This window comes from Novosphingobium sp. NBM11 (assembly GCF_015390225.1).
In the GTDB taxonomy this organism is placed as follows: Bacteria; Pseudomonadota; Alphaproteobacteria; order Sphingomonadales; family Sphingomonadaceae; genus Novosphingobium.
Genome location: NZ_VUOG01000001.1, coordinates 1194412 through 1309754 on the forward strand (window position 1 = coordinate 1194412; position 115343 = coordinate 1309754).

Consider the following 115343-nt stretch of genomic DNA (forward strand, 5'->3'; position numbering starts at 1 on the left):
ATCAGGTAGGAAGCGCCATTGCCTCCTACTCGCCGGTCGACCGGGACCAAGTTCAGATTGCCAATCGTCGCCATGATGCGGGGATTGGTCTTCTGCTCTGCCGAGATCAGCAGTGGCCAGTCGGCTGGATCAGCGATATCTTCGAACAGGTCGATCGGTGGGAAGGCACTGCGGATGATCCTGACAGCGCCCTTCCACTCAACTCGAGAAACGGGGATATCCGCCGTTTCGTTCACCAGCCACCACGCTCGGCGTCGAGGTAGCGACGCACCCGCATGATGTCGGTGAGTTCGCCCCCGAGCATCACGTCGAGCGCACTGGCTCCACCGAACGCATCATTTGCCGACCTGATCCAGGCATAGCCACGGGTTGCCTCCGAGAAGATGATCCGAAGCGCCTTGTGGATGCCCATGAGGTTGGAGAGGCGCGCACGCCCATCACGCGAGACGCGCCCGGGGCCTTCGGCTTTCCAGCGGCGATAGGATCGCACCGGCATGTCGAGCAGCGTTGCAGCCTGCTCGTCGGTCAGCTCCCATTTGCCAAACAGATTGAGGACTGCCCGGAACATGGCAGCTGTCTCATCCTGGGTAATCGGATCGGGACGGAAAGCGGTAACGGCAGTATCAACGGGTTGTAGAGCCAGCATGGCAATTCTCCATATGGCATCATATACGCCGGATAATGCCATTTGGCAACAGCCTATGAGGATGATGCCAATCTGGCAATCATGCTCGCCGCCCCTTCGATCGGTACGAACAGACGAGTCTGGTAGCGGATGATTTCCGTGAAACACCCTTGAGCCTTGTACCAGTCAAGACGGGCTACACTCCATCCGGTCAGTTCAATTCGCTGTGAGCCATTGACCAGACTGCGCTTGACCATGAGCTGCTCACGGCCGGCAAATTCCACGGCTCGGCCAGTCGCCAGGACGGTCTGGACGATGTCATCGGCGGAGAGCGATTGCTCGCGTTCCAGACCGAGCGCCCGGCACAGTTCTGGAACACAATGGAGAGGAACCTCCCGGCCAAGGAGCGACCGGCCATCCGCCGCCGAGATGCGGCTCACCCTCACGAAATCCGAAGGGAGCTTGTCCCAGACCGGCAGCAGGAGGCCCGTCGCCAGATAGAGGCGCTCGCGCTTGTGGCTCGACCGCGCTTCCTCGACCTCGGCGGCCCATGCTTCGCGGAACTCGCCCACAGGGATCTGCTCCCAACTGCTCTCAGCCAGCTGACCCTCAGTGATGTGGCTGCGCTTCAGCGGGCGCAGTAACTCGAAGCGGGCCACCCGCGTGCCGTCATCGGCAAGAATGCTGCGGGTGGGCACGAGCAAGCCAACCCGCCCTGAACGCGCGTTCCGAACAGGTTGCTGCCGTTGCCCGGCGAGGCCATGGAGATCTTCGAGCCTCTTCAACGTCAGCGGCTTCATAGCTCTGGCAATTTCTAGTTCCAGCAGATGGGTCGTCGCACCCGACGCGGGATCCTTGCGCAGCAGCGTATCCGACAGGAGCGTGAAGTCCTCGACCGCGATGGTCTCAAGGCCGAGATCGAGCGTCCCGGCCTGGCGAGCGGCATCGATACGCGCCTCGACGAGCCCCATGAACTCGTCAAAGATCGCATTCTGCAGGGCGATCGGCAACGCCAGGATGCGATTGAGCCAGCGCTGGATCGACGGCAGGTCATCGACCATCGACCCGTCAGGGGCTTCGATCCTGAGACCTGTCAGCTCCTGAAAGCGCCCGAGGCTGACCGCTTCGAGCTTGCCGGTGAACAACAGGCCGAACCAGCGGTGAAGCGCCTCCTTGGCGTAGATGCTCTCGAGATTGTCGGCCGGATCGAACAGGTTCTGTCCGCCGGTCTGGCGCTGCCCGCGCGTCAAGGCCCCGAGGCTGTCGAGCCGCCGCGCGATCGTCGAGATGAATCGGCGTTCGCCGCGCACATTGGTCGTCACTGGCCTGAACAGTGGGGCCGACGCCTGGTTGGTGCGATTGGTCCGGCCGAGCCCCTGGATGGCGGCGTCAGCCCGCCAACCCGGTTCGAGCAGGAAGTGAACGCGGCGAGCCTGGTTCTTCGCAGCTAGATCTGCATGGTAGCTGCGTCCGGTCCCTCCGGCATCCGAGAAGACCAGGATGCGTTTGGTCCCCTCCATGAAAGCCTGGGTTTCAGCCACGTTGGCGCGCGGCGACCGGGATTGCAGCTTCTGACAACCATCGCGGCCGACGATGAGCCGGCGTGTCCGGCCGGTCACTTCCGCCACCTGATCCACGCCGAAGCGTTCGATGATGGCATCAAGCGCGGTCGCGATGGGCGGCAAAGCGCAAAGCTGCTCGATCATCCGGTCGCGCGCGGCGAGTGCCGATCGGCACAGTACCGGCGCGCCGTGTTCGTCGCTCATCGGCTCGGAGCGAGGATTGCCGTTTTCATCGGTGAAGACCGCCATCAACCGGACAGGAAAGCTCTTGGCGAGGTAATCGATCACATATTCTTTGCAGTCGCAGTTTATGTCGAGCGTGGCGGCGAGAGACGCAGGTTTCCTTCGGTTTTCCATGATTTCACTCCAGATAATTACGGTTCCCTCGACCTGAACAAGTCGAAGGAACCAACATGCGATCAAGATCATTATTGTCGTTTCGAGCGGCCCGGCTCCGGGTCGAAGACCCGCCCAGTCACGACGCTCTACTCACCGCATTCCTCTCCTCTCTGTCGCTCGACGAGAGGTCAGGCAGTGCGATTCTGTTTGGCGCTGCGGCCCGTCATTTCCTGCATTGGATGGAACTGCATGGGATCGCGATCCGCACGATCGACGATCGGACCGTTCGGCGGTTCGAGAAGCATCGGTGCCGTTGCCACCGGTATTCGGCGCAGCAGCCAGTCTATAAGGCGGACATTGCAGCGCGAGTCAGGCGCTTCGTCCGCTTCCTGGAGGATCAAGGCTACGTCGGTGTCGACGACGGGATCGACGATCTGCCACGGCACCTCGCCGACTATTTCGATGGGATCGATCGCTTGCAACTCGCGCAAGGACCGGCCCAGTCCTATCGATCCGAGGCCGAGCATTTCGCGGCCTGGCTTCGCATTGCGCGACGACAATGGGCCGATATCGATGACACGATCATCGACCAGTACGGCGCGCATGATTGTCGATGTCCGGTCTGGCGCAAGCGAGGCAAGCTTGTTGCCTCGGGCGCGAAGCGGCGGCGGCGAGGCGCTCGGCACTTCGTCGAGTTCTTGCGCGACCGCGGTGTCATCCCTTCAGTCGAACTGGTGTCGGATGACGACCCGCACATGGCGGCATATCTGGCATGGCTCAAGCAACACCGCGGCGCGACCGATGAGACGATCCGGCGCTACCGGGCCGATATCAGGCGGCTCGCGCCTATGCTCGGCGAGCCTTCACAATGGGATGCAGCCGTCCTCAGACGGGCGTTTCAACAACGAAGCAAGGAGACGCCGGGTTCGGCATCACTGCTCGTCACGATAATACGGAGCTATATTCGGTTCCTGGTCGTGCAGGGTATTTGCCGTCCAGCTTTGTTGCACGCGATCCCATCAGTGCAACGCTACCGTCTTTCGACGCTGCCCCGGCACGTTAACCCGGCAACGATCGAGCAGATCATCGGCGCATGTCCGACTGATCGCCCGGTGGAAGTTCGGGACAAGGCCATCATTCTCCTGCTCGCCCGGCTTGGCCTGCGTGCCGGTGATATTCGGGATATGCACCTCGACGATATCGACTGGCGCTCGGGCCACCTGACGGTCAAGGGCAAGACGCGTCGGCCTGATCGCCTGCCATTGCCTCAGGACGTCGGTGACGCGATCCTGGACTACATTGCCACGGCGCGTCCCAAGACCGCCGATCCGCATCTGTTCGTGCGCGCGCAAGCCCCGTTCCGTTCGTTCCGCTCATCGGCGGAGATCGCCGGCATCGTTGCACGCACGCATGAGCGCGGCGGGATCGAAGGCGTGCCGACCGGATCGCACATTTTCCGGCATTCGCTTGCCACCAACTTGCTGCGCGCGGGCGCAGGGCTGGAGTCCGTTGGAACGATCCTGCGCCACAGCTCGCCCGAGACCACCGCCATCTACGCCAAGGTCGACCTGCCGATGCTCATGAAAATCGCGCAGCCATGGCCGGGAGAACCGTCATGCTGAGCACGCAGATTGCCAGATACGTCTCGCTGTATCGCAGCTTGGGGCGGAAGTTCTCGGAACAGGAACGACTGCTGCGCCAATACGCCGCTTTCGCTGAACGCTTCGGTGACCGGCACACCCGAGTGCAGCGCATCTACGACTGGTGCCACACGGCAAGCTCGCAAAACGTGGCTCGCCATAGGTACGACGCTGCTCGTAACTTCAGCCTTTTCGCTCATGCCGAGGACCCAGACAACGAAGTCCCGCCTGTCGGCGTTTTCGGCCGGGGGAAGCGGCCACGTCCCACTCCGACCATAATCGAAGCGGACCAGGTGCGGGCGATCATGGCGGCGGCATTGAACGTTCCGCCCCATGGCACGATTAGCCCATACACGTACCATTACCTGTTCGGCCTGCTCGCGGCGACAGGTCTCCGGATTTCCGAGGCTCTCGCGCTACAGTGCAACGATCTGGTCGAGGATGGGCTGGTCGTCCGCAACGGCAAGTTCGGCAAGCAGCGACTGATCGCCTTGCAGCCATCGACGCGCCAAGCACTCGAAGCCTACATTGCGATCCGCGCGAAGCACCCGGCCAAGTGTAATGACCTGTTCGTCACTATCCGGGGGCGGGCGCCGCACAAGGTGCGCGCCCACGTCGTGTTCGTCAGGTTGGCCCGGCTTCTCGGATATCGTGGAGCAACCGGTACGGCAGGCATGCGACTCCACGATCTGCGACATACGTTCGCTGTTCGCTCGCTTGAGTCCTGCCCGCGTGACAGGGAGGCCATTGCCCACCACATGGCCGGTCTCAGTGTCTACCTGGGGCACGCGTCGATCGCCAACACGTACTGGTATCTCGAAGCCACGCCAGTGCTGCTGCGCGACATTGCGGCTGCAAGCGAGCAACTTTTTCAAGGAGAAGCGGCATGACGGCGCTTGCTCTCCATCTCTCGGCATATCTGCGGGAACATCTGCCGCGCGAACGCGCCGTCAGCCCGCACACGGTGAAGACCTATGCCAACTGCTTCGTCCTCCTCGTCCAGTTCGCTGCCGATCGGCTGAAGCGCCGACCGACCGATCTCGAGGTTGAGGATCTCGGCACAGACATGATCATGGCCTTCCTCGATCATGTGGAGATCGGCCGCGGCAGCTGCGTGCGGACCCGCAATGGCAGGCTCGCCGCGATCCGATCCTTCTTCCGATACATCGAGTACCGGATTCCAGCCTGCCTCGATCAGGCACTCCGTGTCAGAGCAATCCCGACCAAGAAGACAGACAAGGCGCTGATCGATTACCTCGACCGGGCCGAGATCAAGGCTTTGCTCGATACACCCGATCCCCGGACACGCCTCGGCACCCGTGATCGCGCGATGCTGCATCTTACCTATGCTGGCGGACTGAGGGTGTCGGAACTCGTAACGCTGCAACTGGGCGATTTCCCGGACCGCTCCCTGTCCACCATGCACATCATGGGCAAAGGGCGACGTGAACGGGTCCTGCCGCTGTGGAAGGAGACCCAGATCGCATTGCGCGCATGGCTTGCGATCCGGCCTCAAGTTGAGGTCACCGAGATTTTCCTCAATGCCAACGGGCAGCCGATGACCCGCGACGGATTTGCGTTCCGATTGGCCGAGCACGTCAAGACGGCAGCGACGAAGCAGCCGTCGATCCTTGGGAAGCGCGTCACACCCCACGTGCTTCGTCATTCTTGCGCGATGCACACGCTCGCGGCGACGGGGGACATTCGCAAGGTCGCATTATGGCTCGGCCACGCCAGTATCCAGAGCACCGAGACCTACTTGCGCGCCGATCCCGAAGAGAAGCTGCAGATTCTCGCAGCCCACGGTGCCCCTGCGATCAAGCCGGGGCGCTTCAAGCCGCCTTCCGACGCCTTGATCACAATGCTCACCGACGTTCGAAGGCGGGCCTGACCCGTCTTCGAACACTCCCTCTAACCCGCATATTATCTGGAGTGAAATCATGGAAAACCGAAGGAAACCTGCGTCTCTCGCCGCCACGCTCGACATAAACTGCGACTGCAAAGAATATGTGTAATGTGGAGCTCCACATTACACGTATTCACGCGGGGATAGATCGATCTCCAGCGCTTCGCGTTCCTGGTCCGAGAGGTCGGCAAGCCGACGGTTGAGCATGGCTTCTGCGGTCGAGACGAGCTGGACGACCACGGCGTTCCCCTCGGCAAACGCAGCGTCGATGGCTGGCACCAGGCTCGGCAACTTCATCGACAGAAGCAGCTGTGCGAAAAACCGTTGTTCTGTCTCATCGCGAGGTGTATCATTTGCGGTAATAGATTGATAAATCACAAGGATTCCCTGTCCGGGCTAAGAGGGCGCATTATTAGGCCGCGCTCTGCTCGGAGGGGCTTCTCTCTCTGGCCGCAGCAGCCTCGTTGATGACCGGCAGCACTCTCCCTCTGGCCACCGGGAAGCGGGGGCCGTGATGGGCCAAGTGGGATCAGGCCGGGTTGTCGGGGTCTTCAGGCCGCAAGCGAACCGGACGCCGTGCGTCCACGAGCTGCCGAAGCAACCCGGCGTTCTGTTTTTCCGCGCGCTCCAACCGGCTCTCCGCCTCGCGGGCGCGTCGAAGCAGACCTGCATTTTCGGTCGCCAAGGATGCGAGCTGGCTTTCAAGATCGCGGATCTTCATGGCATCCGTGCGAGCGGCATCCTCCCGCTTTTCGCGAACGGCGGTGCGCGCGGCAGATATCGCGCGGATGTCTTCGAGTATGTCGGTATGGCCGACGTAGAGAACATTGCGCCCGACGCCGGCTTCGCGTGCGACCGCAGCGGCGGTGATGGGCGCCGAAGATGTGCTGGAGGATAGCGCCTCGAGGGCAGCGCGCAGCTTGGCCTTTGTCCGAGCGTGGCGACGCTGCTGCGGTGTCGGGGCTTCAACCTCCCCCATCGGCAAGGTCCGTTTCATCGAGCATCGCAAGGAGGCGTTTGCACTCGTCGGCGCGCGACATCGCCAGCGTTCGGCTCTCCAGGTCGAGGTCGCTCCTTTCGAGAAGGGCAAGGTTCCTGCTCAACCGTCCCGCCCATATCGGCCGATGCTTTTCGGTGATGACGAAGTTGGCGCAGGTGACACAGACGCTCTGGGTGCGAAGCACGGGATTGGGTTCGCGCTCGGACCCAAGGCACGCCGAGGTTTCTCGCCGATAGAGGCAGTAACCCCAGTCGCAGACGCCAAGGCGCATATCGGTTTCGGCCAGAAGTTGCGTAATGTAGGCGTCAAGGTCGCCACCCTGAGTGCGACCGCGGAACGGGGAGCGCTCCGCGAGCATCTTGCCGGCCTTTCCCGCGAGCCGGGGGGCGACCAGAAGATCCTCAAGCGCCGTGCGCGTATCGGCCATGACCTGGTCATCGATCAGCTCCGCCAGATCGAAGTCGGTGCCGACGTAGCTGCGGTCCGTCATGGCGCGGGTGATGTGACCAAGGTGTTTGCTGAGCGCCGCCAGCGCCGTACGATCGCGGCGGCCGACGAACCGCGCGAACGTCTTGCGCCCTTGATGCGAGGTCACACGCCAGCGCTCGCCTTCATGTTCCGGCAGATCTAGCATCGGGATGAAGCTCTTGTTCAACCGCATATTCACGGCAGCGATGCTGACCGTGTGGATAGGCAAGGCCGATGCTCGCAATGCGGTGCCGGGTTTCTCCTGCACCAGCCACAGTTGCCGCCCACCATGGATTGCCCGCCAGAGCGCGGATAGCTGATCAAGGACAGCGATGGCTCGGACGACAGGATCGGGAACCACCCATCGGTGCGCAAGCCCCTCGGGACCCGGCGCGCCTTTGCGGATGGCCCCTGTCAGATAGGCATAGGCCTCACCGTCGTCCCCCTCATGCCACTCGATGCAGCCTGTTTCGAGGGCGAGGATCTCCGATGCTCGGGCACCCACCAGATATGCGATGACGATGAAGCAGGCGTCATAGAGCCTAAGGATACGATCGTTCAGCCCGTCGATGGGCCTGTGGGTCAGTGTCTCGGGCCGGCCTGGACACATCTCTATGGGCGGCTGCGATCGGAGATAAGCCGAGGCTCGGTATGTTTGTGCGTCATACGTGCCCCCCTGCTGCTTGGCTTCATCATAGATTGCCTGCGCCGCTTCGCGCATTTCGATGATCTGGTCAGCGGGCTCGCCGATCAGATGGAGCGCAGCAGATATCAGCGGGACCGCGACCGCATCCGGCGTATGCGGCTTCTTCGTCCCGTCGTGCCAGGTGCCGAGGCGTGTGAGCATTGGCAACGGTTGCGGCGGAGCTTCCGCCAGCTTGAAGCGCTGCTCATAGAAGGCTCTGATGATCCTGTGGTAGTTGCGTACGGTGCTATAGGAGAGCCCGCGTTCGCCGAAGTCGTAGAACAAGCGCTCGATTGCCCGGCGGTCAAGCCCGGCCCAGCTTTCAACCCGGTTTGCCACCATCCACTGAAGGACGACACGCAGATAATCTGCATAGCGGGCAAGAGTATGGAGCGCGACCGCTTTGCGGCCGTCAGGTGGATCGGCATGCAGCGACCAGATGAGCTGCTTGGCCGGCTGTCGTAGTCGACGCCATTTATCCTCGTTGAACCGGCTACCGTCCGGCATCCTGAACGACCAGTCGATCCTGAAGGCATGATCCCGATGGCCCGGCACATCACGGGCGAGTTGCCACTGATCGTCGGCAAAGTCCGATTCCGGGGATACGCGGACCGGAAGGCCGGGCGTTGCCGCGATCTGTGGAACGATGTTCATTCGATATCCGGTAATGCGGGAAGGCTGTCGGCGAGCTGTTCGGCATCCTTGTGCAGTTTTGCCGGGAACGCAGGCAGCAGATCCTGCTCAAGAACGCGCAGGCTCGGGGCGTAGAAGATATTCCACCTCTCGGCATCGATCCGATCCCGGGATGCCAGTAAATGGCGGTGAGCCTGAACAACGCGCGCGCAATGGTCGATATCGAGCGGAACGATCAGGCCAGGACATGTAAGACAACCACCCAGGTGCCGACAGACACGCTTGCCGCCCGCGCCATCGCTCTCGACCGGCATCATGCAGCGGTGCCCGAACAAGGCCGTCACGGCGCCTGGACCGGGCAGCGACGTATCACCTTCTTCCGGTTCCGGCGTCATGACCCAGGCGACCATCATCCGCTGGAGGCGGACAATGGTCTCGCGCTCAAGCCGACGCGCTGCCGGTCCTTCCACATAGGCGTCGGTCGTCACCGGGTCGCGATGATTGAGGATGGCGGCCGTCGCCAGGAGATCGCCACCCGAGGCCAGGTAATGCTGTGTCGCGACACTCCCTCTCAACTGGCCCGGTGAGAAGCGAGGCAAGGATCGCCGAGGGCGATCGGGATGATCGAGATTCCATTTGGCGATCCTCCGGTTAGCTCCCTTTATGAACCGATCGAGACGGCCGAGGAGTGTGCTGAACGAGATCAGCCCGGCAGGACTGCCATGCTGCCTTTGTGGTGCGCCCGTCAGATAATATACGAGGAAGAGACGTTCGCGATGCTGGTCAGGAACGTGGAGCACGAGGGGCGCCGTCATCGCCAACAGCATTTCAATGAGGCGCGGCGCGGAGCGCGGCCGTCGAACATCGAACGAGCGGCGCTGCATCTTCGGATTGGGCGCGGTCTTGTGCTTTAGCCACTCGACCAGCACCCGGTTGTCGTCGATCGGGTGAGCGACAAGACAGTCGCGGCGGATCTCGCGAAGCGGGTCCGGGTTGGCGGCGAGCTGGATAGCCAGGGCGATATAGAACGGAACGACCGTTCGCGTGGTCAGGTGATAATGCTCCGCGATGCCGCTGCGCCAGCCCCAGCGCAGAAGCCGGCTGTGCGGCACGCGAGCTTCCTTCAACTGGTTCCAGGTCGGCGCAAGACCTCCTGTCAGGCGATGAAGCCGCCAGATCGCGCTGTCCAGGCTCTCCCCGCGTTCGGCACGCGCAGGCGCCTCTGCCGCAGCGATAATCACCTGTCCCCGCTGGAACGTCGCCCATGCGGCATCGATCTCTTCGTAACAGGCCATGAGGATGGCCTGCAGATCCTCCTTCGACAGTCGCGCCTTGGAGTCATGGTGGCGACTGCCGGGAACCGGATTGTAAGGGATCGCGAGAGGCGAACCGAAGAGGTGCGGATCAGCCTGCTCGGCACGCTCGAGTAGCGGACGGATCAATGCCAACTGCGTGGCTATCGTCGGCCGCTTGAGCCGTTTTCCTGCCTCGTCGGGTCGGGCGAGGAAGGCCAGATAACGCTTCATCGTGCCGGCATTCACCTGAGCGGCGCTGGTCACGCCCTCGCTCGCGAGGAACCCGGCGAAGCGGCGCAGCGCACGCCATCGGGGTCGGGCGCGTGCGAACCGTTGTCCCTGCATCGTTCAGGCGGAAGGCGGCCATCAGCGGACCCACCATATCTGGTGGTAGAGACAGCGTGGCGGGGTCGAAGCGCTGCACGCTGCCATCGCGAGCATCGCGGAAGATGACGATCTCTGTCGAGGCGACGGGATCGGATGTCGCTGTCGGGCGCCGGATACGCCGATCGAGTTTCCGGCTATTCGGCATCGGGAATGAGTTCGCCGTAAAGCCATGCAAGGCTCTCGGAGAGATCGCGTTCGTGGACCTCGACACACCGCAGATAAATGGCGGTCGTCGCGATCGAGCGATGACCCATCAGCACTTGCAGGACCTTCAACGGATTGAGATCGGGGTTGTCGCGCGCCTGCTGCTGAAGGCGCGCCAGCATCACCATCGCGAACGTGTGCCTCAGCCAGTGGAAGCTGCCCTTGAGCTTGGCGTCGGCGAAGCCTTTGGCGAACAGCGCCGTGAGCCGTTTCGGCGATAGAGCCGTCCCGTGGGTCGTGAGGAGAAGATTGGCAGGTGGCTGATAGCGCCGGTCGCGGGCACGGGCGCGGCGGACAACGCGCGCGCGGTCCTCGCCCGCATACCAGTCGGTGCGGTCGATCAAGCGGATCGGCGGATAGACCGTGCGGGGGCGGTCCCCCTTGGTGATGCGCAGCGGGATGCCGACGAGCGGCTGATCTTCGGCGGATAGCTGATGGCTGTCGGGCACCATGTCGAGGGTCATCCCGCAGATTTCCTTGCGACGAAGCCCCGCTGTAAGAGCCCACTCGGCCGCAAGGTGCGGCGTAGGACCAAGGTGCGCGAAGAGCCGATCGAGTTCGGCGGCACGCAGCGGTCGCGGCAGCTTCTCGGGCTGCGACAGCGTCAGCATATTGGTCGCCGCAAGACGAGGACCATGCCCTTCTTCCTTGAAGGTCACGATGACGCGCTCGCGCCGCCGGAAGGGAAGCTCGCCGATCAGCCCCTCCTCCAGCGCCCATTCATAGAAGCGGCAGACGCTCATTACGCGCGCATTGATCGTCGCCCGCTCATAGGCCCTGTCCGTGTGCGAACTCGGGTTTGCGATCATGCGGTCGCGATATGCGCCGATGACGCCTTCATCGACCGATTGCCAGTCAAGATCGGACTGCTCGAGCGTGTCGAACCAGTCGTAGATGTGTTCGGCGTAAGTTCGCACCGTATCTGGCGCGCAGCCGCGAAGCGAGGCGTGCTCCAGCAGCCACGCAAAGGCCGGTTCGATGATCGCCATCCTGGCATCGAACAGGATCGGGAACCCGAGAGGTATTCCCGGCACGCCGGCGACAGCGCGGATAATTGAGACCATGGCGCGCGTCTCCTCCGCTCATGAGGATCGAGAACCACTATAGCAGAATGAAGACACTATAAGGTCGCGCGTGCGATGCGTAGATCACTATTCAGGGTAGTTAGCGCGCCTCATGATGCCATGAGCGGGCGATAGTCAGCGTCGCCACCCATTTCCTCGGCCCAGATGGCCATCCTAAAATCGTCCAGCGTGAGGCCGCATTCTTCCAGCATCTGCGCGGCCAGCAACGGATATTCCGCAATCGCATCCGCAAAGTCATCACGATGGCCGTAATAGTGGTCGTGCCAGCCCCACCGATCGTCTTCCTGCTTCGAGGGATCGCGCTCGATCACCAGCAAGGAAGCATCGAGGCGTAGCATCGCGGCAAGCAACTTCTCGCAATGATCGACGTCGAGCGTTTCCCTGGGGCCGTGCTGCCCCTGATAGCCCACCGACAGGTTGGTACATTCGGGTATAAGGCCCGCATATTCGTTGGTGTCGGTATAGACGCCCGTGTCGTCGGGTCTGTAGCGGAAGCCCGGGTTCAGGCCGTTGAGCGCGGACGCCAGGCTAATCGCAAAAGCGTCCGAGCATGTCCGCCCGTAGCTTTGATGCGTGATGACGTCGCCCGAGCCGGCACGGTCGAAGGCGATGGCCGCATCGATATCCTTCAACAGGTCCGGCGTATGGCGCTGGATCCAGCGGGAACCGAGGCAGCCTTGCTCCTCGCCGCGATGGAACAGGTAAAGGCCGGGCCGGCCTGCCGCGATCATGTTGAGCATGATCCAGACACCAGCACCATCATCGGCGCCAAGCGACATCCCGGCCTTGCCGTTGCACAAGCCCGCGATTCCGAGCTGGTCGATGCCCACGTCCTGCTGTCCGCCGCGCGCCGCCACCGTGTCGACGTGGCAGCTCCACATCACGTGAGGCTGGTCGCCGATAGCGATCATCCGATTGCCGAAGGCGTCGGCCGTCATGCCGGGAACCCGGTCGAGATACTCCCGGCAGAAGGCGCGTTCGATCGCGCTGTCATGAGGCCGGGCCCACGACAGGATTTCGAGCAGGCCGGTGCGGCCCGCGACATCATGGTAGATCATGGGATCAGGCTCCTGCGAGGGAAGCGGCTGCCGCCAAGTGCGGCGCCGTCATCGCGATGGCGGGAAGGAAGTTTTCGGGGGTGCAAGGCGACTGATCGAGACCACCTTGCGAACAAGCAGCATCGCCCGGCTCACGGACATCGTGCCGAAGTTCTTCGAGGCGGCGCCGCTCTGCCTCGTCCCGCTCGCGCTTCAGCCGCGCCTCTCGGGCTCGCTCTCCAGCGGCTTGCCATTTGGCAACCTCCGCATGGATCGCCGCCATTTCTTCGTGGAACTGCCGGTAAGCAAGGATATGGGCATTGGCGAGAGCGGCATCGTCATCGTCGAACGGCTCGGGAAGCTGATCCTCCGACAGCCATTCACCGTGATATTCGGTGAGATCCTCTATGTGGAACCATTCGGCGGAACCATCGCATTGGCGACAGCAGCCGCTGACCCACCATTCGCAGCGATCTTCGAGATAGACGGCGCCAAAATCCCCCGCATCCTCTTCAAGGACAGTATGCGAGGCATTGTCGGCATAGACGGTGACGAAGGTCTCGACGTCGCTATAGGAACGCTCGTTGTGGTCGCAGAAGGTCGTATGGTTGTTATAGCAACTGTAGCACCACTCTTCAGATGAGCCGTCGGCGTAATAGACCTCGTCATGCGACCTGGTGTCGTCGTCGCAGCGCGGACAGTACCAAGGGCTATGACCCAGCCCATTGGTGTTCTCGGACGAGATGCTCCCGCGGCCGACAACGAGGTATTTGCCATCGTCGGCGAGGTCGTCGCCTGCATCGATATACGGGACGACGAAGTTGTCATCATCCTCGATCCGCCGAACGCGGGCGCCGTTCAGACCGCCCTCGGTGTAGCCGGCGTTCTCGAGGAGCAGCCTCAGACGCGAGACGTCGCCATAAATGCTCGTGTAGATCTTGCGGCTCGGCCAGACGATGCTGCGGGCCTTCGCATCTTCGCGGGAACCGATATAGGCGAGCGCCGTGTCCGGACCGGCATAGACCCGGACAGGATGGCATGAACTTTCGAAGTCGCTCGCCTCATGGGCCATGCAGCTGCTGGGACCGCCGACATAGACGTCTTCGATTTCGTCGGCGTCCTGGGTGATCTTGAGGGTATCTTCCTCCAACTGCACCGACAGCCTGGCGCACCAACCCTCGATCGCATTGTTGTCGAGATGGTCGGAGAAGAAGCGATTGAGGTAGCGACCGGGCGACATCACCAGCTGGCGGTCGATCTGCCCCTTCGCTGCGTTTTCGGTGAACGCGATCTTCCCCGCCTGCTCGGTGGAGACGTGGCAAAAATGCTCGTCATGCCGTGCCTGATACCAGGGCTCGTCGTGCCAGGGGGTCTGCGCGTAAGTGCCGTCGGCAAAACGCAGCTTCTCGCGGACCTGCCAGTCGATATCGTCCGCACACGATCCGGCGACCGCTATGCGAAGTTGGGATTCGGGCGAGCGTTGGAGCAGTCGTTGCCGAGCAGCCTCGGCATCTTCGAACGATGGCCAGAGATATTGCTGGTCACCGGTCGGCGCCAAGCAGAACTCGATCGTTATCGGCCGCCACTCGGTAGCCGAGTGCGGATACAGGATTTGGAACTGTGCCATGGGCGTGACTCCACGCAGCCGCGCGCGGTCGCGCGGGCTGGATTGATTGATTGAGATTGCGGGTGGTTCAGCGCGGGAGCGGCAGTACGACCTTGACTAAGACGCCGGCGGCGCTCCCTCGGTTCGCCTCAGGCGGCTAAGCGATGGCTTCCATGCGTCGCTGCGCGACGCGAGGGACGGGCCGACCACCGCCAGCTCTTTGGGTTAGCGCGGCGGTCGGCCCGCCCCTCATCGCGACCAAAGGAGACAGTCTCTCGGAGAGGACCTAACCGCTGCTTGGCGGATTCGAAGGCCGAGCGGGCGGCGGACTTGGCCTGCCGATTCAGTGTGCCGCTGTCGCCGGTGATGTTGGCGGCCTGCATGGCGGCGTCGAGATTATTATGAATGGACCATGCCTCGGCATAGGCATCATAGACCGCGATCTGATCCTCGCTCAGGCAATGCTCGAGGGTCTCGTATTCGACGCCGGCGAAGGACAATGCTCGCGCGGTGTAGAGGCCTAGCGATTTCAGGTCCCGGGCGACCAGTTCCATTGCTGCGATCCCGCCGTCACGAATGTCGGCGACGAAGGCCTCACGATTGGCAAAGGCGGTCTCAGGTCCCCACAGGCCAAGCCGCGTCGCATAGGCGAGGTTGTTGACGTCGGATGCGCCGGTTGCCGAGACATAGAGCACCCGCGCGCGTGGCAGGAGGTTCTGCAGGCGCACGCCCGCGATACCCTGCTCCGAGCCTTTTACCTTGCCGCGTGATCCTTCGCCGCCCGCGGCATTGGCCATGGCGTGCGCCTCGTCGAATACGATCACGCCGTTGAAGTCATCGCCCGCCCAGGCGAGGATCTGGTCGAGGCGGGTTGCATCGTTTCGGCCCGAACGCAGGGTCGGGTAGGTCACGAAGAGAATGCCCTCTCGCATGGCGATGGGGCTGCCGAGTTTCCAGGAAGCCAGAGGCTGGATGTCGATCGGCAGACCACCAAGCGCAGCCCAGTCGCGCCGGGCATCTTCTAGCAGCGCCTCGTTCTTCGAAATCCAGATATGGCGGCGTTCCCCGCGCACCCAGCGATCGAGAATGACGCTGGCAACCTGTCGGCCCTTGCCGGCGCCCGTTCCATCTCCAAGGAAATAGCCCTGCCGGTAGGTCTGGCCTTCCGCAGATGCCTTGAGCGAACAACCCTTGTCCTCTGGCTCGAACCGACCGGGAAGATCGCGCGCATGGGCGCTTGCAGTGTAGATCAGAGTCTCTGCCTGGGCAGCAGACAGCAGCCCCTTAGCAACCAGCCCGTCGGGCAGCTGCGGGACAGCTTCGGGCATCGGCGCGGCGATCGACCCCATGGCGACCGACTCAACGAGCGGCGTCGGATGCTCGGCTGCGCCATGGATCACGATCCTGCTCGGGCGATAGGGCAGATAGTGGCCGACCTGAGGGGCAAGCGGCGAAGGGGTTTCGAGGGTTTGGTACGTGAGCGACCCGATGGCGGTGGCTGCAGGAGTGATCCTGCCCGGTGTCGGCAGCGGCTTGCGCGGCGCGGTCATCAGGCGAAACGGCGCACGAGCCGGAAGGACCGATTGGTCGGGAAAAGCGTCCAGGCTGCCGCGAGCCGGCAAAGCATCAACAAGATCGGCAAGCTGGCGAAAGTCGCTTGTGCGGATAGTGATAGGCCCATGGGAGCCGTCCACCTTGTCGAGGACCACCAGCCGCGTGGTGATGCCGGTGCCGTGCTTGACGAACGCACGTTCGACGGCGGCATTGATCCGCAGCGAGATCGGTCCCTTCAACCCCGCCACGAACTTCGCGCAATCAAACCATTCGGGCATGATTGCGACCAGGCGACCGCCGGACGCGAGACGGTTCCAGGCCGACCGCAGGTGGCGCGAACCGGTGCGACTATCGTGCCCCCGCTCGATGCCGTGCGAATAGGGCGGGTTCATCAGCACGACAGACGGGGTGATGGCAGCATCGAGCAGTTCATCAATCAGCTCGGCATCATGCCCGGTCACTCGGACAGCCGGGAACAGGGCATTCAGGCAGTCGCGGCGAAGCGGCGAGATTTCGTTGAGAGCAAGGCGCGAGCCAGCCTTGGCGGCCCAGACCGCGAGCATACCCGTTCCGGCCGAGGGTTCCAGTACAAGCTCGCCAGTGGCCAGCGCGCAGGCCCGGGCAGCAAGCCAGGCAAGGCGCGGCGGCGTCGCGAACTGCTGCCATTCGGTCTGCTCGTCGCTGCGATTGGTCTGGGTCGGAAGTCGGGCTTCGAGAGAGCAAAAGAACTGGTCCGCCTCGTCGAAAGGCGTCGAGAGCGAAATTTGATCCGATGATTGCAGGTATTGAACTTGCGCCAGCTCAAGAGCTGCGTGAGCGTCACGAACGGACCAACGCCCGAGAGCATCGCTGCCCCCGAAGTGCTCCGTCATGATACGGGTGATGTCGCCGCGTGACAACGTGCGGCCTGCCTCGAGCTCCGAAGCCATGGATTGAGCCGCCATCACAACGATGGGCGGAGATGGGTCATCGAATGCAAAGGCGAGGGAAGAATTGGACATGGGAACCTCCTGACGAGGTCCTGCGGCGGGCAGGCCTCAATCAGCCAAAGGCTCCCTCCGCTCTGCCCGATGGATCAGGTTTTCGGGCAAGCCGCGACTGCAGCTCATCGTTCCAGTCAAAACCTAGCGAGGCTGGTGCTCGTGAGTGGATGACACGATCAGGCGCAGCGTAGGCCTTGAGCGCGCGCTCCTCGGCGAGAGCGCCTCCGGCGTCATTGTCGATGAACAGGAAGAGCTCGCGCACGCTTTCAGGGATCGAAACCAGACCGAACCGCTCGTTCCCAAGCGTTGCCCAGCACGGGATACCGAACAGCTGCATGGCTGAGAGTGCACTCTCGATTCCTTCGGCAAGGCCCAAACGCCCCTGAAGTGCAGGGGCAATCCTGACAGCACCATAGCCAAGGCTGCCGAGCGCACGCTTGGGCCGCTCGAAACTGGCCAGCTTGCCGCTCGCCACATCAAGAAATGTCCTGTGTACTGCGATAATGCCAATGTCAGTCGTGACTGCCGCCAACATCGCAGGGAGAAATTGAACTGCCCCGCGTGGTCCGAGCGGCGTACATTCCAGGTAACGGAACTGGTCAGATGAGCGCTGGAGACCGCGCTGTGAGAGATATCGTTCGACGGGGCTGTCGGAGATCGCCGAAGCTGATTGCCACAAGCGTCGCGCATTGGGACTGAAGTCACCCCGATTTTGCCGATCGGCGGTCCCAGCGCCAGAACCATCAAAGAGCTCTCGGCTCCGAACGCCCTGGCGATCCAATGCTGCAATGACGTCCTCATTCGAACATCCGGCGAAGCAATGGAACAGGATGGCCTTTCGCCCCAACGTCACGCTCAGCGACGGTGTGCGATCGTCGTGAGCAGGACAGCAGCACATGCCCCTGCTCTGGCGCCATGTTCCCTTGAGACTTTCGACGATCGTGCGGGCGCGGCGTTCGAGTTGATGAGTGTTCTTTAGCAGGGGCATCGACCTACTCCGGTTGAGGTGCCCTCCCCGTGCAGCCTCCGCTCTGCACCAGCGCCAAAGCATTTTCCTACATCATTTGTTCTTTATATGTTCTCTCTCGATTCGGCTATAGAAGGATCGAGAAATGACAATGAAAGTCCTCTTGATCGGTGGTATTGCCATCGCATCAGCCATTCCTGCCAATGCCCAGGATCTGCCAAGGCCAGAAGTCCCCGAGCAACATGCAGGTCCATCCGGCGGCATTAGGATTGCAGAAGCATCGAACGGGTTTCAGCTGGTCGAGCATGGCTTCTGGCAATCCGCGCAGGCCGCCGCAGCACAAAGTTCGAGCGCTGCGGAAAATAAACGGGTGAACCTGCCGTACAGGTACGAGCCCACGGCCAAAACTGGCCCATCCGGGTTTCGGCGGGCGAGCTACCTGCACCACGTCTATGCGGCGGAAGCGAAGTATTCATTGCCCACCGGCCTGCTCGACGCGCTCGTCTGGACAGAATCCCGCTATAACCCCCTTGCTGTCAGCCCGGCAGGCGCTGCGGGCCTTGGCCAGCTGATGCCAGCAACGGCAAAGGAACTCGGCGTCTTCAATCGCTTTGACCCCATGGCCAATATCTTTGGCGCGGCGCGGTATCTAAGGCAGATGCTCGACAGGTTCGGCGTGGTTCACCTCGCCGTGGCGGCCTACAATGCCGGTCCAGGCGCAGTCGAACGCGCAGGCGGTATCCCGCGGAATGGCGAGACCCCCGGATATGTCCGCGACGTCCTTCGACACTGGCAGTTTTGATACGAACTGAATCGAGTGAGATTAGATTGGACTGAACGCATAAAATGATCGGCGTCACGCGGCAAGCTTCCGCCCCTTCCTGATGTCGACCACCTTGCGCCCATCGAGAAAATCAGCCCAATCCTGCATCATTCGCCGGCGGGGGGCGAGATACTCCGCAGCGTTGTAGGCACCCCGGACATCGTTCTTCTCTGAATGGGCAAGTTGCATCTCGACCCAATCCTCATGGTATTTCCGGATCCACATCGCTGGCTTGCCAAACTCCACCAGCTGCTCGTTCGCCCATGTGCTGGCAAGCCCTCGAAATCCGTGGACGGTCTGCCGACTATGATAACCAAGGCGGTACAGCGCATAGATCATGGTGTTTTCAGACAGCGGCTTGTCTGGGTGGGTCCCAGGAAACAGGTAATCGCCGGCCGCCGATGATACCATTTTTCTAGCAATGAGTGCGGCCTGAGCGGAAAGCGGAACAAGGTGTTCACGCCCCATCTTCATGCGAGCAGCCGGAATCCGCCAAACGGGTTCCGTACCATCGAGATTTTCGAATTCAGATTTGACTGCTAGCCGAAGCTCTTTTGTCCTGACCCAGGTCAGCAAGGCGAATAGTACCGCATCGCGGGTGATAGCCGAGCGCCGGTCACCCTCCTCTTGATAGGCTCGCAGCTTTTCGAGGAACGCAGGTATTTCGACCAGAGGAAGGCGGCTCATGTGCTGCACCCTGGGCCTGGGCTTGAGCGCTCCGCGAAGATGAGCAGTGGGATCGCTGGATGCCAGCCCACAAGCAATCGCGAACTGAAAGACCTGCCCTACCCCTTGCTTGGCTCGCCGACTGATATCGAGCGCACCTCGTGTCTCAATTCTGCGGATCATCTGCAAGACATCTGGGGCAGTGATCTCGTGGATCAGCCTTTGTCCCAGGGCGGGGAACACGTCCCGCTCCATTCGTGACCAGACACGTTCGGCATGTGCCGGATTCAACGCCGACTGGCGGTTCTCGTGCCAGCGTTTCGCCACCATGTAGAAGGTGTCACCGTTCTCCGATGTCACCTCGCCCTTGGCCTTCATCGGATCCTTGCCCTCGGCAAGCAGCGCCTTAGCGGCTTTGCGCTTATCCCGGGCAGCTGCGATCCCCAGCGCCGGATAAGCCCCGAACGACAGCAGCTTTTCCTTTCCTGCAAAGCGGTACTTCATCCGCCAAAGCCTCGTGCCATTTGGCTGGACGAGCAGGAACAAGCCCTCGCTATCGGCAAGCTTATAAGCTCGCTCGCGGGGCTTGGCATTTTTGGCTTGAGTCTCCGTCAGAGGCATGGGGGTATCGCTCCTTTCCGATACTCCGCAAAACTACCCCCAAAATACCCCCACACCAAATCTGGCTGCATGTGGAAGGGCACGGGCGCATGCGGACGCGAATCACCCGCAACCCTCTGCTTTTTCTTCGATTTTTGGAAAAATGCGGAAGCTGATGGAAGCTTCCGGATAGGGTGATGGTAGCGGAGGAGGGACTCGAACCCCCGACACGCGGATTATGATTCCGCTGCTCTAACCGGCTGAGCTACTCCGCCCCATCGCGCGATCGCAGGGGATCGCTCGGCAGGCCGCGCTCTTAAGCGGGGAGCCGCGCGGGGTCAACAGGGGAAACACAGGGTGGAACAAGTTTCTGGACCGGTGTTCCCGTACCGTTTCATCGCCCTCGCCCGCGGAAGGAGCACTGCGCGACGCCCTCCCACGGACCGCCCCTGTAACGGTGCAACGCCAGCCCTGCGAAGCGAAACGGGCGCGGGCGGAACGCGGCCTCCAGCGCGGTCTGCAGCGACCGCGCCGCCGCGCGTTCGACCTTGTTCTGGACGGTGACGTGCAAGCGGGGGCGATGGCTGTCCTGCGCGGTCAGCAGGCCGTGGAAATGCTCGGCGATGTCATCGCGCAGCGCCAGCAGCGGCGCACACTCGATGGCGAAGGCCGTGCCCTTGCCCAGGTCCATCACACCGGAAAGCCGGGCCTCCGGCGGGGCATGGTCCGCGCAGCAGCGCGCCAGCAAGGCTCGCGCTTCGTCCTCGGCGAAAGGTGGCAATGCATGAAACAGCGTAACATGCGCGGCCAGGAAATTGCGCTCCGGCGGAAAATGAGTACGCCGCAAGCCGTCGAGCCACGCTTGTTCGGCCGGCGGCAGCGTGGCGGTGACGATCAGTGGGGAGCGCCCGGCCGGCGCCCCTGCCCCCGCCTCGTCCGCGTCAAAGCTCTCCACGTTGCCGCCGCAGCGCGAACCACTTGGCGACGTTGGCGTTGTGCTCCTGCAGGGTGGACGCGAAAACGTGCCCGCCCGTGCCATCCGCCACCATATAGATCGCTTCGGTCTTCGCCGGGTTCAGCACCGCCTCGATCGAGGCGCGGCCGGGGTTGGTGATCGGCCCCTTGGGCAGGCCGACCATGGTGTAGGTATTGTAGTCGTTGACCGCCTGGATCTCCGACTGGCGGATGCGGCGGCCCAGCGGCTTGCCCTTGGTGATCGGGTAGATGATCGTGGGGTCCGCCTGCAGCAGCATCCCCTTCCGCACGCGGTTGGAATAGAGCCCGGCGACCATGCCCCGTTCGGAAGGCTTGCCCGTCTCCTTCTCCACGATAGAGGCAAGGATCACCGCGTCGCGCGGGGTCTTGGCCACCGTATCGGGCGATCGCTTCGCCCACAGCTCGGCCAGGGTCTTGTCCATCGCCACCTGCATCCGCTTCAGCACCGCCTCGCGGCTCTCGCCACGCTGGAAGGCATAGCTGTCGGGCAGGACCGAGCCTTCTTCCGGCACGGCGACCCTGCCGGTCAGCAGCGGCTGGTTCATCAGCCGCTCGTAGACCATGATCGACGGCAGGCCTTCGGGCACGGTCACCATCCGACGGATGGTGCCTTCGGCGCCCTGCAGGATCTTGAGGATTTCCGAAGCGCTGGCATGGCGCGGCAGCAGGAATTCGCCGGCCTTAATCGGCTCGTCGCTGCCGAACAGCTTGGCATGGGCGCGGAACGAGGAGGCCGAGGGGATCGCCCCTTCCTTCTCCAGCTTGGCCGAGATGCTCCACAGCGCAACGCCATCGGGCACGACGAAGGTGGTGTCCTTCGCCAAGGGTCCGGGGCCGTACCAGGTGTAGAAAAAGCGGCCGACCGCGAACAGCAGCACCGTCGCCACCACCAGCGCCAGCAACCAGGCCTTGCCGCGAAACATCATCTTCCGGCTCCCCGCTTTCCGGCGGACGCCACGCCGACGCCGGCTCAGACCGCTTTCACGATCAGGCTGGCGTTGGTGCCGCCGAAACCGAAGCTGTTGTTGAGCGCCGCGCGCACCGTGCGCTTCCTGGCATGGTGCGGCACAAGGTCCACGCCCTCGGTCCCCTCGTCGGGATTGTCGAGGTTGAGCGTCGGCGGCACGATCTGGTCGCGGATGGCGAGGATGCAGAAGATCGCTTCCACCGCGCCCGCGCCGCCCAGCAGGTGGCCGATGGCGGACTTGGTGCTGCTCATCGAAGCGCCGCCCAGATCATTGCCCAGCACGCGCTTCACCGCGCCCAGTTCGATCGTGTCGGCCATCGTCGAGGTGCCATGGGCGTTGACATAGTCGATGTCGCCCGGCTCCATCCCCGCCTTGCGCAGCGCCATGCGCATGGCCAGTTCCGCGCCCTTGCCTTCCGGGTGCGGCGCGGTGACGTGGTAGGCGTCGCCCGACAGGCCATAACCGACGACTTCGGCATAGATTTTCGCGCCGCGCGCCTTGGCGTGCTCGTACTCTTCCAGCACCACCACGCCCGCGCCCTCGCCCATCACGAAGCCGTCGCGGTCCTTGTCATAGGGGCGGCTCGCCTGTTCGGGGCGATCGTTGTAGCTGCAGTTCAGCGCGCGCGCCTGCGCGAAGCCGGCCACGCCCAGCGGGTTGATCGTGCTTTCCGCACCGCCCGCCAGCATCACGTCGGCATCGCCGTCCTTGATCATCCGCGCCGCGTCACCGATCGAGTGCGCGCCGGTGGAGCAGGCCGTCACCACCGCGTGGTTCGGCCCCATCAGGCCATACTTGATCGAGACCTGGCCCGAGATCAGGTTGATCAGCCGCCCGTGGACGAAGTGGGGGGAAACCCGGCCCGGCCCCTTTTCGTGCAGGACGATCGATTCGCTTTCGATGCCCGGCAACCCGCCGATGCCCGACCCGATCGAGCAGCCGGTGCGCTGCTTCAGATCGTCATCCATGTCGACAAGCCCGGCGTCTTCCAGCGCCTGCCCGGCGGCATCGATGCCATAGACGATGAACGGATCGACCTGGCGCTGAATCTTGGGATCCACGCGCTTGCCCGGGTCGAAGCCGTATTCGTGATCCGCCGGCTTCACTTCGCAGGCGATCAGGCACTTCTGACCCGTCGTATCGAACTTCGTGATCGGCCCCGCGCCGGATTTGCCGGCCAGCAGGTTTTTCCACACGGTTTCAACGTCGGCTCCCAGCGGAGTGACGAGGCCCAGTCCGGTTACGACCACACGACGCATGATATTCTCCGAAACTTCCATTCGCGGCCCTGGCCCATCGCTGGCCTGGCACTTTCACGCACAACAGGCCCAGACCCCTTGCGGGCTGAGCCTGTCGAGGCCCCGTCCTTCACTTTCCGGCCGGGAGTCCGGGGAAAAAGGACAGCCCTTCGACAAGCGCAGGGCAGACGGGGGTAATCTGTAAGAGCCTGATCAGCCCTTGTTTTCGTCGATGTACTTGATCGCGTCGGAAACGGTGGAGATCTTCTCCGCCGCGTCGTCCGGGATCTCGACGCCAAATTCTTCCTCGAAGGCCATGACCAGCTCGACGATGTCGAGCGAATCGGCGCCCAGGTCGTCGATGAAGCTGGCGTCTTCGGTGACCTTGTCGGCCTCGACGCCGAGGTGCTCGACAACGATCTTCTTAACGCGGTCGGCGGTATCGCTCATAAATGCCCCTTCGAAGGAAAGCGGTTGGTTTTTGTTTCGGCTTTCGCCCTAATGTGCGGATTGCTGGCTGGCAAGTAGGGCGTGAACGGCGATGCCGCAAGCACCCCACGGCCCGCCGTCATCCCTTTGACGGTTCCACCACCCGGATATGCAGTTCGCGCAGCTGCTTGAGGCCCGCCGGCGAAGGCGCGCCCATCAGCAAATCCTCCGCGCGCTGGTTCATCGGGAACAGCGAGATTTCGCGCAGGTTCTGCACGCCGCAAATCAGCATGACGATGCGGTCCACGCCGGCGGCCATGCCTCCGTGCGGCGGCGCGCCATACTGGAACGCGCGGTAAAGGCCGCCGAAACGTTCCTCGACGTCCTCCTTCGACAGGCCGACCAGCTCGAACGCCTTGACCATCGTTTCGGGCGACTGGTTGCGGATCGAGCCGGACGCGATCTCGTAGCCGTTGCAGACGAGATCGTACTGGAAGGCGTTGATCGTCAGCGGATCCTGCGTGTTCAGCGCCTCCAGCCCGCCCTGCGGCATCGAGAACGGGTTGTGGCTGAACTCGACCTTCTTGTTCTCCTCGTCCCATTCGTAGAACGGGAAATCGACGATCCAGCACAGCGCGAACCGGTCCTTGTCGATCAGGCCGAGCTGTTCGCCCACGCGGTTACGGGCGAGACCCGCCAGCTTGGCCGCCTGGTCTTCCTTGCCGGCCGCGAAGAACAGGCCGTCGTCCGCCCCCAGGCCGAGTTCGGCATAGAGCTTCTCCATGCCTTCCGTGCCGTGGTTCTTGGCGATCGGACCGCCGAATTCGCCGCCCTTGCGGGTAACGTAGCCAAGCCCGGCAAAGCCTTCGCCCCGCGCCCAGTCGTTCATGTCGTCGAAGAACTTGCGGCTCTTGTCGGCCGTGCCCGGCGCCGGAATGGCGCGAACCACGCCGCCCGTGCCCACGATCTTCTCGAACAGACCGAACCCGGACTGGGTGAAGTGTCCCGAAACGTCGGTAATGAGCAGCGGGTTGCGCAGGTCCGGCTTGTCCGAACCATACTTCAGCATGGCTTCGCTGTAGGGGATGCGCGGGAACTCGCCGATTGGGGTGACCGGGCGTCCTTCCGCAAACGCCTCGAACACGCCGCCGATCACCGGCTCCATCGTTTCCCAGACTTCCTCCTGCGTCACGAAGCTCATTTCCAGGTCGAGCTGGTAGAACTCGCCTGGCAGGCGGTCGGCACGCGGGTCCTCGTCGCGGAAGCACGGAGCGATCTGGAAATAACGGTCGAAGCCCGCCACCATCAGCAGCTGCTTGTACTGCTGCGGCGCCTGCGGGAGCGCATAGAACTTGCCGGGATGGATGCGGCTCGGCACCAGGAAGTCGCGCGCGCCCTCAGGGCTGGACGCGGTGAGGATCGGCGTCGAATATTCGGTGAAGCCGGCCGCTTCCATGCGCCGGCGCATGTCCGAAATGACCTTGGTGCGCTTGACGATGTTGGCGTGCAGCGTTTCGCGGCGCAAGTCGAGGAAGCGGAACTTGAGGCGGATGTCTTCCGGATATTCCTGTTCGCCGGCCACCGGCAGCGGCAGCTCCTCCGCCGCCGCCAGCACCGTGGCGGACCGGGCGAAGACCTCGATTGCGCCGGTCGGCAGGTTCGGGTTGACGGTGCCCTCGGCGCGCGCCTTCACCTCGCCATCGATCGTCACCACGCTTTCCACGCGCAGCCCTTCCAGCAGCGGCAGCGCCGCGCTGTCGGCATCGGCGACGATCTGCGTCATGCCATAGTGATCGCGCAGATCGACGAACAGCACGCCGCCGTGATCGCGCTTGCGATGGACCCAGCCGGAAAGGCGAACCACCTGGCCGACATGCTCGCGCGAGAGGGCGCCGCAGGTATGGGAACGGTAAAGGTGCATCGAAGGTCTTTCCAATCGGTCTGCAATAAGGCAGGGGGATATGCGCGGCTAACAGGCGATAGCCGTCATTTTGTCAAGCCGAGGACCCGCACGGGTCCATCCACAGGCCCCCGAAGGGGACGGGGTCAAAAAGAAAAGATCGATGAAGATACATTCGCTGATCACCACCACCGACGCTCTTGCCGCCTTGTGCGAGCGCCTCGCGAAGTCCGATTTCGTCACCGTCGACACGGAATTCATGCGCGAGAACACCTATTGGCCCGAACTCTGCCTGGTGCAGATCGCCAATGCCGAGGAAGCCGCCGCGGTCGATCCGCTCGCGCCGGGAATCGACCTTTCCCCGCTGCTCGATCTGCTGGTCGACAACGAGGAGGTGCTCAAGGTCTTCCATGCCGGCGGGCAGGACGTGGAAATCATCTACAACCTCACCGGCAAGACCCCGCACCCGATCTTCGACACGCAGATCGCGATGATGGCGGTCAGCCAGTCGGAACAGATTGGCTATTCCAACCTCGTCGAAAGCTGGCTGGGCCTGTCGATCGACAAGGGCGCGCGCTTCACCGACTGGTCGCGCCGGCCGCTCACCGAACGGCAGATCGAATACGCGATCGGCGATGTCACGCACCTGTCGAAGATCTTTCCCAAGCTGCTCAAGCGCCTGATCAAGACCGGGCGCGGCGAATGGCTCGACATCGAGATGGAAAAGCTGGCGGACCCGGCCAACTACAAGTCCGATCCGCAGACCGTGTGGCAGAAGATCCGCCCCCCCAGCCGCAACCCCGCGGTCCTTGGCCGGATGCGGGCCATCGCCGCCTGGCGCGAGGCCGAGGCGATGGACAAGAACATCCCGCGCGGCCGCATCATGCGCGATGAAACGCTGGCCGACATCGCCAGCCATCCCCCGCGCGAACAGCACGAACTCGCCAAGGTGCGCGGGCTGTCGAGCGGATGGAAGGACAACGAGATCGGCCGCCGCCTGATGCAAACGCTCGCCGAGGCGAAGCCGCTGACCGAAGCCGAAATGCCGCCCAAGGCGCCGCGCGGCGCGCCGCTGGGCAAGGAAGGCGCGCTGGTGGCCGACCTGCTCAAGCTGCTGCTCAAGATTCGCAGCCGCGAGATCGACATCGCCGCCCGCCTGCTGGCGCGCAGCGACGATCTGGAGGCGCTGGCCGCCGGGCAGCGGCGCAACCTGCCGATCCTGGAAGGATGGCGCTTCGAACAGTTCGGGCGCGACGCGCTCGATCTCGTCGAGGGCAAGCTGGCCTTCGCGGTCGTCGGCGGCAAGCTCAAGATGGCGCACATCGACGACATCGGCGGCGGCAGCGCGGCCGAACCGGTCGCGCATATCGACTGAGCGCATGTCCACCTACCTGCCCACGCTCAAGCAGCTCCAGTATCTCGTCGCCCTGCACGAACACGGCCACTTCGGCCGAGCGGCGGATGCCTGCTTCGTGTCGCAGTCCACGCTTTCGGCTGGCCTGCGCGAACTGGAAACGCTGCTGGGAGTGACGCTGGTCGAACGCACCCGCCGCGTCGTGCGCTTCACGCCGCTGGGCAACCAGGTCGTCGCCAAGGCGCACCGCCTGCTGCGCGAGGCGGAGGAACTGTCCGAACTCGTCCAGTCGCACGGCGCGCCGCTGGCCGGGGAACTGCGCATGAGCGTGATCCCCACGATCGCGCCGTTCCTGCTGCCGCGCATCCTGCCGCGCCTGCGCAAGGAACGCCCGCAACTACGCCTGTTCCTGCGCGAGGAGCCGAGCGCGGCGGCGATCGAATCGCTCCACCACGGGCGCGCCGATTGCGTGCTGCTGGCCCTACCCTTCCCCACCGGCGAAGTGGAAGCGGAGCACCTGTTCAACGACCGGCTCTATGTCGCCTTCCCCAAGGACGATCCGCGCGATCCGCCGGCCAGCGTTCCGCCCAGCATCATCGATGAGAACCGCCTGCTGTTGCTGGAGGACGGACACTGTCTGAAGGAACACGCGCTGGCCGCGTGCAACCGCCCGGAACTGCGCGCCAGCGCCACCATGATCGGCACGTCGCTGCACACCCTGGTGCAGATGGTCGATAACGGGCTGGGCCTGACCATGCTGCCCGAAATGGCGGTCGAGGCGGGCATTCTCCACGATACCGACATCGTCGCGCGCCCGCTGCAGGCCGACCATGCCTGGCGCGAGATCGCGCTGGTCTGGCGCAAGAATTCGCCGCGGGGCGAAGAGTTCAGGCTGCTGGCGCAGGAGCTGCGGGCCGGCTGAAACGACGCCGGCTGACCAGCGTCAGTCCATGTGCTTGAGGCCCACCCGCAGATAATCCCACCCGGTCACCAGCGTCAGCGCGGCCGCGCCCCACAGCGTGGTGAGCCCCACGGTGTGCGGCAGGTTGAAGGTGAAGCCGCCCAGCGTCGCCGTCCAGCCCGGCAGCGCCCCGCCCAGGATCAGCGCGCCCAGTGACACCATCTGGAACGTCGTCTTCCACTTGGCGAGCTTGGACACCGGCACCGAAACCTGGATGCCGCCCAGAAACTCGCGCAGGCCCGACACGGCGATCTCGCGCAGCAGGATCACCAGCCCCGCGATCACGTGCATATCGCCCACATAAGGCCCGGTCAGCACGCCTTGCGCGGTCAGCACAAGGATGACCGCCGCCACCATGATCTTGTCGGCGATGGGATCGAGGAAGATTCCGAGCTTGGAAACCGCTCCCTGCGCCCGCGCCAGATAGCCGTCGAAGTAATCGGTGATGCCCATCAGGCAATAGACCGCGAAACCGATCCCGTAGCCCAGCGGCCAGCGGGGGAACCACAACAGCGCGGCGAGCACCGGAACGGTGACAATGCGCGACAGCGTCAGGATGTTGGGCAGCGTCAGCATCACCCCTGCCATACGATGCTCTGCCGCAACGTGAAACCTCCAGTCCGGAATTTTCTGACGTCACGGAAACATCACGCGAACCTGCAACGAGGCGTGGCCCGCAACGGGACACCTGCGTGGCCACCGGAGCCGGAATTGCCTCCGGCCTGTGTGAAAACATGCGTTTGCCCCTTGCCCGCACCGGTCTTGGCGGTAAGGGTCTGCGGCGGACGGGGATGCTTGGCCAGAAAGTATGACGACATCGACGCATCTCATTCATACGCGCCGTTTTCTGCCCTTGTTCGTCACGCAGCTGCTGGGCGCGTTCAACGATAATCTCTTCAAGAACGCGATGGTGCTGTACGTGGTTTACAGCATCTACAACTCCGAGGCGGAAGAAGCGCGTTTTTCCGCGATAGCCTCGGCGCTGTTCATCCTGCCGTTCTTCCTGCTTTCGGCGCTGGCCGGGCAACTGGCCGACATGCGCGACAAGGCGCGGATCATCCGCATCATCAAGTTCTGCGAAATCCTGATCATGCTGGCGGGCGGCGCCGGCCTGGCGCTGGCGTGGAAGGGCATCGCCATCCATACCGCTGCCATCCCGCTGATGCTGGCCGCGCTGCTGGCCATGGGGGTGCATTCCACCTTTTTCGGCCCGATCAAGTACGCGATCCTTCCGCAGCACCTGCACGCCAACGAGGTGCTGGCCGGCACCGGACTGGTCGAAGCGGGCACCTATCTCGCGATTCTGGCGGGTACGATCCTCGCGGGATGGATTCCGGTTGAATGGGCCGCAGGGGGCGTGATCGTCACCGCCATGATCGGCTATCTCGCCGGCCGGCAGGTTCCCCCGGCAGAGCCGCTGATTGCCGCGCAACCGCTCGATTATCACATCTGGCGTTCCTCGCTAACGCTCATCCGCAACACCACCCGGCACCGGCGGGTGTTTCTGGCGATCATGGCGATCAGCTTCTTCTGGACGATCGGCGCGGTGCTGTTCATCCAGTTCCCCCCGCTCGCCAAGAACGTGCTCAGCGCCAGCAAGGAAGTGGCCAGCCTGTTCCTCGTGGTGTTCTCGATCGGCGTCGCCATCGGCTCGGTTTCGATCAACGCGCTGCTCAAGGGTACGGTATCGGCACGCTATTCGCCGTGGTCGGTGATCGCGATGGGCCTGTTCATCGTCGCCTTCCACTTCGTTTGCCGGGCCTGGACACCGCCCGAGGACGGGCTGCTGATGAACGTCGGCACCTTCGTCCATCATCCCATGGCGGTGCCGCTGCTGCTTTCGCTGCTCGGCATCGCGGTGGCCGGCGGCATGTTCGTGGTGCCGCTCTACGCGTTCCTCACCACCGTGGTCGACAAGTCCGAAACCGCGCGCACAATCGCGGCCAACAACATCGTCAACTCGGGCGCGATGGTCGTCGGCGCAGCGCTGGCGGCGGGCCTCAGCGCGGCCAAGGTGGCGCTGATCGACCAGTTGCTGCTGGGCGCGGCGATGTGTCTGGTATCCGCCTGGCTGGGCCAGTTGCTCTACGCGGCCGAGCGCGCCTGCGCCGATGAGGTTTCGCCAGCCTGAGAGCAGGCGGTCGGCTTCGCCGTTCGCCTGTTCAGGCGATCCACGCCATGATGGCGACGAAGCAGGCGCAATAGGCGATCAGGAAGTCCTTGACGTCCTGCCGGGTGATATGGCGCGGATCGACCGGTTTCGAGCGTAGCTCGGCACGGCGCATCGCTTCCAGCACTTCCGGCTCGAACACCGGCAGAGCGCGGAGCACCCGCGCCGGCAGGCGACGCCGGAACGGATGGCCGGATGTTTTGCGAAGACCGAACTGGGGGCGAAGCGACGTTTCCATGACGCCGCTTTAACGCCTTGTTCACCACTGTGATCCCCGGTTCCGCGTCGCTTTTTGGCACAGTGCCGGAGCGGGACAGTTATGCGGTGGCGGCTTCCGACATGGCGATGATCCGCGCCCATTCGTCCGGCTTCACCGCCGACACCGACAGGCGCGATTGCCGGATCAGGTCCATGTCGGCCAGTTCCGGCGTTGCCTTGATCTGCTTGAGCGTGACCGGGTGCTTCAGTTTTTCGACCGGCTTGACCTTGACCGCGGCCCACTTGCCGTCCGGATCGGTCGGGTCGGTGATGCCGCCCTTGCTGATGGTGATCACGCCCACGATCTCCAGCCCGATGTTGGAGTGGTAGAAGAAGGCGAGATCGCCTTCCTTCATCGTGCGCAGGTTCCGCGCGGCCAGATGGTTGCGCACGCCGTCCCACGTCCCCTCGCCTTCGGCAACGAGATCGTCCCAGCTATAAGCGTCGGGTTCCGACTTCATCAGCCAAAGCGCCATCCCATCCTTGATTTTGATCATGAAAGCCTTCCGCAAACCGGGTATGCGGGCCTCATAACCGCAATTTGCGCACAGGAATATCATGAACCTCGAAACTTTGCCGGTGCTCTCGCTCGCCAGCGATCCCGCCGCGCTTTCCCGCGATCTGGGCGAAAGCTTCCAGACTTTCGGCTTCGCCATGGTGCGCGACCACGGCATCGATCCGGACCTGATCGGTCGGGCGTGGCGCCTGACCGAAGCCTTCTTCGCGCTGCCGGAGGAGGAGAAGCGCTCGTACTTCCTCGATGGCCTTGCCGGCGCGCGCGGCTATACCCCGTTCGGCGTGGAAATCGCCAAGGGCGCAAAGGCGCGCGACCTCAAGGAGTTCTGGCACGTTGGGCGCGACCTGCCGGCGGGCCACCCGCTGGCCACCACGTCGATGCCGCCCAACATCTGGCCGACGCGGCCGGAAGGCTTCCGCGAGACGTTCGAAGCGCTCTACGCCGCGTTCGACCAGACCGGCGCGCGCATCCTGGCGCGCATCGCGGTGTGGCTGGGGCTGGATGAAAACTGGTTCGATCCTGCCATCGCCGACGGCAACTCGGTCATGCGCCTGCTGCACTATCCGCCGGTGCCCGATGCCGAAGGCGGCGCGATCCGCGCCGGCGCGCACGAGGATATCAACCTGATCACCCTGCTGCTGGGCGCGGAAGAAGCGGGCCTCGAACTGCTGACCAAGGATGGCCGCTGGATCGGCGTCTCCCCGCCCGACGGCGCACTCGTCGTCAACATCGGCGACATGCTGCAGCGCCTGACCAACCACGTGCTGCCATCGACCACGCACCGCGTCCGCAATCCGGAAGGCCCCCGCGCCGCGTTCAGCCGCTATTCGATGCCCTTCTTCCTGCACCTGCGCAGCGACTTCGCCTTCCGCACGCTGCCCCAGTGCATCACGCCCGAGAATCCGGACCGCTATCCGGTATCGATCACCGCCGACGATTACCTGCAGGAGCGCCTGCGCGAAATCGGCCTGAAGAAATAGGTGGGGCAGCGCGGTCGGTCCATGAAGGACCGATCGCGCACGGGCTGTACGGGATGTTGGACCGGTAGGGGGATGGTGGACGCACTAGGGCTCGAACCTAGGACCCGCTGATTAAGAGTTTGATCAGGGGGCCATTTTTGGGTTGTTCAGAGCTGTTCAAATTTGTCTAGAAATGTTCGGAGATATGCCGTATAATATAATGATATAAAGTCGATATTTGTCATCGCGTCCTGTCAAATTTCGTTCACCAGGGTGCGATCTTGACGAGCGTTGTCCTTCCGCAAAGTGGAGCCTATATGGAGCCTATAGCGAAAAGGCATTGGCGCGAATTATGGTGAAACCGCTCAACAGGCAGGCAATCGAGACACTGATCACACGGGCTCGAACGGTCAAGGGCAAGCAGTTGGAGCTCGCTGATGATCGCGTTGCGGGGTTGCGCATTCGGGCCGGTGAGCGTTCGGCCACATGGCTCCTTTGTACCCGATTGCGCAATGGCAAGCGCACCCGGATCAAACTGGGAGCCTGGCCGGGCATGGGCTTGTCGGACGCGCGAGAGGCGGCACGGGTCAAGCACATTGAAGTTGTCGAAGGCGTTGATCCCAACGAGGAGAAGCGAGAGGCGAAGCGCGAAGCAATCAGGGCGGCGCGAATGCAGCGCAAACTCTCTGATGTCCTTGACGATTACGAACGCCTGAAGCTCTCGCAACTGCGGCGCGGCTCGCAATGCCGCCGCGCCCTCGACGGCAAGTCCGGGGTGCTGAAGCAATTCAGTGCGAAAGACATCACATCGATCACACGGTCCGACATCGTGGATGCCGTGCGCAAACATGCGGAGAAGGCCCCCATGGCGGCGAACCGCAACTTGGCATATGTGAAGGCCTTCATGAACTGGTGTGTCGATCAGGAAATTCTGGAGGCCAATCCGGCGGCGAATATCAAGAAGCCCGCCAAGGAGCGCACCCGCGACCGTTTCCATTCGCTCGATGAGCTGCTGGAAATCTGGGATGCCATGGGAGAGCTCGGATATCCCTTTGGGCAGCTGTATCGCTTGCTGATCGTGGTGCCCATGCGCCGCGAGGAAGTGGCCGCGATGCCGGTCACCGAACTTGACCTCGTCCCTGACGGGGATCCCGATAACGCCGTCTGGACCTTGCCCGGTCACAGAACCAAGAGCGGGAATTCGCTGCGAGTCCCGCTATCGCCGCTTGCCGTGTCGTTGGTCAAAGAGGCGCTGGCCGCGTCGGATCGCCCGAAGGACAGTCCGTTCGTCTTCAGCATGACCGGCGATACTTCGGTGTCCGGCTATGCCAAGGCCAAGCGGCGGCTTGATCGGATCATCCGCGAAAGGCGGATTGCTGCTGCAAAGAAGGCTGGCCGGGAGCCGGTCGACATGGAGCACTGGACCATCCATGATCTTCGAACCACGTTCAGCACCTTGGCATGTGAGGTTCTCGGCGCGGACATTGCAGTGGTGGATCGCGTCCTGAATCACGTCGCCACCGCAACCACCTCGAAGATCATGCGGGTTTACAACAAGTCCGAGCTGTTCGACCGACGCAAGCAGGTGATGCACGACTGGGCCGCAATGATTGAACGTGAAGTGGCGGCGAGGGCTGTTTCATGCCGCCCCCAATAGGATATGCCGCTTTTGCTTCGTCGGCTGCTTGGCTTGATCGAAGTTTGCGAGCGCTTGACAGCTTCCGGTTTTTCTTCCACATATGAGGAACGAAAACCGGAAGTGAGGTCGAAAGTGCTAGTTCTCAGGGCAAAGGAATGGGAGGTTTCTCAGCGCCTCCGTGAACTCGGGCTGGACCTCGAAGGGATGCAGTCGGTTTCCCGAGCTGGGTACAGGGCGCGAGTGGGTTGTTCACCACTCCATCCTCCGACCTTTCCCGGAACCTCAGCCTGGGCAGCCTGCGTTCACGGGCTTCGTAGTCAGTATATTCCTGCGGGCTGGCGGTTCGCCGATCCCGGCAATTTCTCCATGACGATCAACGACGCGCTTAAGATTTATGTCGTTTGCGCTACTGGCGATGAGGCGTCGGGAAAGCTGATTGGTCGGACTCCGACCACGAAAACGCCGAAGGGTCAGCGGACTGAAATTGCAGTCAAACGTCAAGGTGAACTCTGGCCTGAAGCTGTACCCGAAGATGCCGCAGTTGCAGGAGGCGTCGGTGGCTACACTGCCTTCTGGTTCCTTCTGAATATCGAGGGACGGCGAATTTTTCGGAGCTTTCGTCTCCGTCGGAAATTCAACGAGGCAAGATCACGTCGTGGAGCGAGAGGAACATCCTCCCGGTCATTGATCTGGACGACAGCCCAATCGTTGGCACTCGTGGTCCGCGCGATGGCTTTACAGGCGAATTCGATATCCCCGTTCAGCGCATCGCATAGGTTTACCTATGTTCAATGGAGAAAAACTGGCGCTTGCGCGTCGCCGAGTAGGACTCACGAAAGTAGCATTAGCGCAAAAGGCAGGTATCACTACCCGCGCCCTTAATGCTTTCGAGAATGGCGAATATACGCCGAGTGAGGCGACCGAACAGCTACTTGCACAGGCACTCGGGTTTCCAGCATCTTTCTTCTATGGGGAGTCTCTGGAGGAGCTGGACGAGCACGGTGTTAGCTTTAGATCGCTAAAGCGTATGACCGCTAGCCAAAAGCATGCCGCGTTGGCGGCAGGCTCTTTTGCCTATGAGATCAACAAGTGGATCGACCATCGCTTTTCGCTTCCCTTACCGAATGTGCCGAACCTTCACGGTGAGTCCCCAAGCAACGCCGCTCGTATCGTTCGGGACGAGTGGGGGATCGGCAAGTTGTCGATCAGCAATATGATCCATTTGGTCGAGGCTAACGGCGTCCGGGTCTATTCGCTTTTCGAGAACGCCAAAGAGGTCGATGCTTTTTCGGTTTGGAATGGCAACACCCCTTTCATTTTCAGCAACCGCCTCAAATCATCGGCACATCGCAGGTTCGATATCGCCCATGAGTTGGGGCATCTTGTCCTCCACCGGCATGGGGCACCATCCGGTCCTGTGGCTGAAAAAGAGGCTGATCAGTTTGCGTCGGCATTTCTGATGCCGTCCGACACCATCAAGGCGATTGGATTTAACATCGAATCGCTCGATGCCGTGCTGCGGCTGAAAGAACGGTGGATGGTTTCACCAGGCGCTCTTACTCGACGCCTGAAAGATACCGGGATGATTAGCGAATGGACCTACAGGTCGATTTGTATTGAAATCAGCCAACGGGGCTACCGCACGTCCGAACCCAATGATTATCCCCACGAGACCTCAAAGGTATGGCAGAAAATCACGGAATCCCTGAGGGCTAGTGGTCAAACCTTGCAATCCGTCTCCGATGAAATTGGAATTCCCTATGACGAGTTGCAGAAGTTGGTCTGGGGGCTGGTCACTGTTGGCATTCCTTCGGACAGCAAGGCCATCCAATCGACAAGGCGCGGTAGTCTCAAGCTCGTGAATTGATTTCGAATGCTGTTCTGGATGAGTCGTTTGCTGCGGTTGCGCGGCATCGCCGGGCGCTAAGCGCCCGGCTGCACTTCCTTGGTCTCATCATCGAGCGGCGTGCGCAAAACGATCCGGCCATTGATCGGCACGACCTCGAGCTGGAGCGACAGACCCCTGCGGTCGCGGTGGAACCATGCAGCTCCGACCTTGGTCCAGAAGGCCTTGTCGGCGCGATTGCTGACATGCCAGGCGATGAAATCGGGAGCCTTGGGCTCGGTCGCGGTGACGGGCGCGGGTGCTTGGGACGTGCGGGCCATGTGATGTTCCTTTCGTGTTGGTGGCTCGTTGCACCGAACAGAAAGGCCGCGTGGTAAAGGGCGCGTGGTCATGTCCTACACGGGTGACTGCAAGGAACCGGCGCGGGCCGGACATTGACCCGCGCCTGCGTGCGGCCAGTCCGGGTGCAAAAACGAAGTCGCCACACGGAAGGGAAGGGTGGGGCACTGCAGCCTCCCAGCCCTGCCATAAGCATCAACTCCGTATTGCAAAATGCGATACATTGTGCTAGATCAGCATCAAGGAGATTGACCATGGCTCACGCGACACAGCGCAAGGATCATCCGCTTTCGATGCGGCTTGCCGATGCCGACATTGCGATCATCGACCGCGCGGCGAGCCTGCGGGGGCGGTCACGCACGGAATTCATGCGCGATGCGGCGGTGCGGACGGCAGAAGAGGTGATCATGGAGAACACGCTCATTCGCATGTCGCCCGAAGGTTTCGCCGCCTTCGTCGACATGCTCGACCGCCCGGCCAAGCCCGTGCCGGAAATGGTCGAGCTGCTGAAGCGGCCTGCTCCCTGGGAATCAAAGCCTGCTGCCGAATAGGCCGCCGTCGTGCCAATTTCCGCACCAGAGCCGCTCAGCGAAGCGCACGATCTTGCGTCATTCTCTTGCGGCAAGCCGTCGCTCGACAACTGGCTGCGCACCCGTGCGCTCTCGAACCAGAAGAAGGGGTTCACCGCGGTCATGGTGGTCCATGACGCGGGAAAGGTGATCGGCTTCTATGGCCTCGCGCCAACCGCGGTTGTCCCCGCCAGCCTTCCGCGTGCGATCCGCACCGGTCAATCGCCAGATCCTCTGCCTTGCCTGCTGCTTGGCCAACTGGCGACCGATGCGCAATGGCGGGGCAAAGGCGTCGGCACCGGACTTCTCAAACATGCCTTGCAGCGCTGCGTCGAAGGCGCAGCGCTGATCGGTGGCAGGGCGCTGATCGTCAATGCGGTCGATGAGGAGGCCGCGCAATTCTGGATGCGGCGCGGGTTCTTGCCATCGAGGGACGATCCAATGGTTCTCGCGCGCTCGATCCTCGACATTGCCGCATCGCTCGAAGCCAGCGCGGCGAAGGGTTAGCCCCGCAATTTGCCGCAGCTTCAGAACAGCGACAGCTGCGCCTCCTCGCCCGCCACGAAGGTGGCGGGCGGACCGGCCATCACAAGTTCCCGTCCGGCGTGGCGCACGATGATGCCGTCATAGAAGCCCGCCTTATCACCGCGCGCGCGATCGCCATCGCGGCACCGAACATGATAGCTGCACGCCGTGCCGCAATAGAGCGAAGGGTGCAAAAGCCGGTAGGCCTCGGCTCCCGAAGGGCCTGTGCCAACACAGGCCCAAAGGTCTCCATCGTATCGGAATGGCTTGCGGATGGGCTGACCCATGCCGATGCGGTCAGCACTGTAGCTGGCGCGGATATCGCCTTCGCCGATTTGCTTCTGGCTCGTTTGGCACCACGCGCCGAAAGCAAGGCGCGACGGTTCCACCGTGTGGGAGCGGGCAACCATATCAATACTCGCTCGCCAACATGATGGTCAGCACCCGGCGTGTCACGGAAGGATCGGCAGGGTCCTCGCTACCGAACCGCAATTCGCGGTCATAGGCATCGATCTTCCAAAACACGGTCACGGCAACATCAACAGGCCGCAAGGTCGACCAGACACCGTCCAGCCCCTGCCAGATCGCCCCGAAATCCCGCTCGCCATAGGGATCATTGTCCGGCGTGAAGGCATCAAAGGTCTCGACCAACTCGCGCAGCCGCGACTGGTCCGCCTCGGACAAGGCCTGAATGCCCTCGGTCGCCACCACCACACAGGCAATGCCCATGGCTCGGCGCGCCAGATCGTTGAGCCGCGCAATCCGCTCCGCGCGGAACAGCATCGCGCCGCTCACGATGCAAGGCTCCCGCCGCACTCGCACAGACGCACCAACTCGCCGAAATCCTCGCGCTCGCCGAGCTCGTTGGCCAATTGCTGCACCGCCACCAGCGGCAAGCCATTGTCATGCGCCAGCATGCGCAGCCAGTCCTCCCGGCACTCGGCCCCGCATGCTCGGTAATTCAAGATCAGGTCACTCATGGTCCAAACTCCATCCGGCAAAGCCGCATCTGTCACGCGGCATGCGGCTCTGCCTTCCGGCGAGGATGGGAGGGGGAGGGAAAACCCCAATCAATGCCCTGGCGCGGGCCAGCGGGCGAAGCCCGCCACACGGGGGTGATGATTGGGGTTTGGGAACGAGAGGGCAAAGCCCTTGGCGTTCCCCGAAAGGATCGGCGGAGCGATCCGCACATGAACGGCGCCCTTGCACGGCGCGAAGCCGCCGGACGCCCTGCGCGCGGGCCAAGTGGGCCAGCGGGCGTCCGGCTATGAGCGAGGCAAGAGCGCCTGCGGGTTAGCTCAGAAACACCGCGCCCTCAGGAGCATGGCCACCGGCCATGCGGGACAGAGCGCGTCCTCCAGAAACTCCCGCTCCGCTTGCACCCGCTCCTGATCGTCACCCGGATGGGCCGGGACTACAGGCCCGGTCCGCGAGAGCGGATAGAGCAGGTTGCCCGGCAGGGTAGCGGCCACGCGCCTGCTTTCTCAAACATCTCACAAGGATGAGTTTTCTGGTTCCGTATCTCCCCTTCAGAAGCTAGGCATGTCACAGGTCCACTGGGGCGCGGGAGGCTTTGGCAAAAAGATTATGCAGTCGGGAATTCGGGACAACCGCAGCCGGGGTACAGCGGCCAGCTTTCTGGAAGATCGCGTTGAGGCGGGTAGCGAATTATCGGTTGTCTCGGCCTATTTTACCAGCTTTGCATATGCCCGCCTGTCCAAGACTCTCGACGAGATTGGAAAAATGCGTTTCCTGTTCGGGGAGCCGCGCTTCATAGACAGTGTCGAAGGTGAGAGCCTCAATCCTCCGGCCTTTTCAATCAGCGAAGACGGCTTAGCGTTGACCGAGGGACTGCGGACCTCGGGCACAGCCATGCAATGTGCACAGTGGATCAGGGACAAAGCGGAGATCCGCTCGATCAAGCGCGCTGGGTTGATGCACGGCAAGCTCTACCATGTGCATGACGGGAAGCGTGATCATGCTCTGGTCGGCAGCTCCAATTTCACGATCAAGGGCCTCGGTCTGACCGATGAACCGAATATCGAATTGAACCTCCTAGTCGATTCCGACCGGGATCGCGATGATCTGTTGGCCTGGTTCAATGAAATCTGGTCCGACGACAATTTGACCGAGGACGTGCGGGATGAAGTGCTCGAACGGCTCGAGCGATTGTATCAACACAACAGTCCCGAGTTCGTCTACTTCAAGACGCTCTATCATCTTTTCAGTCAGTTCCTTGCTGATCAAACAATCGAGGATGCGAAGCTCGAAGATGTGCGATTCAGCGAAACGGCAATCTGGAAGATGCTGTTCGAGTTCCAGCGGGACGGGGTAAAGGCGGTCCGCTCGAAGCTGGACAGATACGGCGGATGCATCCTCGCCGATAGCGTGGGTTTGGGCAAGACCTTCGTGGCTCTGGCCGTCATCAAATGGTTCGAGCTGCGCAATCAGCGTGTGCTCGTCCTCTGCCCGAAGAAGCTCCGCGACAACTGGACCGAGTTTCTCGCCCAGAACAATCATGAAACCAACCCGCTCCTTGCGGACCGGTTCTCCTACACGGTGCTGTCCCACACGGACCTGACGCGCATCTCCGGCAAGGTCGGGGATATCAATCTTGGGTCCTTCAATTGGGGCAATTATGATCTCGTCGTCATCGACGAGTCTCACAATTTCCGGACGGCGTCGCGCGGCAAATCGAATGGCGACGGTTCGGATTATCGACCGAGCCGATACGAGAAGCTGATGAATGATGTCATCAGCTCGGGCATCAAGACCAAGGTCCTGATGTTGTCAGCAACGCCGGTCAACAATGATCTTTCTGACTTAAAGGGGCAGCTCGATCTCGTGCTCGCCAGCAAGCCCGACGCGTTCCTAGACCTCGGTATTGCCAACTTGGCAGGCGTGATCGGCGACGCTCGCCGGAAGTTCAAAGACTGGCTCAAGGCCGGCGGAAAAGATCGCGATGGGTTGATCGCGCGACTGCCGCCGTCCCTTTTCAGCCTACTCGATGGGGTAACCATTGCCCGATCACGCCGCCATGTGGAGCGACATTACGCGTCGGCGATGGCCGCAATCGGGCATTTTCCCGAGCGGGAGCGACCGGAATCCATATTTGCGCAGATCGATACGCAGGGTGAGTTTCCCGCTTTTGCCCACGTCCATGATGAAATCAGCGCTTTGCGGCTTGCCCTCTATAACCCGCTCACGTTCGTGCATGCAGAGCACAAGCACCGGTATGATCCTGGCGGTAATTTCGACCAGGCCAACCGCGAACGATTCCTGATCGGGATCATCAAGACAGGCCTGCTGAAGCGCCTGGAAAGCTCGGTCAATTCGTTTGGAATGTCGATGGCCCGCCTGTGCGACCGCATCGATGCCCGGCTTGCCGATATCGAGGCATTCAAAGCAGGACACGGCAAGACGCTGTCTGTCATCGATCTGCCCGACGAAGCGGAAGGCGACGATGAACTCGAAGAAGCCTTCGAGGTGGGCGGCGCGCTCAAATACAATCTTGCACATATGAATGTCGACGATTGGGCAGAAGCACTTCGTGCTGACAAGGCGCGGCTGGAGCAGTTGAAGGTAGATGCCTTCAGCGTATCGCCGGATCGCGATGCCAAGCTCGCCGAGCTTAAAAAAATCCTCGCCGCGAAGTTCACTGCCCCGTCCACCAATCAGGCGGGCGAAGCCATCCGCAAGGTCATCGTCTTCACGGCGTTTTCGGACACGGCCGATTATCTCTATCGGGAACTCATGCCGTTCGCGAAGGCAGCGGGCGTCAATAGCGGGCTTGTGACCGGCAGCGGTGAGACCAAGGCCACCTTGGGCAAGGCACGTTATCAGGACATTCTGACCAACTTTGCGCCGCGCGCGAAAAATCGCGCGGGCATGAAAGGCTTGCCGCAGGACGAAGAAATCGATCTGCTGATCGCGACGGACTGTATCTCGGAAGGGCAGAACCTCCAGGACGCGGACCTGCTGGTCAATTTCGACATTCACTGGAACCCCGTGAGGCTCATCCAGCGTTTCGGGCGCATAGACCGGATCGGCAGCCTGCATGACAGCATCAAGATGGTCAATTTCTGGCCTACGCCGGACTTGAACCACTACATCAATCTGAAGGGGCGGGTAGAAGCCCGCATGGCATTGGTGGACCTGTCCGCAACCGGCGAAGATAATATCCTCGCCGACGCCAAAAATGCGGCGGAAGCCGATTTGAAGTGGCGCGACAAGCAGTTGTTGCGCCTCAAGGATGAGGTTTTCGACCTCGAAGACGAACAGGATGGCGTGACCCTCGCCGAGTTCTCACTCGAGGATTTCCGCGCCGACCTGCTGCACTTCTCCCGCCAAAACCAGTCTGCCCTTGCAGATGCGCCCATCGGTATCAGCGCAGTGGTCCCACCAAACGGCGATGGGGAGACTTTTGATCCCGGCGTGATCTTCTGCCTCAGGCGCAAAGGCCAGCAGCTTGGCCAAGACCAGAAGCCGGTTGGCGGTCTGGACCCCTTCTTCCTGGTCTATGTCCGCCAAGATGGTTCGATCCGCCACGGCTTCGCCGCGCCCAAAACCATTCTCGACGCAATGCGCGCCATGTGCGTCGGGCGTACGGAACCTGTTGCCGCGCTGTGCGAGGTCTTTGATCGCGAGACAGACAAAGGCCAAAACATGGAGAGCTATGATGCGTTGGCCTTGGCAGCAGTTCACTCGATAAGGTCAAATTACGCGACGCGGGCGCTCGGAGCGCTCGCCGCCAACAAGGGTGGAAAGCTCGCAGACGCTAAAGCCCAACCGAGAAGCGAGGCCGATTTTGAGTTAGTGACATGGCTGATGATTCATCCGGAGGGGAATGCGGCATGAGCCATGCTCAGGATACGCTTGCCAGCGTGAAATCAGCCATTGTTGCGTTAGGAGAAACTCAGCTCGACGAAGCCGCCACGGGCCTCATGAACTCGATTGGCTACACCAGCCCAAAGACCTTGGAAGTTCAAACCAGCCCGAACTCATTCCTCACTGAGCTTCAGATCGACCCTACTAAGCTGAATGACATTCTTCCGCGGATCAGGGCGGTACATTTTCTTTTCCAGCTGACCGGCGACGAGCTCCCTGCTCTGTCCAGAAACACGGTGCCCCAAACGGGGGTCTCTTTTCAACGAGGTGCCATCGACAGTTTCGTATTTCTGGCGATTGATCTCGATGACGGCAGCTGGTCGCGTCGCGAGCTCGTCACCATCGTCCGTGAAATCAATCGCGGCTTTGCCATGCCTGCGATTGTCCTGTTCCGCCATGGCGGCAAGGCAACGTTTGCGGTCATTGACCGCCGCGCTAACCGGCGTGACCCTTCACGTGACGTTGTCGGCGGACGCATCAGTCTGGTCAAAGACATTGATCTCGGCAGCCCCCACCGCGCGCATGTCGAGATCCTTGCAGACCTATCGCTTCAAGCGATTGCGCGGAAAAAGGCACCGTCGGATTTCCGTGACCTCTATGATCGCTGGATCGAAACCCTTTCGGCGGCGGAGCTCAACAAGCGCTTCTACGCCGAACTGGCAGACTGGTTCGCTTGGGCCAGCACAAAGCCTGATCTCGTCACGTTTCCCAAGGGCCAGCCAGCCAGCGAAGGCGGTAAGGAAGTCGGTCTCATCCGGCTTCTCACCCGCCTCATGTTCGTGTGGTTCATCAAAGAGAAGGGGCTCGTGCCGGGCGAGCTTTTCAACGAAAAGACGCTCAGCGACTTGCTGAAGGAGCCACCGGGCGATCATCCCAATGGGCACGATTTCTACCTGGCGATCCTGCAGAACCTGTTCTTCGCCACCCTCAATACCGAGATGGACCAACGGCGTTGGCGCAAGGACGATGCTGGGCAGTCCAAAGATTACCTCGGGCATCATGTGTTCCGGCACGAGGCCAAATTCGCGGATGCCAAAGCGGCTGAAGCTCTGTTCAACGAGGTCCCGTTTCTCAATGGTGGTCTGTTCGAATGCCTCGATTGCGAAATCACGAGCCGCGAGGACGAGCGTAAGGAACGCGCGGAAAAGGAGCGGCAACACCTTATCCTGCGGGTCGATGGCTTTTCCGATCAACCAGACAAGCAGCCCAAACTGAAAAACCGCATTTTCTTCGGCGGCGAGGATGGGGTCGATCTTTCCAAGTACTACGAAAAGGCGACCCGCCCGCGCAATGTGTCGGGCCTGATCGACCTGTTCGACCGCTACAAGTTCACCATCGAGGAAAACACGCCCCTCGAAGAGGAGGCCGCGCTCGATCCCGAGCTGCTTGGCAAGGTCTTCGAAAACCTGCTCGCATCTTACAACGAAGACACCAAAACCACCGCGCGCAACAAATCGGGCAGCTTCTACACTCCACGCGAAGTGGTGGAATTCATGGTCGATGAGGCGCTGTTGGCGTATCTCAAGCCAAAGATCGCAGGCACCTCGGATGATGGCGGCATTCGGCCCAACGCCCCTAGTCTGGATTTCGGCGCGGCTCCCGGCGAGCTCGGGCTGGAGGCTACCGGGCAGGCCATCAAGGCGGACAAGGCTGGCGCCCCTGATCGCCACGAAGCCCGCCTTCGCTCCCTGCTCGATTTCGCCAGCAGAACCCATGATTTCAAACCAGCCGAGGTCGATACGCTCATCGCGGCGATCGAGAGCTGCAAGGCCATCGATCCTGCCGTGGGCTCGGGGGCATTCCCGCTCGGCCTGCTGCAAAAGCTAGTTCATGCGCTGGCCGTGCTTGATCCGGGCGGCGAGAAGTGGAAAGCGCGCAATCGCGCCTACTATGAAGCCAATCTCGCGCGGGCAGAGAACATTCCCGCCCCAAATGAACGCGAAATGGCGATGGCTGCGGCGCAGGCAGAACTCGACAAGTTCGATGCCGCATTCAACAGCGGCCATTACCCGGACTACACGCGGAAGCTCTATCTCATTGAACGCTGTCTGCACGGCGTCGATGTCCAACCGATTGCAGTTCAGATTGCCAAGCTGCGCTGCTTCATTAGCCTGGCGGTTGAACAGAAGGCTGACGACACGGGCAAGCGCCCCAATCGCGGCATAACGCCGCTGCCGAACCTAGAAACAAAGTTGGTTGCCGCCAACACGCTGACGCCCCTGCACCGCAAGGGTAACGCGATGCTGGTGACACAGGATGTGCGTGCCGCTCAAGGCAAGCTACGACTGGCTAACCGTGCATTCTTCGCTGCGGCCAATGGAGCGGAAAAGCGCAGGGTCCAGAAGCAAATTCTGGACCTGCGCCATGAGATTGCCGACTTGGCCAAGGGGGCAGGCGTCTTCTCGGGCGATGAAGCGGCACTTCTGGCGCATTGGGATCCATTCGATCCCAATGCTCATGCTCCGTTCTTCGATGCCGAATGGATGTTCGGATTCGAGCCGAGCTCGCGGAAGGGTTATTTTGACATTGTTCTCGCCAACCCGCCCTACGTGCGGTCAGGGAAGATCGAGCCAAAACTCAAAGCGGCGCTCAAGAGCGACTATGGAAAGTTCTTCACCGGATCGTCGGACCTCCTCACCTTCTTCTTCCGCGTCGCAAAGGATTTGTTGTTCGAAGGCGGCGTGATGTCGTTCATTACCTCCAACAACTACATGCGCGCGGGATACGGCGGGCCAAGTCGCGAATTGCTGAGCAAGAAGTTTCAGCCCTTAGTGATTGTCGATTTTGGTGAAATGCCTGTGTTCAAGGCGGCGGTCGATAGCACTGTCTACATTGGCGTGAATGCCGAGGGCGGTGACGCGGCTTTCCGTGCACTTACGATCAAGTCCGTCGATGACATTGCGAAGGTGGGCCAGATCGTCCGCGATGCGCCAGCCGAAATCAAACCGAGCGAACTCGATCCTGAAAGTTGGAGTTTTGCGCCCCCGCAATTTCGTGCCGTAGCAGACGCGATGGAAGCGGGCAAAAGGAGGGTCAGGGATGTCGTCGGCGACAAGTTTTATCGAGGCATTTTAACAGGCCTCAACGGTGCATTCCTGATCGGCCCTTCGGAACGAAGCAATCTCGCCGTTGATGGGCCAAAGACAGAAAAGCTCATTCGCAAGTGGATCGACGGTGGCGAAATCGGCCGGTGGGAGCGCGATTACAGCGATCAGTATGTGATTGCGATTGCCTCGGGATCAAACGTCAAAGGCGGTTGGCCTTGGTCTGGAAAAACTGAAGCCGAGGCTGAGCGCATTTTCGCAAAAGAACACCCGGCACTTTATGAACATTTGTCACCATGGCGCGCTGATCTCAAGAAGCGGACCGATAAGGGTGAGTATTGGTGGGAACTTCGAGCTTGTGCCTATTGGGACGCATTCGACAAGATCAAGATTGCGTACAACGAAACATCTGCTGAACTTCATGCATTCGTCGATGAAGAAGGATTCTGCTTTAATAAGACCGCCTTCATTCTACTGCCTGACGACCCATGGTCATTGGCTGCGTTGATGTTGTCCAAACCGTTGGATTTTTATTTCAGAATGCGCTTTCCCAGCCACGGCGACGCCTTCAATGGCGGGCGTCCACAGTTCCGGAAGGATAGGATGCTTACCGTCCCTGTGCCGGATATGACTACTGATCAGCAATTAAATTTGAGCTTGCTTGGAAAGGTGGTCCAGCGATGCCACCAGTTCGGGATGCCCTCGACTGGAAATCGGCTGGAATCCCTTCTCAGTGCCTTCGTCTACGAACTCTTCTTTCCCAAAGAGTTGGCTAAGCGTGGGCTGTCCCCCTTCGCAGCTGCGCGCGGAGCGGGGCTCGACAAGCTGGCCGCCCTCGAAGGCGAAGCACTTGCCCGCGCTGCCGACGAATGGTCGCGCCAGATCGCCGATCCCTCTACCAAGCTCTACGGCACACTGTTCGATCTCCAAAGCATCGACGAAGTGCGCATCATCGAAGGGCACGGGTGAGCGATGCAAGAAGGGAGATCAGCCCTTTGCGCATTTGCGGATTGGTTTCCTGGTGTTGTGGCCAGCGAACTGGAACAAGCCAAGTCGCTTCATCACCAGTCACGCGAGACTTCTTGGACCGACCGGATGCTACTAGCCCGGCTTATTCACCGCGTTGGGCCGAGAGGGTTGGCGGGAGTGGCATAAGCCTCTGATCTGAATTAGGAACTGGGTGTCTAAGCCGAACCTGCCGCAGGGCAGAAGATGCCACAGGCCACCCCGCCATGACCGACGATACTGCAAACCCATTCCGATTCCCAGCAGTGCGCAGCCGGAAAGTCACAGCCGCCTTTGATGGTGGTCGGCTGACCTCGGACGGCGGCGTCCTGCTACTGGCACAGGCTGAGCGCGCGATGGGCATCTGCCGTCGGCTTGCCGCTTGCATAGCCGACCCGCGTGACCCTGGCCGGGTGATCCATGCGCTGCCCGACATCCTGCGCGCCCGGGTGTTCGCGATCGCTTGCGGATACGAGGATGCCGACGATCTCGACGCCCTTCGCGACGATCCCGGCTTCCGCCTGGCGCTGGGCAAGCTGCCGGGCTCCGGTGCCGGGCTTGCGAGCCAACCCACGATGAGCCGCTGGGAGAACGCGCCGACCACGCGCGAACTGGCGAAGTTGATGGCCGCCATGATCGATATCTACTGCGCCAGCTATCCCACTTCGCCGGCGGCGGTGACGTTGGATATCGATGACACCTGCGATGTCGTCCACGGCTATCAGCAGCTCTCGTTCTGGAACGGGCACCATGGCGAGCGCTGCTTCCTGCCGATCCACGTCTACGACACCGCCAGTGGCCGGCCGGTGGCGATGCTGCTTCGCACCGGCAAGACGCCATCTGGCGCCGAAGCTGCTGGCCACATCCGGCGTCTGGTGCGTCACATCCGCCGGCACTGGCCCGATACCCACCTCACCATCCGCGGTGACGGGCACTATGGCCGCCCCGAGGTCATGGCGTTCTGCGAGGCGTACGGCATCGATTACGTGTTCGGCCTGCCAACCAACGCTGCGCTGCGGGCCGATCCCGCCATCGTCGCCGTCGCCGATACCTGCGCGGTCAAGCGGGCCGAGGAGCAGCGTGTGATCCTGCGAAACTATGCCGAGACCCGCTACGGCGCCAAAAGCTGGAAGGGCCAGCGCCGCGTCGTCGCCCGGATCGAGGCCAGCACGCTGGGCATGGACATCCGCTATGTCGTCACTTCGCTGACCCAAGGCTCGGCCGAGCACATCTACGACACGCTCTACTGTGCCCGCGGCCAGGCCGAAAACCTGATCAAGCGGCACAAGACCCAGCTCGCCAGCGATCGCACCTCGTGCCGCTCGGCCAATGCCAACCAGATGCGCCTCATTCTGCACACCGCCGCCTACTGGCTCCTGTGGCGGATCCAGCAAGAAATCCCAAAATCTGCCGCGCTTGCCGTCGCCGAGTTCGCAACGATCCGCCTCCGGTTGCTCAAGGTCGCCGCCCGCGTCATTGAATCCGCAACGCGCATCCGCATCGCCTTCGCGTCAGCATGCCCCGATGCCGCCACGTTCAAGGCCGTCGCCACCAACCTTCGGCCTGCTCCTACATAGCCCGCGCGGCCGTGCCGCCGAACCGCAAGCCCCCCTCCATTAACCCCGAAAAGCCCATCGATCCCACCGCGGTGAAAAACACCGCCAGAGGCGCTCGTCCGGATCACATCACCGAAAACGCATCGCCACCCAACAAGCCCGGAACCTCAGTCTCATGAATAGGCCGGGCTAGAGCTAAAGAAGCTCCGCGATCCCCGCATCGTTGTCCAGAGCTCACATGAACGCCTCACCGGGGCTGACATGGATTGGCACTTCGTACGCCGAGATGGGCAACGCCACATTCATCTCGCGGTCCAAGCAAAGATCCTGCACTACACGAAGCCGAGAACTCCGGACCGATATGATGATCTCGCGTATCCAGAGCGCAGCGGAAAGCAGTCTCGCCAACTTGTGAACTATGCGCGAAAAAGGGTGCGGGAGGGCATCGCAACCTATCCCCTTTATTTGTTCTACAATCCAGCTTCGGCGACAAATTGGCCGTTACTTACCTCGCCGGGCATTACCTTGGCCAGTGGATTTCGCATTGCGCACCATTTAAACACATCATTTCGCATGAGTAGAGATAGGAAGGTGGCGTTAGAGGCGACTGAATTTGAGACGATTGAACCGCTGATGTTCTTACTTTCTGATATATTCTGCTGCGAGATCGCGGATGTTCCTGATCCTGACAATGTTGCATTTGCGCTCGGCAATCTTGAGGATGAAATGCATGCGATCACAATAAACGGCCCTAGGGTCCCGACGCCTGGGGCTAGCGAGCTCGTGCCGCAAGACATAAAGGTCATCGTCGACCGTTTGCGTGACGACGTGTCAGCTTCGGTGGATTTTGAAGGCGGAGATGGTTTGCCGTTGAAACGTCCACGCGTCATCTTTGTCAGTGGCGATAGATGATGGCGGCAAAAGGGGAACTCAGCGCCCGCGACAAACGCCTGCGCATAAATAGTATCACTCTTCGCGATTTCCGTGCCTTCCCTGGCCCAGATGAAATCGTGATCAACCTGAATACGCAGCACAAGCAGGGATGCAACCTACTGCTCTATGGCGAGAATGGCGCAGGGAAGTCATCACTGTTTGAAGCTTTCCGAGGCCTCTTCGCCCGGCGGCCAAAACTCAACTTCTTCAAAAACGAGAAGAATGTTTTCTCTGGCCAGCCCGACAAGGACGCCAGAGTTTTGGTTGAGTTCACCGATGGAAAAGACCCAGCGGTCTGGACGATCTCGGACCATCCAGGGAAAACCGGCGGTGACCCGCGCGTCCTGCTGACTGCCCTCCGGGCGGTGATGTTGGACTATCGCGCCCTATTGGACACAAACTATGGCCAGGGTCGCAAAAGACCAAATCTGTTCGATATCGGCATGGACTTGCTTCTCGCCGATTGGCCAGTCGTCGGTAGGGGAACGCTTGGTGAATTATGGCGAGATACCCAAGCCGCGAAGCCCAAGGTGGGCTGGAACGACACAAAGGTGAAAGCCGCGTGTGCCGACTTCAATACCGAATTTGCCGCAGCGGTTGATGCCCTGACACCCATCGCGCAAGACTTGCTAAAGGACCTGCTGGGCGATGCGGTAGTTCTCGACCAACTAGAATATGGCACCGTCCGGTACGTCAATGCGCAGCAGCGGCGTGATCGGATCTTTGAGGGGCGCTTACTCCAGCCTAGGATCACGTATCGTACGCACGGTCTTGAGCAGCCTCAGTTTTTTCTTAATGAAGCCCGGCAATCGGCGCTCGCATTGGCAATTTATCTTGCTGCGCGATTAGCCCGGCTTATTCATGAGCCCGCTGCACTGGGGCGTGCCGGGTTTGATGTGTCGGTGGCCGCGTGATCCGGGCGCGCGGTTTCGGCGGCGTTTTTCGCCGCAGCAAAACCGATGGCTTTTCGAGGTTGATGGGCGATGGCTCGGGCTTTGTGCGGCACAGCCGCGCTGGCTATGTCGGCGCTGGCCGGAGACTGGTGGCGATGGCTTTGAACACGCCGGCGTCGGGGCATGCTGACGCGAAGGCGACACGGATGCGCGAGGCGGTCTCGATGACGCGGGCGGCGACCTTGAGCAGCCGCAGGCGCAGCGTTGCGAACTCGGCAGTGGCCAGAGAGGTGGCCTTGGGGATGGCCTGCTGGACGCGCCACATCAGCCAGTAGGCGGCGGTATGCAGGATGAGGCGCATCTGGTTGGCATTGGCCGAGCGGCACGAGGTGCGATCGCTGGCCAACTGGGTCTTGTGGCGCTTGATCAGGTTTTCGGCTTGGCCGCGCGCGCAATAGAGCGTGTCGTAAATGTGCTCGGGCGAGCCTTCTGTCAGCGAGGTGACGACATAGCGGATGTCCATGCCCAGCGTGCTGGCCTCAATCCGGGCGACGACGCGGCGTTGGCTCTTCCAGCTTTTGGCGCCGTAGCGGGTCTCGACATAGTTGCGCAGGACCGGATGTTGGGCCTGGGCCCGCTTGACCGCGCAGGCATCGGCGACGGCAACGATGGCCGGATCGGCCCGCAGCGCGGCGTTGGTCGGCAAGCCGAACACGTAATCGACCCCGGCCGCCTCGCAGAACGCCATGATCTCGGGACGGGCGTAGTGCCCATCGCCGCGGATGGTGATGTGGGTATCGGGCCAGTGCTGGCGGATATGACGCACCAGGCGCCGGATGTGGCCGGCACCTTCGGCACCCGACGGCGTCTTGCCAGTGCGCAGCAGCATCGCCACCGGCCGCCCGCTCGCGGTATCGTACACATGGATCGGCAGGAAGCAGCGCTCACCGTGATGTCCGTTCCAGAACGAGAGCTGCTGATAGCCGTGCACGACATCACACGTGTCATCGATATCCAGCGTCACCGCCGCCGGTGGGGCCGGATAGCTGGCACAGTAAACGCCGATCATCGCGACCATCATCCGGGCCAGTTCACGCGTGGTCGGTGCATTCTCCCAGCGGCTCATCGTCGGTTGGCTGGCCAGCCCCGCGCCCGATCCCGGCAACTTGCCCAGCGCCAGGCGGAAGCCCGGATCGTCGCGCAGGGCATCGAGATCATCGGCGTCCTCATAGCCACACGTGATCGCGAACACACGGGCACGCAGAATGTCATCGAGGCGATGGATCACCCGCGTCGGGTCACGCGGATCGGCGATGCACGCAGCAAGCTGCCGGCAGATCCCCATCGCGCGCTCGGCCTGCGCCAGCAGCAGAACGCCGCCGTCAGAGGTCAGCCGGCCACCGTCGAACGCGGTTGTGACCTTCTTGCCGCCAACCGCTGGAAACGAAAATCCCGGTGCGCTATCATCGCTCCCGGCGGGTGTGGTCCGTGGCATAAATTGCCTCGCTGAAGGACTGGTCTAGACACCCATTTTCCTACTGCAAAGCAATCGCTTACGCCACTCCCGCCAACCCTCTCACCCGCCGCGGTGAATAAGACAGGTTAGGGTCGAGACTCAATCACAGCCAGAAGGCCACGGCGGCAGCGAGACTTACGGCTGAGAGGAAGTTTCTTGCGAGCTTGTCGTAGCGGGTAGCGATGCGGCGGAAGTCCTTGAGGCGGCAGAACATGGCCTCGACCCGCCAGCGGTCCTTGTAGCGGCGTTGGTCATACTGGACCGGGCGCTTTCGATTACGTCGACCGGGGATCACCGGGATCGTGCCTTGCTCACGCAAGGTCGTCCTGATGCGGTTCGCATCGTAGCCCCGGTCTGCGATCACCCGCTTCATGCCGATAGTCTCGCCGATCAGCAGGTCCGCGCCTTTCACATCCGACGTGTTGCCGGGCGTCAGGACGAGGCGGAGTGGTCGCCCGAGGACATCGACAAGCGCGTGGATCTTCGTTGTCCGGCCGCCACGCGAGATGCCAATGGCATTGGCCCGCGCCCCCCTTTTGCGCCACCGGCAGAGCGGTGGGCCTTGATGTAGCTGCTGTCGATCTGGCCGGTCTCCGCGATCCAGCCTTCCTCGGTCAACGCCGCCAGGATGCGCGTCCAGATGCCCCGGCGGCTCCACCGGTTCCAGCGATTGTAGACCGTCGTCGACGGGCCGTATTCGGGCGGACAATCCGCCCAGCGGCCACCGCACTTGAGCATGTGAATGATGCCCGAAATCACCCTGCGATCATCGACCCGCCGCGCCCCGGGCTGGTTCTTCGGCAGGTGGGGCTCAATCGCAGCCCACGCTTCATCCGACAGCCAGAACAATGAACGCGACATCTCCAACAGCCTCCTGCATCAGCGCAGACCCCCTGAATCAATGTGTGCAACGATTTTCAAGAGGGTGATTGAGTTCGGACCCTAGCATGTACGCAGACCGCTCCGGATGATGCTCCGAAACTGGTTGTGCTGGACGATCTCCTTATTGGCATTGACCAATCCAACCGCCTGCCAGTGCTCGACCTTCTGATGAAGCGTTTTTCAGATTGGCAGATCGTGCTGCTGACCCATGATCGCGTTTGGTTCGAAATGGCCCGTGCGCACCTTCGTCCGGCGACTGAATGGGCGTATCTCGAATTGCACGATACGCCGACGAGCGCCGTAACCTCGATGCCGGTCGTACGCGAGCAGGGTCCAAACGCTGCAATTTCTGCACTGGATCAAGCGGACGAGTTTTGTGAGCAAGGCCACATCGCGGCTGGTGCGACGTATGCTCGTACAGCATTTGAGCTGGCACTTCGGCGTTGGGCCGAAATCGGTTCCGTGAAAATACGATTTCGAACTGACCATGGTGACCTATCGTCACAAGAATTGATTGATGCAATTCGAGATCAGAAAGCTCGTGATCCCAAAAGTAATGAGGCTAAGGCGCTTAAGGCCGTGGAGATGTTTCGCACGGTAGTTCTTAACCCCATGTCCCACGCAGCCCCACCAGGAATAGTTAAATCGGAAGTACAAGGGGCAATCGCTGCCGTACGTTTCATGATTTCGGTTTATTCAAAAAAGTAGGAGCCGGTCGCTTGAGCCTGTTTGAAGACACCAATCCTCGCGCCCTCAAAGAACTGCTCGCCGAAATCCAGTCCGGCCAGATGGTGCTTCCCGATTTTCAGCGCGATTTCGTCTGGGAGCCAAGCGCCACGCGCGAGCTGATCGTTTCCATCGCTTGTAATTATCCCGCCGGCAGCCTCCTTCGTGTCCGCGATGCGCAACGGGCTTTCGCCCCACGTGAGTTCGAAGGTGCACCGAAAATCGATGGGAAGAGCCACACATTCCTTGTGCTCGACGGGCAGCAGCGGATGACCTCGCTGTATCAGGCGTTTTTTGGAGTAGGCGAACACCGGTATTACCTGAACCTTCAGAAACTGATCGATGGTGACGATTTCGACGAAGCTTTGTTCTACGTTCGTACCTCGACTAAATGGGCGAAGCGGATGGAGGCGCCGGACGAGCAGGAAAAGGAAATGGTCCTTCCTCTAACCTGTCTTATTCACCGCGGCGGGTGAGAGGGTTGGCGGGAGTGGCGTAAGCGATTGCTTTGCAGTAGGAAAATGGGTGTCTAGACCAGTCCTTCAGCGAGGCAATTTATGCCACGGACCACACCCGCCGGGAGCGATGATAGCGCACCGGGATTTTCGTTTCCAGCGGTTGGCGGCAAGAAGGTCACAACCGCGTTCGACGGTGGCCGGCTGACCTCTGACGGCGGCGTTCTGCTGCTGGCGCAGGCCGAGCGCGCGATGGGGATCTGCCGGCAGCTTGCTGCGTGCATCGCCGATCCGCGTGACCCGACGCGGGTGATCCATCGCCTCGATGACATTCTGCGTGCCCGTGTGTTCGCGATCACGTGTGGCTATGAGGACGCCGATGATCTCGATGCCCTGCGCGACGATCCGGGCTTCCGCCTGGCGCTGGGCAAGTTGCCGGGATCGGGCGCGGGGCTGGCCAGCCAACCGACGATGAGCCGCTGGGAGAATGCACCGACCACGCGTGAACTGGCCCGGATGATGGTCGCGATGATCGGCGTTTACTGTGCCAGCTATCCGGCCCCACCGGCGGCGGTGACGCTGGATATCGATGACACGTGTGATGTCGTGCACGGCTATCAGCAGCTCTCGTTCTGGAACGGACATCACGGTGAGCGCTGCTTCCTGCCGATCCATGTGTACGATACCGCGAGCGGGCGGCCGGTGGCGATGCTGCTGCGCACTGGCAAGACGCCGTCGGGTGCCGAAGGTGCCGGCCACATCCGGCGCCTGGTGCGTCATATCCGCCAGCACTGGCCCGATACCCACATCACCATCCGCGGCGATGGGCACTACGCCCGTCCCGAGATCATGGCGTTCTGCGAGGCGGCCGGGGTCGATTACGTGTTCGGCTTGCCGACCAACGCCGCGCTGCGGGCCGATCCGGCCATCGTTGCCGTCGCCGATGCCTGCGCGGTCAAGCGGGCCCAGGCCCAACATCCGGTCCTGCGCAACTATGTCGAGACCCGCTACGGCGCCAAAAGCTGGAAGAGCCAACGCCGCGTCGTCGCCCGGATTGAGGCCAGCACGCTGGGCATGGACATCCGCTATGTCGTCACCTCGCTGACAGAAGGCTCGCCCGAGCACATTTACGACACGCTCTATTGCGCGCGCGGCCAAGCCGAAAACCTGATCAAGCGCCACAAGACCCAGTTGGCCAGCGATCGCACCTCGTGCCGCTCGGCCAATGCCAACCAGATGCGCCTCATCCTGCATACCGCCGCCTACTGGCTGATGTGGCGCGTCCAGCAGGCCATCCCCAAGGCCACCTCTCTGGCCACTGCCGAGTTCGCAACGCTGCGCCTGCGGCTGCTCAAGGTCGCCGCCCGCGTCATCGAGACCGCCTCGCGCATCCGTGTCGCCTTCGCGTCAGCATGCCCCGACGCCGGCGTGTTCAAAGCCATCGCCACCAGTCTCCGGCCAGCGCCGACATAGCCAGCGCGGCTGTGCCGCACAAAGCCCGAGCCATCGCCCATCAACCTCGAAAAGCCATCGGTTTTGCTGCGGCGAAAAACGCCGCCGAAACCGCGCGCCCGGATCACGCGGCCACCGACACATCAAACCCGGCACGCCCCAGTGCAGCGGGCTCATGAATAAGCCGGGCTAAGCGTGCTCCGTTCCGGAGCAGGCGGCTTTCTTGCCTGGATGACCAGTTTGACCAACAAGGCTACCGCTGAAGTCGTGAAGCGCGCCGAGGCCAAGACGCTGCAAGGCGACGAACTCAGCCAGCAACTGACGCGCAATCAGGCATTGCAGAGCAAGCTGACAGCCATTCATGACCGTTGGATCATGACAATTGACGGCTACAAGTTTCCAGTTGTCACGCTCTCTGACAAGACCCAGCCCGATGCGCTCTGCACCATTTTCGAAACACTGAATCGCACAGGTGTGAAGCTCAGTGTCTTCGAACTTCTGACAGCCCGGTTCTGGCCGCAAAATATCAATCTTCGCGCTCTGTGGGACAAGGCACAGGCGGATCATCCGGTTATCGTCGATTTCAGCCTCGACCCCTATTATTTGCTGCAGGCTATTGCTCTTGCCAGCCGCAAAGCGCCGTCTTGCAAGCGTGGAGACGTGCTCAATTTGACCGCCGCCGATATCACGGAATGGTGGGATAGGGTGGTATGGGGCATGTCTGCTGGTTTCGGCATCCTGCGCGACGATTGCAAGGTCATGTTGCCGAAATGGTTGCCTTACCAAACCATGCTCGCTCCACTGGCGGCTGTGCTTGCGCGGAAAGGGGCGCTGAAGACGCCGGAGGCTGGGGTTCACCGCGAAAAGTTGAAGCGGTGGTTCTGGTGCGCAGTTTTCGGCCAAGCCTACGAAAGTTCCCCCAACAGCCAGGCAGCTAAGGATGTTACTGAACTAGATGCCTGGCTTTCAGGTGGGGCAGCTCCAGAGTCGGTGGCTAGCGTGCGCTTTGATCCCAAATCGTTACGGGACGTGACCCCACGTCAACGGGCGATCTATCGCGGCACAATTTGCCTCGTACTCGGGTCGGGCACAGGCGCGCGAGATTTTCATACGCAGGCCGTCATAACCGGCAAGCTGATGGACCAAGAAGGGATCGACGACCATCATGTGTTCCCGGACGATTATCTTGCGAAGGTGAAGGGCATTGCGCTTTCCCGCACGCGGGATTGCGTACTTAACCGCACGCTAATCGACCGAACAACCAACCAGATGATTTCGAACCGCGCTCCTTCTGATTACCTCACGGAAATCCGCAACACCGATGGTTTCCCGTTCGACGAAGTGATTGGCTCTCATACCCTCCCGGTTGGTGATTCATCGCCCTTGCTGAACGATGATTTCGACGCCTATCTGGACTGGCGGCAGGAACGGATTTGGGTGGAGATCAAGCGCGTTACTGGGCTGATCAGCGCCAGCGATTTGGAATCTCTAGAGTCAGCCTAAGGGGATACTGCTAGCCACTCCGCCGCCTTCGCCGCCGCGCTGGCGGCGGTGAAGATCGCCCGGTTGTCGCCCTTGAGCACCTTCAGCCAGCTGGCGAGGTAGCAGGCATGATCGGGACGCGGGGTGACCGACAGACCGAGGTCGCCGCACAGGAAAGTTGAACCAAGCTCCGCGCAATATCCTGACAGTCCAGCCCAAAATGGCGGTTGGAAGGTGAAAACCATCGGTTGCCTCCAGCACTGCCCAAAAGCCCCATGGCCTCCCCCGAGGCGGGGGTGGGCGGCGAGAGCGACCGGAGAGGCCTGCTGAAGCGGCGGGCTGCACCCGCAGGGGCGAAATGAAATGGAGCAGCCCGGCGAAGCCGAGGCTTGCAGCGCGCCGCGGCGGGCCTAGCAGGGAGCGCCGACCACTCCCGCATCGAGGGAGAGGCCAAAAAATCGGAGCCGCCGCGCAAGCGGCGTCCGCTTAATGGCGGGCGACAGCCCGCATCGACATGCATCGCGAAGCGGCCGATCGCGCGAGGGATCGGCCGCCATGGCAGTGGCGCTCGTGCGTTAAGTCAGCATGTAGCCGACGTCGGAGGCGCCGGTCGGATAGGCGAACATGGTGGAGCGAAGATCGGCCGCGGTGAGGCCGTGGCGGATTGCCAGACCGAAAACGTTGATTACCTCGTCGGCGTTCGGCCCCACGAGATGCGCGCCGAGGATGAGGTCCGTGTCCTCGTCGATCAGCAGCTTATGGCCGTAGACCGGCTCGGCGAGGCGGCGGGCGGTGAACCAGTCTGGCGTCGAGGCTGCGTTGACCCGGAGCGCGACGCCGCCGCGGCGCGCCGCCTCCTCTGACAGTCCGACGGCGGCGATCGGCGGCAGAGTGAAGGCCACGCTCGGCACGCCGCGATAGTCCGGCTGGTGCGTCGGGCCATCCAGGAGGTTGGCGGCAACTACCTTGGCATCGTGGCTGGACACCGGCGTCAGCCGCGGCCCGACTCCGGCAGCGTCGCCGGCGGCATAGACCCGCGGGTTGGAAATGCTCCGCAGATGCGCGTCGAGCTGCAGGCGCCCGTCCTGCACCGCCACCTCGCCGGCGGACAGGTCGAGCGCCTTGAGGTCAGGACCGCGCCCGGCGGCATGAACGACGAGATCGGCGGCGACGCTGAGATCAGGCTCGCCCTGGCGCTCGGCGTGGACCAGCAGACCGCTCCCGCTGCGCTCGACCCGGGTAACGGTGGCACCGGTCTCGACGCGGATGCCGAGCGCCTCGAACCGGGGCGTCAGCCAGCCCACCAGGTCGGGATCGAAGTGCGGCAGGAGCCGCTCGGCCCGCTGTAGGATGGTGACCTCTGCGCCCGCTCGGGCCGCCAGATGCGAGAACTCCGCAGCGACATAGCCGCCGCCGATCAGCACGATCCGGCGCGGCAGGGCCTGAAGCTCCAGGAACGCATCGCTTGTGCTCACCAGATCTTCGCCCGGAATGCCGAGCGGGACTGGACGCGCGCCGCTGGCGATCAGGATATGGCGGGCCCGCAATGTCCGGCCTTCCACCACGATCGTGTCTGGGCCGGCAAAGCGAGCAACACCGTGTAATGCGTCGACACCGAGCTCGGCGTAGCGGTGCGCCTGCTTGGCGGGGATCGGATCGGTGAAGGTCCGCTTGAACGCCATCAGGTCGGGCCAGTCGATCGCCAGCGTGCCGTCGACGCCATGTCTGGCCATGCGCCTTGCCGCGTCGATCGCTTCCTCGCCGCTGACCAGCATCCTCTTGGGATCGCAGCCACGCAGCGCACAGGTGCCGCCGAACGGACGGTGATCGATGACGGCGACGGACCATCCAGCGGCACGGACCCGGCCGACCGCGACCTGCGCTGCCGTGCCACTGCCGATGACGATCAGGTCGTAGGAAGCCATGGTCGCATCTCCATCCGCATCGGCGCAAAAATCGCGCGCCCAACCTCGAGCGCTTCGGCCAGGCACAGACGAATGCCGTCATCGGCTCCGACCGGACCGCTCGCGCACCAGGCCGCCAGATGATCGTCATCGCAGAAGAAGGCCTGCAAGGTGCAGAGCGACGATGCCGCGCAGCCACTGGCATAGCGACGGCCGGACCAGACGACGATCGCGCCCGGCTCAACCTCTTCCAGCTCGCGGCCGCGGCTGGGGGTATGGATGGCGAGCGTGCGCCGGCACTGGCGGCAGGCCGAGCGGATCATGCAGTCCCGCTCCAGCATGGCGCCGATCCCCAACGCGTCGATGGCGCACATGGCGCTCATGGTCACTCCGCTGACTTCGACTTGATGTTCGCTGGGGCCGTCGGTGAACGGATAGGCGCCGGTCACCCGGCCCGCGCCGTCGAGGACCACGAGATCGCGCCCGGCGAGCCGCTGCAGGGCCGAGCCGACCTCGCCGGAGGGGAGTCCCGATGCGGCGGCGATCTGTGCCGGCACCGGCGAGCGACCATCGGCAGCATAGGCTTGAAGCACGGCGCGCCGGACCCGCTCCTCGACGCCGTCCATCCCGCGCCACTTCGAACCGATGAACGCCGCGAACAGTGCCGTCAGGGCTGCGCGGGCGCTGGGTGTTGTGACTGCGCTCCAGTCCGGGACAACGGCACCGCCGGGAAATGTAACCGTCGATCCAAAGGCGGCTTCAGCGGATGATGCGCGCGCCATCGCCCGCCCTCCTCAGCCGCAGCACGCCTTGCCGCCGCTCTCCTGGATCGGCGGACAGGGCACGTCGCCGTAGGAGCAATAGACGCAGCAATCGCCCGGCTTGGGCTTGAGGACCGCGCCGCAACCCCGGCAGTCGTAGAAATACTGGCAGGCATTGGTCGGCATGGTCTCCGTCGCCCGATGACCGCAGTGGGGACAGGTCAGCGTCGAGCGCAGCTCGGGGGTGGCATCAGACATAGCGATAGCCTGCCCAGAGCAGGGCCGCACCGAGCAGCAATCCGATGAGCGTGAGAACACGCATCCAGCGCGGCGTGCATATGCCGCCCGGCCCACAGCGCGCCGCCGTAACTTGCTGGCGCAACAGCAGCGCCGCGCCGGCAAGCAGGCACAATGCGCCAATGAGGAGAAGCGGCGTGCGATACGGCGCGGCGACAATGGCCACGCCGCCGAGCCAAGCTGCGCCGATCCCGGCGGATGCGAAGAGGATCGGCAGCGCACAGCAGGCGGCGACGCCGAACGCCGCAGCGATCCCCGCCAGCGTGAGCGTGGCGGTGCCGATCCCCTTAGGCGGGCTTGGCGTCTGGGTCACGGGCGACTCCTTGTGGCGGGCATTGAGCTGTCCTAACATCTGTAGCGACTACAGACTCAAGAGGTATTTTGGGGATGGCCGCAACCGGCGCGATCCAGATCGGCGAACTCTCACGCCGCACCGGATGCAACATCGAGACGATCCGCTATTACGAGCGGATCGGGCTGCTGCCCGCTCCGCCGCGGCGGGGCCGCTACCGCAGCTATGGCCGGGAGGACGTGGCTCGCCTGGGCTTCGTGCGCCGCGCGAGGGAGCTGGGCTTTACCCTGGACGAGGTACGCGCCTTGCTCGGACTCGCGGTTGGCGGTCAGGCCTCCTGCGCCGAGGTGCGCGAGCTCGCGGCGTCGCACCTGAAGGACGTACGCGCGCGGATCGCGGACCTCAAGCGGATGGAACGGGTTCTGGCCGACTCGGTGCGCGCCTGCGATGCCGGTCGGGATCCGGGCTGTCCGCTGCTCGACACACTTGGCGCCGAAGTGCGGGTCGCGTGAGCATTACGGCTGTCGGGCGTGCATCCAGTCGGCTGCCGCCTGCGCCTTGCTCGCCGCGGTGAAGATCGCCCGAGGCTCGTCCTTGAGCAGTTGCAGCCAGGAGGCGATGTAGGCCGCATGATCGGGTCGCGGTTCGTGCGCGATCCCAAGATCGGCGAGCAGGAACGATGCGGTCAGTTCGGCGGTCGCTTCCTCCATGGCGAGCGCGTGCCTGGTCCACTTGGCGCTGAAATCCCGGTCAAGCCGATGGGCTGCGCCACTGGCATGAGCCGCTTCGTGGAGCAGGATGGCATACCAGTTCTGCCCGGCGCTGGCGGTGTTGGTGGCGAAGAACCGCTCGCGGTCGGGCATGGTGATCGTATCGGTGTAAGGGGTGTAGTGCGCGCTGTCGCCCTCGATGCGGATGGCAGCCCCGGTGGCGGCGATGAAGGCCTCCACATCGGGGATTGGATCAAAAGCCTCGGCTTCGGGCAGCTCGGGCAAGGCGTAGCCCTCGACCTGCGCAATGTTGAACACATGCGAGCCCTGCGCGAAGATCCGGCCCGCGTTCTCGCGCGCTTCGTCTTGGCTGCCCTCGGCCTTGTCCAGGACCTTGTAGAACACGATCGGCGAGGCCTTCTCGCCCTTGCGGACCTGTGCGCCGAGTGACTGCCACTGGCGATAGGTCGCCCAGAGACCGTGCCCGAAGTCCTGCGCCTCGGCGCTGGCCCAGAGCGCGAGGACATTGACCCCGCGATAGGCCTTGCGGGTGACCGCATTGATCGGCCGGGTCAGCGGGGCGCTGCTGCGATGCCAGGGGAGCGTGTAGTTGCCGGTGCCGCGTTCCAGCGCGGCGATGATCTGGTTGGTGATGGTGTCGTAGATGCTGGCGGTTGCGGTGGTGACCATGGTGATAAATCCTTCGTCCTGTCGTTGGGAACGCGGATGAAGGGACGGGCCGGATGGCCGGACGGGTCAGCGCGAAGCGCGGAACAGCCAACACGGGAGGGCAAGAGCCCGAATGGAGCGGGCAGGCTGTTGATCCCGCCCGGCACGGCCTGTCGCGAGAGGGAGCAGTTCATTCCAATGGCAGAGCGAAGGATGCCATGGCCCGGCATTCACGCATCAAACGATCAGCCGAGACCAGCCCCCAGGGATTTCGTTTTCGCGGCTTCCGGCGCACTCACTTCCATGGCGGTCTGCTTCTCGCCCGCGCGCTCGTGAATCGCGCGGATCAGCCGCGCCTTGTCGTCGGTGACGACGATGGTTTCCGACCTGGCGCGCGAGAGCGCGACATAGAGCATCTTCTGATCGACCAGATTGGCGGAGCGGCTGTCGGCGTGGATCAGGACGCGCTCGGCGGTCTGGCCTTGCGCGGCGTGGGCGGTCTGGACATAGGCATGGCGCAGATGGGCATCGCGGGGGTCACTCAGATCGAGCCGCTGCTCGCGGCCATTGGCCAGCGCGATCGTCGCCTGCTGCCTCTTGGGATCGATGGCGGTGACGGTGCCGCGCAGCCCGTTGATGCGCCCGGCCTCGCGGTCGTTGCGGGTGAACTGCACGCGGTCGCCCGCCTGCAACTCCATAGGCTTGGGCTCGAACACCTCGACCTTACCTGCGCCCCACTGGCGCAAGCGCCAGTCGACAGTTGACCCGTCGGCGGACTTGATCGTGATGGCGGCCTTGTCCGGATCGACGCGCTCGACCCGGTAGGCGGTCCCGCGCGTGACGCCCTTGTCGGCATATTCGCGCAAGAAGCGGACAGTATCGCCCGGCGAATAGCTCGCCGGATCGCGGGCTTCGATGCGTGACAGGTTTTTCGCGACCAGGCTATCCATGGTGACGGCTGGGCCGGACAGGGCGCCGGATGACGCAAGCTCCCGGCGGATATCGGTGGTGAGCGCATCGCGCCCATCACGGGATGGCTCGATGACAAGGGTGCGCGCTCGCTCACTGGCATCCAGCGCAGCATAGGCCTTGGCCATGGCCGCAAAGCGCTCACCCTGACTGCCATGGGCAATGATCTTGCCGCCACCGCGCTCCAGCGCGTCCAGCGCTCTGCGCGCATCGCCTTCAATCGACGCCAGCACCGCCTCGCGGGTGGCGGCATTGGTCTGGCGCACCACATTGTCGAGGCGCGCGGTCGCCATGCCGGCGGATTGCAGCTGCGCAAAGGCCGCGCCTGCGCCAACGGAGCCGAGTTGCTTCACGTCGCCGACCAGAACCACGCGCGCCTTGCTGTCAGCGGCAAGGCTAAGCAACGCCGCCATATCGCGGGCCGAGAGCAGTGATGCCTCGTCGACAATCCAAACCCCGCCCGACAGCGAAGCGCTGTTGCGCGCTAGCTGCCGGGCAACGGTCTCGCCGCGCTGGCCCAGCGCATCGCCCAGCGTCTGCGCCGCAGACGCGGTTGGCGCAAGCGCGGTCACCGCAACCCCGCGCGCCTGAGCCTCGCGGGCATAAGTCGCCAGCACGGTGGTGGTCTTGGCGGTCCCGGCATAGCCTTGGAGACCGGTGACACGGTGCGGGCTGGTCAGCAGCGCGCGGGTGGCCGCGCGCTGGCCCTCGTTCCAGGGGTGGTCGGATTTCAGCTCGGCGCGCGCCACGGCGCTGGCCGCCTGTTTGACCGAAAGGATCGGTGCCCCCGTGCCGCGCCCTTCGGCCTCCAGACGCAGCAATTGCCGCTCATGGGCAATATTCTCAGCGGTGGTGAACCCGGCAAACTCCGCGCCGCGCTTGTCGAGAAAGGTGCGTGGCACGAGCGCGCCATCACCTTGCGCCCGCGCAACGGCTGCGCTGATCTGCGCGGCAGTCACGCGGCCCAAACCATAGCGCCCGGCCTCCTTCTCAAGCTCGGCGGCGGCGAAAACCGCCTGGCGCTCGCCAAGAGTGGCGGCGGCAAGGGCAACCGCCTGATGCGCCGCAATCTGACCCTGCGCGGCCAGCGCGCTGCCATGCTCCAAACTGGCCACCACCTCCTTGCTGGCTGCGACCAAAGCCTCCCGTGCATCTTTCCCGAACCCTGCCGCATCCGCCTCCGCGCGCCAATTCGCTACCAGCTCGCCCCGCTCCAGGCTCTGCTTGGCTTCGCGGGTATCGAGCGCGGCGATTTGCTTTTCCTCGGCGGACGCGGTGGCGCGGGTCTGACCGCGCTCGGCAAGCCGCGCTTCGACCTGGGCGGCGCGCTCGCTGAAGGCACGGATCACGGCGGCGGGGACGCCTTTGATCTCGAACAGGGAATCTTTCCCCTGCTCGATGGCGTAGCCAAGTGCGCGCACGCCCACCGCCAGCTCCTGCCGATAGACCGCACCGATGGCCTTCTGCAGCTGGTAGAGGGCGCGCGGCTCCAGACTGCGCCAGTTCCCTTCCGCGTCCTGCGTCATGTTCATGATGACATTATGGGTGTGGAGCTGCGGGTCCTGCGCCCGGCTCGTGTCGTGCCGGAAGCTGGCGATGACGAGATTGTCGGTGGTCTGTCGCTGCTCGACCCCGCCGTCGGCGCGGATACGAGTTGCAGCGGCATGGCGCTCGACATAGGCCAGTGCCGCCTTCACGGCATTGTTATGCGCCACCACCAACCGGCGATCCCCCGCCACCTCGGCCATGATCGAGACCGACTTGGGCGCGCTCATGGTGACGTCCCAACCGGGCCGGTGCTGGAGCTTGCCCTCGCGCATTGTGCCAAGCTGTTGGCCATGTGGTAGCGAGCCATCAAGGATTGCACGGAAGGTCTCGCGGTTGACCTCGCCCGACAGACCCAGCGCCTTGGCACCTTCCCCCTGCCATTCGCTGGGGGAGATGCCCCCATCGGCGTAATAGTCATCCGATTCGAAGTAGTTCGCAGCGGCGGCCGAACTGCTGATCGCGCCGATGGTGGCAACCATCAGACCGGTCCCTTGAGTGTGGTGGCGGGATCATTCTTGGCCGTGCCGGTATCAGCTTTCTTCGGCATCCGGTTCCAGAGCATCCGGCTGATGTGAGCCGGAACAAAGGCCGGATGGCGGGCAGGCCCGCGCGCATCGATGTGCTCGCGGGTCAGCTTGATCTGTCCAACCGGCAAGGCATCCGGCAATTGCAGAAAGCCATGGTGCGGCTCCAGACGCAGGTCGCTTTCGATGACGGCCGGGCGCACCACGCGGGTGCTGCCGACCGACGTGCGCCCGCTATGTGGCCCGGTCTCGAAGCTGTCTGATGCGCTGCGCACTTCGACCTCGACATCGCCGATATTTCGCGATGCCCATTCCCGCGTGTCGCGGTCGATCAGCTGCAGGTACAATTTCGAATTGCAGCAGCCGAGCAGCGCCTCGGCGCTGTCGCGGCCATAGCGGCGATGCATCTGGCCGATGGCCTGAAAGGTCAGCACCACGCTGGCGCCGAACTTGCGGCCCTTGGGAAGCAGCCGGGTGAGATTATCGACGCGGGGCAGGTCCGCCAGCTCGTCGAGGAAGAACCACATGCGCCGCCGGTCGGACGGCGGCAGGCCCAGCATCGCGCTCGCCGCACACTCCAGCCAGCAGGCCAAGAGCGGCTTCATCGCCTCGAAATAGTCTTCCTTGCGGGGGACGAAGAGCCAGGGCTTGGGTCCCTCATGCGCGTCCAACCCGGCGATGAATTGCCGAAACGCAAAGCTGCCGCGATCCCCCGGCTCGCGCCACAGGAACTGCAGCAGGGTCGATGCCTTGGCCAGCATGAACAGCACCGAACCCGTCGCCCGGTCGGCATCATCGGCGAAGGTGCGCGCCGATGATGTGCCCGCCAGCCAGACCTTCATCTCCTCCTTGCCCTTGACCTGAAGCGCATCGAGCAGGTCGGGAAGCGTGGTCCGCCCCTCGGCGCTCAGCACCCGCAGGATATTGGCGACAAGAATGCGAGACGTTTCCAGCCAGACATCGTCATCGCGTTCGCCAGTCTCGGAGACCAGCTGGCGGGCGATACGGTCGGCATCCGCCGGATGGGCAATCTCGGAGAATGGCGACCAGAAGGCTGAGCGTTCGTCGAAGGGATTAAGGATGATGTCGCCGCGCTCGGGCCGGTAGTACTGGGTGATGAACTCGCCCGAGGTATCGTAGACCAGCGCGGGTTCGCCGCGTGCTTCGACTTGGTCGAGCATCTGGCGCATGACGGTGGTCTTGCCTGCCCCTGTGGTGCCGAGCAAAGCGAAGTGACGGCACTCCAGCCAGGCAGGAATCCCGACCGAGGCAATCCGGATCGAGCGATCATTGGTGGCCTTGCGGATCAGCTTGGCCAGCGCGCGCTCGGTCACGATCTGGGTCCCCGAGATGAACCGGTCGCGGGCGGCTTCCTTGCCCTCGCTGCGTATCCAGATGGCAAAGCCGAAACACAGCAGCATCCCGACCAGCGCGCCCAGCGTGCCGCCCAGCACAACCTTCCCGACCAGGTCATCCCAGCACCAAAGCCAGATGCGGTCATTGGCGAGGACGCTGGAGGGCACGCGCGCGGTGCGGTCCATGAACCGGATGGTGACTTCGGGATCGCTGCGCCCGCTGGCAAACCAGCTGACCGCGACGCCCTGCGCGTGCTGATAGGCGCAGGCGAACTGCCCCGGCGCAGGATCATGGCTGGCGAGCAGGAACGCCCCAAACCCACCGCTACCCGCAACGGTCCAGGCATAGGCCCGCCACCGTGCCGCGAGGCCTGCTATACCCTGCTTGAACTTGCCCTGCCCGCGCAGGAGATTGTCGCGGTCGCGGCTCATGACAGCGCCTCCGCTGCCAGAGCGCGCTGGCGGCGATAGGCCGAGTGGGCCGCCTCGCCGATCATGCTGTCGGTGCGGTCGGCATCGCTGTCGCCGCGCAGCGCCGCGCGGCGGGCATAGACATAGGCCGCGCTGGCAGTGAACAGGCTGCGATCGAGCAGTGCCTCGATCGCGCCAAGCCGCGCCTCAAAGCCTGCCATGGCGTCATCGCCAGCGCTGCCACGAGCCGCGTCTGGCGCATCGGCAACCACCCCAAGCCCGGCCTCGATCACCCGCGACAGGGCCTGATAGCGGGTCAGTCCGCGCGCCTCAGCATAGCGTCGGATCAGCACTTCCTGCCCCATCGGGACACGGACGGAGAGCTTGACCCGGTTCATGGCCTCGCCTCCCGGAGCGCGCCATTGGCGCGCTCCCGAAATGGCGCAAATGCGCGAGTTCTAAGCGCGCCGCCGAAAGAGCGCGCGCATCGCCCCCCAAGAAAGTGGCGGAATCCTGCCCCGCGAGGGCGCGTGCGGTGTGATCTAGAATACTTGGCTCGATGCGTAGCATCGCAGCCTTTCTCCGGTTCCTGCTTGAACCCTGCTTTGCTCATTGATCGTCTCCCGTTCTGGAATTCCGGGAGGCGACGAAGTCGCGGATCACTGCGTGATCCGCAGCGTCCACCGCAGCACGATCCTTGAAAGGCTTCTGGGCAATCGAAGGCAGGTACTGCATCGGTCGTCCGCCGATCCAATCGTCCACGATGCCGTCGACGGCTCCGCGCAGGCGCTGGCGCAATTCACGGGCGTCGACGGGGTCGAGCTTGGCCCATTCGAGCTGCCGCTCGATGTATCCGCCAAGGGGGTATTCGCGCTGGTCGATGATCAGCGGCGGACCCTCGAACTGGACGTTGTATCGCACCCCCTTGAACCGGTCGAAGAGCGGGCGCTGGAGATAGAGCCAGTCCTCGATGAAGCCGCGATAGGTCGCGCCATCGGCCCCAGGCCGCTTCATCTTCTGGACAAAATCATCGATCATCGGGCCGACCATTGCAGCCTGAAAATCGGCGGAGGCGACGATCTCGTAAAACAGGTCGCGGCGATAGGTCATGACAATCTCCGAATGGAATGGGGATGAGGCGAGGCGCTGATCACGGCCTCGTCGATGGCCGAGCGGACACGGCCTGCGAGGTTGCTGGCGTGCTCGGCATTGAGCCACAGGCGGGTGGTGCCGACCGTGAGGTAGCCGCCGCAGCAGGTCCCTTGCGGACCACCGACTGGCCAGTTCAGCAATTCGATGGCGACCGCGTGACCCGCAATGCGTTCAAGGCTGGGCGCAAGCTCGGCGATTGCGCGGGGGCGATGCAGAGGCTCGCTGCTCATGACGGCTTGCCTTGAGAGCGTTCGGCACCTTCGCTGGCGCGCTCCAACGACTGCGCAGCCGCAGCAGAAGGAAGGCCAGCGATCCAGCTGCTGATATCACTCTCGCGCCAGCGCAAACCGCGCCGGTTTATTATGCAGGGCGGGGGCAGGGCATTGCGTGCGACCATTTTGTAGATGGTCGAACGCGAGCGGATGTTGAGCGCAGCTTGGAGCTGCCGCATATTGAGGAGAGTAATTGTCGTTTCACGCATGGGAACCTCCGTTGAAGAGGTCCCTCATCATGCATATCGCGAGCTGCCGGTCGCTGCGTTGGTCACCAATTGGCGAGAAAATCTATGCGATGAAGCGTGGCGACAAATTCAGCTCAGCCTGAACGGTGTTGGACAAGGGGCCGATCACCGCCGCGTACCGGCCGCCCTTCAGCTCAAGAAACCAACTGTGCGGCTTCTTGTCATGTTTCTTGCCGTCTTCAGCTGGATCGACTGAGGGGGCTTCGCCAGATATGTTGACCCTGCACAGCTGCCGTTCCTCAAGGTCGTTGATCTCGCCAGCACGCAGAAGGCGTGCGGCTTCCATCTTCAGGATGTTCTCGAACCTCTTGACCACTTTCCCCTCCACCAGGCTTTCCTTGGACGGGGCCTCCACATTACCGGTCACCACGTCGATGATGACCTGCAACGCGATCCTCACCTTCAGCCGCTTGACCCGTTCATCGGGGTAGATGTCGGGCGTTTTGTCGAAAAGGTGCAGCAGCTCCTGTGCGACGGGAGGATGCCAAAGGTAGAAATTGAACCAATCGCCGGTGGGTTCTGGTGTGACGACGATGAAGCGTTGATCCGGGTTCTTGGTGCCAAACAATGTGGCCGCGATCCACGGATCAGAAAGCACATTCTGGCTCACGATGAGGTCGACCGGCCTGTTGCTCACGGGGCTGGCGAGCGCACCCACTCCAGATGTAGCCAGGCGCATGATCGAATGATTGCCTGCGTTCACCTCATGGAGCACGGCATTGATGTTGCTCTGCTGGCGGCATTTCACAGCACGCGGCCAGCCCCACCAGCGAAGGCTGTACTTCCATGTCTTTGGTCGCGCCCCAACAATGATGCACAAAAGCCCTGGCGCTCCGGCGAGGGCGATGGATAACGCTTCGCCAGCAGAAAGCTCGGGAATGCTAGCGACCGTGTAGAGGATAAAGCCGAAGCAAATGGCGGCGACCACCAGCAGGCCAGACGCCTGTCTCTCGACAGACGCGACTACATTCTCGAACTGGGTGGCCGCCGTCCGAATGTCCTTGAGGTTGGTCTGCAGCCCCAATTCGCTGATGCGCCGGGTCACATACTCATCGAAGTCAGTCTCAGCGGATTTGCTGGAACGCGGCTTTCCCATTGAGCATGCTTAGCAATTCGGGACCGCCAGAACAACGTGGGGTAGGGGACACGGTGGCATGAGCGCGCTCCATTAATGCCTCCACGGTCCTTGCTGGCGGTTATCGACCAACATCTGTGGATAGCGTGATGCGAATCACGCCAGCAGAGGGGGTGGAGCCTATATGGAGCCTATAGTGAAACTTAGGCTCCAAAGAGCACAGGCTTGGCCGCCACTGCTCCACTAGCTAGTTGAATTTATTGGGAAAGTTTGGTGGACGCACTAGGGCTCGAACCTAGGACCCGCTGATTAAGAGTCAGCTGCTCTACCAACTGAGCTATGCGTCCATTCCCGTCATCGAAACGGGGGGGATGGTGGAGCCGAGGGGGATCGAACCCCTGACCTCTACAATGCCATTGTAGCGCTCTCCCAGCTGAGCTACGGCCCCACGGTATCCAGCGGAAACGCCCTGGGAGGCGCTCCGTCCGGCAGTTGCCCTGCCGGGAGCCGGGCCTTTAAGTGAGGCCCGCGCGGCTGGCAAGAGCAATTTTCGCCACCGCCGCAATTTTGTGACCGGAGCTTCCGGACCCGCAAAGTGCCGGGCCGGAAGCGCCAGCCGGAACTCAGTTTTCGTCGGCTTCGTCGTCGTGACCGGGCACGCCCAGGTCATCGTCGCCGCCCAGATCGACGTCGTTATCGGGCGAATCGCCGTCCTCGTCGATATCCAGATCCTCGTCGGCCAGATCGACGTCGGCGTCGGCCTCGACCTTCTCCTTCTGGATTTCCTCATAGGGAATCGGCTGCTTGGACTTCAGCACCGGCTCGGGCTGCCAAGCGTACTTGCATTCGACGCAGGTGACCGGGTCCGCGTTGCCCAGGTCGTAGAAGCGGGTGCCGCACTTCGGGCAGGTGTGCTTGGCGCCCCATTCAGGCTTGACCATGAAATGTCCTCGATCTTGCCGGCGGCGGAAAGCCGCAGGCCGGAAACTTGTGCTTGATGGTTACCCGCGCCGTCAAAATCAAGCCACCGGGCACCAATCGGTCGCGCGCCTTGCCATAGCGCGATGGCGCTGTCAAAAGCCCGCGTTCGCAAAGGCCCCCGGCCCCGCCCGATCCGCCCGATACCAAGACCCGCCAGGAAGACCCCGACGTGACCGCTGCCGATCCTGCGCAGATGCGCCCCCGCCGCTTCACCGCCACCGGCCCGCTGCGTGGCCGCATCCGCGTGCCGGGCGACAAGTCGATCAGCCACCGGTCGCTGATGCTGTCCTCGCTGGCGGTGGGCGAAAGCCGCGTGACGGGCCTGCTGGAAGGGGAGGACGTGCTGTCCACCGCCGCCGCGATGCGCGCGATGGGCGCGGACATCGAACGCACGGGCCCCGGTGAATGGCGGATAAACGGCGTGGGCGTTGGGGCGCTGTTGCAACCGGCGCAGGCGCTCGACATGGGCAATTCGGGCACGTCCACGCGGCTGCTGATGGGTCTCGTCGCCAGCCATCCGATCACGGCATGCTTCACCGGCGATGCCAGCCTGTCCAAGCGCCCGATGGGCCGGGTAATCACGCCGCTGTCCGAGATGGGTGCGACGTTCACCGCCTATCCCGGCGGCCGCCTGCCGCTGATGGTGCAGGGCGCGGCGCCGGCGGTGCCGATCGCCTACCGCCTGCCCGTCGCCTCGGCGCAAGTGAAAAGCGCGGTGTTGCTCGCCGGCCTCAACACGCCGGGCACGACGACGGTGATCGAGCCGGTGCCGACGCGTGACCATTCCGAACGCATGCTGCGCGGCTTCGGCGCGGAGCTGACCGTCGAGGTCGACAGCGACGGCGCCCGCGTGATCTGCCTGCGCGGCGAAGCGGACCTGAAGCCGCAGGTGATCGACGTGCCCGGCGATCCTTCGTCCGCCGCGTTCTTCGCGGTGGCGGCGCTGCTGGTGCCGGGGTCCGATCTGGTGATCGAGAATGTCGGGCTCAATCCCACGCGCGCGGCGCTGTTCGACGTGCTGCGCCAGATGGGCGGCAGCATCGAGGAACTGGACCCGCGCGACGTGGGCGGCGAACCGGTGGCCGACCTGCGCGTCCGCCATTCGCCGCTGACCGGCATCGCGGTCGATCCGGCAGTGGTGCCCAGCATGGTGGACGAGTTCCCCGTGCTGTTCGTGGCCGCCGCGCTGGCCAGGGGGCGCACGGTGACAACGGGGCTGGAGGAACTGCGCGTCAAGGAATCGGACCGCATTGCCGCCATGCGCGCGGCGCTGGAGCTGGCCGGCGCAACCGTGCGCGAGACCGAGGACGGGTTGATCATCGACGGCACCGGCGGCGATCCGCTGCGCGGCGGCGGCAATCATCCGGTCGTCACGCACCTCGACCACCGCATCGCCATGGCCATGGCCGTGGCGGGCCTGGCCAGCAAAGCCGGGGTCGAAGTGGATGACACCCGTCCCATCGCCACCAGCTTCCCCGCGTTCGAGGCGCTGCTGGCCGGGGCGATGCAGGCGGCGTGATGGCGGATACCTGCGCATGACGGACACCGGCGCGAACATCGCGGGCTTCGCGGGAATGGCCTGCATCATCTTCGCCTATGCCTATACCACCCGGCAACAGACGCCGAACCCGTTCGTCCAGCACGGCGTGAACCTGGCCGGCGCGGGATTGCTGACGCTGTCGCTGCTGGTGCACATGAACCCGGCATCGTTCGTCCTCGAATTCTTCTGGGCCGCGATCGCCATCTGGGGGCTGGTCAAGGCCTACCGCAACCGGAGAGCGCAACCGTGATCATCGCCGTGGACGGCCCCACCGCATCGGGCAAGGGCACCATCGCCAAGGCGCTGGCCCGGCACTATGGCCTGCCGCATCTCGACACCGGGCTGCTCTATCGCGCGGTGGGCTGGCAAGTGGCGCACACCGGCGGCGATCCGGACAAGGCCGACGACGCGCTGGCGGCCACGGCGTTTCCCGAGGCGCTGCTCGACGAGCCGGAGCTTCGCAGCGAAGCGACCGGCAGCCTTGCCAGCCGCGTGTCGGTCCACCCCGCCGTGCGCGCCGCGCTGCTGGAGCGGCAGCGCGCGTTCGCCCACCAGCCGGGCGGCGCGGTGCTGGACGGGCGCGACATCGCCACGGTGATCGTGCCCGGGGCCGACGCCAAGCTGTTCGTGACGGCCAGCGTGCCGGCGCGGGCGCTGCGGCGGTGGAAGGAAATGCGCGAACGCGGGCAGGACGTGAGCCGCGAGGCGATCGAGGCGGACCTCGCCCGGCGCGACGAGCGCGACAGCACCCGTGCCGAAGCCCCGCTGCGCCAGGCCGAGGGCGCGGCGCTGCTCGATACCTCCGCGATGCCGCCCGAAGTGGCGATTGCCGCCGCGATCGCGCTGGTCGACCGGCAGGTCGCCGGAAATATTTCGCCCCGCTCCTGAAATCCGCGCCGCTTCCGCCGTCCTGCGATTGTGGTTAACGGCGCGGAGGCGAAAATGTGGATCGACCGGGAAGACATTACGCATCTGCACAAGCGCCGCGCGCGGCGCATCGGTTTCGAGCTGCCCGTCCGGGTGAAGCACGGGCTGGTTCGGTCAACGGCCATGCTTAAGGACCTGACAACCCATGGCGCCCGTATCGCGGGCATCGCCGAACTGCACATCGGCGAAGGGCTGACGCTGTTCCTGCCCGATCAGCCCGCGACCACGGCTTTCGTCGTCTGGACCGAACCGATGTCGTCCGGACTCGAATTCGCGTCGCCACTGGGCGAGAATGCTTTTGCCGAACTGGTTGCCGGCTACGCGCTGGGACAGGCCCGCCCCCACATCGCCAGCGGCCTGGAAGCGCTGCGCACGCTGCGGCCCGCCTATTGCTGAGGCGTTCCGCGCGGGCCGATCAATCCCCCGCGCCGCGGCGCATGGCGCCGAAGAGATGGACCACCATCGCGAGCACCGTGCCCACGACCAGCCCGACCACCGCCGAGACCCCGGCATAGGCCAGCCAGCCGGCAACGCCGCCCGGCACCCCTTGCCCCACGCCCGCCTGCACCGCGTGCTGGATGCCGTGCGCCAGGGCCGCCGGATGGTGGAACCCCAATTCGTCCGCGCCGTGGAGCAGGATGCCCCCGCCGACCCACAGCATCGCCGCCGTGCCCACCGTGGCCAGCAACCACATCACGCGCGGCATCGCCGCCACCAGCATTCGCCCGAACCGTCGCGTCATCGCCCCCGCGCCCGGCCGCCGGGCAAGATGAAGGCCGATATCGTCCATCTTCACGATCACGCCGACCGCGCCATAGACCGCGATGGTGATGAGAATGCCTACGATCGCGAGGATGATCGCGCGCGCGATCAAGCCCTGCCCACTGACTTCGGCCAGCGCGATCGCCATGATCTCCGCCGAAAGGATGAAATCGGTGCGCACCGCGCCTGCCACCCGTTGATGTTCGAACGCGGCAACATCACCGACAGGACCGTCGAGCGTTTCGCCGTGCTTGTCGCCGCCGAGCTTCTCCATCACCTTTTCGGCGCCTTCGAACGACAGGTACAGCCCGCCCAGCATGAGCAGCGGCACCACCGCGCCCGGCAGGAATTCGCTGAGGATCAGGGCGATCGGCAGCAGGAACAGCAGCTTGTTGCGCAGGCTGCCGCGCGCGATGCGGAAGATCACCGGCAGTTCGCGATCCGGGGTGAAGCCGGTGACGTAGGACGGCGTGACCGCCGCGTCATCGATCACCACGCCCGCCGCCTTGGCCCCGGCCTTACCCGCCGCCGCACTCACATCGTCCAGCGAGGCGGCCGCCGCGCGGGCGATCACCGAAACATCGTCAAGCAGCGCGACCAGGCCCGATGGCATGTAAAATTATGTCCCTGAAAGCAGTTGGCCCGCCCGGTGTGGACAGACCAATGGATTATCGCAAGGCGCAACAACGGGCAATCGCGGCAAAACCGGCGAGGACGGGCGTGGGAGAATGGGTATTTCATCCGATGCGGTTGTTTTGGAAAGGCGTGCCCCCGCTTGGGCGGCAAGGCAGCGTGCCAAGCGCAACAGCCTTAACGCGCCCTACACCTTGTCGCCCAACGCTCCGTTAGCGGCATAGGGGTAGAACCGCAGGATCGATACGGATGGTCGCCACAACGGCGACATCAAGGAGAGATTGGTCGCCCATGCTACGTTTTGCCCCCCGCTATGGAATCATCTCGCCCTGCCTCGTGCGGCCGGCGCGACGAGGAGCGATCCGGGCGGCGAACGATAACGGCGCGCCGCACACCGGGCAGGACCTTCAGGCGGATTCGCTGGTCGACGCGGCGCTGCGCCTGTTCGGCACGCACGGCCTTTCGGCGGCGGCGCGGGCCTGCGACGCCGCCCACGAGGCGGAACGCCTGGGCGATCACGAGCGCGCCGAATGGTGGATCGCGGTATGCGACACGCTGGACCACCGCATGGCCCGCGCCTTCCGCCGCCAGCAGGCGCGGGCACGGTAGGAAGGGCCGGGAGCGCGGCGCAGGGGCGGGTTGGGTATGTCCAGGAACGCGAAGATCGCCGCTATCATCAGCGTCATTCCGCTGACGTTCTTTCTGATCTATCTGACTTTAGCCGTCCAGTGCGCGATCAATGGCGACCCGGCATTTGACGTTGTGGTCAAACCGGCTGTGGTAATGATGGCTTTCCCGCTTATGTATCTTTTCCAGGACGGAAAGAGCCGGCAGGAAATAATAGACCATCTTTTGGTGGTTTTCAGCATCGCCGGTGGAACTGCGCTGGTGCTCAGTTTCGGACTGGCATGGCTGGCGGATTGGCGTGTCAGGAAGGCGATCGCCTTCAGCGCCGACGATGAACCGCAGCCGACGGCGAAAGGCACGCGGACCAAGGTTGGCGACACCTTTGATTGATGTGGCTGCTGGCGCCGGCGCGACAACCGTCCCAGCGCCCGCCCCGGCCATTTCCGCCCCTGGATTCATCCACCGTTCAGGCTGATCGCGAGACTCGGAAACAGCGCCGCAATGCTTCGCTTGCTATTGCGAACTGTTATCACAAAAACCTTGCAGATCATACCTTTTTCGCGGTTGCTTTCGCCAAAAAGCGGGCCTACGGGCCGTTTTACCCGTCAGGCACCCTTCCCGGCACGCGGGACGCGGGAGGGCTGAGAGGCGGTTGCTTGAGCGTTTGTCCCGCGTCTACGGGGAAAGGACCGTAAAGCATGGCACGCAAGAAGATCGCACTCATCGGCGCAGGCAATATCGGTGGCACTCTGGCCCACCTCGCCGCCCAGAAGGAACTGGGTGATATCGTCCTGTTCGACGTCGTCGAGGGCGTTCCGCAGGGCAAGGCGCTCGACCTTTCGCAGTGCGGCCCGGTCGAGGGCTTCGACGCCAGCATCATCGGCACCAACGATTACAAGGACATCGCGGGCGCGGACGTCATCATCGTCACCGCCGGCGTCGCCCGCAAGCCGGGCATGAGCCGTGACGACCTGCTGGGCATCAACCTGAAGGTCATGAAGGCCGTGGGCGAAGGCATCCGCGACAACGCGCCCGACGCCTTCGTCATCTGCATCACCAACCCGCTCGACGCGATGGTCTGGGCGCTGCGCGAATTCTCCGGCCTGCCGCACAACAAGGTGGTGGGCATGGCGGGCGTGCTCGATTCGGCGCGCTTCAGCACGTTCCTGGCCTGGGAATTCGGCGTTTCGGTGCGCGACGTGAACTCGTTCGTGCTCGGCGGCCACGGCGACACCATGGTTCCGGTGGTCGAATATTCGACCGTCGCCGGCATCCCCGTCACCGACCTCATCAAGATGGGCGCCTCCACCCAGGAAAAGATCGACGCGATCGTGGCGCGCACCCGTTCGGGCGGCGGCGAAATCGTCGGCCTGCTCAAGACCGGTTCGGCGTTCTATGCCCCCGCCGCCTCGGGCATCGCCATGGCCGAAGCCTATCTGGGCGACCAGAAGCGCGTGCTGCCCTGCGCCGCCTATGTCGACGGCGCCTATGGCGTTGACGGCCTCTACGTGGGCGTGCCGGTGGTGATCGGCGCGGGCGGCGTGGAAAAGGTCATCGAGATCAGCCTCGACGACGCGGCCAAGGCCAACCTCCAGGTCTCGGTCGACGCGGTCAAGGAACTGCTGGTGGCCTGCAAGGGCATCGACGGCTCGCTGGCCTGATCGCTTCCCTGGCGACCCCGCGCTGCCATCCGGCGCGCGGGGTCGATCGGGCAACTGCCACGCCCGGCGATACGACTGTTTAGGATTATCGCGGCATAAGCCGCTTTCGCGGACCTTCCGCACCACGGACGAACCCATCCCGAAGAATGGGGACCATCTTTCATCCGGCGATCTCGCGGAACACGGGCCGACTGCCTATATTCCACCGGTCGCCACCCGGCCGCAAACCGGGACGCCGCATCCCTGATGCCCCCGCCGTTCGGGGGCTGACTGATCCCCTCCTCCCCGGGGAAAGGACTGGACCGAGACCATGGGCCAAGAACTGCACGAATTCGACGTCGATCCCAGCCAGGAAGGCCCGCAGCAAGGCCCTTCGTGGCAGAGCAAGCGCTGGCCGATCACCGATGCCGCGCAGGGCGATGACCTGACCCAGGCGCTCGACCCGATGGCGCTGCGGCTGGTGGTGGAAAAGGCCGCCAAAAAGCCCGGCGCGCCCGCGCTGGACGAAGCCGCGCTGGAACAGGCGGCATCGGATTCGATCCGCGCCATGACGTTGATCCGCACGTTCCGCGTGCGAGGCCATCTGGCGGCCAACCTCGATCCGCTGGGCCTGGCCAGGCAGGAACTGCCGGCCGACCTTTCGCCCGAATACCACGGCATCAGCGGCGCGGCACTGGACCGCAAGGTCTATCTCGGCGGCGCGCTGGGGCTGGAATGGGCCACCTTCCGCCAGCTCGTCGACATCCTGCGCCAGAACTACTGCGGCAAGATCGGCTTCGAGTACATGCACATCGCCGACGTGGAGGAGCGCCGCTTCATCCAGGACCGCATCGAGGGCGGCGACAAGGCGATCGACTTCACGCCCAACGGCAAGAAGGCGATCCTGGCTGCCGTGATCCGCGGCGAACAGTACGAGAAGTTCCTGGGCAAGAAATACGTCGGCACCAAGCGCTTCGGCCTGGACGGCGGTGAATCGATGATCCCGGCCCTGGAAGCCGTCATCAAGTACGGCGGCCAGCTTGGCGTGCGCGAGATCATCTATGGCATGGCCCATCGCGGCCGCCTGAACATCCTGGCCAACGTGATGGCCAAGCCATACCGCGTGATCTTCCACGAATTCTCAGGGGGCACCGCCAACCCCGAGGACGTGGGCGGATCGGGCGACGTGAAGTACCACCTGGGCACCAGCACCGACCGCGAGTTCGACGGGATCAAGGTGCACATGAGCCTGCAGCCCAACCCGTCGCACCTGGAAACGGTGGACCCGGTGGTGCTGGGCAAGACGCGCGCGCAGCAGGCGTTCCGCGATGATATCGGCAAGGGCAAGCACAAGCAGGTGCTGCCCGTGCTGATCCACGGCGACGCCGCTTTCGCCGGCCAGGGCATTGTGTGGGAATGCTTCGGCTTTTCGGGCGTACGCGGCTACAACACCGGCGGGTGCCTGCACTTCGTCATCAACAACCAGATCGGCTTTACCACCAGCCCGCAGTTCTCGCGCGGATCGCCCTATCCGTCGGACGTGGCCAAGGGCGTGCAGGCACCGATCATCCACGTCAACGGCGATGATCCCGAAGCGGTGACCTTCGCCTGCAAGCTGGCGATCGACTATCGCCAGCAGTTCGGCCGCGACATCGTGATCGACATGTGGTGCTATCGCCGCTTCGGCCACAACGAAGGCGACGAGCCCGGCTTCACCCAGCCGCTGATGTACGCCAAGATCCGCCAGCATCCGCCGGTCTCCGCGCTCTATGCCGACCGTCTGGTCGAACAGGGCGTGATCGACAAGGACTGGAAGGGCGAAAACGAGGACCGTTTTACCGCGACGCTGGAATCCGAATTCCAGGCGGCCAACACCTACAAGGCCAATGAGGCCGACTGGTTCGGCGGACGCTGGTCGGGCCTCAACAAGCCGGCCGATCCGGTCACCGCGCGCCGCAACGTGGCCACGGGGATCGAGCGCAAGCTGTTCGAAAGCCTGGGCCGGGTGCTGACCACGGTGCCCGACGACCTGACCATCCACAAGACGCTGGGCCGCGTGATCGACGCCAAGCGCCAGATGTTCGCGACCGGCGAAGGCTTTGACTGGGCCACCGGCGAGGCGCTGGCCTATGGCAGTCTTGTCACCGAAGGCTTCAACGTGCGCCTTTCCGGGCAGGATTCCGGGCGCGGCACGTTCAGCCAGCGCCACGCGGTGTGGGTCGACCAGACCGACGAGCACAAGTTCGTGCCGCTGGCCACGCTGCCGCACGGCCGTTTCGAGGTGCACGACAGCCCACTGTCCGAATACGGCGTGCTGGGCTTCGAATACGGCTATGCCAGCGCCGACCCGAAGACGCTGGTGCTGTGGGAAGCGCAGTTCGGCGATTTCGCCAACGGCGCGCAGATCGTGATGGACCAGTACATCGCCGCGTCCGAGGCCAAGTGGCTGCGCGCCAACGGCCTGGTGATGCTGCTGCCGCACGGCTACGAAGGCCAGGGTCCGGAGCATTCGTCCGCCCGCCTCGAACGCTATCTGCAGCTGTGCGCGGAAGACAATATCCAGGTCTGCAACATCACGACGCCGGCCAACTACTTCCACGTCCTGCGCCGCCAGATGCACCGGCCGTTCCGCAAGCCGCTGATCATCATGACGCCCAAGTCGCTGCTGCGGCACCCACTGGCGAAGTCCTCCGCCGCCGACTTCATCGGCGATGGGCACTTCATGCGCATCCTGTCGGACACCAACGGTTCCGCCGACGACAAGACGCGCCGCGTGGTGCTGTGCAGCGGCAAGGTCGCCTATGACCTGATCGAGGCACGCGACGCGGCAGAGCTGAACGACGTGCAGATCATCCGGCTCGAACAGCTCTACCCCTTCCCCGGCGAACCGCTGGCCGCGCGTCTGGCGCGAATGCCGAACCTGGAGGACGTGGTGTGGTGCCAGGAAGAACCGCGCAACAACGGTTCTTGGTTCTTCGTCGATCCGCTGATCGAGGAATCGCTGAAGGCCGCCAAGAGCAAGGTGGCGCGTCCGCGCTATGCCGGCCGCCACGCGGCGGCTTCGCCCGCCACCGGCCTTGCCAAGCGGCACGCGGCCGAACAGGCGGCGCTTGTAGCCGACGCGCTGGGCCTTTCCGTTCGCGATGAAATCCGGCGCAAGAAGAAGGCCTGAAGCCCGCCCTCGCAGCCTAGCCCCTCATTCTTCCCAAGGAATACCAAGCAATGTCCATCGAAGTGAAGGTTCCGACGCTCGGTGAAAGCGTCAGCGAAGCGACCGTCGGCCAGTGGCTGAAGAAGCCGGGCGACACCGTGGCCGTGGACGAGCCCATCGCCAGCCTTGAGACCGACAAGGTCGCGGTGGAGGTCCCCGCCCCGGCTGCCGGCGTGATCGGCCAGCTGATGGTGGCCGAAGGCGATACCGTTTCGGTCGGCGCGCTGCTGGCGGTGATCGAGGAAGGCGGCGCCGCTGCCGTCCCCACTACCGCTACCGCCCCCGCCGCGACCCCGGCCCCCGCCGCCGCCACCGCCGATGCCGACGCCGCCGTGCTTTCGCCGGCCGTGCGCCGCGCGGTCCTGGAACACGGGATCGATCCTTCTACCGTCAAGGGCACCGGCAAGGATGGCCGCCTGACCAAGGAAGACGTCCTTTCCGCAGCGCAGGCCAAGCAGGCAGCGCCCGCCGCCGCTGTTTCGGCCCCTGCCCCCGCTGCAGCGCCCGCTGCCGCGCCGACCGCCGGCCGCAACGAGGAACGCGTCAAGATGACGCGCCTGCGCCAGACGATCGCCAAGCGGCTGAAGAGCGCGCAGGAGAACGCCGCCCTGCTCACCACGTTCAACGACGTGGACATGGGCGCGGTGATGGAAGCGCGCGCCAAGTACAAGGACGTGTTCGAGAAGAAGCACGGCGTGAAGCTGGGCCTGATGAGCTTCTTCGCCAAGGCATCGGTGCTGGCGCTGAAGGACATCCCTTCGGTCAACGCGCAAATCCAGGGCGAAGAGATCGTCTATTTCGACTACGTTGACATCTCGGTCGCGGTCTCGGCCCCGAACGGTCTGGTCGTGCCCGTGGTGCGCGATGTCGACAAGATGAGCTTCGCCGACATCGAGAAGGCCATCGCCGACTACGGCAAGAAGGCGCGTGACGGCGCGCTGACCATGGCCGACATGGCCGGCGGCACCTTCACCATCTCCAACGGCGGCGTGTTCGGCGGGCTGATGTCCACCCCGATCATCAACCCGCCGCAGTCCGCCGTGCTGGGCCTGCACCGCATCGAGGACCGTCCGGTGGTGCGCAATGGCCAGATCGTGATCCGGCCGATGATGTACATCGCGCTGTCCTATGACCATCGCATCATCGATGGCCGCGAAGCCGTGACCGCGCTGAAGACGATCAAGGAAGCGATCGAGGACCCGACGCGGCTGCTGATCGACCTTTGAGGAATGCGTCGCCCCGGCGAAAGCCGGGGCCTCGTTCGGCTGGGTCGCATCTGGCGGCCCGAGATCCCGGCTTTCGCCGGGATGACGAAAGAGAAGACCAATGGCTGAATACGACTATGACGTGCTTGTCATCGGTGCCGGCCCCGGCGGCTATGTCGCGGCGATCCGCGCGGCGCAGCTGGGCCTGAAGACCGCCTGCGCCGAAGGGCGCGAGACGCTGGGCGGGACGTGCCTCAACGTGGGCTGCATCCCGTCGAAGGCGCTGCTGCACGCGTCGGAATACTTCGATGCGGCCAAGAACGGCGCGATGGCCAAGATGGGCATCAAGGTGACGCCGGAACTGGACCTCGACACCATGCAGGGCCAGCGCAAGGAAGCCGTGAAGGGCCTGACCGGCGGCATCGAGTTCCTGTTCAAGAAGAACAAGGTCGACTGGCTGAAGGGCTATGCCACGTTCAAGGACGCGCACAGCGTGGAGGTTGCCGGCAAGACGGTGACCGCGAAGAACGTGGTGATCGCCACGGGTTCGTCGGTCACCCCGCTGCCGGGCGTGACCATCGACAACGCCGGCGGCGTGGTGGTGGACAGCACCGGCGCGCTGGAACTGGCCTCCGTGCCGAAGAAGATGGTGGTGATCGGCGGCGGCGTGATCGGGCTGGAGCTTGGCTCGGTCTGGCGGCGGCTCGGCGCCGAGGTGACCGTGGTCGAATTCCTCGACCAGTTGCTGCCCGGCATGGACGGCGACGTGCGCAAGGAAGCCGGCAAGATCTTCAAGAAGCAGGGCCTGAACCTGAAGCTGGGCACCAAGGTGACCGGCGTGGCGGTGAAGGGCAAGGCCGCCAAGGTCACCGTCGAACCGGCCAAGGGTGGCGAGGCCGAAGTGCTCGACGCCGATGTCGTGCTCGTCTCGATCGGCCGGCGTCCGAACGTGGACGGGCTGGGCCTGGACGCGATCGGCCTCTCGCTGAACGCGCGCGGCCAGATCGAGACCGACCACGATTTCCGCACCGCCGTGGACGGCGTGTGGGCGATCGGCGACGTGATCCCCGGCCCGATGCTGGCGCACAAGGCCGAGGACGAAGGCATCGCCGTGGCCGAGAACATCGCCGGGCTGACCGGCATCGTGAACCACGACGTGATTCCGGGCGTGGTCTATACCCAGCCCGAATTCGCCGGCGTGGGCCTGACCGAGGAAGCGGCCAGGGAGCGCGGTGAAGTGAAGGTCGGCAAGTTCCCGATGCTCGCCAACAGCCGCGCCAAGACCAACCATGAGCCGGACGGCTTCGTGAAGGTGATCGCCGACGCCAAGACCGACCGCGTGCTGGGCGTGTGGTGCATCGCCAGCGTGGCGGGCACGATGATCGCGCAGGCGGCGCAGGCCATGGAATTCGGCGCGACGAGCGAGGACATCGCCTATACCTGCCACGCCCATCCCACGCATTCCGAAGCGATCAAGGAAGCCGCGATGGCGGTGACGGGCAAGCCGATCCACATCTGACGCCCCACATCTGACGCCCTGCGCCAGGTTGCGGAAGCGCGAATGGCCGTCCGGGAAACCGGGCGGCTTTTTCGTTTGGAGCCATCCTTCGTCATTGCGAGGGGCAAAGCCCCGAAGCAATCCAGGGCGGCGCGCGGGACTCTGGATTGCTTCGCTGCGCTCGCAATGACGATGTTGGGGGCGGGTCACGGATTGCACCCCCGCCCGTCACTTCATCCAGCCGGCCTCGCGATACCAGGCAGCGGTAGCGTGGAGGCCCATGCGAGTTTCGACCTGGGGCTTCCACACGTGTTCGGGCGGGCGGGCGCCGTCGGTGACTTGCCAGTCCGGGTGGCACATATAGCCGACGCGGTCCTCCGTCAGCTTGGCGCCCTTGCCCCGGAACAGGCGGTCCGCCCGCGCACCCAGCCGCAATACGCCCGGCGGAAGCGGCACGGCGGCGACACGGCGGCCCACGGCGACGCCGATCGCCTTGGCCAGCCCGACATGGGTCCAGCCGCCGGGCTGGCCGTCGTCCGGCTCGAACACCTTGTGCGTCACGTCCTCGCCGCCGGGGATCAGCGCCAGCAGCAGGCGGGCGAGATCGCTGACATGAATGATCGAGAGCCGGCCTTCGGGTGGCAGCGGCACCACGCCGCGCCGGGCCAGCTTGAACAGCTCGAACATCTCGGTATCGCGCGGGCCGTAGACCGCGGGCGGGCGCACCACCGTCCAGTCGAGGCAGCTGGCCTTGACCATGCGCTCCCCCGCCAGCTTCGACGCGCCGTAGAGCGAAAGCCGCGGTTCGCGCGCGGACAGCGACGAGACGTGGACCAGGCGCGGCACGCCCGCGTTGAGCGCGGCTTCGACCACGTTGAGCGTGCCGGTGACGTTGCCTTCGCGAAAGCCCGCCTCGTCCGGCGCGCTCACCACGCCGGCGATGTGGAGGACCACGCTTGCCCGGCCGACGAGACGGCGCAGCGCGGCCTTGTCTGCCAGATCGCCCTGCACCCATTCGACCCCGGCGCGCGGTTCCTGCGGACGGCGGGCAAGCGCGCGCACTTCCAGCCCGGCACGCGCGGCGTGGTCCAGCACGGCCTGTCCGACGAAGCCCGTGGCCCCGGTGATCGCCAGCAATTCCCCCGCCATCAGCCGCGCGCCCTCACAGCAGGACCAGCTGATCGCGGTGGATCAGGGCGCTGCGCGGGGCATAGCCCAGGATCGCTTCGTGCTCGCGCGTATGGCGGCCCAGCAAGCGGGCGCATTCGGCGGCATCGTATTCGGACAGGCCGCGCGCCAGGATCGCGCCATCGGGGCCGGTGACGGCGATGGCATCGCCGCGCTGGAACTGGCCCTCGACCGTGGTGACGCCGGCGGCGAGCAGGCTGGAGCCGCCTCGCAGCGCGCGCACCGCGCCCTCGTCGACGGTGACCGAACCGCGCACGCGCAGCTTGCCGCCCAGCCATGCCTTGCGCGCCTGCCGCCGCCCGCGCGGCAGGAACAGCGTGCCGCGATCGGCGGACAGCGCCGTGCCGATCGGTGAAACGGGCTGGCCATCGATGATGGCGAGCGCCATGCCGGCGAGTTCCGCGATCTCCGCCGCCTGCAGCTTGGAGGTCATGCCGCCGGAGCCGAGGCCGGACGAGGAACCGCCCGTGGCCATGGCGTGGATTTCCGGGGTGACGCCCTTCACCACGGGAATGCGCACCGCGCCGGGCTGGCGTGGATCGCGATCGTAGAGGCCATCGATGTCGGACAGCAGCAGCACGCCCTGCGCGCCCGCCGCCTGCCCCACGCGCGCGGCCAGCCGATCGTTGTCACCGAAGCGGATTTCCTGCGTGGCGACCGAATCGTTCTCGTTGATCACCGGCACCGCCCCGGCCGCGAGCAGCGTGCCGAGCGTGGCCGTGACGTTGAGATAGCGGCGGCGGTCTTCGAGGTCTTCCAGCGTCAGCAGGATCTGCGCGGCGGTAAGGCCGTGCTGGCCCAGGAGCTCCGCCCACAGCCCCGCCAGCGCGATCTGGCCGACCGAAGCGGCGGCCTGCGCATCGGACAGGCTGCCGCGTCCGCCCTTGGCCAGCCCCAGCCGGCGAGCGCCGAGCGCGATCGCGCCCGAGGACACCACGATCACTTCCTGCCCGCGCCCGCGTGCGGCGGCGATTTCCGCGACCAGCGCGGTCAGCCATTCGCGGCGGGGCTGCCCGTCCTTGCCGACAAGCAGCGCGGACCCGACCTTGACCACCAGACGCGGGCAGGTGGCGGGATCGGACAGATGGGCAAGCTGGGCAATCTTCATGGTCCGCGCCGCTTACGGGAAATGGGGCGGGACGTGAAGGGCGATCGGGGCGAAATGCGGCACGGGTGAACGTGCCACCGCCGCCGCGCCGCCATCACAGTCGGGCGGTCATCCCAGCGGGGACCACGGCTGGCGGTCTTCCTCGTCCTCCACCTCGCCCATCGGGCGTTCGGTAACGGTGGCGGCGGGCAGATAGTCCAGCACGGCATCGAGCAGGCGGTCCATGCCCTTGCCGGTCGCGCCGGAAATGGGGAACACGCGGTCCGCCCCGGCTTCAAGCAGTTCCTGCGAGAACGCCTCGACCAGTTCGGCATCGACCAGGTCGATCTTGTTGAGCGCGACGATGCGGGGCTTTTCATCGAGCCCGGCGCCATAGGCTTCCAGTTCCTCCTCGACGATGTGCATCGCTTCCACCGGATCGGTATCGCCGTGGACATCGATCAGGTGGATCAGCACGCGGCAGCGTTCGATGTGCCCCAGGAAGCGATCGCCGATCCCCGCACCGTCCGCCGCGCCGGCGATCAGGCCGGGAATGTCGGCCAGCACGAATTCGCGGTTGCGATGGCGCACCACGCCCAGCTGCGGCCGCGTGGTGGTGAAGGCATAGGCGCCGACCTTCGCCTTGGTATTGGTGATCTGGTTGATGAAAGTGGACTTGCCGGCGTTGGGCAGGCCCAGAAGACCCGCATCGGCCAGCAGTTTCAGCCGCAGCCAGACCCACATTTCCTGCCCCGGCCAGCCCGGCCCGGACTGGCGCGGCGCGCGGTTGGTGCTGGTCTTGTAGCTGGCGTTGCCGCGCCCGCCATCGCCGCCGCGCAGCAGGGTGATGCGCTGGCCGGCCTCGATCAGGTCTGCCAGCACGGTTTCGCGATCGTCGTCGAGCACCTGCGTGCCGACCGGCACCTTGATGACAAGATCATTGCCGCCCGCTCCGGTGCGGTTCTTGCCCGCGCCGCCCATGCCGCGCTGCGCCTTGAAATGCTGGGTGTAACGGAAATCGATCAGGGTATTGAGGCCGGCCACCGCCTCGAACACGATATCGCCGCCCTTGCCGCCTTCACCGCCATCGGGGCCGCCATACTCGACGTACTTTTCCCGCCGGAAGCTGACCGCGCCGGGGCCGCCGGCGCCCGAACGGATGAAAATCTTGGCCTGATCGAGAAAATGCATGGGTCCTGGTGTCCGGCGGTAGGGCGCTGTTTCGATTGAGGTCGGCGCGGCTCTGCGGCTGCCGCCCTCACCTCTTGATAGCACCCGACAAGAGGCCGGTTAAGAATACTGGTGGAGCCGAGGGGGATCGAACCCCTGACCTCGTCATTGCGAACGACGCGCTCTCCCAGCTGAGCTACGGCCCCGTTCCCAGTATCTTCCGCCTGCCCATGACACGCCATGGACCGGCGGGAGCGCGCCCCTTAGCGCAGCCCTCCCGCCGATGAAAGACCAAAAATCACTTTTTTGGCGAGGTGCCCGTTCCGCCGCCCGCAGTGGCCGGAAGCACCACGGCCGAGGCCGGCTGAGCCACGGGCTGGCCGTATTGCGCCTGCCATGCGGCCAGATCGATGCGGTACTGTTCGTAGCGGCGGTAGAAATCGTCGAACACCACTTCGATGTTCGGCAGGCTGCGCACCGCGAAGGCTTCCAGATCGACCGACTTCACGGCTTCGCCATCCTCGCTGACCGCCAGCACGGCATCGCAGAAATGAGGCAGCGTGGGCGGCAGCGCGAAGTGGTTGTAAACCGCCGTCATGTACTGTTCGCGCGGAGCGGTGAAGCGCGCGCCATATTTCTTGCGAAATTCCTCATCGACCTTCTTGTTCGCGGCCGTGAGCGTGCGCGCATGGTTCTTCAGGAACGCGCGATAGCGCACCAGAATGTTGGCGTGCTTGGGTTCGTTGCAGTTGAGCGCGGCCACGTTGTACGCCGAACGCAGGTTCCACAGCATCTGCGACGGCGAGATGTTGCGGTTGACGGATTCGCGCAGCCCGTTGGCATCGGCTGCCGGGAAGGCAAGGTTGTTGCTGGCGCCGTTGGGCGGCATCGGCTTGGGCGGGATGATGACCACCTTCGGCGGCGGGGGCGGCGGAGGCGGCGGCGGGACGACCTTGGGCGCGCAGGACGCGAGTGCGACGGTCAGAACGGCAACCGTGCCGCCGGTAACGATAGCTGGCCCCGAAAGGCGCGAAAAACGGAACATCTGTACTCCCCCGAAGAGCCCGAAGCGCGCGACCATGCCTGCCGCTGCCTGTCTCCAAGATGAAGCAGCGCTGTAACCCCGCGAGACGGCAAAGAAAATGCCCGGCGACCCTTTCCGGCCGCCGGGCATCCCGTTTTGTCCACACTGTGGCGCGTCAGGCCCGTGCTTCAGGGCAACAAATGCCCGCGCGTTCCGCAGATCAGCGGCGATCGCCCATAAACTGCAGCAGGAACTGGAACATGTTGATGAAGTCCAGGTAAAGCGTCAGCGCACCCAGCACGACCGCCTTGCCGACGAAATCAGTGCCGGCGACCTGCGCGTAAGTTTCCTTGAGGCGCTGCGTGTCATAGGCAGTCAGACCCGCGAAGATCAGCACGCCCAGGAAGCTGATGCCCCAGGCAAGGCCCGGCGAGCGCAGGAAGATGTTGATCAGCGACGCGATCAGGATGCCGAACAGGCCCATGATCAGGAAGCTGCCCATGCCCGAAAGGCTCTTCTTCGTGGTATAGCCGAACAGGCTGAGACCGGCGAAAGCGCCTGCGGTGGCGAAGAACGTCACCGCGATCGAAGGGCCGGTATAGACGAAGAAGATCGCCGACAGCGACATGCCCATCACCACGCTGAAGGCCCAGAACAGGCCCTGCATGGCAGCGGTGGACAGGCGGTTGACGCCGAAGCTCATCACCATGACGAAGCCCAGCGGCGCGAGCGCCACGAGCCAGCGCAGCGGCGTGCCGAACACCGCCGCGGCCATGCCGGTGGTGGCGAACAGCAGCGCGACAATGCCCGAAAGCAGCACGCCCGAAGCCATGTAGTTGTATATCGAAAGCATGTACCGCCGCAGGCCGGCGTCGAAGACTTCGCCGCGACCATAGGCGCCGGAAAGGCTCGGAGACGCGCCGAAGCCCGTCCGAGTGGGCTGAGGATCGTTCCAGTTTGCCATTGTTTCCAAAACTCCGTTGCCGGGCACAATGCCCGATACACGGCAATATCGTAGCATCGCGGGCGGGTTTCAAGCGAAACCGGAACCGGGAACCGGTCGCGAATTGTAAGAATTTGTTGCGGGAGCGACGATGGGGGCGCCTGCGATGGCCATCGCGGGCTTGCGGTACCGGCCTCTGTCCCGGTTCGGCCCCACCCCCAACCCCTCCCGCTTGCGGGAGGGGAGTGAGACTTGCGGTGCCGGAGGCGGCGCTAGTCGCAGCGGGGTGGGCTTTCCGCGCGCCCTGTTCTCAAGACCTACTTCGCCGCCGCGCGCGCCTGTTCGGTCATTTCCGCGCTGCGATCGCGCGCGCCGCGCAGGGTGTCTTCGAGCAGGCGCACCAGCCGGCGATCGGCATCGAGCACGTCGATGCCGACTTGCGTCACGCCGCCGGGGCTCGCCACGCGGCGGGCGAGTTCGCCGGGCGAATGGTCGGACGAGGCCGCCAGCGCCGCCGCGCCTTCGACCATGGCCAGCGCCAGGCGATCCGCCTGTTCGCGCGCGAGGCCGAGCAACGCCGCCGCCTCTGCCAGCGCATCGATGAAGCGGTAGACGAACGCCGGCCCGGACCCGGCCAGCGCGGTGACGAGGTCCATCTGGCCTTCTCCGGCCAGCCATTCGGCCTGCCCCAGCGGCGCCATCAGGCTATCGGTGAGCGCGCGCGCATCCCCTTGCGCATCGCCGAACAGCGCGATCGGCGACTTGCCGAGCGCGGCGGCGAGATTTGGCATGACGCGCACCACCGCCCCGGCATCGGGAAAGGCACCACGCAGCGTGGCGAGATCGACCCCGGCGAGAATGGAGAGAAGCAGCGTTCCCTGGGTCACGAACGGCCGCACCGTGGCCATGGCATCGGCGAACTGCTGCGGCTTGAACCCCAGCAGGACCACATCATAAGCGCCCGTGGCCTCGGCGATCGAGCGCACCAGCCGCACGCCCGCCGGCGCGGCTTCCAGCCGGGGATCGACGATGGTGAACGCCGCCGGATCGAAGCCCGCCGCCAGCCAGCCCGCGAGCATGGCGCCGCCCATGTTGCCACACCCGAACTGAAGGATCTGCACCGTCATGATCTGTCTCCTGCGCCGCGATTTCGGAACCGCGACTGGTCCAGGATCGCGCCAAAGGCAAGAGCGCGCTCGATCAGGATGTTTTCAAATGGCCAATGACGATCGAAGCGATGGCATCTGGCGCCGGTGGCGCAATCCTGTCCGGATTTTCATTCGGCCCTCAGCCTTCGGTCATGCCGGGCGCGGTATGGTGATCGCCATGGACAACACCGACACGCAAACGAGGGCGAAACTGGTGCGCGGACTCATGTGGAGCGCGCCGCTGGCAATCGCCCTGTGGGGTATGCTGGCACTGGCGGCCCTCGCCGTGGTTCCGCACACCGTCCGCCACGCAATCCAGGCCGACGCCCGCTATACGGTGCACGTGCTGAAACGCGATCTCGGGTGGCGCCCGCCCGCTTCCGGACTCACGCGCGCGGGCTGAAACCCGTCAGGCTTCTCCGGCGGCGTCCACCAGCGCGCTGGCCAGGGCATCGGCCGGGGTCTTGTCGCCCCACAGGATAAACTGGAACGCGGGATAGAAACGGTCGCATTCGTCGACCGCCGCCTCGATCGCGGTCTGCGCCTGGGTGAGGCTGAGCAGCCCGTCATCGCCCAGCATCAGGCCGTGGCGATAGAGCAGCACGCCGCCGTTCGACCAGATATCGAAATGGCCCAGCCAGACCTGTTCGTTGATGAGCGCCATGACCTCGAAGACCGCGCCCTTCTTGTCATCGGGCACGCGAATATCGGGCAGGCAGAGAATCTGCAGAACGTGGTCCTCGGCGCGCCAGATCGAACGAATCTGGTAATTGGCCCAGCTGCCCTGGATCTCGCCCAGTATCTCGTCGTCCGAAACGAATTCGAACGGCCAGCCGCGCGCCTCGAACAGCGAGGCGAGCATGTCGACGGGCGCCGCGTCATCGCGTTCGCTTTCGTCGTGACCGGTCCGCATCAGACACTCCATCCATCGCAAACGAGCAATCTGCCGTTCGCCTGCCCTGACCCATCGCGGAGCGCGGGGCCGGGGACAATCAACGGTTAACCCGTCGTTGGGCAAAACTCGACAAGGCTGTTTATAACATGTGGACAAGGGGTGAACATCCGGTTCGGATGCGAAAGCCCGCGCGGGCGCCCTAGCGCGCGGGAAGCGGATCGACTGCCTGCCCCGCCGGGCTGGTCCACTGGAAGCCGCTGACGCCGGCGCGGCGCAGCTGGTTGAGGAAGGCCTGCGCGTCGTCGTCGCTGTCGAACGGACCGGTCAGCAGCCGGAAATTGCTGCGCCACGGCGTGATATAGGGCTTGCGCGCTCGCAGCACGGACGCCTCGCGCACCAGGCGCTGCCATTCGCGCCCCATCACATCGCGATTGGCGCCGGTCAGCACCTGCACCCAGACGCGGCTGGGATTGGCGGGCGGACGGGCCTTCGCGCCCTTGCCCTTAGCTCCCTTGGTTTCCTTGGCGTCCTTCGCATCCTTGGAGCCCCTGCCCCGGATGTCCGACGCGGTTTCGCGCCCGCGCGGGCCGGGCGCGGAGGTGGCCTCCTCCTCGGTGGCTGCAGCGCGCCCGCGACGCCGCGTCGCGCGATCGGCAGGTTCGGGTTCGGCGGGCTTGGATTCGGCGGCCTTGACCGGGGCCGGCTTCTCCTCGGGAGGCTTGGGCCGCGCGGGCTGGATGCGCGAGATGTCGACCGCGGCCACGGCCTGATGCCGCTCCTCTTCGGGCGGACGGAACCCTTCGAACAGGCTGCGGAAATCGGCGGCATCGGCAGGCGGCGCGGATGCTGCGGGCGAAGACCGGGCCGGTTCGACAATCGCGGTGGGCGGTGGCGCCGCGGATGGCGCGACCGCCGCAACCTGAACCTGTGGTTCGGCCACGGGAGCCGGAGTCGGCGCGGGGGGCGGTGTGGCGGCCGGAGCTGGTGTCGGAACAGCCTGGGCGGTGGCGGTGCTGCCCTGCACCCGCGACAGATCGAAACCCGGGGATGGTGCGGGAGTGGGCGCTGGTGCTGGCGCTGTTGCTGGCGCGGGCGTCGGAGTCGGCGTCACGACGGGCGTAGCGGCAGCCGTGGCGACCTGGACCGCCGCCGGGGCAGGTGCCGGCGCGGCCATCGCGGCGGGCGGGATACTGCTGGCAGGCGGCGGCCCGTCGAGCCGCGAGGCCGGATAGGGGCGCGGAATCACCAGCGGCCGCTCGCCCGTCGGCTGCAACGCGGCGGTCGAGCCGACGGATGGAGACGCCGCCGTCGCCACCTGCACGGGCGCGGAAGCGGCCACCGAAACAGGCGGTTGCGTGACCGTGCGCGACGGCATGGGTACCGGGGGCGGCACTGGTGCCGGCGACGGCGTTGGAGTGGGCAACAACGACACGCCGACGCCCGTTGCCGGGCGGGTCGGGGAGGAGGCCGTCGGGGCGGGCGACGCCGATGCAACGCGCACCGGTTCCGCCCGGCCCGGACGGCGGCGCTTTTCGCGGCTGGGCCGGTCCGCCGCCTGCGTCCCCAACGCCTCGCCCGCCGGAATCAGCGCGGCATCGGCACGCGGCGCGCGCGGATGGAGCGCGGCATATTGCACGACGCGCGGCTCATCACGGCCGATATCCGCCGCGCGCGGGAATCGCCCGAGGTTGGCGGCGGCGGCCTGCTGCGCCGGGGTCAGCCGCGGCATGTAGCGCAGATAGGGCGTGATGCCGGCAGCAAGCTGCTGCGGCATCGAGGCATAGGCGACCGACACCGCCTCATCCTGCTGGCCGGAGATCGCCATGATAAACGTGCGCGTGCGCCACGCCGCGCGGTCCTGCGTCTGCAACAGCGGGTTCAGCACGTTCTCCGATCCGCGCCGATCCCCGGCGATCGCGAGGCTGAGCGCGTAGCGGCGCGCGACTTCCGCATTAGGCCCGCGGCTGAGCGCGACCTGGTAGAAGCGCTGCGCCGTGGCATTGTCGCCGATCAGATCGTAGGCCAGCCCGCGATCCGCCGCCATCGGAAACAGATCAGCCCCTGCCCGTTCGGCATCGTCGAAATAGCGGATCGCGGAGAACGGATCGTCGCGGACCAGTGCCGCGCCGATCTGCGCCTTGACCGTGCCGTTGCCCGGCGCAACCTCGTCCGCGCGCTTGAAGAAGCCCAGCGCGGCATCGCTGTCGCCAACACGCTGCGCGGCGTTACCCGCCGCGATCAGGGCATCGATATTGCGCGGATCGCGCGCCAGCCGGTTGAGCGCGGCGTTGAGCGCCTGCGTGCCGCCGACCTGCCCGGTGATGGGTTGCACCACAGGGCGCGACACGGATTCCGGCTGGTCCACATCCTCGTCGACCGGACCCGATGTGGCACGTTGCGCGAAAAGCGCCGAAGCGCTGCAGGCGGCGAGGAGCCCGACCGCAACGCGCGGCCAGACGGTTCGTTTCGACAAATGGCGACTCATGTTGCCGCTCCCTTATCGACATCCCGCAGAACCGGCGACAACAGATCGGCGAAACGGGCGCTCCCGCCGTCCGAATTGCGGCGGCGGGAGGTCCGGACGCGCGTTACTGGTTGTTCTGACGCCCGAGGAAGCGCGGAATATTCAGTGCGCCGCCATCATCCTCGTCATCGGCCGCCTTGCCGCTGCCACGCGAAAGATTGGCCATGCGTTCGAACAGCGTGCTGCCACCGCCACCCGGCGCCACGCGCGGGGTGGCGCGTTCGGCCGGGACGTCGGATGCCTCGCCACCGAAACGCGGGGGAGCACCGATTTCCTCGGACCCGCCGAGCACGAGTTCGTCGTTGCCTGCCGCCGAAGTCGGCGGCACGGGCGCGGCATGTTCCTCGCTGAGATCGAGCGTGAGGTCGAGGGCTTCCGGTTCCGGAGCGGCCTCCGCCACGGGCGGCGTCCAGGCAGGAACGGGCTCGGGAGCCTGCTGCACGGGCGGCGCGGGTTCGGGCGCGGCGACGGGGGCCGTCGTCGGGAACGCCGGACCGCGCGAGGCGCCGGGAAGGTTGAGCGGGCGCGCGGCCTGTTCGGCCATTTCGGCGCTCTGCTCGATACCCGTGGCCACGACCGAGACGCGGATCTTGCCATCGAGATCCGGATTGAACGCCGAACCCCAGATGATGTTGGCGTTGGGATCGACCAGTTCGCGGATATGGTTGGCCGCTTCGTCGACTTCGAGCAGCTTCATGTCGTCGCCGCCGATGATCGAGATGATCACGCCGCGGGCGCCCTGCATCGACACGCCATCGAGCAGCGGATTGGCGATGGCGCGTTCGGCCGCTTCGAGCGCGCGGTTCGGGCCATCGCCCTCGCCCGTGCCCATCATCGCCTTGCCCATTTCGCCCATTACCGAGCGCACGTCGGCAAAGTCGAGGTTGATGAGGCCGGGCATGACCATCAGGTCGGTGATCGAGCGCACGCCCTGCTGCAGCACTTCGTCGGCCAGCTGGAACGCTTCCTTGAAGGTCGTTTCCGCCTTGGCGACCAGGAACAGGTTCTGGTTGGGGATGACGATCAGGGTATCGACGTGCTTCTGCAGTTCCTCGATGCCCGATTCCGCCGAACGCATCCGGCGCGTGCCTTCGAACAGGAACGGCTTGGTGACCACGCCCACGGTCAGCACGCCCTTCTTGCGCGCGACTTCGGCGATGACCGGTGCGGCACCGGTGCCGGTGCCGCCGCCCATCCCGGCGGCGATGAAGCACATGTGGACGCCGTCGAGCGCGCGCTCGATCTCTTCCATCGTCTCTTCGGCGGCGGCGCGGCCGACTTCGGGCCGCGCGCCCGCGCCCAGGCCCTGCGTGATCGCCGGCCCAAGCTGGATGCGGTTTTCGGCGATCGAGTTGTTCAGCGCCTGCGCATCGGTGTTCACGACGACGAAATCGACGCCTTCGATCCCGGCGCTGATCATGTTGGCGATGGCGTTTCCGCCCGCGCCGCCAACACCGATCACCGTGATGCGGGGCCGAAGCTCATCGATGGCCGGCGGTCCGATGTTGATGCTCATAGCGGTCTCCCGTTCGGGTTGGGTGCGTTTCGGTTGAACTTAGCCGACCTGTGGCACAGTTGGATTCGTCGAATAAAGGTTAAATAGACCTTTTCCACAGGATGAGCGGCCGAATGGTTCGCAAAATCCGCTATTCAGGCGCGCAGCGGTGGATAACTTGCCGTGATCGGGCGCGCACATCAGAAGTATTCCCGCAACGCCCGATAGACCCGCGTGACGAGTCCCAGGCCGGAATAGCGCGCGCTGGGCTGGTAGGCTGGACCAACCGCGCGGATGTCCACCGGATCGGCGGCGGCATAGAGCACCAGCCCGACGAGCGTGGAGGAACTGGGCGTGGCAAGACCTGGCGGCAGGCCGATCATCGTCGGCGGGGCGCCGATCCGCACCGGGCGGCCGAGCGCGGACTGCGCGTAATCGGCCAGCCCCGGCAGTTGCGCGCCCCCGCCCGTGAGCACGACCTGCTGGCCGCGCTGGCCGGAAAAGCCCATCGCTTTCAGCGCCTTGCCCACTTCTTCTGTGAAGTGTCCGAGCTGCTGAGTGATGACCGAGATCAGTTCGGCACGGGGAATGCGGTTCTTGTCGTCGGCGTGGCGCGCCAGCGGCCCCGCGCCTTCGGGATCGCCCGGCGCGTTGACCGGGATCATCTCGCGGTGATCGGCCGGGCTGGCGATGGCCGAGCCGGACATGCACTTGAGCCGCTCGGCCTGGTAGCGGCGGATACCGAAGGCCGAGGCAACGGCGTCCGTGATGTCGCCCGAACCGAACGGGATGACCTGCATGCCCAGCAACATGCCGGCGGCATAGACCGAAACGGTCGTCACTTCCGCGCCGAATTCCACCAGCGCGACGCCGAGTTCGCGCTCTTCCGGCGTCAGGCAGGCATGACCCGCTGCAACCGGCGAACCGACCACGGCCTCGACCTCCAGATGCGCGTTCTGCACGGTCTCGGTCAGGTTCCGGATGGGCGCGCCATCGGCCAGCATGACGTGGATGTCCACCGCCAGCCGTTCGGCATGGAGCCCCTTGGGGTTGGGCACGCCATGCGCGCCATCGAGCGTGTAGTGCGCGGGCTGCGCGTGCAGCACCATGCGGCCATCAGGCTGGATCACCTCGCGCCCGGCAACGAGTAGATGCTCGATATCGTCCTGTTCGATGCGGCGGCCGCCGATGTCCACCTCGACCCGGGCGGTAGTGCTCACCAGCCCCGCGCCGGAGCAGCCGATCCACACCTTCTGCACGCCGGTGTTGGCCATCTTCTCGGCCCGTTCGATCGCGTCGCGCACCGAATGGGTGGCGGCCTGCATGTCGGTCACATAGCCGCGCTTGATCCCCTGCGCGGCGCGGTGGCCCGATCCGAGCACGATCATCTCGCCCGTTTCCGAAAGCCCGGCGATCATCGCCGAAACGCGGAACGAGCCGATGTTGACCGCAGCGAAAAGCCTGGTGATGCGCGGAGCCGCCACGGCCTACTGATCCTTCTCCGCCGCCTTCGCCCGGGCGAGTTGCGCCGCCTTCTTCGCGGCGGCCTTGGCCTCGGCGGCGGCGCGCTGATCGGCCGCCACTTCGTCGGCGTGGCCGGGCACGCGCAGGTACATGCGATCGGACGCACGCATGTCGAAGCTCGCCACCTTGCCGCCGAGCAGGCGGTTCACCCCGTCCATCCGCGCGAAGCCGAGCAGTGCGCTTGCGGACTGGTCATCGCCTTCGGGCAGCGCCAGCACCTGCCCGGTCTTGAACATGATGTTCCAGCGACGGTTGCCGATCCATTCGGCTTCGGCGACCTGCGGCTTCAGCGCCGGGGCGACATCGAGCAGGCGCCCGAGATCCTGCACCTTTTCACCCGCGCCTTCGCCTTCCAGCACCAGCATGCCCTTGGCGCGCGCGGCCGAAACGGGTTCGAGCTCGTGCCCGGTATCGTCAATCAGCACCAGCTTGCCGCCCTTGCGCAGCACCGCGTGGGGCGATCGTTCTACGATGTCCACCACCAGCGTATCGGGCAACTGGCGCGAAAACGCGCGCGTCCTTGACCCACGAAAGCTGCATCAGATCACCGCGCAACCCGTCGATATCGAGCCGGGGCATCGACTGATCGCGCTGGCCCAGCACCTTTTCGTAGATCTTCAGCTCGTTCATGCGGTTGACGCCGCGCACTTCGACGCGCTTGACCTCGAACCCGGCGCCCGAAGCGACCTGCGCCAGCTTTTCCTGCGCCAGCATCGGCACGCCGGCCATGCTGGCGACCACCCACACGAGCATCGCCGCCACGCCGAGGATCACCGCCAGCACGATCCGGTGCAGGGTCTCCTCGCTGAACGGCAGCCACTGCATCACACCGTCGATGACGTTGCCGGTCTGCTTCTTCGCGGTGGCCACCTTGCGCTGCGCGCCCTTGGCCGCCGCCGCGCGCCGCACGCCCTTGCCGCTCCGCCGGATCGTCTGCGCCATGGTTCAGCCCTTCCCCTGCGCGGCAACAAGGCCCTGCGTGGCGGTCAGGCCCAGCGCGTCGGCCACGATCGCCTCGACCAGATCGGCATAGCTCATGCCCACGTGCCGCGCCTGTTCGGGCACGAGGCTGAGCGGGGTCATCCCCGGCTGGGTGTTCACTTCCAGCAAGAACAGGCCCGACAGGCCGGGCTGTTCATCGTCCCAGCGGAAATCGGACCGGCTGGTGCCCTTGCAGCCGAGCAGCACGTGCGCGCGCAGCGCCATGTTCTTGCAAGCCTCGGTGATCTCCGCCGGAATCTCGGCCGGACAGATGTGGTCCGTCATCCCTTCGGTGTATTTGGCGTCGAAATCGTAGAAGCCCGACTTGGGTCGCAGCTCGGTGACGCCCAGCGCCCACGGGCCATCGGCGCCGGCGATGACCGCCGTGGTCAGCTCCCGGCCGCGGATATAGGGTTCGGCCAGGAGTTCGTCGAACTCCTGCCACGGCCCCTTGGCCTCCGCGCTGATCGGGTTGCCATAGTTCCCCTCGGCGGTGACGATGGCGACGCCGACCGACGATCCTTCGTTGACGGGCTTGAGGACATAGGGGCGCGGCAGCGGATCGGCGCGGTGGAGATCGGGAGTGCGGACCATCGTGCCCTGCGGCATGGCGATGCCGTGCGGCACCAGCGCCTGCTTGGTCAGTTCCTTGTCGATCGCGATGACCGAAGTGACCATGCCCGAATGGGTATAGGGAAGGCCCATCAGATCGAGCATCCCCTGCACCGTGCCGTCTTCCCCCGGCACGCCGTGCAGCGCGTTGAACACCACATCCGGCTTCGCTTCGGCCAGACGCAGCGCCACCGCGCGGTCCATGTCGATCCGCGTGACCGTGTGGCCGCGCTCTTCCAGCGCCCTGGCGACGCCTTCGCCGGACATCAGCGAAACCGGCCGCTCGTTCGACCAGCCGCCCATCAGGACCGCGACGTGGAGTTTGGGCAATGACACTTCAACAGTCTCCGTTCGTGTCGAGATACAAACCGGTCACGGCTTGCCCACCCGCTGGATTTCCCATTGCAACTCCACGCCCGACTGTTCCTTCACCCGGCGTCGCACTTCTTCACCCAGCGCCTCGATGTCGGCGCTGGAGGCGGTGCCGGTGTTGATGAGGAAGTTGGTGTGCTTTTCGCTGACCTGCGCCCCGCCCACGGTGAGACCCCGGCAGCCGGCACGGTCAACCAGTTCCCACGCCTTTGCCCCATCGGGGTTTTTGAACGTGCTGCCGCCGGTCTTGCTGCGCAGCGGCTGGCTGGCTTCGCGCGCGGCGGAAATGCGGTCCATTTCGGCCTGGATCGCGGCGGGTTCGCCCGGAACCCCACGGAACCGCGCGGCAACGACGATGGAGCCGTCGGTGAGGTTCGAATGGCGGTAGGTGTAGCCGAGTTCGCTCACCGGCAGCGTGACGATTTCGCCCGAACGGATCACGACATCGCAATCGATGAGGATGTCCTTGACCTCGCGGCCATAAGCGCCGCCGTTCATGCGCACGAAGCCGCCGACGGTGCCGGGGATCGAACGGAGGAATTCGAGGCCCGCGATGCCATGATCGCGCGCCGTGCTGGAAACGAGGATGCCACTCGCCCCACCGCCGCAGTTGAGGGTGATTTCATCCACCTTCTCGACCTTGGAGAAGGCCTTGCCCAGGCGGATGACAACGCCAGGCACGCCGCCATCGCGGACAATCAGATTGGATCCGAGACCGAGCGCCATCACGGGATATTCGGGATTCATGTCCTGAAGAAATTCGGACAGATCCGCCGTATCGGCAGGTTCGAACAGTATTTCGGCGACCCCACCCGTCTTGAACCACACCAACGGTGCCAGCGGCGCGGAAGCTGTCACGCGTCCACGAGGCGGCTTGCTACGAGGAATGCGATCGGCGTTCACGCCGCCACCCCCTGCGCCCTGACGGCATCCGCAAGGCCCGCCGCCCACTTGGTGATGTCGCCCGCGCCCAGGCAGACGATCATGTCACCCGGCTGGACCAGCGGCGCGAGTTCCTGCGCCAGCGCATCCGCCCCGGCGATCAGGTGCGCCGAACGGTGCCCCCGCGCCTTGACGCCTTCGACCAGCGCGGCCGCGTCCACGCCCTCGATCGGCGCTTCGCCGGCGGGATAGACCGGCGCGACATAGACCACGTCGGCATCGTTGAACGCGCCCTGGAAGTCTTCCATGTGATCGCGCAGGCGGGTGAAGCGGTGCGGCTGAACCACGGCGATGACGCGGTTCTGCACGCCTTCGCGCGCGGCGGCGAGCACAGCGCGGATTTCGACCGGGTGATGGCCGTAATCGTCGATGACCACGGCCGAACCGCCGTCCACCGCGATCTCGCCCACCTTGGTAAAGCGGCGCTTGACCCCGCCGAACTTGCCGAAGCCGGCGCGGATGAGGTCATCCGACACGCCCATTTCCACGGCAACGGCCACGGCGGCCAGCGCGTTCTGCACGTTGTGGCGGCCGGGCATGGGCAATTCGATGCCCTCGATGCGGCGGAACGAGCCGTCGCGCTGGCGCAGCACGGCGGTGAAGCGGTTGCCGCCGGGAATCGGCGTCACGCCCTCGCCGCGCACGTCGGCCTGCGCGGAAAAGCCATAGGTGATGACGCGGCGGTCGCGCACCTTGGGGATGATCGCCTGCACTTCCGGATGATCGATGCACAGCATCGCCGCGCCGTAGAACGGCACGTTCTCGATGAACTCGACGAAGGCCGATTTCACCCGGTCGAAGCTGCCGTAGTGATCGAGGTGTTCTGGATCGATGTTGGTGACGATCGCCAGCGTGCCATCGAGCCGCAGGAACGAACCATCGCTTTCGTCGGCTTCCACCACCATCCAGTCCGACGCGCCAAGGCGGGCGTTCGAACCGTAGGAATTGATGATGCCGCCGTTGATGACCGTGGGATCGACCCCGCCCGCATCGAGCAGCGCCGCGACCATCGAGGTAGTGGTGGTCTTGCCGTGGGTGCCGGCCACGGCCACGGTGTTCTTGAGCCGCATCAGCTCCGCCAGCATTTCCGCGCGGCGCACCACCGGCACGCGCGCTTCGAGGGCGGCGACGACTTCGGGATTTTCGCGCCGGACGGCGGTGGAAGTAACGACCACGGCCGCGCCTTCGACGTTCTCCGCCTTGTGGCCGATCATCACCGCGATGCCGCGCTTGCGCAGGCCTTCGACGACATAGCTTTCGGCGATGTCCGAACCCTGCACCGAATAGCCCATGTTGTGCATGACTTCGGCAATGCCGGACATGCCGATGCCGCCGATGCCGACGAAATGGATCGTGCCGATATCTGTGCCGACACCCTTCATGCGCGGACTCCGGTGTTGCGCGGCACGCTTGCGCCCAGCGCGACCTGTTCCGAAGTCGCTGTCTTGCCGCCTTCCATCCGGATCACGTCCTGAAGCGGCGCCGCACCGAAGCTTTCGACCAGATCCGCCAGATCGGTGACGGCGTTGGGCAGGCCGCAGTTCCAGGCGGCATGCGCGGCGTTGGCGAGGGATTGGGGATGAAGCGCCATGGTCTGAATCTGCTTGGCCAGTTCCTTGGGCGTGAAGCCGGTCTGCCGGATCGCGCGCGCGCCGCCGGCGGCAACGATCTCGCGCGTGTTGGCGGCCTGGTGATCGTCGGTGGCGATCGGCAGGGGCACCAGAATGGCGGGACGGCCCACGGCGGTGAGTTCGGCGATGGTCGAGGCGCCGGCGCGGCCAATGAACAGGTGCGCTTCGGCCAGGCGGCCGGCCATGTCCTCGAAATAGGTGCCGAGTTCGGCCGGGATCTGGTGCGCCGCATAGCGGGCGCGGACGGCCTCCAGGTCTTCCGCGCGGCACTGTTGCGTGACCTGCAGGCGATGGCGCAGGGCGGGCGGCAGCATGGCGAGGCCATCGGGCACGACTTCGGACAGCACCGAAGCGCCCTGGCTGCCGCCGGTGACAAGCACGCGGAACAGGCCTTCCTCGGTAAATTCGGGGAACGGCTCGCTACGCAGCGCCAGCACTTCGGGCCGGACCGGATTGCCGACGAGATGGACCTTGCCCCACAGCTTGGGATCGAGCCGGTCGACCTCGTGATAGGACGTGGCGATGGCGTTGACGCGCTTCGCCAGCAGCCGGTTGACGCGTCCCAGCACCGCGTTCTGTTCGTGGATCACCGTGGGAATACCGGCGGACTGCGCGGCGAGCAGCGCCGGGAACGCGGGATAGCCGCCGAAACCGATCACGCAGGACGGTTCGAAGCTTTCGAACAGGCGCAGCGCCATGGCGCGGCCAGCCCAGATCGCGCGCAAGCCCTTCAGCAGCGTGAGCGGGTTCTTGCCCAGCCGGCCCGCCGGCAGGACATGCGCGGGCATGAACGCGGGCTTGCCCGGTATCTTCGCACCGCGATCGTCCGTGACGAGCGCGACGTGATGGCCGCGCCGTTCCAGCTCCACAGCAAGCGCAAAGGCGGGCAGCAAGTGCCCGCCCGTACCGCCAGCGGCGAGGACATAATGCCGTGATACCGCGCTCATTTTCGCGGGAACTCCCCGATCGTGAATGACTCGCGCGTCAGATAGGGATTCCGGCGGGTAATGGCGAGCAGGAAGCCGACCCCGAGCAACAGGGCGATGGTGGACGAACCGCCATAGCTGATGAGCGGCAGCGTCATGCCCTTGGACGGGAACAGTTGCAGGTTGACGAGGATGTTGATGAACGCCTGCCCGACAAGCTGCGCGGTCAACCCGGCGGCGGCCAGCACGGTGAACAGGTCTTCCTCTTCCACCAGCCGCATCAGCACGCGCACGGCAACCGCGCAGTAGAGCATCACGATCACCGCGCAGGCGATCAGGCCGAATTCCTCGCCTATCACCGAAAAGATGTAGTCGGTATGCGCCTCGGGCAGCGCGTTCTTGCGCGCGCCCAGCCACAGCCCGGCCCCGCTCCACCCGCCGGCAACGAGCGTGCGCATGGCAAGGTCAACCTGGTCGAACTCGCTGCCGCCGTTGAGGAAATTGTCGATGCGGTGGGTGGCGTTGGGGTAGAACAGGTAGGCGGCGATCACCAGCATGACGGCCCCGCCGGCAACCCACAGCAGCCGCGCGATCGGCAGGCCCGAGAGCAGCACCAGCACGAACCACACCCCGCAGAACAGCACGGTCGAGCCGAAATCGGGCTGGAGCATGAGCAGCCCGCCAATGGTGCAGAGCAGGGCCAGCGAGATGGTGATGACCGGCAGGTTGGGATCGCGTACGCGCCACGAGAGAATCCATGCGACGGTGATCGCGAAAGCCGGTTTCAGGAATTCCGAAGGCTGGAGGCTGAAGCCGATCCAAAGCCAGCGCCGGGCGCCCTTCACCTCGCCGCCGACCAGTGGAACCAGCACGAGCGCCAGCACCATCGCCCCGCACAGCATGATCGCCAACCGCCGCGCCGATTCGCGGGCAGCAGCGAGGCGATGAACATCACGGTCAGCCCCACCGCCAGCCAACGCAGGTGGATCCAGAAGAAATAGAGGTCGCCCAGCGACTTCTGCGCGGTGGACAGGCGGTGCGCGCTGGCCGGCGATGCGGCGGCCACGGCCACCGCGCCGACGGTGAGCAGGGTGAGGATCAGGCCGAGCAGCACCCGGTCGATCTCGCGCCACCAGATCAGCAGTTCGCTGCGCCGGGTACGGCGGAAACGATGCGCCGCACCGACGAGGCGGACCCCGCCTTCGCGCGTGGTGGTGGTGACGAGGCGTGTGGGAGTGGTGTTCATCGCCGGCCGTTCACCCTTCCCCCGGCCCGCCGGTCAACGCTTCCACGATCTGGCGGAAGGCATCGCCACGCGCTTCGAAATCGCGGAACTGGTCGAAGCTGGCGCAGGCCGGCGAGAGCATGACGACATCGCCCGGCCGCGCGGCGGCGATCGCCTGGCTGACCGCATCGCACAGCATCTCGCTGCGGCTGACGGGCATCACCGGCTCGAGGATCTCGGCGAAGCGCGGCCCCGCCTCGCCGATGGTATAGGCCGCGACGACGTGATCGAAGAACGGCGCGCATTCGTCGAGATCGTCGCCCTTGGGCAGCCCGCCGACGATCCAGTGGATGCGCGGGAACGCGGCCAGCGCGGGCGCGGTCGAGGCCGGGTTGGTCGCCTTGCTGTCGTTGATGAACAGCACGCCGCGCGCCTCGGCCACGCGTTCCATGCGGTGCGGCAAGCCCTTGAACGAGCGCAGCGCCGGGCGCCACTGGCTTTCGTTCAGGCCAAGCAGGCGCGCGATTTCCACGGCGATGGCCGCGTTTTGCAGGTTGTGCGGGCCTTGCAGCGAGGGCCAGTCCGCCTGCCCCGCCAGCGCCGCCGGATCGACGACGTGAACGAAGCCCGCGCTCCGGCCAGCCGCTACGTCTTCGGCGATGCGCAGGGTGTGCGGATCGCCGCAGCCGAACACCGCGTGCTGGTCGGCGCGCTGCATGGCGAACAGCCGCGCCTTGGACGCGGCGTAGCCGGCGAAGCCATCGTAGCGGTCCAGGTGATCGGGGCTGAGATTGATCAGCGCGGCGACGTCCGCCGCGAGGCCATAGGTCAGGTCGATCTGGTAGCTCGACAGTTCGAGCACATAGACGCCCCCGGCCGGCAGCGGCTCCTGCCCCAGCACGGGCAGGCCGATGTTGCCGCCCATGCGCACCGGCAGCGACGCGCTCTTGCACAAGTGATGCACCAGCGCGGTGGTGGTGGACTTGCCGTTGGTGCCGGTGATGGCGACAACACGGTGCGCGGGCAGATCGCCGCGTGCCTGCGCGAACAGTTCGATATCGCCGATCACGGGCACCCCGGCTGCGCGGGCATAGTCCGCGATGGGGTGGCGGTTGAGCGGCACGCCGGGCGAGACTACCACGCCATCGAACCCGGCAAGGTCGATCGTCAGCGGATCGGCGATCGTAGCGCGGCCTTCCAGCGTGGCGCGGGCTTCCTCGCGGTTGTCCCACGCCGTCACCTGCGCACCGCTGGCCAGCAGCGTTTCCACGCTGGTCAGCCCCGACCGGGCGAGGCCGAGGACCGCATAGCGCTTGCCGGCAAAGGCGGAGGAGACGATCATGCCCGGATCATCGCACCTTCAGCGTGGCGAGGCCGAGCAGCGCCAGCACGATCGAGACGATCCAGAAGCGGATCACGACGGTCGATTCCTTCCAGCCGAGCTGCTCGAAATGGTGGTGGATCGGCGCCATGCGGAACACGCGCTTGCCGGTGCGCTTATAGACCGAGACCTGGATGATGACCGAAACGGCCTCCATCACGAACAGGCCACCGACGATCGCCAGCACGATCTCGTGATGCGCCGACACCGCGATCACGCCCAGCGTGCCGCCCAGCGCAAGGCTGCCGGTATCGCCCATGAACACCGCGGCAGGCGGGGCGTTGAACCACAGGAAGGCAAGGCACGCGCCCATCACCGCCGCGCAGTAGATCGCCAGTTCGCCCGCGCCGGGAACGTGCGGGATGCCCAGGTAATGCGCATAGTCCACGCGGCCGGCGAGGTAGGCGATGATCGCGAACGTGCCCGCCGCGATCACCACCGGCATCGTCGCCAACCCGTCCAGCCCGTCGGTCAGGTTCACGGCATTGCCCGCTCCGACGATGACGAAGGCAGCAAAGACGTAGTAGAACGGCCCCAGCGGGATATAGAGGTTGCTGAACACCGGCACGTAGAGGTTGGTTTCCCCCACCACCAGCCAGGCGGCAACGCCCGCGACGACGAATTCGCCAAGCAGGCGGACCTTGGCCGGCACGCCCTTGTGCGCGTACTTGGTGACCTTGTCGTAATCGTCGAGGAAGCCGATCAGGCCGAAGCCGAGCGTGACGACGAGGCAGGCCCAGACATAGCGGCTGGTCACGTCCATCCACAGCAGCAGGCCCAGCGTGAGCGCGATGACGATCATCAGCCCGCCCATGGTGGGCGTGCCGCGCTTGGCGAGGTGGCTTTGCGGCCCGTCCTCGCGGATAGGCTGGCCCTTGCCCTGCCGCACGCGCAGCATGTTGATGAAGCGCGGGCCGATCAGCAGGCCCACGAACAGCGCGGTCAGCAGCGAGGCGCCGGCGCGGAAGCTCTGGTAACGGAAAAGATTGGTCAGGCCTTCATAGTGAAGCCAGTGCGCCAGCAGATAGAGCATTCAGTTTTCCCTGGCCGTGAGCGCGCGGACAAGCACTCCCAATCCGACCGAATTCGAACCCTTCACGAGCATGGCGTCGCCACCCTCGACCCCTTCGGAAGCAAGGCGTTCAGCCGCTTCCGCCGTCGTTTCCACATGAGCCATCTCGATTCGCCGGGCAAGCGGCGCGGCGGCGCTTTTCCCCAGCGCCTCGGCCAATGGCGCCATTTCGGCACCGACCAGAATCACCCGATCGACACCCGCCTCGATCAGGGGCACGGCCAATTCGCGGTGATAACGCGCCTCGTCGGCGCCCAGTTCCTTCATCGCCCCCAGCACGGCGATCCGCCGACGCGCGGGCGTGGCCCCCAGTTGCAGGATCGTGGCGCGCATCGAGGCGGGGTTGGCGTTGTAGCTTTCGTCGATCAGCAGCGCCTCGCCCGATCCATCGCCGCGCGGCGCGGGAATGCGATGGCGCGCGCCGCGCCCGGCAAGCCCTTCCATCTCCGCGAGCGCCAGCCCGGCCGCGCCAAGATCGCCGCCGACCGCCTCGACCGCCGCCATCACCGCCAGCGAATTGGCGACCCAGTGCGCGCCCGGCATGGCGATGGTGTAGCACAGCTTGCGCATGCCGAGATCGACGGTGACGAGCGTGCCGCCACTCCGCCATTCAGGGCCGGCGCGGGAACCGCATCGATCAGCCGGACCTGCGCCTCGCGCGAAACACCAAAGCCGAGCACGCGCGCGGCGTGGCGCTCCGCCTTGGCGCGCAGCCGGGCATAGTGCGGGCTGTCCGCCGGGACGATCGCGGTGCCGCCCGGTTCCAGCCCTTCGAAAATCTCGCCCTTGGCGTCGGCGATGGCCTCCTCGCCGGAGAAATGGCCGATGTGCGCCGGGGCGATGGTGGTGACGATGGCGACATGGGGGCGGACCAGCCGGGTCAGCGCGGACAGCTCGCCCGCATGGTTCATGCCCATCTCGAACACGCCGAAGCGCGTGCGCGCCGGCATCCGCGCCAGGCTGAGCGGCACACCGACATGGTTGTTGTAGCTCTTGACCGAACGGTGCGCCCGGCCCCGGCTGCCGCGATCGAGCGCGGCATAGAGCGCTTCCTTGACCCCGGTCTTGCCCGCGGAGCCGGTCACACCAATGATCCCGGCATCGACTCTCGCACGCGCGGCGCGGCCCAGGTCCTCGAGCGCGCGGAAGGTATCGGCAACGCGGACGTGCGGCCACGGCACATCGCGATCGACCACGGCGGCCTGCGCGCCGCGCCCGAACGCGCCTTCCAGAAAGCGGTGCCCGTCGGCGGCTTCGCCCTTCAGAGCGAAGAACAGATCGCCTTCGGCCACGGCACGGCTGTCGATCTCGATGCCGGAGACGCTGAAATCGCCCGATGCGGTGCCCCCGGTGGCGGCGGCGATGTCGCGCGCGGTCCACAGGGCGAGGCCAAGATCGTCACCGGCTTCGACCGGCCAGCTCAGCATGGCGGGGTGGGCGTTCATGGTTCAGGTCCCTCCGGCCGGTCCGGCGCATTCGCGCGCCACCTGCACATCGTCGAACGGCAGGATGCGGGTGGCGTCGCCCCGGCCCACGATCTGCCCCTGTTCGTGGCCCTTGCCGGCGACCAGCACGATGTCATCCCCCGTCGCCTCGGCAATGGCGGCGGCGATGGCCGCACGGCGATCACCGATCTCGCGCGCACCGGCGGTGCAGCCGGCGAGCACGGCCTTGCGGATGTCCGCCGGGTCTTCGCCGCGCGGATTGTCATCGGTGACGATGACGAGATCGGAGCCGGCGCAGGCGGCACGGCCCATTTCCGGGCGCTTGCCACCATCGCGATCCCCGCCCGCGCCGAACACGGTGATGAGGCGGCCCTTCACGTGCGGACGCAGCGCGGCGATGGCGGCCTCGATCGCATCGGGGGTGTGCGCGTAATCGACATAGACCGGCGCGCCGGCGCGGCTGATCGCGGCGCGTTCCAGCCGCCCGCGCACCGGCTGGAGCCGGCCGAGCGCCTCGAACGTGCGGTCCGCATCGCCACCAGTGGCCAGCACCAGCCCGGCCGCAACCAGCGCGTTGGCGGCCTGATAGGCGCCGATCAGCGGCAGGTTGACCTTGCGCGCACGCCGCTGGCCTTCGGCGCCGTGTTCGATCTCCAGCGTCTGCCCGAGTTGGGTGGGCGTGCGCGATAGCAGGCGGATGCCATCGCCCTTCGCGCCGACCGTCAGCAGGTTGAGCCCGCGCGCCGCCGCATGGGCCACGGCCTTGCCGGACCATGCCTCATCGTCCGCCCAGATCACCGCCGTCCCGTCATCGGCCACGACATCGTCGAACAGGCGCATCTTGGCGGCGAAGTAATCGTCCATCGTCGCGTGGTAATCGAGATGGTCGCGGCTAAGGTTGGTGAACGCCCCGGCCACGACGCGCAGGCCCTCGTTGCGGTACTGCGACAGGCCGTGGCTCGACGCTTCGTAGGCGACATGCGTCACGCCCTCACGCGCCAGGCCGGTCATGTTGGAAAGGAACGTGACGATATCGGGCGTGGTGAGGCCGGTGGAAACGGATTCGTCCGCCGTGGTCACGCCCAGCGTGCCGATCGAGGCGGCGGAATAGCCCGCCATGCGCCAGAGCTGCCGTGTCATCTCGACCGTGGAGGTCTTGCCGTTGGTGCCGGTGACGGCGACCACGGTTTCGGGAACGGGCGTGAAGAAGCGCGCGGCGAGCCGGGCAAAGGCGCGGCGCGGCTGCGCGTCGGCGATATGGACCGCGCCCCGCACGACCGCTTCGGGCCGGGCGACGACGGCGACGGCGCCCGCCGCCACGGCATCGGCGATGAAATCCTCGCCATTGAAACGCGCGCCCACAAACGCGCCGAACACGGTGCCGGGCGCGACCTTGCGGTGATCGATGGCGAAGCCGGTCACATCGCCGTCCGCGCCATTCGGCAGCGCGAAACCCGCTTCGTGCGCGATGATGCCCAGCTTCATTCCCCGTCTCCGTTGGCGACCAGCGGCGACAGGTCGGTAATATCGACATCGCGGCTGGCATCGGGCACGACGCCCAGCAGCGGCCCGATGCGCGGCACGACCCGGCCGACGATCGGCGCGGCATTCCACGCCGCCGTGCGCTGCCCGGACGTGGCGACGGTGCCCTGCGGTTCATCGAGCATGGCGATCACGACATAGCGCGGCTTGTCCATCGGGAACGCCGCCGCGAAGGTGGCGACCAGCGAGGTCCGTCGATAGCCGCCCGCGCCCCGGCTTTTCGGCCGACCCGGTCTTGCCGCCGACACGGAAGCCCGAAGCGTCGGCCTTGCGGCCGGTGCCATCCACCACGATCATGCGCAGCAGTTGCCGGATGCGCGCGCTGGTGGACGCCTTGAACACGCGGCGGCCCGGCGGCACGCGCGCCGGATCGACCTTGTAGAGCGTGGCCGGGCGCCAGATGCCGCCGTTGACGAGCGCGGCATAGGCGCTGGCGAGATGGAGCGGGGTCACCGCGATGCCGTGGCCGTAGCTGACGGTCATCGTAGTGATCCGCGCCCAGTCCCCCTTGGCATCGGTTCCCCGGGGCCAGAGAGGGAAGCCCCGCGCAGGCAGTTCTATCGTGGGCCGCTCGTTCATGCCGAGCTGCATCATTGTGCGACGAAGGGCTGGTCCGCCGAGCTTGTCGGCGATCTGCGCGGTGACGATATTGGACGAATGAACCAGGGCTTCGGGCACGTTCAGCGACGGGCCGAAGTTGTGGCTATCGTGAATGGTAAAGCCGCCGATATTGAGCGGCCCGGTGGGATAGCGCACCGACAGGTCGGTGATGACCCCGGCGTCGATCGCGGCGGCAACCGTAATCGGCTTGAACGTGGAGCCGAGTTCATAGACCTGGTTCGACACGCGGTTGAACACCAGGCCGTTGAACACGCGATCGCTGCGGTTGGGATTAAACGAGGGCAGCGATGCGAGCGCGATCACTTCGCCGGTATCGACATCGAGGATGATGCCGGCCGCGCCTTTGGCGTTGCTTTCCAGCATACCCCGGCCGAGTTCGTCTTCGAGCGCGCCCTGCGCGCGCGCATCAATCGACAGCGCCACGGGATTCGCGCGCTGCGCCGGATCGAGCAGGCGCGGTTCCAGCACCTGTTCCATGCCCACGTGGCCCTTGCCCGCCAGATCGACGAAACCCAGTACGTTCGCCGCGAGCGAGCCCTGCGGATAGTACCGCTGGTTCTCGCGCGGGAATTCCAGCGCGGGTTCGCCCAGGGCAAAGACGTGGTTGGCCTCTTCGGGCAGGACACGCTTGCGCAGGTAGCTGGGCTTGTCGGACTTCAGGCGGCGGACGAGATCGTCATAGTCCGCATCGGGAAAGATCTGGACCAGCGCGCGCGCCACTTCTTCGGGCGTCTTGACCAGCGGGCTGCCGCCCTTTTCGCCGAACGCCTTGGGGTTGTACCACAGCGAATAGGATGGAAACGCCCGCGCCAGCGCGACGCCGTTGCGGTCGGTGATCTCGCCGCGTTCGGGCACCAGCGCATCGGCCATCGAGCGCCGGTCGGGGCTGCCTTCGAACAGCCCGATCTGGACGACGCGCATGAGCGCCGTGGCCGTCAGGAACACGAAAGCGAGCAGGATAAAGAGCGCGCGTTTTTTGGCCGTCAGCAGCGCGCTCTGACGGACATTGGCCAGCTGGACCCGGCCCGATGCGATCGCGGCGGATGCGGTTAGCGCGTTCACCGGCTGATCCTGCCCTCCTTGTGCGGCGTTCCCGTCCGGGGCTTGCCAGCGGCGCTGGCCGAGCGCGAGGCGGAGGACTTGGCGGAGCCTCCCTTGTCCACAGATTTGCCGTTAGCGGTCTTGGCCGCCTTCTTCTTCGCGGCGGACGCTGCGCCTTCGGCAGCGCGCGGACGGCCGACCGTGCCCAGCCGTTCGCCAGCGCGGCGGTGGCCGTGGCGTGATCGACATGCGCCGCCGGCGCATCGGTCTGCGCGATCGCTTCTTCCGCCTGCGCCGACTTGCCGGTGAGCGGCGAGACCATCGCGGGGAACGCGGCGGAGGCGATCACGCTGTCATCGGCCGAGGCGACGCGGATCGGCGCGGGCGCATCCGGATCGGCCGGCTTGCTGAGCGAGGCGAGTTGCCGTTCATTTTCAAGATACTGCCCGGCGGTGGGTGCGACATAACCGAATTCGATATCGTTCCACGACTTGAGCTGCTGCTGGTTGGCGCGCGTTTCGAATTCGGTTTCGAGGTACATCTTCTCCTGCTTGAGCGCGACGATGCGCTGCTCCGCGCGATGCACCTGGCTGCGCAGCGCGTTGACGCGGAACGACAGCGCCAGCACCACCGCCCCGCACAGCGCGAGCAGGACGACCCAGCCGATCGAACGCAGGCGGTTGGCGGTCACGATCATGCGGCGAGGCTCCCGGATGTGGCGCGCGCGGGCGCAGCGGTGCGAACCGCCCAGCGCAAGGTGGCGGAGCGGGCACGCGGATTGCGCGCCTCTTCGGCGGAGGTGGGACGGATGGCGGACGAAGGCTTTTCGAAAACCGGCTTCGCGGTGCTGGCAAGCTGCGGCAGATGGCGCGATCCAGCGGGCATGGCGCCAGCCGCTTCGCGCAGGAACTGCTTGACGATGCGGTCTTCCAGGCTGTGGAAGCTGACCACGGCGAGCCGCCCGCCCTGCGCGAGCATCCGTTCCGCTCCGGCAAGCCCGGCGATGAGTTCGTCGAGTTCGCCGTTCACATGGATGCGGATCGCCTGAAAGCTGCGCGTGGCCGGGTCCTTGGGCGCGCCGGGGCGATGGCCCAGCGCCTTGCGCACAACGGCGGCAAGCTGGCCGGTGGTTTCCAGCGGACGCGCCGCCACGATCGCGCGCGCCACGCGGCGCGACTGGCGCTCCTCGCCATAGCGGTAGAGCACGTCGGCGATCGCCTGCTCGTCCGCCTCGTTGAGGAAATCGGCCGCACTCGGCCCGTCCTGCGACATGCGCATGTCAAGCGGGCCGTCCGACGAGAACGCGAAGCCGCGCGCGGCCTGATCGAGCTGCATCGAGCTGACGCCGATGTCGAAGACCACGCCCTGCACGGCGGTGACACCGGCTTCGGCCAGCCCTTCGGCCAGTTCCGAGAACCGGCGCGGATGCAGCACCAGGCGCGGCGCATCGCCCTGCGCCTCGGGCCAGCGCCGCCCGGCGGCGATCGCGTCGGGATCGCGATCGAAGGCGTGGACGGTGGCACCGGCGGCAAGCAGGCGGCGGGTATAGCCGCCCGCGCCGAACGTGGCATCGACGATCACGTCGCCCGGCGACGGCGCGAGCGCTTCCACCACTTCATCGAGCAGGACGGGAACGTGCGGGCCGAATCCGGTTGCGGGACCGGTTTCGGGCGAAGACACCGGCGCGGTCACTTGCGCTTCCCCTTCGCCAGATCCGCCATCTTGGCACGGCACCCGGCTTGCGCCGCTTCCCAGCCCGGCCCCATGTCGAGCAGGATGCGGGGATTCCAGATGGTGATCTGGGTGCCGCCACCCTGGAAGAACAGGCCGTCCTCCACCTGGCCAAGTTCGGCGAGGTGGTCGGGCAGGACGAAGCGGCCGGAATCGTCGAAGCTGGCGCGGTGGAAGCCGTAGAGCTGGGCGGCACGCATGTCGCGATCGAAATCAAGGCCGAGGCGGAGCGCCTTGTCCTCTTCGCGGTCGATGTCGGCGGCGAACTGTTCGCTGCGGGAAAGGCCGAAGCCGACCAGGCAGGGCAGGCGGTGATGCTTGTCGATGCAGAGGATGCGCTGACCGTCAGACGCGTCGCGGACATCGGCGCGGAAATCGGAGGGCAGGACGAAGCGACCCTTTTCGCCGCGCGGCGAAAAGCCCTGTCCCACGTAATTTGACGGCCCTCCCGCCACGCCGAATACCCCGCTCGAAGACGAAAGGCTCCACCCCCGGCCCACGCTCGCGCGCAAGCCGGCCGATCCCCCGCGGATACGGCCTGGAGTTCATCCCGATGGACCATCATTAACCGGGGACATCACGGGCGGAAAGGGGAAAATGCGGGAAATTACGTCCAGAACCTGAATCCCAAGCACTTTTTCCACACGCTTCATCGCAATGTTGCACGTTGTACTTGGTTTGTTTCTGTCTGGAAACGCCCGAAAAATGCGGGACTCGCGCGACTCCGCACCTAAGCCCCTCCGCCTTTCCCGTATTTTCCCGTGGAGTCGCCGGCTCAGCCCGCGAACGCGTCTTCCAGCAACGAATCCAGCACCGCCGCGCGCTTTCCGTCGGCGTCGGAGGGTTCGAACAACGCGGCGTCGGCCACGATGAGCGCACGGCCCCGCCCGATCCGGCAGCGCGCGACCAGCCCTTCGCGCACGATCGCGCATCGCGCGTCATGACCGCCCGGGCGCGGCGCGAACTGCCCGGGCAGATTGACGGGAAGCGCAGCGCCCGCGCTTTCCCGCGCCGCGTCATGCTCGCCCGCCGGCTGATCCTCGTCGAAGCGCAGTTCCAGCCCCCAACGCGCGAGAATGGGCGAAAGCAGCACGATGTCCTGCGGGCGGCGGCGGTCGCCCAGCGCATAGGTGCTGTCCGCCGTGAGCATCGGATCGGCGAACAGCAGCAGACGCCCCCCCGCCCGCACCCAGTCATCCAGCGCGACATTCTCCTGCGGCGCGAGCGGACGGGGTTGCGCCAGCAGCAGGAAGCGCGCGTCCAACGGCGGGGCCAGCAGCGTATCGCGCGCGACGAGCGTGTAGCGCGCCTCCAGTGCGCGGCGCGCCCAGTGCGGCGGTGCATCGGCGCGCAGCGTGGCAGCCAGGTCCGGCGTTTCGTTCCACAGGATCGGCAGGCTGGTGAACAGCATCAGGCGCGGACGCTCCTGCGCGGAGACCGCGCGCGAGCCGCTGGATTTCCACGCCACAGCCGCGCTCACCACCAGCGCGCAGGCCAGCAGCGCCGCACCGAAGCGCCACCGGCGCGATACAGCCGTGCGCGCGACGGAAATCAGTGCTGGGGCGCGGCGGCGGGCGCCGTCTTGTCGGCCGGACGGTTGGCCGCGGGCAGTTCCGGCGTCACACCCATGTCGACCAGCGGATCGTTCGCCGGCGTGGTGCTGGCCGATGCGGACGCGTCGGGATCGGCCACGGCCGAAGCATCGGCCATGTAGGCGCGATCGAGAATGACGTTGGCCAGGCCTACGAGCAGCAGCATCGCCGCCAGCCCGAACAGCCCGATCTGGAGCCGGTGGACCACCTGCGCGCGCAGCTCGCGCGGAGTGGGCGGAACGTGGTGAATGGGCGCCTTCGCCATGCCGCCCGCCTGCGCCGCGCCATGGCCCGCGCCCGGCACGGATTGCGCGGCGCGGCCGGATCGACGCGAAGGGAAGCCGAACAGAGCCATCCCGGGCAGATTATCCTATTGTTGCAGCCATGGAAATACCGGCAGATTCTTCGCCTTCAGCCATTCCGGGTTGTAGAGCGAGGACAGGTAGCGGAAGCCGGTATCGCACAGGATCGTGGCCACGCGCGGGTGCGGCCGCCCTTCCGCCACCAGCTTGCGCCCCAGCGCCACTGCGCCGGCCACGTTGATCCCGCTCGACAGGCCAAGGCACAGCCCTTCCTCGGCCAGCAAGCGGCTGACCCACAGCAGGCCTTCCTCGTCCGAGATGCGGAACTGGGTATCGATCGGCGCGCCTTCGAGGTTGGCGGTGATGCGCCCCTGCCCGATCCCTTCGGCCACCGACGACCCTTCGGCCTTCAGCTCGCCGCAGGCGTAGTAGTTGTAAAGCGCCGCGCCGTGCGGATCGGTGAGCGCGATCGTGATGTCCTCATCGAACGCCTTGAGGCCCAGACTGGTGCCGGCGATGGTGCCGCCTGTGCCCGCCGCGCAGGTAAAGCCGTCGATGCGGTGCTCCATCTGCTCCCAGATTTCGGGCGCGGTGCTTTCGATGTGCGCGCGGCGGTTGGCGATGTTGTCGAACTGGTTTGCCCAGATCGCGCCTTCGGTCTCCTCGGCGATGCGGCGCGAGGTGTGGACGAAGTGGCCGGGATTGGAAAACGGCGCGGCGGGAACGAGCACGAGTTCGGCGCGCAGCGCGCGCAGCGTGTCCATCTTCTCGCGCGATTGCGTTTCGGGCATGACGATCACGGTTTTGTAGCCGAGCGCGTTGGCGACGAGCGCGAGACCGATGCCGGTGTTGCCCGCCGTGCCTTCGACGATCGTGCCGCCGGGCTGGAGCAGGCCCTTCTCCTCGGCATCGCGCACGATCCACAGCGCGGCCCGGTCCTTCACCGACGCGCCGGGGTTGGCGAATTCGCACTTGCCGAAGATGTCACACCCCGCCGCGTCGCTTGGCCCCTTGAGCCGGACGAGCGGGGTGTTGCCGATGAGCGAAAGCGTGTCGGGAAGAAGGACGGGTACGGTCATGGTCAAGGAGTTAGGCGGCCCGTGTGCGTTCCGCAATCCGTTTGCGGCTTGGTCCGCGACAAATCCCGCTTTCCTCCGATCGTTCCGGACCGCTTTATTCCCGTCCGGCGCGGATGGCCGCGCCCCCGGCGAAGGGCGCGATGGCCAGCGCGGCCAGGCTTGTCGCGGCGAGCAGCAGCAGGCCACCCTCGCCGCCGGGCTGGAGCGAGCCCGCGCCGAAGATCAGCAGCGGCACCGCCAGCGGGATCGCCAGCAGCCCCCCCAGCGCCGCACCCGCGCGCAGGCCGGCGGTAAGCGCGGCGATAGTCACGCCGATCGCGGCCAACCCCGGCGTGCCCAGCAGCAGCCCCAGTTCGACCACGCGCAACTGCCCGGCATCGAGCGAAAGCAGCCCGGCGGAAAGCGGCGCGGCGAGCAGCAGCGGCACCCCGAAGCTGATCCAGTGGGCGATGATCCGCACCAGCAGCAGCGCCTCTTCGGCAATGCCGCGCAAGGCCCATTGATCAAAGAAACCCGCCTCGAGGTCCGGTTCCACCAGCCGGTCGAGCGGGAGGATCGCGGCGAGCAACGCCGCCACCCAGATCACGCCCGCGCCGGTGCGGCCGAGCAGCCGCGCGTCCGGCCCCACCGCGAAGGGAAACAGCATGGCCACCGCGAGGAAGAACAGCAGCGGCAGCACCGCCCCGCCCCGCCCCTGCGCGCCGCGCAGCAGCAGCGCCAGATCGCGCGTGAAGATCGGCCAGAGACGCGCGATCATGCGACGTAATCCCGCAGCGCCAGCTGTCGCACCCCGGCGAGCGCGAGCGGCTGGTGCGAGGCGATCACCACCGCGCCGCCGCCCGCAAGATGCGCGGCGATGCGCTCCTGCGCCACGGCGGCCCATTGCGTGTCCAGCCCGTTGAGCGGTTCGTCGAGCAGCCAGATCGCGGCATGGCTGGCGGCCACGCGGGCCAGCGCGGCGCGCTTGCGCTGACCGGTGGACAAGTAGCGCACCGGCACGTCGAGCAGGTCTTCGAGGCCGAAATCCGCGCCCTCGTCCCCGCTGCCGTCGACCCGTCGCCAGAACGCCAGCGCCGCACCCAACGGCTGGTGCCCGTCCAGCGCGAGCCGTTCATCGGACAGCGCCAGCGCACCCTCGCGCTCCACCGTGCCGGCAAAGGGCCGGAGCAGGCCGGCGAGGATGCGGATCAGGCTGGACTTGCCGATACCGTTCGGCCCGGCAAGGTGCAGCGCCTCGCCCCCCTGCAACGCGAACGACAGGCCCTTGAACAGCAACCGGTCGCCGCGCCGGCAGGCGATGTCACAGGCAGCGAGATGGCAGGCTTGCATGGACCGGCTCGATAGGGGAAAGCGCGGCAACTGCCAAGGAGAGCCAGATGTCGATTGCCCGCCTGACCGACGCCGAACGCGACGAAGCCCTGGCCCGCCTGCCCGGCTGGGCGCTGCGCGAGGACGGCCTCGCCATCGTCAAGACCTTCCGCTTCGCCGATTTCGCCGAGGCCTTCGGCTTCATGGCGCGCGTGGCGATCCATGCCGAAAAGGCGGATCACCACCCCGAATGGTTCAACGTGTACAACCGCGTGGACATCACGCTGACCACGCACGACGCCGGTGGCCTGAGCACGCGCGATATAGCGCTGGCGACGGTGATCGAGGGGTTCGCCTAAATCGTCATTGCGAGGGGCGAAGCCCCGCGGCAATCCAGAGTCGCGCGCTGGACTCTGGATTGCTTCGCTACGCTCGCAATGACGAAGCGCGTCGAATCACCTCATCGCTCCGGGATCAGCCCCCCAGCGGCCTGAGGCTGGCCCTGCCCTGCTTGCGCACGCGGCCGGGCAGCCAGCGCGCCCCGAAGGCCAGCTTGCGCGCGGTAGCGCCGACCAGCGTGTGCAGCTTCTGGCCGTGGATGGCCGCCCATGCCGCGTCCGCCACTTGCGAAACCGGCGTGATTTCCAGCCCGGCTTCCTTGACACGGCCGCGAATATCCTCGTTCGAGGCCCGGTTCGGTGCGTGATCGAGCAATGGCGTATCGATGAAGCCGGGCATCAGATCGCGGACCTCGATGCCGTCGGGCGCCCATTCGGCATCGAGCGATTCGGTTAGCCCGCGCACCCCGAACTTGGTGGCGGTATAGACCGAGGCGCCGGGCGTGCCATAGATGCCGGCCGCGCTGGCAGTGTTGAGCAGGCAGCTTCCCGGCGCGCTCCGCTTGAGCCAGGGATAGGCGGCCTGCGCCCCGAAGATCACGCCCTTAAGGTTGATGTCGAGCGTGCGCTCGACCTCGTCCACGCCGAGGTCGGCGAGCTGCCCGCCGATGGGGATGCCGGCATTGTTGAACACCACGTCGATACCGCCCCCGGCGGCGCGCGCGAAATCGGCCAGCGCCGCATCCCACGCAGCGCGATCGCGCACGTCGAGCTTGTGGATCGAACTGGCACCCGCCGGCAGGAGCGCGGCGGTTTCCGCCATGCCCGCCTCGTTGATATCGGCGATACCCACGAACCAGCCTTCGCGCCCGAACCGCTGCGCCACGGCGCGGCCGATGCCGGATGCGCCGCCGGTGATGAAGATTGCCTTGCGTGCCATGAATGCCCAAGCCCCTCCGTAATTGGCCGTTCAAATTGCGTTGTTATGCGCAACTCATCCTACAGCGGCGGCGAACTTACAAGATGCGAGCGGTCAGAGCGCGGGGTTGTTGTAGCAGTGCCATGTGAAGATCGCCGCCGCGCCGCGATGGGGACGCCAGTCCTCGGCCAGGGCGCGGGTGCTTTTTTCGTCGGGCCGCTCCTCCAGCCCCAGCAGCTTGCCGAGGCCGACCTGCACCGCCAGATCGCCCGCCGGCCAGATGTCGGGCCGCCCTTCCGCGAACAGCAGATAGATTTCGGCCGACCAGCGGCCGATGCCCTTGATCCGCACGAGTTCGGCGATCGCCTCCTCGTCATCCGCCGGCAGGTTTTCGAGATCGAGCGCGCCGGACACAACCAGTTCGCACAGCGACCGGGCATAGCCCTGCTTCTGGCGCGACAGGCCGCAGGCGCGCAGCGCGTCGAAATCGGCGGCGAGCAGATCGTGCGG

At 64.8% G+C, this 115343-nt stretch carries 101 protein-coding genes, 4 tRNA genes and 6 pseudogenes (2 of these 111 only partly in view); 35 read left to right on the plus strand and 76 right to left on the minus strand.

All coding sequences use genetic code 11. From position 1 onward, the window contains the following. The 3 genes in view from F1640_RS05705 to F1640_RS05715 are tightly spaced (at most 53 nt apart) and all read right to left on the minus strand, a layout consistent with a single transcriptional unit that may run on beyond the window. Positions 1 to 236, minus strand: partial view of an RES family NAD+ phosphorylase gene (locus tag F1640_RS05705; protein ID WP_194918196.1) — the beginning only. 499 nt of this gene lie to the left of the window's left edge; 236 of the gene's 735 nt are visible here — the first part of the coding sequence; the start codon lies at positions 234 to 236; its stop codon lies beyond the left edge, outside the window. Beyond that, positions 233 to 646 carry an MbcA/ParS/Xre antitoxin family protein gene (locus tag F1640_RS05710; RefSeq protein WP_194918198.1) on the minus strand — a complete coding sequence of 138 codons (414 nt, stop codon included), beginning with the start codon at positions 644 to 646 and terminating at the stop codon, positions 233 to 235. Before F1640_RS05710 ends, F1640_RS05705 begins: the two co-directional genes overlap by 4 nt. Before the next feature lie 53 nt (positions 647 to 699). After that, complete coding sequence (locus F1640_RS05715; RefSeq protein WP_375336180.1) at positions 700 to 2616, minus strand: strawberry notch C-terminal domain-containing protein; 1917 nt, start codon at positions 2614 to 2616, stop codon at positions 700 to 702. Between F1640_RS05715 and F1640_RS05720 the strand changes: the two genes are divergently transcribed. The 3 genes from F1640_RS05720 to F1640_RS05730 are packed head-to-tail and all read left to right on the plus strand — an operon-like array spanning position 2601 to position 6057. Beyond that, positions 2601 to 4148, plus strand: a complete 1548-nt coding sequence (locus F1640_RS05720) for a tyrosine-type recombinase/integrase (RefSeq protein WP_011540750.1) — start codon at positions 2601 to 2603, stop codon at positions 4146 to 4148. The two genes, F1640_RS05715 and F1640_RS05720, sit on opposite strands and share 16 nt — an antisense overlap. Further along, on the plus strand, positions 4142 to 5056 hold the full coding sequence (locus tag F1640_RS05725; protein WP_011540751.1) for a tyrosine-type recombinase/integrase: 915 nt from the start codon (positions 4142 to 4144) through the stop codon (positions 5054 to 5056). Before F1640_RS05720 ends, F1640_RS05725 begins: the two co-directional genes overlap by 7 nt. Further along, a complete protein-coding gene (locus F1640_RS05730) occupies positions 5053 to 6057 on the plus strand; it encodes a tyrosine-type recombinase/integrase (protein WP_011540752.1) in 1005 nt (334 codons plus the stop codon). Before F1640_RS05725 ends, F1640_RS05730 begins: the two co-directional genes overlap by 4 nt. Positions 6058 to 6195: 138 nt before the next feature. On the opposite strand, the gene F1640_RS05735 is transcribed toward F1640_RS05730, so the two are convergent. From F1640_RS05735 to F1640_RS05775, 9 genes are all read right to left on the minus strand, one after another. Further along, on the minus strand, positions 6196 to 6450 hold the full coding sequence (locus F1640_RS05735; protein WP_375336181.1) for a hypothetical protein: 255 nt from the start codon (positions 6448 to 6450) through the stop codon (positions 6196 to 6198). Between the two features lie 151 nt (positions 6451 to 6601). After that, the gene (locus F1640_RS05740; protein ID WP_139139449.1) at positions 6602 to 7069 is read right to left on the minus strand and encodes a hypothetical protein; all 468 of its coding nucleotides are present in this window, start codon (positions 7067 to 7069) and stop codon (positions 6602 to 6604) included. Continuing rightward, positions 7038 to 8879, minus strand: coding sequence for a hypothetical protein (locus F1640_RS05745; RefSeq protein WP_070158095.1), 1842 nt, complete (start codon positions 8877 to 8879; stop codon positions 7038 to 7040). Before F1640_RS05745 ends, F1640_RS05740 begins: the two co-directional genes overlap by 32 nt. Further along, a complete protein-coding gene (locus F1640_RS05750) occupies positions 8876 to 10417 on the minus strand; it encodes a site-specific integrase (protein WP_139139448.1) in 1542 nt (513 codons plus the stop codon). The genes F1640_RS05745 and F1640_RS05750 overlap by 4 nt, the downstream gene beginning before the upstream one ends. A gap of 257 nt (positions 10418 to 10674) precedes the next feature. Beyond that, positions 10675 to 11808 carry a tyrosine-type recombinase/integrase gene (locus F1640_RS05755; RefSeq protein WP_070158093.1) on the minus strand — a complete coding sequence of 378 codons (1134 nt, stop codon included), beginning with the start codon at positions 11806 to 11808 and terminating at the stop codon, positions 10675 to 10677. Between the two features lie 110 nt (positions 11809 to 11918). Further along, a complete protein-coding gene (locus F1640_RS05760) occupies positions 11919 to 12887 on the minus strand; it encodes a M28 family peptidase (protein WP_070158092.1) in 969 nt (322 codons plus the stop codon). A gap of 4 nt (positions 12888 to 12891) precedes the next feature. Further along, positions 12892 to 14493, minus strand: coding sequence for a hypothetical protein (locus F1640_RS05765; RefSeq protein ID WP_070158091.1), 1602 nt, complete (start codon positions 14491 to 14493; stop codon positions 12892 to 12894). 128 nt (positions 14494 to 14621) lie between these two features. Beyond that, entirely contained in the window at positions 14622 to 17027 is a 2406-nt protein-coding gene (locus F1640_RS05770; RefSeq protein WP_194918202.1) for a strawberry notch-like NTP hydrolase domain-containing protein, read from the minus strand. A 40-nt stretch (positions 17028 to 17067) separates the two neighbouring features. Beyond that, positions 17068 to 17997, minus strand: a complete 930-nt coding sequence (locus F1640_RS05775; RefSeq protein WP_194918203.1) for a toprim domain-containing protein — start codon at positions 17995 to 17997, stop codon at positions 17068 to 17070. A 124-nt stretch (positions 17998 to 18121) separates the two neighbouring features. On the opposite strand from F1640_RS05775, the gene F1640_RS05780 reads away from it, so the two are divergent. Continuing rightward, positions 18122 to 18778: a lytic transglycosylase domain-containing protein gene (locus F1640_RS05780; RefSeq protein ID WP_169495458.1), complete on the plus strand. Its 657-nt coding sequence runs from the start codon at positions 18122 to 18124 to the stop codon at positions 18776 to 18778. 54 nt (positions 18779 to 18832) lie between these two features. On the opposite strand, the gene F1640_RS05785 is transcribed toward F1640_RS05780, so the two are convergent. The 7 genes from F1640_RS05785 to aspS form a co-directional block, all read right to left on the minus strand. After that, positions 18833 to 20086: an integrase arm-type DNA-binding domain-containing protein gene (locus F1640_RS05785; protein WP_194918206.1), complete on the minus strand. Its 1254-nt coding sequence runs from the start codon at positions 20084 to 20086 to the stop codon at positions 18833 to 18835. 177 nt (positions 20087 to 20263) lie between these two features. Continuing rightward, positions 20264 to 20340 (minus strand) — tRNA-Met (locus F1640_RS05790). Positions 20341 to 20459: 119 nt separating this feature from the next. Continuing rightward, the gene (locus tag F1640_RS05795; protein WP_309229202.1) at positions 20460 to 21020 is read right to left on the minus strand and encodes a 2'-5' RNA ligase family protein; all 561 of its coding nucleotides are present in this window, start codon (positions 21018 to 21020) and stop codon (positions 20460 to 20462) included. Beyond that, on the minus strand, positions 21007 to 21987 hold the full coding sequence (gene mltG / locus F1640_RS05800; protein WP_194918209.1) for an endolytic transglycosylase MltG: 981 nt from the start codon (positions 21985 to 21987) through the stop codon (positions 21007 to 21009). The genes F1640_RS05795 and mltG overlap by 14 nt, the downstream gene beginning before the upstream one ends. 44 nt (positions 21988 to 22031) lie before the next feature. Beyond that, a complete protein-coding gene (gene fabF, locus F1640_RS05805) occupies positions 22032 to 23288 on the minus strand; it encodes a beta-ketoacyl-ACP synthase II (protein WP_194918211.1) in 1257 nt (418 codons plus the stop codon). 192 nt (positions 23289 to 23480) lie between these two features. After that, a complete protein-coding gene (locus tag F1640_RS05810) occupies positions 23481 to 23717 on the minus strand; it encodes an acyl carrier protein (protein ID WP_028657713.1) in 237 nt (78 codons plus the stop codon). Between the two features lie 118 nt (positions 23718 to 23835). Then, positions 23836 to 25617 (minus strand): aspartate--tRNA ligase, encoded by a 1782-nt coding sequence (gene aspS / locus F1640_RS05815; protein ID WP_124809054.1) that lies wholly within the window; start codon positions 25615 to 25617, stop codon positions 23836 to 23838. Between the two features lie 142 nt (positions 25618 to 25759). Here aspS and rnd point away from each other — a divergent pair, with 142 nt between their 5' ends. Both rnd and F1640_RS05825 read left to right on the plus strand, forming a co-directional pair. Then, positions 25760 to 26971 carry a ribonuclease D gene (gene rnd / locus F1640_RS05820; RefSeq protein WP_194918213.1) on the plus strand — a complete coding sequence of 404 codons (1212 nt, stop codon included), beginning with the start codon at positions 25760 to 25762 and terminating at the stop codon, positions 26969 to 26971. Between the two features lie 4 nt (positions 26972 to 26975). Then, entirely contained in the window at positions 26976 to 27872 is an 897-nt protein-coding gene (locus F1640_RS05825; protein WP_194918215.1) for a hydrogen peroxide-inducible genes activator, read from the plus strand. 21 nt (positions 27873 to 27893) lie between these two features. On the opposite strand, the gene pgsA is transcribed toward F1640_RS05825, so the two are convergent. Further along, positions 27894 to 28487: a CDP-diacylglycerol--glycerol-3-phosphate 3-phosphatidyltransferase gene (gene pgsA / locus F1640_RS05830; protein WP_124809051.1), complete on the minus strand. Its 594-nt coding sequence runs from the start codon at positions 28485 to 28487 to the stop codon at positions 27894 to 27896. A 232-nt stretch (positions 28488 to 28719) separates the two neighbouring features. On the opposite strand from pgsA, the gene F1640_RS05835 reads away from it, so the two are divergent. Beyond that, the gene (locus F1640_RS05835; protein WP_194918217.1) at positions 28720 to 30042 is read left to right on the plus strand and encodes an MFS transporter; all 1323 of its coding nucleotides are present in this window, start codon (positions 28720 to 28722) and stop codon (positions 30040 to 30042) included. 31 nt (positions 30043 to 30073) lie between these two features. Here F1640_RS05835 and F1640_RS05840 read toward each other — a convergent pair whose 3' ends face one another. Together F1640_RS05840 and F1640_RS05845 are read right to left on the minus strand one after the other, a co-directional pair. Further along, the gene (locus F1640_RS05840) at positions 30074 to 30319 is read right to left on the minus strand and encodes a hypothetical protein (protein ID WP_125957066.1); all 246 of its coding nucleotides are present in this window, start codon (positions 30317 to 30319) and stop codon (positions 30074 to 30076) included. Between the two features lie 79 nt (positions 30320 to 30398). Next, the gene (locus F1640_RS05845) at positions 30399 to 30836 is read right to left on the minus strand and encodes an EVE domain-containing protein (RefSeq protein ID WP_255530290.1); all 438 of its coding nucleotides are present in this window, start codon (positions 30834 to 30836) and stop codon (positions 30399 to 30401) included. 61 nt (positions 30837 to 30897) lie between these two features. Here F1640_RS05845 and F1640_RS05850 point away from each other — a divergent pair, with 61 nt between their 5' ends. The 3 genes from F1640_RS05850 (at position 30898) to F1640_RS05860 (ending at position 35321) form a co-directional block, all read left to right on the plus strand. After that, positions 30898 to 31836: an isopenicillin N synthase family oxygenase gene (locus tag F1640_RS05850; protein WP_125957069.1), complete on the plus strand. Its 939-nt coding sequence runs from the start codon at positions 30898 to 30900 to the stop codon at positions 31834 to 31836. Positions 31837 to 32167: 331 nt separating this feature from the next. Then, entirely contained in the window at positions 32168 to 33472 is a 1305-nt protein-coding gene (locus tag F1640_RS05855) for a site-specific integrase (protein WP_194918219.1), read from the plus strand. Positions 33473 to 34238: 766 nt separating this feature from the next. Then, on the plus strand, positions 34239 to 35321 hold the full coding sequence (locus F1640_RS05860) for an ImmA/IrrE family metallo-endopeptidase (RefSeq protein WP_194918222.1): 1083 nt from the start codon (positions 34239 to 34241) through the stop codon (positions 35319 to 35321). 56 nt (positions 35322 to 35377) lie between these two features. Here F1640_RS05860 and F1640_RS05865 read toward each other — a convergent pair whose 3' ends face one another. Continuing rightward, the gene (locus F1640_RS05865) at positions 35378 to 35620 is read right to left on the minus strand and encodes a hypothetical protein (protein ID WP_194918224.1); all 243 of its coding nucleotides are present in this window, start codon (positions 35618 to 35620) and stop codon (positions 35378 to 35380) included. Positions 35621 to 35893: 273 nt separating this feature from the next. On the opposite strand from F1640_RS05865, the gene F1640_RS05870 reads away from it, so the two are divergent. Both F1640_RS05870 and F1640_RS05875 read left to right on the plus strand, forming a co-directional pair. Further along, positions 35894 to 36190: a DUF1778 domain-containing protein gene (locus F1640_RS05870; RefSeq protein ID WP_194918226.1), complete on the plus strand. Its 297-nt coding sequence runs from the start codon at positions 35894 to 35896 to the stop codon at positions 36188 to 36190. Positions 36191 to 36199: 9 nt separating this feature from the next. Continuing rightward, a complete protein-coding gene (locus tag F1640_RS05875; protein WP_194918227.1) occupies positions 36200 to 36715 on the plus strand; it encodes a GNAT family N-acetyltransferase in 516 nt (171 codons plus the stop codon). A 20-nt stretch (positions 36716 to 36735) separates the two neighbouring features. Here F1640_RS05875 and F1640_RS05880 read toward each other — a convergent pair whose 3' ends face one another. Genes F1640_RS05880 through F1640_RS05890 form a run of 3 tightly spaced genes read right to left on the minus strand, consistent with a single transcriptional unit; the run spans position 36736 to position 37713 of the window. Continuing rightward, on the minus strand, positions 36736 to 37143 hold the full coding sequence (locus F1640_RS05880; RefSeq protein ID WP_194918229.1) for a hypothetical protein: 408 nt from the start codon (positions 37141 to 37143) through the stop codon (positions 36736 to 36738). 1 nt (position 37144) lies between these two features. Further along, the gene (locus F1640_RS05885; RefSeq protein ID WP_309229205.1) at positions 37145 to 37528 is read right to left on the minus strand and encodes a DUF3768 domain-containing protein; all 384 of its coding nucleotides are present in this window, start codon (positions 37526 to 37528) and stop codon (positions 37145 to 37147) included. Continuing rightward, positions 37525 to 37713, minus strand: a complete 189-nt coding sequence (locus F1640_RS05890) for a hypothetical protein (protein WP_194918231.1) — start codon at positions 37711 to 37713, stop codon at positions 37525 to 37527. The genes F1640_RS05885 and F1640_RS05890 overlap by 4 nt, the downstream gene beginning before the upstream one ends. A gap of 562 nt (positions 37714 to 38275) precedes the next feature. On the opposite strand from F1640_RS05890, the gene F1640_RS05895 reads away from it, so the two are divergent. The 6 genes and pseudogenes from F1640_RS05895 (at position 38276) to F1640_RS05915 (ending at position 49072) form a co-directional block, all read left to right on the plus strand. Then, positions 38276 to 41590 carry a helicase-related protein gene (locus F1640_RS05895; RefSeq protein WP_206694637.1) on the plus strand — a complete coding sequence of 1105 codons (3315 nt, stop codon included), beginning with the start codon at positions 38276 to 38278 and terminating at the stop codon, positions 41588 to 41590. Next, positions 41554 to 45633: an Eco57I restriction-modification methylase domain-containing protein gene (locus tag F1640_RS05900; protein WP_194918232.1), complete on the plus strand. Its 4080-nt coding sequence runs from the start codon at positions 41554 to 41556 to the stop codon at positions 45631 to 45633. The genes F1640_RS05895 and F1640_RS05900 overlap by 37 nt, the downstream gene beginning before the upstream one ends. A 3-nt stretch (positions 45634 to 45636) precedes the next feature. After that, positions 45637 to 45819, plus strand: a complete 183-nt coding sequence (locus F1640_RS25985) for a DUF6615 family protein (protein ID WP_375336182.1) — start codon at positions 45637 to 45639, stop codon at positions 45817 to 45819. A 77-nt stretch (positions 45820 to 45896) separates the two neighbouring features. Next, positions 45897 to 47246, plus strand: coding sequence for an IS1380 family transposase (locus tag F1640_RS05905; RefSeq protein WP_194917264.1), 1350 nt, complete (start codon positions 45897 to 45899; stop codon positions 47244 to 47246). 192 nt (positions 47247 to 47438) lie between these two features. Continuing rightward, positions 47439 to 48137 (plus strand): annotated as a pseudogene (locus F1640_RS05910) (DUF6615 family protein); the annotation flags it as partial. Next, positions 48134 to 49072 (plus strand): AAA family ATPase, encoded by a 939-nt coding sequence (locus F1640_RS05915; RefSeq protein ID WP_194918236.1) that lies wholly within the window; start codon positions 48134 to 48136, stop codon positions 49070 to 49072. The pseudogene F1640_RS05910 and the gene F1640_RS05915, both read left to right, overlap by 4 nt. Before the next feature lie 103 nt (positions 49073 to 49175). Here the strand turns inward: F1640_RS05915 and F1640_RS05920 are convergent, their stop codons facing one another. Both F1640_RS05920 and F1640_RS05925 read right to left on the minus strand, forming a co-directional pair. Continuing rightward, positions 49176 to 50546, minus strand: coding sequence for an IS1380 family transposase (locus tag F1640_RS05920; protein WP_066763960.1), 1371 nt, complete (start codon positions 50544 to 50546; stop codon positions 49176 to 49178). A 124-nt stretch (positions 50547 to 50670) separates the two neighbouring features. Then, positions 50671 to 51428: pseudogene (locus F1640_RS05925) on the minus strand (IS5 family transposase). 126 nt (positions 51429 to 51554) lie between these two features. Between F1640_RS05925 and F1640_RS05930 the strand changes: the two are divergent. The 4 genes from F1640_RS05930 to F1640_RS05945 all read left to right on the plus strand — a co-directional run bounded on the left by F1640_RS05930 (position 51555) and on the right by F1640_RS05945 (position 55585). After that, positions 51555 to 52157, plus strand: coding sequence for a hypothetical protein (locus tag F1640_RS05930; protein WP_194918240.1), 603 nt, complete (start codon positions 51555 to 51557; stop codon positions 52155 to 52157). An 11-nt stretch (positions 52158 to 52168) separates the two neighbouring features. Further along, complete coding sequence (locus tag F1640_RS05935; RefSeq protein WP_194918241.1) at positions 52169 to 52651, plus strand: DUF262 domain-containing protein; 483 nt, start codon at positions 52169 to 52171, stop codon at positions 52649 to 52651. A gap of 81 nt (positions 52652 to 52732) precedes the next feature. Continuing rightward, on the plus strand, positions 52733 to 54103 hold the full coding sequence (locus tag F1640_RS05940) for an IS1380 family transposase (protein WP_066763960.1): 1371 nt from the start codon (positions 52733 to 52735) through the stop codon (positions 54101 to 54103). Positions 54104 to 54313: 210 nt separating this feature from the next. Then, the gene (locus tag F1640_RS05945; RefSeq protein ID WP_194918243.1) at positions 54314 to 55585 is read left to right on the plus strand and encodes a DUF262 domain-containing protein; all 1272 of its coding nucleotides are present in this window, start codon (positions 54314 to 54316) and stop codon (positions 55583 to 55585) included. On the opposite strand, the gene F1640_RS05950 is transcribed toward F1640_RS05945, so the two are convergent. The 5 genes from F1640_RS05950 to F1640_RS05970 all read right to left on the minus strand — a co-directional run bounded on the left by F1640_RS05950 (position 55582) and on the right by F1640_RS05970 (position 58839). Next, positions 55582 to 55809: a zincin-like metallopeptidase domain-containing protein gene (locus F1640_RS05950; RefSeq protein ID WP_194918245.1), complete on the minus strand. Its 228-nt coding sequence runs from the start codon at positions 55807 to 55809 to the stop codon at positions 55582 to 55584. The genes F1640_RS05945 and F1640_RS05950 overlap by 4 nt on opposite strands. A gap of 330 nt (positions 55810 to 56139) precedes the next feature. Beyond that, the gene (locus tag F1640_RS05955; protein WP_016744716.1) at positions 56140 to 57489 is read right to left on the minus strand and encodes an NAD(P)/FAD-dependent oxidoreductase; all 1350 of its coding nucleotides are present in this window, start codon (positions 57487 to 57489) and stop codon (positions 56140 to 56142) included. Then, positions 57471 to 58250: an organomercurial lyase gene (gene merB / locus F1640_RS05960; RefSeq protein WP_021224338.1), complete on the minus strand. Its 780-nt coding sequence runs from the start codon at positions 58248 to 58250 to the stop codon at positions 57471 to 57473. The genes F1640_RS05955 and merB overlap by 19 nt, the downstream gene beginning before the upstream one ends. 12 nt (positions 58251 to 58262) lie before the next feature. Beyond that, entirely contained in the window at positions 58263 to 58487 is a 225-nt protein-coding gene (locus tag F1640_RS05965) for a GDCCVxC domain-containing (seleno)protein (RefSeq protein WP_021224337.1), read from the minus strand. After that, the gene (locus F1640_RS05970) at positions 58480 to 58839 is read right to left on the minus strand and encodes a hypothetical protein (RefSeq protein WP_021224336.1); all 360 of its coding nucleotides are present in this window, start codon (positions 58837 to 58839) and stop codon (positions 58480 to 58482) included. Before F1640_RS05970 ends, F1640_RS05965 begins: the two co-directional genes overlap by 8 nt. 74 nt (positions 58840 to 58913) lie before the next feature. Here F1640_RS05970 and F1640_RS05975 point away from each other — a divergent pair, with 74 nt between their 5' ends. Further along, positions 58914 to 59330, plus strand: coding sequence for a helix-turn-helix domain-containing protein (locus tag F1640_RS05975; protein ID WP_016744720.1), 417 nt, complete (start codon positions 58914 to 58916; stop codon positions 59328 to 59330). 3 nt (positions 59331 to 59333) lie between these two features. Here F1640_RS05975 and F1640_RS05980 read toward each other — a convergent pair whose 3' ends face one another. The 11 genes from F1640_RS05980 to F1640_RS06030 all read right to left on the minus strand — a co-directional run bounded on the left by F1640_RS05980 (position 59334) and on the right by F1640_RS06030 (position 68692). After that, complete coding sequence (locus F1640_RS05980; protein WP_194918247.1) at positions 59334 to 60218, minus strand: ArdC family protein; 885 nt, start codon at positions 60216 to 60218, stop codon at positions 59334 to 59336. Positions 60219 to 60442: 224 nt separating this feature from the next. Further along, on the minus strand, positions 60443 to 63193 hold the full coding sequence (mobF, locus tag F1640_RS05985; protein WP_194918248.1) for a MobF family relaxase: 2751 nt from the start codon (positions 63191 to 63193) through the stop codon (positions 60443 to 60445). Continuing rightward, positions 63193 to 65025: a type IV secretion system DNA-binding domain-containing protein gene (locus F1640_RS05990; protein WP_194918250.1), complete on the minus strand. Its 1833-nt coding sequence runs from the start codon at positions 65023 to 65025 to the stop codon at positions 63193 to 63195. Before F1640_RS05990 ends, mobF begins: the two co-directional genes overlap by 1 nt. Next, a complete protein-coding gene (locus F1640_RS05995; protein ID WP_194918252.1) occupies positions 65022 to 65402 on the minus strand; it encodes a hypothetical protein in 381 nt (126 codons plus the stop codon). Before F1640_RS05995 ends, F1640_RS05990 begins: the two co-directional genes overlap by 4 nt. 211 nt (positions 65403 to 65613) lie before the next feature. Then, the gene (locus F1640_RS06000; protein WP_194918254.1) at positions 65614 to 66114 is read right to left on the minus strand and encodes a hypothetical protein; all 501 of its coding nucleotides are present in this window, start codon (positions 66112 to 66114) and stop codon (positions 65614 to 65616) included. Then, positions 66111 to 66386 (minus strand): hypothetical protein, encoded by a 276-nt coding sequence (locus F1640_RS06005; protein ID WP_194918256.1) that lies wholly within the window; start codon positions 66384 to 66386, stop codon positions 66111 to 66113. Before F1640_RS06005 ends, F1640_RS06000 begins: the two co-directional genes overlap by 4 nt. Beyond that, on the minus strand, positions 66383 to 66637 hold the full coding sequence (locus tag F1640_RS06010) for an AlpA family transcriptional regulator (protein ID WP_194918257.1): 255 nt from the start codon (positions 66635 to 66637) through the stop codon (positions 66383 to 66385). Before F1640_RS06010 ends, F1640_RS06005 begins: the two co-directional genes overlap by 4 nt. Before the next feature lie 82 nt (positions 66638 to 66719). Continuing rightward, positions 66720 to 67772 carry a hypothetical protein gene (locus tag F1640_RS06015; protein WP_194918259.1) on the minus strand — a complete coding sequence of 351 codons (1053 nt, stop codon included), beginning with the start codon at positions 67770 to 67772 and terminating at the stop codon, positions 66720 to 66722. Positions 67773 to 68022: 250 nt separating this feature from the next. Beyond that, positions 68023 to 68098, minus strand: a tRNA-Lys gene (locus F1640_RS06020). A 25-nt stretch (positions 68099 to 68123) separates the two neighbouring features. After that, positions 68124 to 68199, minus strand: a tRNA-Ala gene (locus F1640_RS06025). A 175-nt stretch (positions 68200 to 68374) separates the two neighbouring features. Then, on the minus strand, positions 68375 to 68692 hold the full coding sequence (locus tag F1640_RS06030; RefSeq protein WP_124809047.1) for an FYDLN acid domain-containing protein: 318 nt from the start codon (positions 68690 to 68692) through the stop codon (positions 68375 to 68377). 233 nt (positions 68693 to 68925) lie between these two features. On the opposite strand from F1640_RS06030, the gene aroA reads away from it, so the two are divergent. Genes aroA through F1640_RS06050 form a run of 4 tightly spaced genes read left to right on the plus strand, consistent with a single transcriptional unit; the run spans position 68926 to position 71595 of the window. Continuing rightward, positions 68926 to 70251 carry a 3-phosphoshikimate 1-carboxyvinyltransferase gene (gene aroA / locus F1640_RS06035; RefSeq protein WP_194921187.1) on the plus strand — a complete coding sequence of 442 codons (1326 nt, stop codon included), beginning with the start codon at positions 68926 to 68928 and terminating at the stop codon, positions 70249 to 70251. Positions 70252 to 70267: 16 nt separating this feature from the next. Beyond that, the gene (locus F1640_RS06040; protein WP_125957071.1) at positions 70268 to 70522 is read left to right on the plus strand and encodes a permease; all 255 of its coding nucleotides are present in this window, start codon (positions 70268 to 70270) and stop codon (positions 70520 to 70522) included. After that, a complete protein-coding gene (locus tag F1640_RS06045) occupies positions 70519 to 71160 on the plus strand; it encodes a d(CMP) kinase (RefSeq protein WP_194918261.1) in 642 nt (213 codons plus the stop codon). The genes F1640_RS06040 and F1640_RS06045 overlap by 4 nt, the downstream gene beginning before the upstream one ends. 54 nt (positions 71161 to 71214) lie before the next feature. Further along, entirely contained in the window at positions 71215 to 71595 is a 381-nt protein-coding gene (locus F1640_RS06050; RefSeq protein ID WP_194918263.1) for a PilZ domain-containing protein, read from the plus strand. 19 nt (positions 71596 to 71614) lie between these two features. On the opposite strand, the gene F1640_RS06055 is transcribed toward F1640_RS06050, so the two are convergent. Next, entirely contained in the window at positions 71615 to 72574 is a 960-nt protein-coding gene (locus F1640_RS06055; protein ID WP_125957079.1) for a DUF808 domain-containing protein, read from the minus strand. A 311-nt stretch (positions 72575 to 72885) separates the two neighbouring features. Here F1640_RS06055 and F1640_RS06060 point away from each other — a divergent pair, with 311 nt between their 5' ends. The 6 genes from F1640_RS06060 to lpdA all read left to right on the plus strand — a co-directional run bounded on the left by F1640_RS06060 (position 72886) and on the right by lpdA (position 80796). Then, on the plus strand, positions 72886 to 73203 hold the full coding sequence (locus tag F1640_RS06060) for a hypothetical protein (protein WP_194918265.1): 318 nt from the start codon (positions 72886 to 72888) through the stop codon (positions 73201 to 73203). 36 nt (positions 73204 to 73239) lie between these two features. Then, positions 73240 to 73611, plus strand: coding sequence for a hypothetical protein (locus F1640_RS06065; RefSeq protein ID WP_194918267.1), 372 nt, complete (start codon positions 73240 to 73242; stop codon positions 73609 to 73611). Between the two features lie 308 nt (positions 73612 to 73919). Continuing rightward, positions 73920 to 74882 carry a malate dehydrogenase gene (mdh, locus tag F1640_RS06070; RefSeq protein ID WP_124809040.1) on the plus strand — a complete coding sequence of 321 codons (963 nt, stop codon included), beginning with the start codon at positions 73920 to 73922 and terminating at the stop codon, positions 74880 to 74882. 310 nt (positions 74883 to 75192) lie between these two features. Continuing rightward, complete coding sequence (locus F1640_RS06075) at positions 75193 to 78033, plus strand: 2-oxoglutarate dehydrogenase E1 component (protein WP_194918269.1); 2841 nt, start codon at positions 75193 to 75195, stop codon at positions 78031 to 78033. A 50-nt stretch (positions 78034 to 78083) separates the two neighbouring features. Beyond that, positions 78084 to 79298: a 2-oxoglutarate dehydrogenase complex dihydrolipoyllysine-residue succinyltransferase gene (gene odhB, locus F1640_RS06080; RefSeq protein ID WP_194918270.1), complete on the plus strand. Its 1215-nt coding sequence runs from the start codon at positions 78084 to 78086 to the stop codon at positions 79296 to 79298. A gap of 100 nt (positions 79299 to 79398) precedes the next feature. Further along, on the plus strand, positions 79399 to 80796 hold the full coding sequence (lpdA, locus tag F1640_RS06085) for a dihydrolipoyl dehydrogenase (RefSeq protein ID WP_194918272.1): 1398 nt from the start codon (positions 79399 to 79401) through the stop codon (positions 80794 to 80796). Positions 80797 to 81003: 207 nt separating this feature from the next. Here lpdA and F1640_RS06090 read toward each other — a convergent pair whose 3' ends face one another. From F1640_RS06090 to proC, 7 genes are all read right to left on the minus strand, one after another. Further along, positions 81004 to 81924, minus strand: a complete 921-nt coding sequence (locus F1640_RS06090; protein ID WP_194918274.1) for an NAD(P)-dependent oxidoreductase — start codon at positions 81922 to 81924, stop codon at positions 81004 to 81006. 13 nt (positions 81925 to 81937) lie between these two features. Beyond that, on the minus strand, positions 81938 to 83071 hold the full coding sequence (gene proB, locus F1640_RS06095; protein WP_124809035.1) for a glutamate 5-kinase: 1134 nt from the start codon (positions 83069 to 83071) through the stop codon (positions 81938 to 81940). Between the two features lie 108 nt (positions 83072 to 83179). After that, positions 83180 to 84241: a GTPase ObgE gene (gene obgE, locus F1640_RS06100; protein WP_124809034.1), complete on the minus strand. Its 1062-nt coding sequence runs from the start codon at positions 84239 to 84241 to the stop codon at positions 83180 to 83182. Between the two features lie 109 nt (positions 84242 to 84350). Further along, a tRNA-Ala gene (locus F1640_RS06105) sits at positions 84351 to 84426 on the minus strand. A 92-nt stretch (positions 84427 to 84518) separates the two neighbouring features. Then, positions 84519 to 85265 carry a hypothetical protein gene (locus F1640_RS06110; RefSeq protein ID WP_124809033.1) on the minus strand — a complete coding sequence of 249 codons (747 nt, stop codon included), beginning with the start codon at positions 85263 to 85265 and terminating at the stop codon, positions 84519 to 84521. Positions 85266 to 85464: 199 nt separating this feature from the next. Further along, positions 85465 to 86208 (minus strand): Bax inhibitor-1/YccA family protein, encoded by a 744-nt coding sequence (locus F1640_RS06115; protein ID WP_124809032.1) that lies wholly within the window; start codon positions 86206 to 86208, stop codon positions 85465 to 85467. A gap of 296 nt (positions 86209 to 86504) precedes the next feature. Further along, positions 86505 to 87314, minus strand: coding sequence for a pyrroline-5-carboxylate reductase (proC, locus tag F1640_RS06120; RefSeq protein ID WP_194918276.1), 810 nt, complete (start codon positions 87312 to 87314; stop codon positions 86505 to 86507). Positions 87315 to 87402: 88 nt separating this feature from the next. Here proC and F1640_RS06125 point away from each other — a divergent pair, with 88 nt between their 5' ends. Next, positions 87403 to 87738 carry a hypothetical protein gene (locus F1640_RS06125; protein ID WP_194918278.1) on the plus strand — a complete coding sequence of 112 codons (336 nt, stop codon included), beginning with the start codon at positions 87403 to 87405 and terminating at the stop codon, positions 87736 to 87738. 6 nt (positions 87739 to 87744) lie between these two features. On the opposite strand, the gene F1640_RS06130 is transcribed toward F1640_RS06125, so the two are convergent. The 22 genes and pseudogenes from F1640_RS06130 to ccmA form a co-directional block, all read right to left on the minus strand. Further along, complete coding sequence (locus F1640_RS06130) at positions 87745 to 88248, minus strand: YbjN domain-containing protein (RefSeq protein WP_124809030.1); 504 nt, start codon at positions 88246 to 88248, stop codon at positions 87745 to 87747. A 181-nt stretch (positions 88249 to 88429) separates the two neighbouring features. Beyond that, positions 88430 to 90715, minus strand: a complete 2286-nt coding sequence (locus F1640_RS06135) for an SPOR domain-containing protein (RefSeq protein ID WP_194918280.1) — start codon at positions 90713 to 90715, stop codon at positions 88430 to 88432. Positions 90716 to 90818: 103 nt separating this feature from the next. Next, complete coding sequence (gene ftsZ / locus F1640_RS06140) at positions 90819 to 92270, minus strand: cell division protein FtsZ (protein ID WP_194918282.1); 1452 nt, start codon at positions 92268 to 92270, stop codon at positions 90819 to 90821. A gap of 179 nt (positions 92271 to 92449) precedes the next feature. After that, positions 92450 to 93733: a cell division protein FtsA gene (gene ftsA / locus F1640_RS06145; RefSeq protein ID WP_124809027.1), complete on the minus strand. Its 1284-nt coding sequence runs from the start codon at positions 93731 to 93733 to the stop codon at positions 92450 to 92452. A gap of 3 nt (positions 93734 to 93736) precedes the next feature. Then, positions 93737 to 94715: pseudogene (locus F1640_RS06150) on the minus strand (cell division protein FtsQ/DivIB). Positions 94716 to 94718: 3 nt separating this feature from the next. Continuing rightward, the gene (locus tag F1640_RS06155; protein ID WP_194918283.1) at positions 94719 to 95702 is read right to left on the minus strand and encodes a D-alanine--D-alanine ligase; all 984 of its coding nucleotides are present in this window, start codon (positions 95700 to 95702) and stop codon (positions 94719 to 94721) included. A 36-nt stretch (positions 95703 to 95738) separates the two neighbouring features. Continuing rightward, positions 95739 to 96641 carry a UDP-N-acetylmuramate dehydrogenase gene (gene murB / locus F1640_RS06160; RefSeq protein ID WP_194918285.1) on the minus strand — a complete coding sequence of 301 codons (903 nt, stop codon included), beginning with the start codon at positions 96639 to 96641 and terminating at the stop codon, positions 95739 to 95741. Beyond that, positions 96638 to 98062 carry a UDP-N-acetylmuramate--L-alanine ligase gene (gene murC, locus F1640_RS06165; protein ID WP_194918287.1) on the minus strand — a complete coding sequence of 475 codons (1425 nt, stop codon included), beginning with the start codon at positions 98060 to 98062 and terminating at the stop codon, positions 96638 to 96640. Before murC ends, murB begins: the two co-directional genes overlap by 4 nt. Further along, the gene (murG, locus tag F1640_RS06170) at positions 98059 to 99258 is read right to left on the minus strand and encodes an undecaprenyldiphospho-muramoylpentapeptide beta-N-acetylglucosaminyltransferase (protein ID WP_194918290.1); all 1200 of its coding nucleotides are present in this window, start codon (positions 99256 to 99258) and stop codon (positions 98059 to 98061) included. The genes murC and murG overlap by 4 nt, the downstream gene beginning before the upstream one ends. Continuing rightward, positions 99255 to 100483, minus strand: a pseudogene (locus F1640_RS06175) (FtsW/RodA/SpoVE family cell cycle protein). Before F1640_RS06175 ends, murG begins: the two are co-directional and overlap by 4 nt. Positions 100484 to 100493: 10 nt before the next feature. After that, entirely contained in the window at positions 100494 to 101804 is a 1311-nt protein-coding gene (gene murD, locus F1640_RS06180; protein WP_194918292.1) for a UDP-N-acetylmuramoyl-L-alanine--D-glutamate ligase, read from the minus strand. A 7-nt stretch (positions 101805 to 101811) separates the two neighbouring features. Next, the gene (mraY, locus tag F1640_RS06185) at positions 101812 to 102876 is read right to left on the minus strand and encodes a phospho-N-acetylmuramoyl-pentapeptide-transferase (RefSeq protein WP_124809019.1); all 1065 of its coding nucleotides are present in this window, start codon (positions 102874 to 102876) and stop codon (positions 101812 to 101814) included. After that, a pseudogene (gene murF / locus F1640_RS06190) lies at positions 102877 to 104360 on the minus strand (UDP-N-acetylmuramoyl-tripeptide--D-alanyl-D-alanine ligase). It lies immediately after the preceding gene. A 3-nt stretch (positions 104361 to 104363) separates the two neighbouring features. Beyond that, on the minus strand, positions 104364 to 105845 hold the full coding sequence (locus tag F1640_RS06195; protein ID WP_194918294.1) for a UDP-N-acetylmuramoyl-L-alanyl-D-glutamate--2,6-diaminopimelate ligase: 1482 nt from the start codon (positions 105843 to 105845) through the stop codon (positions 104364 to 104366). Continuing rightward, positions 105842 to 107585: pseudogene (locus tag F1640_RS06200) on the minus strand (peptidoglycan D,D-transpeptidase FtsI family protein). Before F1640_RS06200 ends, F1640_RS06195 begins: the two are co-directional and overlap by 4 nt. A gap of 672 nt (positions 107586 to 108257) precedes the next feature. Continuing rightward, positions 108258 to 109256, minus strand: coding sequence for a 16S rRNA (cytosine(1402)-N(4))-methyltransferase RsmH (rsmH, locus tag F1640_RS06205; RefSeq protein ID WP_309229206.1), 999 nt, complete (start codon positions 109254 to 109256; stop codon positions 108258 to 108260). Then, complete coding sequence (locus F1640_RS06210; protein WP_206694638.1) at positions 109253 to 109807, minus strand: division/cell wall cluster transcriptional repressor MraZ; 555 nt, start codon at positions 109805 to 109807, stop codon at positions 109253 to 109255. Before F1640_RS06210 ends, rsmH begins: the two co-directional genes overlap by 4 nt. A gap of 263 nt (positions 109808 to 110070) precedes the next feature. Continuing rightward, positions 110071 to 110775, minus strand: a complete 705-nt coding sequence (locus F1640_RS06215) for an ABC transporter (protein ID WP_194918295.1) — start codon at positions 110773 to 110775, stop codon at positions 110071 to 110073. A 71-nt stretch (positions 110776 to 110846) separates the two neighbouring features. Further along, the gene (locus F1640_RS06220) at positions 110847 to 111242 is read right to left on the minus strand and encodes a hypothetical protein (RefSeq protein WP_125957133.1); all 396 of its coding nucleotides are present in this window, start codon (positions 111240 to 111242) and stop codon (positions 110847 to 110849) included. 15 nt (positions 111243 to 111257) lie between these two features. Next, positions 111258 to 112268, minus strand: coding sequence for a cysteine synthase A (locus tag F1640_RS06225; protein WP_194918297.1), 1011 nt, complete (start codon positions 112266 to 112268; stop codon positions 111258 to 111260). A 94-nt stretch (positions 112269 to 112362) separates the two neighbouring features. Then, positions 112363 to 113025 carry a heme exporter protein CcmB gene (ccmB, locus tag F1640_RS06230; protein WP_124809011.1) on the minus strand — a complete coding sequence of 221 codons (663 nt, stop codon included), beginning with the start codon at positions 113023 to 113025 and terminating at the stop codon, positions 112363 to 112365. Beyond that, the gene (gene ccmA / locus F1640_RS06235; protein WP_194918300.1) at positions 113022 to 113597 is read right to left on the minus strand and encodes a heme ABC exporter ATP-binding protein CcmA; all 576 of its coding nucleotides are present in this window, start codon (positions 113595 to 113597) and stop codon (positions 113022 to 113024) included. The genes ccmB and ccmA overlap by 4 nt, the downstream gene beginning before the upstream one ends. Before the next feature lie 11 nt (positions 113598 to 113608). Here ccmA and F1640_RS06240 point away from each other — a divergent pair, with 11 nt between their 5' ends. Beyond that, the gene (locus F1640_RS06240) at positions 113609 to 113935 is read left to right on the plus strand and encodes a 4a-hydroxytetrahydrobiopterin dehydratase (RefSeq protein WP_309229314.1); all 327 of its coding nucleotides are present in this window, start codon (positions 113609 to 113611) and stop codon (positions 113933 to 113935) included. A 115-nt stretch (positions 113936 to 114050) separates the two neighbouring features. On the opposite strand, the gene F1640_RS06245 is transcribed toward F1640_RS06240, so the two are convergent. Together F1640_RS06245 and F1640_RS06250 are read right to left on the minus strand one after the other, a co-directional pair. After that, complete coding sequence (locus F1640_RS06245; protein ID WP_194918304.1) at positions 114051 to 114854, minus strand: SDR family oxidoreductase; 804 nt, start codon at positions 114852 to 114854, stop codon at positions 114051 to 114053. 93 nt (positions 114855 to 114947) lie between these two features. Beyond that, positions 114948 to 115343: the 3' portion of a DNA-3-methyladenine glycosylase gene (locus F1640_RS06250; protein WP_124809007.1), read on the minus strand. The gene runs 222 nt beyond the window's last position; 396 of the gene's 618 nt are visible here — the last part of the coding sequence; its start codon lies off the right edge, out of view — the gene reads right to left on this strand; its stop codon occupies positions 114948 to 114950.

Coding starts and splice junctions, on each gene's coding strand:
- F1640_RS05710 (WP_194918198.1), bottom strand. CDS start 646: ATGCTGGCTCTACAACCCGTTGATACTGCCGTTACCGCTTTCCGTCCC.
- F1640_RS05720 (WP_011540750.1), top strand. CDS start 2,601: ATGCGATCAAGATCATTATTGTCGTTTCGAGCGGCCCGGCTCCGGGTC.
- F1640_RS05715 (WP_375336180.1), bottom strand. CDS start 2,616: ATGATCTTGATCGCATGTTGGTTCCTTCGACTTGTTCAGGTCGAGGGA.
- F1640_RS05725 (WP_011540751.1), top strand. CDS start 4,142: ATGCTGAGCACGCAGATTGCCAGATACGTCTCGCTGTATCGCAGCTTG.
- F1640_RS05730 (WP_011540752.1), top strand. CDS start 5,053: ATGACGGCGCTTGCTCTCCATCTCTCGGCATATCTGCGGGAACATCTG.
- F1640_RS05740 (WP_139139449.1), bottom strand. CDS start 7,069: ATGAAACGGACCTTGCCGATGGGGGAGGTTGAAGCCCCGACACCGCAG.
- F1640_RS05745 (WP_070158095.1), bottom strand. CDS start 8,879: ATGAACATCGTTCCACAGATCGCGGCAACGCCCGGCCTTCCGGTCCGC.
- F1640_RS05755 (WP_070158093.1), bottom strand. CDS start 11,808: ATGGTCTCAATTATCCGCGCTGTCGCCGGCGTGCCGGGAATACCTCTC.
- F1640_RS05760 (WP_070158092.1), bottom strand. CDS start 12,887: ATGATCTACCATGATGTCGCGGGCCGCACCGGCCTGCTCGAAATCCTG.
- F1640_RS05765 (WP_070158091.1), bottom strand. CDS start 14,493: ATGGCACAGTTCCAAATCCTGTATCCGCACTCGGCTACCGAGTGGCGG.
- F1640_RS05770 (WP_194918202.1), bottom strand. CDS start 17,027: ATGTCCAATTCTTCCCTCGCCTTTGCATTCGATGACCCATCTCCGCCC.
- F1640_RS05775 (WP_194918203.1), bottom strand. CDS start 17,997: ATGCCCCTGCTAAAGAACACTCATCAACTCGAACGCCGCGCCCGCACG.
- F1640_RS05780 (WP_169495458.1), top strand. CDS start 18,122: ATGACAATGAAAGTCCTCTTGATCGGTGGTATTGCCATCGCATCAGCC.
- F1640_RS05785 (WP_194918206.1), bottom strand. CDS start 20,086: ATGCCTCTGACGGAGACTCAAGCCAAAAATGCCAAGCCCCGCGAGCGA.
- mltG (WP_194918209.1), bottom strand. CDS start 21,987: ATGATGTTTCGCGGCAAGGCCTGGTTGCTGGCGCTGGTGGTGGCGACG.
- fabF (WP_194918211.1), bottom strand. CDS start 23,288: ATGCGTCGTGTGGTCGTAACCGGACTGGGCCTCGTCACTCCGCTGGGA.
- F1640_RS05810 (WP_028657713.1), bottom strand. CDS start 23,717: ATGAGCGATACCGCCGACCGCGTTAAGAAGATCGTTGTCGAGCACCTC.
- aspS (WP_124809054.1), bottom strand. CDS start 25,617: ATGCACCTTTACCGTTCCCATACCTGCGGCGCCCTCTCGCGCGAGCAT.
- rnd (WP_194918213.1), top strand. CDS start 25,760: ATGAAGATACATTCGCTGATCACCACCACCGACGCTCTTGCCGCCTTG.
- F1640_RS05825 (WP_194918215.1), top strand. CDS start 26,976: ATGTCCACCTACCTGCCCACGCTCAAGCAGCTCCAGTATCTCGTCGCC.
- pgsA (WP_124809051.1), bottom strand. CDS start 28,487: ATGCTGACGCTGCCCAACATCCTGACGCTGTCGCGCATTGTCACCGTT.
- F1640_RS05835 (WP_194918217.1), top strand. CDS start 28,720: ATGACGACATCGACGCATCTCATTCATACGCGCCGTTTTCTGCCCTTG.
- F1640_RS05840 (WP_125957066.1), bottom strand. CDS start 30,319: ATGGAAACGTCGCTTCGCCCCCAGTTCGGTCTTCGCAAAACATCCGGC.
- F1640_RS05845 (WP_255530290.1), bottom strand. CDS start 30,836: ATGATCAAAATCAAGGATGGGATGGCGCTTTGGCTGATGAAGTCGGAA.
- F1640_RS05850 (WP_125957069.1), top strand. CDS start 30,898: ATGAACCTCGAAACTTTGCCGGTGCTCTCGCTCGCCAGCGATCCCGCC.
- F1640_RS05855 (WP_194918219.1), top strand. CDS start 32,168: ATGGTGAAACCGCTCAACAGGCAGGCAATCGAGACACTGATCACACGG.
- F1640_RS05860 (WP_194918222.1), top strand. CDS start 34,239: ATGTTCAATGGAGAAAAACTGGCGCTTGCGCGTCGCCGAGTAGGACTC.
- F1640_RS05865 (WP_194918224.1), bottom strand. CDS start 35,620: ATGGCCCGCACGTCCCAAGCACCCGCGCCCGTCACCGCGACCGAGCCC.
- F1640_RS05870 (WP_194918226.1), top strand. CDS start 35,894: ATGGCTCACGCGACACAGCGCAAGGATCATCCGCTTTCGATGCGGCTT.
- F1640_RS05880 (WP_194918229.1), bottom strand. CDS start 37,143: ATGGTTGCCCGCTCCCACACGGTGGAACCGTCGCGCCTTGCTTTCGGC.
- F1640_RS05890 (WP_194918231.1), bottom strand. CDS start 37,713: ATGAGTGACCTGATCTTGAATTACCGAGCATGCGGGGCCGAGTGCCGG.
- F1640_RS05895 (WP_206694637.1), top strand. CDS start 38,276: ATGTCACAGGTCCACTGGGGCGCGGGAGGCTTTGGCAAAAAGATTATG.
- F1640_RS05900 (WP_194918232.1), top strand. CDS start 41,554: ATGGCTGATGATTCATCCGGAGGGGAATGCGGCATGAGCCATGCTCAG.
- F1640_RS25985 (WP_375336182.1), top strand. CDS start 45,637: ATGCAAGAAGGGAGATCAGCCCTTTGCGCATTTGCGGATTGGTTTCCT.
- F1640_RS05905 (WP_194917264.1), top strand. CDS start 45,897: ATGACCGACGATACTGCAAACCCATTCCGATTCCCAGCAGTGCGCAGC.
- F1640_RS05915 (WP_194918236.1), top strand. CDS start 48,134: ATGATGGCGGCAAAAGGGGAACTCAGCGCCCGCGACAAACGCCTGCGC.
- F1640_RS05920 (WP_066763960.1), bottom strand. CDS start 50,546: ATGCCACGGACCACACCCGCCGGGAGCGATGATAGCGCACCGGGATTT.
- F1640_RS05940 (WP_066763960.1), top strand. CDS start 52,733: ATGCCACGGACCACACCCGCCGGGAGCGATGATAGCGCACCGGGATTT.
- F1640_RS05945 (WP_194918243.1), top strand. CDS start 54,314: ATGACCAGTTTGACCAACAAGGCTACCGCTGAAGTCGTGAAGCGCGCC.
- F1640_RS05950 (WP_194918245.1), bottom strand. CDS start 55,809: ATGGTTTTCACCTTCCAACCGCCATTTTGGGCTGGACTGTCAGGATAT.
- F1640_RS05955 (WP_016744716.1), bottom strand. CDS start 57,489: ATGGCTTCCTACGACCTGATCGTCATCGGCAGTGGCACGGCAGCGCAG.
- merB (WP_021224338.1), bottom strand. CDS start 58,250: ATGGCGCGCGCATCATCCGCTGAAGCCGCCTTTGGATCGACGGTTACA.
- F1640_RS05965 (WP_021224337.1), bottom strand. CDS start 58,487: ATGTCTGATGCCACCCCCGAGCTGCGCTCGACGCTGACCTGTCCCCAC.
- F1640_RS05975 (WP_016744720.1), top strand. CDS start 58,914: ATGGCCGCAACCGGCGCGATCCAGATCGGCGAACTCTCACGCCGCACC.
- F1640_RS05980 (WP_194918247.1), bottom strand. CDS start 60,218: ATGGTCACCACCGCAACCGCCAGCATCTACGACACCATCACCAACCAG.
- mobF (WP_194918248.1), bottom strand. CDS start 63,193: ATGGTTGCCACCATCGGCGCGATCAGCAGTTCGGCCGCCGCTGCGAAC.
- F1640_RS05990 (WP_194918250.1), bottom strand. CDS start 65,025: ATGAGCCGCGACCGCGACAATCTCCTGCGCGGGCAGGGCAAGTTCAAG.
- F1640_RS05995 (WP_194918252.1), bottom strand. CDS start 65,402: ATGAACCGGGTCAAGCTCTCCGTCCGTGTCCCGATGGGGCAGGAAGTG.
- F1640_RS06000 (WP_194918254.1), bottom strand. CDS start 66,114: ATGACCTATCGCCGCGACCTGTTTTACGAGATCGTCGCCTCCGCCGAT.
- F1640_RS06005 (WP_194918256.1), bottom strand. CDS start 66,386: ATGAGCAGCGAGCCTCTGCATCGCCCCCGCGCAATCGCCGAGCTTGCG.
- F1640_RS06010 (WP_194918257.1), bottom strand. CDS start 66,637: ATGCGTGAAACGACAATTACTCTCCTCAATATGCGGCAGCTCCAAGCT.
- F1640_RS06015 (WP_194918259.1), bottom strand. CDS start 67,772: ATGGGAAAGCCGCGTTCCAGCAAATCCGCTGAGACTGACTTCGATGAG.
- F1640_RS06030 (WP_124809047.1), bottom strand. CDS start 68,692: ATGGTCAAGCCTGAATGGGGCGCCAAGCACACCTGCCCGAAGTGCGGC.
- aroA (WP_194921187.1), top strand. CDS start 68,926: ATGCGCCCCCGCCGCTTCACCGCCACCGGCCCGCTGCGTGGCCGCATC.
- F1640_RS06040 (WP_125957071.1), top strand. CDS start 70,268: ATGACGGACACCGGCGCGAACATCGCGGGCTTCGCGGGAATGGCCTGC.
- F1640_RS06050 (WP_194918263.1), top strand. CDS start 71,215: ATGTGGATCGACCGGGAAGACATTACGCATCTGCACAAGCGCCGCGCG.
- F1640_RS06055 (WP_125957079.1), bottom strand. CDS start 72,574: ATGCCATCGGGCCTGGTCGCGCTGCTTGACGATGTTTCGGTGATCGCC.
- F1640_RS06060 (WP_194918265.1), top strand. CDS start 72,886: ATGCTACGTTTTGCCCCCCGCTATGGAATCATCTCGCCCTGCCTCGTG.
- F1640_RS06065 (WP_194918267.1), top strand. CDS start 73,240: ATGTCCAGGAACGCGAAGATCGCCGCTATCATCAGCGTCATTCCGCTG.
- mdh (WP_124809040.1), top strand. CDS start 73,920: ATGGCACGCAAGAAGATCGCACTCATCGGCGCAGGCAATATCGGTGGC.
- F1640_RS06075 (WP_194918269.1), top strand. CDS start 75,193: ATGGGCCAAGAACTGCACGAATTCGACGTCGATCCCAGCCAGGAAGGC.
- odhB (WP_194918270.1), top strand. CDS start 78,084: ATGTCCATCGAAGTGAAGGTTCCGACGCTCGGTGAAAGCGTCAGCGAA.
- lpdA (WP_194918272.1), top strand. CDS start 79,399: ATGGCTGAATACGACTATGACGTGCTTGTCATCGGTGCCGGCCCCGGC.
- F1640_RS06090 (WP_194918274.1), bottom strand. CDS start 81,924: ATGGCGGGGGAATTGCTGGCGATCACCGGGGCCACGGGCTTCGTCGGA.
- proB (WP_124809035.1), bottom strand. CDS start 83,071: ATGAAGATTGCCCAGCTTGCCCATCTGTCCGATCCCGCCACCTGCCCG.
- obgE (WP_124809034.1), bottom strand. CDS start 84,241: ATGCATTTTCTCGATCAGGCCAAGATTTTCATCCGTTCGGGCGCCGGC.
- F1640_RS06110 (WP_124809033.1), bottom strand. CDS start 85,265: ATGTTCCGTTTTTCGCGCCTTTCGGGGCCAGCTATCGTTACCGGCGGC.
- F1640_RS06115 (WP_124809032.1), bottom strand. CDS start 86,208: ATGGCAAACTGGAACGATCCTCAGCCCACTCGGACGGGCTTCGGCGCG.
- proC (WP_194918276.1), bottom strand. CDS start 87,314: ATGACGGTGCAGATCCTTCAGTTCGGGTGTGGCAACATGGGCGGCGCC.
- F1640_RS06125 (WP_194918278.1), top strand. CDS start 87,403: ATGGCCAATGACGATCGAAGCGATGGCATCTGGCGCCGGTGGCGCAAT.
- F1640_RS06130 (WP_124809030.1), bottom strand. CDS start 88,248: ATGCGGACCGGTCACGACGAAAGCGAACGCGATGACGCGGCGCCCGTC.
- F1640_RS06135 (WP_194918280.1), bottom strand. CDS start 90,715: ATGAGTCGCCATTTGTCGAAACGAACCGTCTGGCCGCGCGTTGCGGTC.
- ftsZ (WP_194918282.1), bottom strand. CDS start 92,270: ATGAGCATCAACATCGGACCGCCGGCCATCGATGAGCTTCGGCCCCGC.
- murC (WP_194918287.1), bottom strand. CDS start 98,062: ATGAAGGGTGTCGGCACAGATATCGGCACGATCCATTTCGTCGGCATC.
- murG (WP_194918290.1), bottom strand. CDS start 99,258: ATGAGCGCGGTATCACGGCATTATGTCCTCGCCGCTGGCGGTACGGGC.
- murD (WP_194918292.1), bottom strand. CDS start 101,804: ATGATCGTCTCCTCCGCCTTTGCCGGCAAGCGCTATGCGGTCCTCGGC.
- mraY (WP_124809019.1), bottom strand. CDS start 102,876: ATGCTCTATCTGCTGGCGCACTGGCTTCACTATGAAGGCCTGACCAAT.
- F1640_RS06195 (WP_194918294.1), bottom strand. CDS start 105,845: ATGAAGCTGGGCATCATCGCGCACGAAGCGGGTTTCGCGCTGCCGAAT.
- F1640_RS06220 (WP_125957133.1), bottom strand. CDS start 111,242: ATGGCTCTGTTCGGCTTCCCTTCGCGTCGATCCGGCCGCGCCGCGCAA.
- F1640_RS06225 (WP_194918297.1), bottom strand. CDS start 112,268: ATGACCGTACCCGTCCTTCTTCCCGACACGCTTTCGCTCATCGGCAAC.
- ccmB (WP_124809011.1), bottom strand. CDS start 113,025: ATGATCGCGCGTCTCTGGCCGATCTTCACGCGCGATCTGGCGCTGCTG.
- ccmA (WP_194918300.1), bottom strand. CDS start 113,597: ATGCAAGCCTGCCATCTCGCTGCCTGTGACATCGCCTGCCGGCGCGGC.
- F1640_RS06245 (WP_194918304.1), bottom strand. CDS start 114,854: ATGGCACGCAAGGCAATCTTCATCACCGGCGGCGCATCCGGCATCGGC.